Consider the following 113,393-nt stretch of genomic DNA (forward strand, 5'->3'; position numbering starts at 1 on the left):
GATCAGGCCGGCTATCTGTACGAAGACCTCGCGGCGCTCGATCGCCTGCCCCCGCGCGTCGACGGTGTACCCGATCAACCACACCCAGCCGACGTACGTCGTACGCGGATCGACCCGGATGATCCGAAACAGCGTGGCACGGTCATCCCCGAACTGCACACTCGCCGCCGCAGTCAGCTTGACCACCTCACCGGCCTTCGGATGCCGTACCGATGCGGTGTCTTGCGTGCGGTGAAGATCGTGATTGATGCGACCTGTCCGCAGAGCTGGTCGGTTCATCGGCTGTGCCATTCGTAGGCGGACGGCGGCGGGGCGCTGTGCTTGCTCTGCCAGTCCCGCAGGGCCGCCTTTATGCGGTGGTTTTCCGAGTACACCGCGGCCAGTTCGTCGTAGAGGGAAGCCATGTCGGCCGAGACCTGCTCAAGGAAGTGCCGGACATCCTCCGCACTCAGACCGCGGTGAAGACCGCTCGACCGCCGGAAGCGGATCGCCCGCACCGCCTCCGGCGTCAGACGCCCACGACCCCGCGCCGGATACGCACGGCCGCCCGACCGCTGCGCGCCGCTCATCGCAACTCCCGCGTCGGGGTCGGGCCGGACATGCGGCATGAGGTCAGGAACCCGCGTACGGCGAGGTGGCGCCCGCAACACGGGCTGAACTCGCTGGGCACGCAGGTGACGCAGAAGCCATCCTGGTCAGGCCGATGATCGCGGAACAGCTGGTAGGCCAGGCTCCACATCAACCGATCCCGGCACTGAGCCGGCGGCCGTACGGGCGGGTCGTTGAGGTCGAAAGGTAGCTCGGACACGATCTTCGCCTCTCGCTGGGCAGACTCGCGGCAGGGCAGCGATTCGCCGAGGGCTACAGGCCGTCATGACGCCGAACATGGTGATCAGGACGTCCGGCTCACTCGCGTGGGTGCGCAGTCCGGGCATTCGCGCCGGACAAGCCGCACCGTCGCCTCATTGACCCGTACCGTCCGACGCCGCGACGCCAACCGCCAGCCGCGTCCTTCGCAGGACCGGCATGCCCCCGAGGAATTCGCCATGTGCTGATCGTGGTCGCCGAGCAACGCCTAACCCATCACTCGCGATAGTCCATCAAGGAGTAACTTCAATCCGGCAACCGGATACCGAGGCGCAAGCCGCTATCCGGACAGCGGATAGTCCGGCACCGACCAGGGGAGAGACACCCGTGAGTACACGCGGAGCGACGAAGTTCTCCGTGCCGGAGCACCTGTGGGAAACCGATGCGATGCTCGACGCCCTGGCAGCCCGCGACATCGCCCAGATGTTCCGCCTGATCCAGCGGGAGACGCGCGTCAGCCAGAGCCATCTGGGCGTAGCGATCGGCCTCAGCCAGGCCCAGGTCAGCGAAATCATCGGGGGAACCCGCAGGGTCAGCAGCATCGACGTCCTGACCCGCATCTCCACCGGCCTGTGCATGCCCGCCGAGGCCCGCGTCGTGCTGCTGCTCGGCGACCGCAGCCACGGCATCGCACCCACCACGACCCCATCCGGCGACGTGATAGCCACCCAGCCGCCGCCGTATGCCCAGGCGCTCGCCGAGGAAGCCATGACCGAGCGGTACTCCGACGTCGAGGCGGTCTACCCCAGCCGGTCGGAGTTCACCTCCAAGATGCCGCCACATGCCCTGTTCGACTGCGCCACCGATATCCGAGCCGCCGGCCTGTCTCTCAACCTGATCTGCCAGCAGTACGCCGACAGCCAACTCGCCCAGCTCGTGGAGAACGGCGCCCGCCTCCGCCTGCTCTTCCTCGACCCCGCCGGCGCCGCGATCCGACAACGCGAGACCGAGGAAGACATGACCGCCGGCCACCTCGGCGCCCTCACCACCCTCAACCTGCAAGGGGTGCTCCGGGTGCGTGACCGGCTCCCCGCCGACATCCGGGACCGCATCGAGGTAGCCACCTACGACCAGACGATCCGTGTCAACATCACCCTGATCAACGACTCGCTCTGCATCGCGCAGCAATACCTACCCCACGCACGAGGCGTCGAGTCCCCAACGATGGTGATCCGGAAGCGGTGGCCGGCCGCAGGGCTGTACCACGTGTTCGAGCGCACCTTCGACGAGCTTTGGAGCGGTGGCCAACCCCGATGACCGACTACGCCGACCTGCTACCGATCGCCCACCAGGCCGTAGACCTCGCTCGCGACATCATGCGCACCATGCAACCCGGCGTACTCACTGCCAAGGGCGACCGCGACATGGCCTCGGAGGTGGACTACGCCATCGAGGCACAGGTTCGTGCCTTTCTGGCGAAGCAGACCCCTGAGATCGGTTTTCTTGGTGAGGAGAACGGCACGAGCGGTGCCACGAATGGTTTGATGTGGGCGCTCGACCCAGTCGATGGGACCGTCAACTTTGTGCACAGATCGCCGCTTTGTGCAATCTCGCTCGGCCTGATCACCCAGGATCGGTCTGTCCTTGGCGTAATCGACCTGCCGTTTCTTGCCGCTCGTTACTCGGCAGCAGAGGGCTGTGGCGCTCACATGAACGGCGAGCCGATCAGTGCCAGTGGCACGGAGCTCCTTGGTGATGCCGTAGTGGCCCTTGGGGACTACGCGGTCGGTATGGGTGCGGAGGAGAAAAACCGAGTTCGGTTTGCGCTGACACAACGACTCGGCGCCGAAGTACAACGCATCCGTATGCATGGCTCAGCCGCGATCGATCTGTCATGGCTTGCGTCCGGGTACGTTGACGCCGTGGTCATGCTGACCAATAAGCCGTGGGATACCGCTGCTGGGGTCAGTATCGCCCGAGAGGCTGGGGCGATGGTTGTGGATCAGGATGGAACACCGCACGCCTTCGGGTCGCAGGCAACAATCGCCGCAAACCCCAGCCTTCTGCCGGCAATTCTTTCCCTCGTTTCTGAGCAGTGACGCATGCCGTTGGGATGATATTGCTGTGAGAGCAGCAGCTCGCATAGGCGAGCGAGGGCAGTCCTACTTTCCACGCGCAAGATCGATGTCGTGCTGTATCTGTTGGTCAACCCTCATGGCCAACTCAGATGCACGTTCCTCGAACGTCACGATGGCCGCTTCCTGGTCAGCGAAAGTGCGAAGAGCCTCAAGTGCGTCGGTCACTCGTCTTAGCTCACCAGCGGCCTTCTGCCAGTCTGTCAGGGTGGCTGGAGTGATGGGATTTCGTCTCGCCCAGAAATCGTCGGGAGGTGTATTTGAATGCCACTCCTCTTCAGTGCACTGGACTAAACGTAGTGCGAACTCGGGGTGTCGGAAGGGGAAATCATGGAAGTCGGCGATTTCCTTGAGATTGCGATCTATTCCTCGCAACCGGCCGAGCATGTGATTTGACAGCGCACCCGAAATGTCAGTGTGATCTGGTATGAAATCGTGCAGGATGCGATCCGCCATCAACTGTCCGTACCTGTTGGACGAATGGGATCGGATCAAGTCGCCATCATCCGGCAGGTCTTCAACGCCCAGTAGCTCGAGGACGCCAGGCGGGGGCGCGTCGATCAGCCACACCACACTCTCTCGGTGTCTGAGTAAGTGTGCAACGAGGTAGAAGTAGATCACCACGGCTGAGTTGATGACGTCGGGCCGCACCTTGTCTTTGTGGTATGCATCGTTCCGATATCGGTGCAGGATTTTTATGCATGTTGCCATCTCAGTGTCAAGTGGCCAGTCATCGTGCTCGAAAACATAGTCCGTTAGAGCGTTGAAATCTCTATCAATCTTCTTCCTGCGAGTCTTGGATACAACTTTGGGCAAATGCTTTTTCAACAAAGCCTGTGAATCAGGGGTTTGGAGCGTAAGTCGTTCGATGCTGCGAACAATGCTGGCGTTCATGTCAGCATGGGAAAGGTACGTTGCGGCACTCAATCGTAGCAACGTTTCAGCGGCGTTATCGACGAGGAGCAGTGCGAGTCGGGCACGGGGGATACTGCCTGCCTTGGCGAGCCTGCGCGCCTCTGACAGTTGTACGCCAAGCCGGTCTAGTTGATCGTCCATCGCGACATCGTGACACGGGGTCTCTGGAAGATTCACTGTCATTTTCCGTCCGGCAGTCCGGATGCGCGTTAGGGTCGCTATTGGCATGTATTGCCGAATTGGTCTCTTCTGAATCAAGGCGCCGCGCGAGCACGGCGCCGCTGGCCGCGCTCGGCCTGCTGGCGGCCTTCGGCCGGCATCGGCCGGCGCGCCAGCGAGAGACGCACGGCGATCAGAACGGCCGAAAGGTGCGGGCGGCGTGCGAGTGGGGAAGAGCTGCCTAGGGTAACGCCAGACGTCACCAAGGGTTGGCCTGCCGGGCGTCGTGGCCCCCTGAACGCTGCACTGACGTGTGCCGGTCCGCCAGCGAGGCTGTCTTGTATCTTGTGCTGATGGCCCTCAAGCGCATCAAGTCCGAGGTAGATCATCGATCGCTTGGGCACGTTCGGTTCTGGACTGAGGACCTGAGCGCGATCGTGGGCCTGATCGAAGAAGCTTCGCCAGGAGAGATCAAGATTACGGTCGATGAGGATCTATCGGCGGCCGGGGTCGAAGATCTCGCCGAATACCCGCGCGAGCGATTGACCTCCTTCGTTGTGACGGCCCCTGGTGTTGAACTTGTCCTTGGTCCCAATGTGGCGGTGTTGAAGCTTGAGCAACCGAATCTGGCTGTCCGAGGCATGGCGACTGAAATCGAAAGGATCGCCGGTTCTGGCAGGCGGCGCGGGGCGCTCTTTGGGAGGACATTGCGAAACGTTGCTGCGTCGATACCTCTTGCGCTCGTTGGGAAACTCCCTATCGCGCAAGCGGGCGATGTTCGGGGAAGCGCGATCCTTTACTCCCGACCGAAGAGGGATGCCCCGCCGTGGTTTGAAAGGAATAAAGATGCGCTGGCTACCAACGTTATTGTGAGTATCGTTTTCTATATACTCGGATTGCTCACGCCAGCCATTGTTAAGCTCATTGGAAATCTATTTCACTAAGCGCCTCCATCGTTGCGCGTTCTTGCTTGAGGCATGAGGTGCTGCCGCGCCGCTTCGCGGCTTGCCACCGAATAGGGTGGGTGCGGTGGTGCTGTGGGTTGCCGAACGCCGGGACGCGCGGTCAGTGCCGGCGGGTTGCGGGGACGGGCGGCGCGCGAGCAGCGCACGGCCAAGATCGAATAGTCCGCAATCAGTCCGCACGAGGTTCGCAAAGGCAGTGGAACGCTGTCAGATCATGACAAGCGTTTCCGTAGCTCAGCAAACGTTTGTGCCAGTAGATCGACTTCACTTTTCGATAATCCCTCGGTCGTTCCAGCGGGCCGGTCGGTGCGTGCCCGCTTCCAGCTGCCTCTGGCGTGCAGAGGAGGTGCAAAGGGCTCGCCTTCTGCCTTGAGGCGGACATGCGTACGCGCAGGTGAGCGCCCTACTGCACCCCTCCACGCTCACTCATTCCTAAACCGCAGGTCGCAGGTTCGATTCCTGCCGGGGGCACTCAAACAATCACCTGAAACACGCCCTGACTGGACGTTTTAATAACGTTGGTGAGTTATCGGAGGGTTGAGAACCCGCGATCATGGCTACGGCTGGCCGATACGCCCGAATCAACCCTTTCGAGATGACTCTGATATGAGGAGATCTGCGGCCTTTGATCCCTCGATCGTGTTTGATTAGTTTTCCGCCCGGAATCGACGGACCTGGTGTCCCCCTCGCCCGCCGATGCCACCGTATCCCCAGGTCATGACCGAACGACGCGCATACCCATCCGACTTGTCCGACGCTCGCTGGGCCCTGATCGAGCCGCGCCTGAGCGCCTGGCGCCAGGCCCGCACCGACGCCCGAACCCAGCTCGGCATCAAGGGCCGCGTCCCCACCCACGACCTGCGCGAGATCTTCAATGCGATCCTCTACGTCAACCGCACCGGCATCGCCTGGCGCTACCTGCCCCACGACTTTCCTCCACATGCGACGGTCTACGGCTACTTCGCCTTATGGAGCAAGGAAGGGATCTTCACCGAACTCAACTACAACCTCACCGGACTCGTCCGCGACCACCACGGCCGCACCGTCGAGCCCACCGCAGCGATCATGGACACCCAAAGCATCAAGACATCCACGAACGTGCCGCTCGAAACCCAGGGCATCGACGCCGGCAAGAAGATCGCCGGCCGCAAACGCGGCATCATCACCGACACCCTCGGCTTACTGCTCGCTGTGCTCGTCACCGCCGCCAACGTCAGCGACAACGTGATCGGCAACGACCTGCTCGACCAGGCCACCGCCACCTACCCCACTCTGGCCAAGACCTGGGTCGATGCCGGTTTCAAGGTCAAAACCGTCGAACACGGCGCCACACTCGGCGTCGACGTCGAGATCGTCACCAAAGACCCACAGGTCAAAGGCTTCAGCGTCACCAAACGGCGCTGGGTCGTCGAGCGCACCCTCGGCTGGCTCATGCACCACCGCCGACTCGCCCGCGACTACGAAACCCTGCCCGGCAACTCCGAATCCATGATCACCCTCGCCATGATCGACAATCTCGCCCGCCGGCTCACGGACGAAAACACCCCAACCTGGCGAGACCCCCAAATCACATAGCACCACAAAATACGTTAATCAGACGTCCTCTGAGCGGGCCGCCAGGACAGGGCGGCGGCCACCGGTAGATCGGTCGGAGCGATCTCGAGATCGAATACCGGACACCCGACCCGCCCCCTGCCACACGCACCACGAGCCGAAGTGGCGCGGCCCGGTCGTACGGCGGAGAGGCAAGAGGCGAAGACCCACTCGGCTACGAGAAGCCCCGCCTGCTCACCTCATCGCGGCCCGTAGGAAAGCCTCGATCGTGCCGTACGTCGGGTGGTCCGCGTCGCGGACCATCCGTTCCCCGGTGTGCCGTACCGTGGCGCGCCGGTGCCGTGGCGAGACGATGTCGCGGCTGTGGCCGGCTCCCGGCACCGTGTAGAGGGTCGCCGGCACGGACGCCTCGGCCAGCGCCTCGAAGAGCAGTTCGCTCTGGTTCAGCGGCACCAGAGCGTCCTGCGTACCGTGGATGATCAGGACCGGCGGCGCGGAGCGGGTCAGCAGCCGGCGCGGATCGGCGGCGGCCACGCGGTCGGGGCAGGTCCGGATCGGGCAGCCGAGCAGGGCCGACTCCGGTGAGCGCGGGTCGGCGTGGCAGGCCGTCGAGCCGAAGGCGCGGTTGAACGCGTCGCACGCGCCGGGCAGCATGTGCGCGTCCATCCGGGTGAAGTCGACCGGGGCGTACAGGTCGACGACGGCGCGCACGCCGGTGCCGGTGAAACCGGCCATCAGGGCGGTCCAGCCGCCGGAGGAGTCGCCGAGGACGGCCATGCGGCGCGGGTCGATGCCGTAGTCCGTGGCGTGGGCGCGCAGCCAGCGGATCGCGGCCCGCACGTCGTCCACCTGGGCGGGGAACTTCGCCTGATGGCTGGAGCGGGTGGAGACCCCGGCGACCACGTGACCGGCCGCGGTGAAGTGCGGGGCCAGGGCCGGGGCGTAACCCTTGCCGTCGTCGGCGAACCAGCCGCTGCCGCCCATCACGATCAGGAGCGGACGCGGCGCGGTGGCCGGTTCGGCCGGCAGGTAGAGATCGAGCAGGTGGCCGCGGGTCCCGGCGGGCTGCGCGGGAGCGTAGGCGAGATCGCGGTGCACGCGAGCCGGGCGGGAGGTGGCGCTGTGCGCGGGGGCGTAGGGCTGGTCGCGGTGGGCGCGGGCCGGGCGGGAGGTGGCGGGGTGCGCGGGGGCGTAGGGCTGGTCGCGGTGCACCCGAGCCGGGCGGGAGGTGGCGGGCTGCGCGGGAGCGTCGGGCAGGGCGCGGGCCGGGCGGGAGGCGGCGGACCGCCCGGGCGGTCGGGGGCGGTCGTGGTGGGCGCCGGGGACGGCGGATGTGGGCGGTCCGGCGGCCACGACCACGGCCAGGGTGACGACCAGGACCGCGGCCAGGGCGGGGAGGCGGGAAAGGGGATGGCTGATCATGGCGGCTCCCCGGCGGGTGGCCACGGTATCGACCCGCGGGTCACCTGTGGTGACCCTCCCACCATCCGCGATGCGGTGATCTCGCGGAATCCCCCGGCCCGGTTACGGCTTGCGTCGTACGACGTGGCAGCGCACCCCGGCGACGGGCCGGTCGGCGCCGACCGGTGGCCCGGGGCGTCAGCCGGTGACGGCCGGGAGGATCTTGCCGGTGATCTCCCGGAGCTGATCGATCTCGCCGGCCGACAGCCGGTCGAAGATCAGCCGCCGGACCTCGGCCACGTGCCCGGGCGCGGCCGCCTCCAGCACCGCCCCGCCCTGCTCGGTGAGCGAGGCGATCTGTCCCCGCTTGTCGAACGAGCAGGCTCTGCGGATCACCCAGCCGCGCTGCTCCAGGCTGGCCACCGCGTGTGAGAGCCGGCTGGTGGTGGTGCCGACCATGCGGGCCAGGTCGGTCATCCGCATGGCACGGCCCGGAGCGTCGCTGAGCATGGCCATGATCTGGTAGTACGCGTGCGGGATGCCGGCCTCGTCGCGCAGCTGCCGGTCGAGCGCGCTGGGCAGCAACATCAGCAGCTGGGTGAGGTTGAGCCAGGCGGCCATCTCCGGGCCGCTGAGCCAGCGCGGCTCGGTGTCGGGCATGGCACTGCCATGCCCCACCGGGCCTCGCCCAACCGGACCGGCGGGCGGCTCGGTGCAGCCGGTCACGGCGAGATCGTCGATCATGTCGTCTGCATCCCCATGACGTGGGCGTTGATGCCCCGTACCGGCTCGCCCAGGTCCGGGATCTCGATCACCTCGACGCCGCAGCCGAGCAGCGTCTCCACGCCGGTGCAGTCGGCGAAGTGCAGCGGCTCGCGCAGTGCCAGCACCACCCGGCGGATGCCCGATGCCAGGATCAGCTCGGTGCACGACGTCGGGCGGGACTTGCGGGTGGTGCACGGCTCCAGCGAGGTGTACATGGTGGCGCCGGACAGGTCGAAGCCGCGCCCGGCCAGCTTGGCGAGCGCCTCCTCCTCGGCGTGGAAGTGCGGGTCGCTCTCGCCGGTGTACCCGGTGGCCATCGGGTTCCCGGCGACCCCGACCACCACCGCGCCGACGGCGTAGTGGGTGGGCGACGGCGGGGAGAGCCGGGAGAGGTCGATGGCGGACCGTGTCCAGAAGCGGTCGGCCTCGGTGATGAGCGTCATGCGGCACCGGTCAGGTCGAGAGTGTGTGCGGTGTGGTCGCGCTTGGCAGCAAGGTACCGCGCGTTCGCCACGGACAGGTGCACTCCGGTACGGATCTGTTCGCTGACCTCGACGCCGAGCTCACCGAGTTGTCCGGCCTTGTCGGGGTTGTTGCTCAGCAGTCGGATCCGGTCGACGCCGAGCGCGTGCAGCATCTGCGCGGCGGGCGTGTAGTCCCGCTCGTCCTCGCCGTGCCCGAGCGCCAGATTCGCCTGGTACGTGTCCAGCCCGGTGTCCTGCAGGGCGTACGCGTCGAGCTTGGCGTACAGGCCGATTCCGCGGCCTTCCTGGCGCAGGTACAGCAGGATCCCGCCGGCCTCGGTGATCCGCTCGGCGGCCTCGCGCAGCTGTGGGCCGCAGTCGCAGCGCTGGCTGCCGAACACGTCTCCGGTCAGGCACTCGCTGTGTGGCCGGACCAGGGGGTTCGTCGCCCGCTCCCAGTCGCCGAGGCCGAGCGCCAGGTGCTCACGAGCGTCGGCGAGACCGGTGAAGGTGAACACCTCGGCGGTGGTGCGGTAGCCGTCCGGGAACTCCAGCGGCACCGTGACCCGGGTGCGAACTCGTGCCGCCGGAGGCCTCACCCGCGCCGCTGCCTGGCCGATCGTCACCGTCATCGCAACCCCCATGCACGGTTGTTGAAGTTTCACCAACACTATTCGCCGGTTGACCTTGGAACTTCAACAACGCTGGGAGTGGCTTACATCACCACCAGATCACTCCACCCACACCGGCACCACCCCAGTCTGCCCCGCGGCAGGCGGTCGATGCTGCCCGCCAACATCCGGCGGCCCCGCCGGCGCTGCCGACATCGGCACCAATATCGGCGGCTCGGCGGCTCCGCGGCTCGGCGGCTCAGCGGCTCCGCGGTGGAGGGTCGAACCCACCCGCGCCGATCCGACCGGCGGGGCGCGACCGGCGCGCATCGCGCCGGTCCCGCCCCGCCGGTCGCCACGCGCACCGCGGGCGCCGCTGCCGGTACCGCCCGGCCAGGCGCTGCCGGTGCCGCCCGGCCAGGCGCTACCGGTACCGCCCGGCCAGGTCAGCGGCCGGAGTGGTGACCACCGTCAGGCCGCGGACCGCCCGGCCCGGGGCGGTCCGGGCGGTCCGGGCGGTCCGGCCCGGGACGGTCCGGGCGGTTCTGTCCGGGGCGGTCGCCCGGGCGGCCGGGACCGGGACGATCCGGGTTGTTCTGCCCGGGCCGGTCGCTGGGGCGGCCGGGCCGGTCGCGGTCCGGACTACCCGGGCCCGGCCACTGTGGCCGGTCGGTCCAGTTGCTCGGCCACTGTCCCGGACGCCACTGGCCGTCCCAGCGGTCGTTCCAGTCCTCCTGGTGCACCACGAGGGCCCAGGCCCCGCGGCGGAAGCCCCAGCGGACCCGGTCGCAGTGGAAGTCGTCCCAGGCGCGGGACCGCTCGCCGACGAGGCCGGCCCGCTCGCACGACCGGATGGTGCGGTAGTACCCGACGACCTCGTCGTCGTCCCAGTGGTCGTGCCGGAGTTGCGCCGGAGCGCCGGCCGGCCCGCCGGGCGCGGCCTGGGCGGGGCCGGCCAGCAGCCCGGTGCCGGTCAGCACGCTCAGGCCGGTCAGCGTCAGCAGGCGCGTTGCCTTCTTCATTGCCATCCCCTCTCGTCGCCTCCCCAAATCCCACCAACCTCTCATAACGGACTTATTACCCCTAAGGCGTCAGCCCATGCGGCAGGTCCGCGAGACCCGCGGCGGCCGGGCGGCCGTGATCAGGTCGATGGGCTCCGCGGCGGTGCGCGGAGGCCGTGGCGGAGGCGTTGCGACGGTCGCGTTTCGTCACGCGCTGTATAGACAGCCGACAGGTGACCGTCCGTAGTGGACGCTCCAAGCCCCGCCGATGGCCGTTCCCGGTGGTCGTTAAGGGGTGATTCGGCCGTGTCCTTCGGTCGGCACACCCCTTTCTGTTACCTGATCGAGAAAGGAACGTCATCGTACGTACCTACGCTCCGGCCCACTCACTTCCATCGGAGGACCAATCTCGATGCGTCCATACATACGCAGCGTGAACCCCGGTGCGCGGACGACCAGGACCACTCGGAGCCCTCAGGCTCTGCGTGCCCTCGGCGCCGCGGCACTGGCCACCGCGCTGGGTCTCGGCTTCTCCGGACCGGCGTTCGCGGCCGAAGCGCAGATCCCGTTCATCAGCGAGATCCATTACGACAACGTCGGCGCCGACAGCGGCGAGGCGATCGAGATCCAGGCCCCGGCCGGTCTCGACCTCACCGGCTGGAAGGTCGTCCTCTACAACTACACCGGTGGCGCCACCTACGACACCCGCACGCTGAACGGCACGGTGCCCGCGGCCGGCGTGGTGGTCGAGACGTTCGCCACGGACGGCCTGCAGAACGGCCCGCAGGACGGCGTGGCCCTGGTCAAGCCGGACGGCACGGTCGTCGAGTTCCTCAGCTACGAGGGCACGCTGACCGCGGTCAACGGTCCGGCCGCCGGCCGCACCAGCACCGACATCGGCGTCTCGGAGACCAACAGCACCCCGGCCGGCACCTCGCTGCAGAAGATCGACGGTGTCTGGACGGCCTCGGCCCCCAGCTCGTTCGGCGCGGTGAACAAGGTGGTGACCGACCAGCCGGGCAACCCGGGGGCGGGCTGCACCACCACGCCCACCCGGACGATCGCCGAGGTGCAGGGCCCGGGCGCGGCGTCCCCGCTGGCCGGCAGCAAGGTGACCGTCGAGGGCGTGGTCACCGCCGTGCACACCACCGGCGGCTTCAACGGCTTCTACATCCAGACCGCGGGCAGCGGCGGCAACCGTACGGTGGCCGAAGGCGTCCCGTCGGACGCGATCTTCGTCTTCGGCAGCGCGGCGAACCTGCCCACCGTCAGCATCGGCGACCAGGTCCGGGTGACCGGCACGGTGACCGAGTTCAACGGGCTGACCGAGCTGAGCCTCGGCGCCAGGGCCGACACCGAGGTCTGCGCCACCGGCGTGACCGTGCCGGCCGCGGTGCCGCTGAGCCTGCCGGCCGGCGACGCGGTGCGCGAGTCCGTCGAGGGCATGCTGGTCGCCCCGGCCGGCCGGTACACCGTGTCGGACGTCTACTCCCTCAACAACTACGGCCAGCTGGTCCTCAACGCCGGCGACTCGGTGGCCAAGGTGCCGACCGACGTGGCGCGGCCGGGCAGCCCCGAGGCCGTCGCGCGCAAGAGCGCCAACCGGGCCGGGCGCATCCTGCTCGACGACGGGCGGACCGCCAATCTGTCGACGTCGAACACCACCCCGCCGTACGTCAGCAAGGACGAGCCGGTCCGGGCCGGTGACACGGTCGCGTCGTTCGGGCCGCTGGTGCTCGACTACGCGTACGGTGACTGGCTGCTCGAGCCGACCACGCCGGTCACCGCGGACACCCCGGCCGCGAACCGCACCACCTTCACCGCCGCCAACCCGCGTACCGCGCAGCCGGCGGACGTGGGCGGCGACATCAGGGTGGCCAGCTTCAACGTGCTGAACTACTTCGTCCACTTCGGCGGCGAGGCGCGCGGCGCGACCGACGCGGCGGCGCTGGCCAAGCAGCAGGCGAAGATCGTCTCGGCGATCACCTCGCTGGACGCCGACGTGGTCGCCCTGATGGAGATCGAGAACTCGGTCCGGTTCGAGGCGAACGATCCGCAGCTGGCGCTCAAGACCCTGGTCGGCGCGCTGAACGACAAGGACGGCGCGGGCACCTGGGACTACGTCCGCACCCCGGCCGGGCTGCCCGGCCCGGCCGAGCAGGACTACATCACCACCGCGATCATCTTCAAGCCGGGCAAGGTCACGCCGAAGGGCGGCGCCCGCTCGCTGAACGACGAGACGGTGTGGTCGAACGCGCGTGAGCCGATCGCGCAGACCTTCACCGCCGGCAGCATCGACTTCACCGTGGTGGCCAACCACCTCAAGTCCAAGGGCGCCTCGGTCACGCCGACCGGGGACAACGTGGACACCGGGGACGGGCAGGGCTCGTACAACGGCGACCGGGTGCGCCAGGCGAAGTCGCTGGTGGACTTCGTCAAGGGCGTCGAGGCGCAGAGCGGCACCGACAAGGTGATCCTGCTGGGTGACTTCAACGCGTACACCCAGGAGGACCCGATGCAGGTCCTCTACGACGCCGGCTACACCGACGTGCACACCACGAAGGCGCCGGGCAAGTCGTCGTACGTCTTCGGGGGTGAGTCCGGCTCGCTGGACCACGCGCTGACCACGCCGTCGCTGACCGAGCGGGTCACCGGCGTCGACATCTGGAACATCAACTCGGTCGAGTCGTACGCCTACCAGTACAACGGGTACGCGCCGTTCTACAGCGCCACCCCGTACCGGGCCAGCGACCACGACCCGGTGGTGATCGGCCTGGACACCGGCGCGAAGGCTCCGGTGAACCTGCAGCTGCTGAACATCAACGACTTCCACGGCCGGCTGGAGGCCCCGGCCACCGACGCGCAGAAGAACCCGATCGGCGGCGCCGCCCAGCTCGTCGGCATGGTCGACAAGCTGCGCGCGGAGAACCCGAACACGATCTGGAGCTCGGCCGGTGACAACATCGGCGCCTCCACGTTCGTCTCGGCGATCGACAACGACAACCCGACGCTGGCCGCGCTGAACGCCGGTGGCCTGGCGGTGTCCGCGGTCGGCAACCACGAGTTCGACAAGGGCTTCGCCGACCTGACCGGCCGGGTCGACGAGAAGGCCGACTTCCCGTACCTGGGCGCCAACGTCTACGCCGACGGCAAGCGCGCGCTGCCGGCGTACGAGGTGGAGACCGTCGGCGGGGTCAAGGTCGGCTACATCGGTGTCGTCACCGAGCAGACCGCCTCGCTGGTCAGCCCGGACGGCATCAAGGGCGTGGAGTTCCACGACCCGGTGGCCGAGGCGAACAAGGTGGCCGCCGAGCTGTCCGACGGCGACGCGTCCAACGGCGAGGCCGACGTGCTGGTCCTGCTCGCCCACGAGGGCGCCGCGACGGAGAACATCGCCAGCGCCGAGGCTCTGCGCAAGGACCCGGTCTTCGGGCCGTTCACCGAGGTCAGCGCCGACATCGACGTGATCTTCAGCGGGCACACCCACCAGCCGTACGCGTTCGAGCTCCCGGTCCCGGGCACCGACCGCACCCGGCCGGTGATCCAGGCCGAGGACTACGGCGTCAAGCTGGGCCGCGCCAACCTCACCTACGACCCGGCCACCAAGTCGGTGACCGACGCCAGCGCCGAGCTGCTCGAGGTCAAGGGCTACCCGGAGAACACCGCCGTCGCCGGCATCGTGACCACCGCCAAGGCGACCGCGACCGAGCTGGGCAAGCGCGAGCTCGGCAAGATCACCGCGGAGATCAAGCGGGCGTACGGCAACGGCGCGGAGGACCGGGGCGCCGAGTCGGTGATGGGCAACTTCATCGCCGACGTGCAGCTCGACCAGACCAGTGACGCCGGTCGCGGTGGGGCGCAGATCGCGTTCATGAACCCGGGCGGTCTGCGGGCCGACCTGGCGTACGGCGCCGACGGCACGGTCACCTACTCGCAGGCGTTCGCGGTGCAGCCGTTCGCCAACGACGTGGTCACCAAGACCCTCACCGGCGCCCAGATCAAGCAGGCGCTGGAGCAGCAGTGGCAGCCGGCCGGCGCGTCCCGCCCGGTGCTGCACCTGGGCTCGTCCCGGGGCTTCACCTACTCGTACGACGCCGCGCAGCCGCAGGGCTCGCGGATCATCGCATCGTCGATGAAGCTGAACGGGGTCACCATCGACCCGGCCGCGTCGTACCGGGTGACGATGAACTCGTTCCTGGCCTCGGGGGGCGACAACTTCGCCGCCCTGGGCGCGAACAACAGCAGCAGGACCACCACCGGCGACAACGACCTGACGATGCTGGTGAACTACTTCGCCAAGTACAAGACGGTCACCGCGGACCCGGTGTTCCGCAGCACCGCGGCCGTCGCCGACAGCACCGCCCCGGAGGGCGCCTACCGGCTGAACGCCACGGCGATCTGGCCGGGCCAGGCGGTCACGCTGACCCGGACCAGCCTGTCCGACGACGTCACCACCGACGCCAAGGACATCAAGCAGGTCGTCAACTGGGGCGACGGCAGCCCGGCCGTGGAGCTGGCGGCCGGCGCTACGACGGCGACCCACACGTTCACCAAGGCCGGCCGCGCCGCGATCACCGTGACGATCACCGACCGGGCGGGCAACGCGAGGACCGTCGCCGCCGGCACTGTCACGGTCTCGGCGCAGACCGGCCGGTACACCCTGGACCGCAGCGCGATCTGGGCGACCCAGTCGGTGACCCTGCGGGTCAGCAGCGTGAACGGCACCTCCGTCAAGATCGCCTGGGGGGACGGCGCCACCGGCTCCGCCTCGGCGAACATCGCGGTCTCGCACACCTACGCCAAGGCCGGCCGATACCCGGTCAAGGTGACTCCGGTGAACGCGGCCGGGGTGGGCACCACGGTGACGGCCGGCACGGTCAACGTGGTCAAGGACGTCCACGCGCCCAAGGTGTCCCTGACGGTGCCGCGCCACCCGACCAAGGCGTCGTCCTGGTCGACGCTGTCCGGCTCGGTGAGCGACACCGGCCTGGGCGTGCGGAGCGTGCGGGTCAAGCTGATCGAGCAGCGGTCCGGCAAGTGGTACTACTACAGCCACGGCAAGTGGACGAAGGCGCCGTCCAAGTCCTCGGCGCTGAGCCGGGCGGAGCAGGTGACCGCCAAGGTGGCCGGTGGCCGCTGGAGCCTGAAGGTCTCCGGGGTCAAGAAGGGCGCCCTGCGGATCGGTTACCTGGCGACGGACCGGGCGGGCAACAACTCCGCCGTCAAGGTCCACACCCAGAAGATCACCAAGTAGCAGTCGGGCAGTAGCCCCCGGGAGCCCCCGCCGTGCCACGGCGGGGGCTCCCGTCGTACCGGAGCGCGACGTCGTCAGCCGAAGGCTGAGTGGCAGTGTTCCAGGAAGGCGGCCAGCGCCGGGCTGGTCCGCTCCGGCCAGACCAGCGCGAGCGTCGCCGGGACCGGGATCCCGGTGATCGGGACGGCGACCAGGTCGGGATGGCCGGCCGCCATCGAGGCGCTCAGCACGGCGACCCCCAGGCCGCGCCGGGCGAGCCCGGCGACGGTGTCCGGCGACGTCGCGACCAGCGCGACCTCCGGTCGCAGCCCGGTCGTCGCGGCGACCGCGCGGTCGAGCACGTCCCGGATGCCGGTGCCGACCGGCAGGCAGATGACGGGGTACGACCGGAGCCCGGTGACCGTGACGCTCCCACGCTCCGCCGGCTCGCTGCCCGGCACGGCCATCGCCACCAGCGGCTCGCTGACGATGACCCGCGACGCGAGGTGCTCCGGCGGCTCACCGGCCAGCCCGGCCAGGGCGATGTCGAGGCTCCCGGTGCGCACCCCGGCGATCAGCCGGTCCGAGTTCGCCTCGGTCAGCTCCAGCTCGATGCCGGGGTGATCGCGGTGGAAGGCGGCGAGCGCGTCGAACAGCGGCGCGACCTCGCAGCCGGTCACCATCCCGATCGTCAGCCGCCCCCGGACCAGGCCCTTGACCTCGTCGATCGCGTCCCGCAGGTCGAGGGTCGAGTCGAGCGCGGCCCGGGCGTGGCGCAGCGCGGCGGAGCCCGCCTCGGTCAGCCGCGCGATCCGGCCACCCCGGGTGAAGAGCTCCGCGCCGAGCTCGTGCTCCAACGCCTTGATCTGCGCGCTCACCCCGGACTGGGTGATGTGCACCCGTTCCGCGGCGCGCGTGAAGCTGCCGGTCTCGGCGACCGCGACGAAGTATTCGAGTTGCCGCAGATCCATGAGCGGCGATTGTAGTTCGCATAAAAACTATGCGTTGGACTTGTGCGGTGCGGCACGCGATGGTGGAGTCATGAGCGAGCGCGAGAAGGCCTACCGCCCCGAAGACCTGACCAGACTCTTCGTCGAGCGCGCCAACGCGAAGGACGCCGAGGGCCTCGCGGCGCTGTATGAGGAGGATGCCGTGATGGCGTTCCCACCCGGCCGGCAGACCGTCGGCCGCGCCGCGATCCAGAGCCTCTGGGCGCGGTTGCTGCCGAGCATGCCCCGGTTCGAGCCGGAGCCACCGCTGCCCACGCTGATCAGCGGTGATCTGGCGCTCACCTCGACCCCGCCGAAGGACGGCGCCGGAGCGCGGGCGCAGGTGGTCCGCCGCCAGCCCGACGGGACCTGGCTGCGGGTGCTCGACCAGCCGGAGTTCCTTCGGCCGGCGAGCTGATGCCGAGCACGGTGTCGCGCTCGCCGGGTTCGCAGGCGCTGGTCAGCCGGGTCGTTTCCCGGGGTCCCGCGTGCGGACCCCGGGAAGCCGCTGTGCCGCTGTCCTACAGGGCCAGGCGCTGACCCACCCGGAGATGGTTCGGGTTGCTCAGGCGGCTGGCGTTGGCGCGGTACAGAGCCCGCCACCCACCCTTGATGTGATAGCGGGCGGCGATGCCGGAGAGCGTGTCGCCGCGCTTAACGACGTAGGTGCGTGTCCCCTTCAGCGGGGTGGTGTAGGAGGCGAGGCGGTAAGGGCTCACCGAGCTGGTCCTGCGTGCCTTGGTGAGACCGCGCCGGCCGCAGGTGGGCCAGGCGCCGATCCCCTGGCTGCGCAGCACCCGTTCGGCGATGCGGATCTGCTCCTGCTTGGAGGCGAGGTTGGCGGTGGATCCGTACTTGCCGCCGCCGTGCGCACGCCAGGTGCTGCGGCTGAACTGCAGACCGCCGTAATAGCCGTTCCCGGTGTTGATCCGCCAGTTCCCGCCGGACTCGCACTTGGCGACGGCATCCCAGTTCACGTTCGGGGCGGCGGCGGCCGGTGCGGCCTCCACCGCCAGCAGCCCGACGGCGCCGGCCAGACCGGCGACCGTGAGACCGACGGCGCGCTGCAGCCGGTGCCGCGCCGGCTGGGGCTGCGTGGGTCGCGCCTGCGCGCTCCGGAAAAGGGCGCGCGGGGACCGGGCTCGCCGGGACAGGACACGACGAACCCGCTTGTTCAGGTGAAGCATGAAGTTTTCCCTCCACGCCTGCGAGGTGAGCTGTCGGGTTCGGGCCGAGGAGCCCGGCCGCACCAGGTGCGGCTTCACCCCGAGGCGCGCCCGGTGGGCGCGCCGAGGAACGTGTGGGTCCCCCGCTCCATGCCTGTGTGTTGTTGACCGTGACCAGCAGGCAGGACTCGGCGTTCCGGCCACGGTGCCCGCGATTGCGGACTGCTGACGGTAGCCACCACTGCGCGGAACTGACCAGGTCCGGAAGCGGGGCCGGTGACGTTGTTCTCACAAATTAGCCGCTTTGATCTTCCTTTGTGTGAATAACAGCGGGACTCCTTGGATGCTGGGCGCGCCTACCGCCGCCGCGGTCGGCCGTTGGAGGGAAAATTCCGGCCGTCGGCATAGCGGCGTCCGCAGTGGGTAAGCGAGGTCCGCCCGTTGGGGGATCAGGCTTCCGTGTCCGGGCGCCGACCGGGGCTCGGGGCCGCCACCTCTCGCGCCGCCACGGTCCGAGGTGCACAATCGGCGAGCATGAGCGATCGTTCACGTGAGTTCGAGGTGGTCGTCTACGGCGCCACCGGCTTCGTCGGCGCGCTGGTGGCCGAATACCTGGCCGGACACGCGCCGGCCGGCACCCGCATCGCCCTGGCCGGCCGCTCACCGGAGAAACTGGAAGCTGTCCGGTCCCGGCTGAACGTCGACTGGCCGGCCCTGGTCGCCGACGCCACCGACCCGGACGCGGTGGCCGCCCTGGCCGGACGGACACGTGTCGTCGTCACCACCGTCGGGCCGTACGCGAAATACGGCCGCGCCCTCGCGCACGCCTGCGCCGCAGCCGGCACCGACTACGCCGACCTCACCGGCGAGGTGCTGTTCGCCCGCGCCAGCATCGACGACAACCACGAGCTGGCCCGCCGCACCGGCGCGCGGATCGTGCACTCCTGCGGCTTCGACTCCATTCCGTCCGACATCGGCGTGCACGTCCTGCATCAGCTGATCGAGCAGGACGGGGCCGGTCGGCTCACCGACACCACGCTGGTGGTGACCAGCATGCGCGGCGGGGTGAGCGGCGGCACCATCGACTCGGTGCGCAACCAGGTCGACGAGATGAAGCGGGACCCGGGACTGCGCCGGGTGGCCGCCGGGCCGTACTCGTTGAGCCCGGACCGTGCGGCCGAGCCCCCACTCGGCCGGCAGAGCGACCTGGACACCATCGCCGGCTCCGAGGTGGACCCGCGGCTGCGCGGGCGGCTCGCGCCGTTCGTGATGGCGTCGTACAACACCCGGGTGGTGCGGCGCAGCAACGCGCTGCGCGGATGGGCGTACGGCCGGGAGTTCCGCTACCGGGAGGCGATGAGCGTCGGCGCCTCGCCGCTCTCCCCGGTCATCGCGGCCGGCACCAAGGTGGCGCTGGGCGCCCTGATCGCCGGGCTCGCCGTGCCGCCCACCCGGTTCCTGCTGGACCGGATCCTGCCCGCCCCGGGCACCGGGCCGAGCGAGAAGGTCCGGCGGAGCGGCCACTTCACCATGGACATCTTCACCACCACGACCACCGGAGCCCGGTACACCGCGCGGGTCCGGGCCAAGGGCGACCCCGGGTACGCCGCGACGGCCGTGATGCTCGGCGAGTCCGCGCTGGCCCTGGCCCTCGACCGGGACGCCCTGCCACCGGCCGAGGGCGGCGTCCTCACCCCGGCCACCGGCATCGGCGACGCCCTGGTGCGCCGGCTGCGCGCGGCCGGCGTCGAGATCACCGCCCGCAGGCTCTGACCGCGCCGTCCGGTTCCCGGGCCGACGACCGTCCGGCAGGGACGGCCGGTGGCATCGGGTGGGCCGTGAGCATACCGTGAGGAGTCGACATGAACCGGATCCTGCCGTGACCGGCACACCGCCCGGAGTCCGCGCCGCGCCGCGATCGGTGATCCGACCGTACGACGGTCGGGAATCATCACCGAGACCTGGCGATCGCCACTAGCCGCACCCGGGTCCCCCTGGGCAGGATCTGAAGGATGACCGCCAGCCCGCTGCCGCACCCGTTGAGGTTGGCCGGCAACGGCGTCGTACTGCGCGAATGGACCCCGGACGACCTGGAGGAGCTGGTCGCCCTCCTGGACGAGCCGGACATCGCCCGCTGGACGCCGATGCCGTCGCCGTTCGACCTCGCGGCCGGGCTGGCCTACCTGGAACGGGCGCGGCAGGGGCGGCTGACCGGCCGGCGGATCCAGCTCGCGATCACCACGGAGGGCCGCGAGCCACTGGGCGAGGTGCTGCTCTTCGGGGTCAACCCGGCCCGGCGCGAGGCCGAGCTGGGCTATCTGATCGGTGCGCCGTACCGCCGGCGCGGCCTGGCCGCCGCCGCGCTCGCGCTCCTCACCGACTACGCCTGCGGACCGCTGCGACTGAGCCGGCTGCTGCTGCGGATCGACCCGGGCAACACCGCGAGCACGGCGGTGGCCCGGCGGTGCGGTTACCGGCTGACCGGGGAACCGCCGATCCCGCAGGCCGGACCGCACGGCGCGACCAGCCTGGACACCTGGGAGTACGTGGACGGCCTGCCCGGCGCCCGCCGCGACCGCCTGCGAAATGTCGCCTCCCGGCGGTACGGCCGGCGCACCTGAGCAGTGAGGTGCGGCGGGTGGCCGACGTGGACCGGGCGCCGGTGATGGCGTTCCGGCCGGCCGCCCCGGCCTGACCGAGCGCGGCGCCGCCGGCCCGCGGACCTGCCCGTGCTCGACCTGGCCCGGCAGGGGTGCACCCCCGTCGAGGCCGGGGCGGCGCGGGTGGGCCGCGGAGCGCCCGCGGCCACTACGGTGGTCGAGTGAAGACGATCGGGTTCCTGCACACCGCCGACGTGCACGTGGCCACGTTCGGTGCGCTGGTGGCGGAGCTGGCGCCGGGCTGGCGAATTCGCCATGTGGTCGATCCGTCGCTGCTGGCCGACGCGCGCGCGGGTCGGCCGGTGGAGCAGCGGGTCCGGGACCGGCTCGGCGAGCTGGCCGGGTGCGACGTGGTGGTCTGCACGTGCTCGACGATCGGGGCGGAGGCGGAGCGCGCCGGTGTGCTGCGCGGCGACCGGCCGATGGCGCGGGCCGCGGTCGCGGCGGGTGGGCGGATCGCGGTGGCGTACGCGGTCGCGTCCACCCTGGAGCCGACCACCGCGCTGCTGCGCGACGAGGACCCCGGTGCCGACCTGATCCCGGTGCCGTGCCTGTCGGCGTGGCCGCTCTTCGAGGCCGGCGAGCTGGAGCGCTACCACGAGGCGATCGCCGCGCGGCTGCGCGACGTCGACGCCGAGGTGATCGTGCTGGCCCAGCCGAGCATGGCGCCGGCCGCCGCGCTGCTGCCCGGCCGGCCGGTGCTGGCCAGCCCCCGGACGGCGGTGCTGGCCGCCACCCGCCGGAGCTGACCCGCCTGCTCGTCCCCGCGGAACCGCCGGGCCGGCGCCGGGGAGCCGCCGCCCCGTCACCGGGGAACCGCCGGCCGGGGCCGCGGAACCGCTGCCCCGTCACCGGGGAGCCGCTGCGCCGTCACCGGGGAGCCGCTGCGCCGTCACCGGAGAACCGCCGGCCGGCGCTGCGGAACCGCCGGTCGGCGCTGCGGAACCGCTGGTCGGCGCTGCGGAACCGCTGGTCGGCGCTGCGGAACCGCTGGTCGGCGCTGCGGAACCGCTGGTCGGCGCCGCTGGAGCGTCCGGTTTGGCATCGGCGGAAGCGCCGGCCGCTCACCGTCCGGGCGCACCCGGAACACCGAGCGAGCCCGCGCCGTGCCGGGCGCGGGCTCGTTCGGGGGGCGGGTCTGTCAGCGGGTGCGGAACTTGTGGAGCCGGTAGCCGGCGGCGACCGCGGTGACCAGCGACCAGGCGGCGACGAGGGCGGCGGCGATCCACCAGCCGACCGCGCCGAGGACGACCGCGGCGACGGCGATCACGGCGGCGACGACGAAGAGGGCTAACGGCGGCCGGGGGGTCGGGACGCTGAAGTTCCCGCCGCCCATCCGGGCACAGAAGTCCGGGTCGTCACGCCGGAGCTGCCGCTCCAGCTGTGCCAGCCGTCGGTTGTCCTCTTTGTTGAGCATGTTTGCTACCTTCCGGTCCGCCGCGCCGGTGAAGCAAGGATCGAGAGTCGGCTATCCCGATCAGAGCCCATTGTTACCTCTGAGTTGCTCCCGTGATACGTCTGCGTGTGCCGAATTTTCCGGCCGAACTGCCCGGGACCCCGGTAGGCGCGCCCAGGAGATGAGATGACCGGAAAGGTCTTCGGTAACCGGTACAACGGCTTTGCCGTGTTTCGATGACGGTGCGAACAGTCCGAAACCATCCCGCATCGCGGAACGGCTGGGTCAGATGGCGATAGAAACGGCATGGTTCCGCGTACCGGAAAGCGGCGCCCGCGGTGGCCGGACGCCGTTCGGTGCGACAGGTTCAGGCGCGCCCCCGGGCGGCGCGGAACACCCAGATCCGCATCAGCAGGAAACGGACCGCGGTCGCCGCCAGATTCGCCACCACCAGCACGGTCAGCTCCACCAGCCGGGACGGCCGAGCCGACGCCGTGTCCAGCAGCGCCAGCGACCCGCTGGTCAGCGCCAGCCCGATCCCGAACACCACCAACCCCTGCACCTGGTGCCGCAGCGCGCCGCCGGGCCCGCGCACCCCGAAGGTGAGCCGCCGGTTGGCAGCGGTGTTCGCCACCGCGGTGACCAGCAGCGCGACGAGGTTCGCCGGCTGCGGTCCGGCCCCGGCGCGCAGCAGCGCGTAGAGCACCAGATAGGCCAGCGTGCTGGCGACGCCCACCCCGGCGAACCGGATCAGCTGGCCGGTCAGTCCGCTCGGCACCCCGTCCACCGGCAGCGGATTGCGGCCCAGCTGTTCGCGCAGCGCGGCGAGGGGCAGCCGGCCGGTGCTCAGCGCGCGGGTGATCCGGACGATGCCCTTGAGGTCGGCGAGCGCGGTCGCCACGATGTCCACCCGGCTGTCCGGGTCGTCCACCCAGTCCACCGGCACCTCGTGGATCCGCAGTCCGGCGCGCTCGGCGAGGACCAGCATCTCGGTGTCGAAGAACCAGCCGGTGTCCTCCACCATCGGCAGCAGCCGGCGGGCCACGTCGGCGCGGATGGCCTTGAACCCGCACTGCGCGTCGGAGAACCGGGCGGCCATCGTCGTCCGCAGCAGCAGGTTGTAGCCGCGCGAGATGAACTCGCGCTTCGCCCCCCGGACCACCCGCGAGCCGCGCGCCAGCCGCGATCCGATGGCCAGGTCGGAGTGGCCGGAGATGAGCGGCGCGACCAGCGGCAGCAGCGCGCCCAGGTCGGTCGAGAGGTCGACGTCCATGTAGGCCAGCACGGCCGCGTCCGAGTGGGTCCAGACGTGGTTCAGCGCCCGCCCGCGGCCCTTCTGGGCCAGGTGCACCGCCGCCACCTCGGGGTAGGTGGCCGTGAGGTGCCGCGCGACGGCGGCGGTCCCGTCGACGCTGGCATTGTCCGCGATGGTGATCCGGAACCGGTAGGGGAAGTGGGCCACGAGATAGGCGTGCAGGCGCTGCACGCACGGCCCGAGGTCGGCCTCCTCGTTGTACACCGGGACGACGACGTCGAGCACCGGGGCGGTGACGCCGGTGGCGCCGGCATCCTGCGAAGGCAGCGTCGAAAGGCTCATGGGAACAATTTCCGGCGCTGGTCTTTGTCCGATTTAGCAGACCGCTGTGGGCCCGCTGTGAGTCGGTCGGCGCGGTTTTCGCCGGATGACCGGAATAAATACCCCAAACAGGGTACGAGCCGTCCCGCCCACCCCGGCGAATGACCGCCAGCCGTGGCGCGGCACACGAGCGGGCGGCCCCCGCGAAGGGAACCGCCCGCTTGTTGTCGGGTGCTCAGGCGCCCGTGCCGGGGACGCCGCTCGACAGGTCGTAGACCGTGGTTGCGCCGACCGTGCGGGCGGTGAAGTTGTCGGCCACCCAGGCGGCGATCTGGCTGCTGCCGGAGCCGCCGCCCCCACCGAAGCCACCCCCGCCGATGAAGTAGTGGATCCTTCCGGCGGCCACGTAGTCCTGGAACGCGGCCAGCGTGGGGGAGGGGTCGGTGCCGTTGAAGCCGCCGATGGCCATCACCGGCTCCTCGGTGGCGAGCTGGTAGCCGGAGGCGTTCTGCGAACCGACCGCCGCGGCGACCCAGGTGTACGCGTCGGCGTCCTGCTCCAGCAGCGCCTTCATCTCGGCGCTGACCGACGCGGCGTTGAGCAGGCCACCCATGCCGCCCCCGGTGCCGCGGCCGTCGAAGCCGCCCCGGGCGCCGTCACCCGGACCGGTCCCGCCGGGGATCTGTCCCGTGGCGCCCGGGTTCTGGCCGGTCCCACCGGGCAGGTTGCCGCCGTCCGGGAATCCGCCGGGGAGGCCGCCCGGGAAGCCGCCGCCCGGGAAGCCGCCGCGGCCGCCGGGGAATCCGCCGCGACCGCCCGGCCCGCCGAAGCCGCCGGACACCGCCGGCCCGGCCGACGGAATCGACCCGGTGTGCGGCTCGGACGCGGTCTGCACCGCGTACGCCGCCGGGCCGGCCAGCGCGGTGACCAGCGCGGCCACCCCGCCCACCAGGGCGATCCGGCGGGACAACCGGAACGAGGCGGCCACCGCGACCGCCGCCACGATCCCGGCGATCAGGAGCGGGGTGCGCAGCCAGGGCAGGAAGTCGGCACTGCGGGCCAGCAGCCGGTTCGACCACCAGGCGGTGACCGCGATCGACGCGCCCAGGGTGAGCGCGGCGAACAGGTTCGCCCGGTGCTGCCACAGCAGGCGCACACCCATGCCGACCACCGCGCCGACCGCCGGGGCCAGCGCGACCGTGTAGTACGCGTGGAAGATGCCCTGCATGAAGCTGAAGATCAGCCCGGTGAGCACCAGCCACGAGCCCCACAGCAGCAGACCGGCCCGCCGCAGATCGGTCCGGGCCCGCCGGGCCGTGATCACCAGGCCGGCTGCCAGCACGATCAGCGCCGCCGGCAGCAGCCAGGAGATCTGACCGCCCTGCGCGCTGTCGAAGAGCCGGGTCCAGCCGGTCTCGCCCCACATCCCGCCGCCGTTGCCGCCGCGGCCACCGACGCTGCCGGTCTCCTCGCCGTTGAGCCGGCCCAGGCCGTTGTAGCCGAGGGTGAGTTCGAGCAGGCTGTTGTTCTGCGAGCCGCCGATGTACGGGCGCGCGGAGGCGGGCACCAGCTCCACCACGGCGATGTACCAGCCGGCCGAGACGATCAGCGCGCCCAGCGCGAGCAGCAACTGCCAGAGCCGTTTGAGCAGCCTGGGCGGGCCGGCGATCAGGTAGGCCAGGCCGTACGCGGGAACCACCAGCAGCGCCTGCAGCATCTTGGTGAGGAAGCCGAAGCCGACCAGTGCCCCGGCGAGCACGATCCACCGGGTCGAGCCGCTCTCCACCGCGCGCAGGGTCGCGTACGCCCCGGCCACCATCAGCAGCACCAGCAGCGCGTCCGGGTTGTTGAAGCGGAACATCAGCACGGCCACCGGGGTGAGCGCGCAGACCGTGCCGGCGATCAGGCCGGCGGCCGGGCCGAACCCGCGCCGGACTCCCGCGTAGAGCAGGCCGGTGGTGGCCACGCCGAGCAGCGCCTGCGGGACCAGGATGCTCCACGCGCTGAGGCCGAACAGCCGTACCGACAGCGCCATGATCCACAGCGAGGCCGGCGTCTTGTCCACCGTGATCGAGTTGGCCGCGTCGGAGGAGCCGTAGAAGAACGCCTTCCAGCTCGCCGAGCCGGCCTGGACCGCGGCCGAGTAGAACGCGTTGGCCCAGCCGGACGCGCCCAGCCCCCACAGGTAGAGGACCGCGGTGCCGGCCAGCAGCGCGATCAGGGCGGGGCGGATCCACGGGGCGTCGGTGCGGCCCAGCAACAGGCGCGCGGCCCCGGTACGGGCGCGCGGCGGGGGCGGTGGAACCGGCGGCTCGGCCGGTGCCGTGTCCAGCACCGCCCCGCCGTCGATGACGCCCGGCGCGGACACCTCCGGGGGTCCGGACGGCGCGGAGGGTGCGGCGGGACCGGTGTCGGCGACGGCGGGCGACCCAGCGTCCGTCGGGGCCGGCGACTTCGAGGTCATCGAGGTACTCCCAGGGCTGGCGGATTCGTACCCGATGGACTGTTCACGTCCGCGCTGTCGCGTCCTTGTGCCGTCGCTGTGCGCGGCCTGTGAGTCCCGCTGCCCGCGCGCCGGCGCGTGCAGCGGGTTCCCGATCGGTCGAGGTCAGAGCGTGCGGCGCTTGGCGGCGGCCGCGGCCAGCCGCTCCAGCACCGCGACCGTGCCGTCCCAGCCCATGCAGCCGTCGGTGACCGACTGGCCGTACGTCAGCTCCCCGCCCAGGTCCTGCCGGCCCGGCACCAGGAAACTCTCCAGCATCACGCCGCTGATCGCGCGCTGGCCACTCTCGATCTGCCCGGCGATGTCCTCGGCGACCAGCGGCTGCCGGTTGTGGTCCTTGTTGCTGTTGCCGTGCGAGCAGTCGATCACCAGACGCTCCGGCAGACCGGCCGCGCGCAACAGCGCGAGGGACGCCTCGACGTCGGCGGCGCTGTAGTTCGGCTTGCCGCCGCCACCGCGCAGCACCAGATGACAGTCCGGGTTACCGGTGGTGTGCAGGATCGCCGGGGTGCCGGAGTAGTCGATGCCGGGGAACACGTGCGGGACCGCGGCGGCCTGGATCGCGTCGACCGCGGTGGAGACGCTGCCGTCCGGGCGGTTCTTCATGCCGATCGGCATCGACAGGCCGGACGAGAGCTGCCGGTGCACCTGCGACTCGACGGTCCGCGCGCCGATCGCGCCCCAGGCCACGGTGTCCGCGATGTACTGCGGGGTGATCGGGTCGAGGAACTCCACGGCCACCGGCAGATCCCGGCTGACCACCTCGAGCAGCAGCTTGCGGGCGATCCGCAGACCGGCGCCGACGTCGCCGGAGCCGTCCAGGGCCGGGTCCATGATCAGACCCTTCCAGCCGACCGTGGACCGCGGCTTCTCGAAGTACACCCGCATCACGATCAGCAGGTCCTCGCTGAGCCGCTCCGCCTCCGTCTTCAGGCGGTCGGCGTACTCGCCGGCGGCGGCCGGGTCGTGCACCGAGCACGGCCCGACCACGACCAGCAGGCGCTGATCTCGGCCGTTCAGCACGTCCTCGACCTGCTTGCGGCCGGCCAGCACGGTGTCGTGCAACGCGGAGGTGAGCGGCAGCTCGTGGTGCAGCAACGCCGGGCTCATCAGCGGGACGACCTTCTCGATGCGCTGGTCGCGGACGCGCTGTACCTCAGGGGCGGTCATGGCATCTCTCCTTCTCAACCGGCCCTGGGCGCGAGCCGGTTTGCTCGGGGCAAACAAAAAGGCAGCGACGATGTCGCTGCCTTGCCGGCTCTGGCGGGGTGCCTCAGGTCATACGGTCATGGCCGAGACACCGGCGCGAGCCGGCCTCGTAAACCAATAAAAGGACCACATCCGAGACACGCCGCCAGCATAGCCGGATCAGCCCACCCGTGGCAGGTATGGCGTGTGTTGTTCAGTTGTTGGGACGGCGCTCGGCAGCATCACCGTGAAGACGGTCTGCCCCGGCCGGCTCTGCACGCCCACCTTGCCGCCGTGCGAGGTCACCACCGCGTGCACGATCGACAGGCCCAGGCCGGTGCTGCCGGCCGCGCGCGACCGGGAGCTGTCGCCGCGGGCGAAGCGTTCGAAGATGTGCGGGACCAGCTCCGGCGGGATGCCCGGACCGTTGTCGATCACCTGGAGCACGGCCGCGTCCGGCACGGTGCCCACCTTGACCGTGACCGTGGACCCCTCCGGGGTGTGCGTACGCGCGTTGGCCAGCAGGTTCGCCAGCACCTGGTGCAGCCGGGCGCCGTCCCCGGTCACCGTGACCGGCTCGTCCGGCAGATCCAGCTGCCAGTAGTGACCCGGCCCGGCCGCGTGCGCGTCACTGGTCGCGTCGACCGCCAGCATGGTCAGGTCCACCGGGTCCTGTGCGAGCGGCCGGCCGGCGTCCAGCCGGGCCAGCAGGAGCAGGTCCTCGACCAGGGCGGTCATCCGCTTCGCCTCGGACTCGACCCGGCCGAGCACGTGCGCCAGCTCGTCCGGGACCGGCTGCCGGCTGCGCCGGGTGAGCTCGGCGTAGCCGCGGATCGCGGCCAGCGGCGTACGCAGCTCGTGGCTCGCGTCCGCGACGAACTGCCGGACCTGCATCTCGCTGGCGTGCCGCGCCTCCAGCGCGCTGCCGACGTGGTCCAGCATCCGGTTGAGCGCGGCGCCGACCTGGCCGACCTCGGTGCGCGGGTCGGTGTCCCGCTCCGGCACCCGCTGCGCGAGTCGCACCTCGCCGCGGTCCAGGCGCAGCTCGGCGACCCGGCTGGCGGTGGCCGCGACACGATCGAGAGGCTTGAGGGTACGGCGGATGATGAGCGCGCCGGCCCAGCCCGCGATCAGCAGCGACCCGAGCACGACGCAGCCGGTGAAGCCGGCGACCGTGAGCAGGATCGTGTTGGCGTCGGCGAGCGGCAGCCCGACGGCGATGTAGCCCTCCTGGCTGCCCGACGGGAACGAGCGCGTCGGGAAGATCGCCACGCGATAGTCGCCGAGGTCGCCGACCGAGACGGTCTCCTTGCCGCCGCCGGGCTCGACGGTGAGCAGGTCGGCCCGCTCGGTGTCGGTCAGCCGCTCGAAGTAGCTGGAGAAACGGCCGTCGGTGGTGGTCGTCTCCGGGTCGCGGTACTGCACCCGGCCGCCGCCCTGCTCGGTCATCGACGAATCCAGGAAGAGCACGATCCAGTCGGTCCGCGCGCCCGGTGGCACGCCTTTGCCGTCGTTCTGGCTCTGCCCGCTCGCGCCGGGCTGCTGCTGGTCGCCGGGCCGCGGGCCGAAACCCCGGCTGAGCCGGCGGGCGTCGTCGAGCTGGTCGTCGAGCTGGCTGTGGAGCGACCGTTTCAGGTAGAGCGCGGCGGTGCCGCCGACGACCAGGCCCAGCACCGCCAGCAGCGCGATCATGATGGCGACCAGCCGGGTGCGCAGCGGCCAGCCGGTCGGGCTGCGCCAGCGGGCGGGACGGTCGGTGGCGGCGACCATGTCAGTCGGCCGGCTTGAGGACGTATCCGGCGCCGCGCATGGTGTGGATCATCGGCGCCCGGCCGGCGTCGATCTTCTTGCGCAGGTACGAGATGTACAGCTCGACGACGTTGGCCTGGCCGCCGAAGTCGTAGTTCCAGACCCGGTCCAGGATCTGCGGCTTGCTCAGCACCCGGCGCGGGTTGCGCATCAGGTAGCGCAGCAGCTCGAACTCGGTCGCGGTCAGGGTGATCAGGTCACCGCCGCGGCGCACCTCGTGCGAGTCCTCGTCCAGGGTCAGATCGCCGACCACGAGCTGCGATGCGGTACGCATCGGAGCGTGCCCCGTCCGGCGCATCAGCCCACGCAGCCGGGCCACCACCTCCTCCAGGCTGAACGGCTTGGTGACGTAGTCGTCGCCGCCCGCGGTGAGCCCGGTGATCCGGTCCTCGACGGAGTCCTTCGCGGTCAGGAACAGCACCGGCACCTCGGGCGACTCGCCGCGCAGCCGGCGCAGCACCTCCAGGCCGTCGATGTCCGGGAGCATCATGTCCAGCACGACGGCGTCCGGACGGAAGTCCCGCGCGGTACGCACCGCGGTCAGCCCGTCGCCGGCGCTCCGGACCTCCCAGCCCTCGTAGCGCAGGGCCATCGAGAGCAGCTCGGCCAGCGTCGGCTCGTCGTCCACCACGAGCACGCGAACCGGGGTCCCGTCGGGTCGCCGGAGGTCGCTGCCGGAGTCTGCGTTCGCCATCGTCATGCCCCCTACTGTGGTGGGCGACGCTCTGCGCCGGCTTTTCGTTTCCTGTGTAGCGGCTGTGACCGTGACGGCCCGCGAGGCCGGGTCAGCCGCACAGCTGACCGACACGGTGCGCCGTCATGGTCTTCGGCATGACGGTGACCGGTGTTGAGGCAATCGCGGCTGGCTGCCGCCGCTCCGCGCGTCGCCGGGCCGGCCGCCGCCGGTCCGGTCGGCGGCGGATGGGCGGCCGCCGCTTCGCGCGTCGCCGGCCCGGCCCCGCCGGCGCTGACCGTCCGCCACGGAACACTCGCCGTCCGCTCGATGTTGTGCAAGCGTTGGTCGTTGTCGGCGGCGCGAGGGTGGGGAGCTGCACGTGAATCTTCTCGAGGAGTACCGCAGGGCCAATTTCTTCTTCGAGTCCGGCGACCCGCGGGGCGCCGCCAAGCTGCTCGAACCGATCGTCGAGGCGGAGCCGCACAACAGCGCGGTCCGGCAGCTGCTCGCCCGGGCGTACTTCAACTCGGCGCAGCTGAACGGTGCGGAAACGCAGCTCAGGGCGCTGATCGAGCATGATCCTTCGGACCACTACGCGCACCATGTGCTCGGCCGGACCCTGGAGCGGGCCGGCCGGTTCCGTGAGGCGCTGCCACACCTGCGCCTGGCCGCCGCGATGAAGCGCCAGCCCGATTACCAGGACGCCCTGCGCCGCGTCGAGACCTGGCTCGGCAAGTCCGCCCCGGAATAGGGTGCGCTCATGAAACTGAAGCTGGACCTGCACGACATCTTCAACAAGGGGCACGAGATCGACCGGGCCCTGCGGGGAATCATCGACGAGGCGATCCAGAAGAAGGCGACGCTCGTCGAGATCATCCCGGGGAAGGGCAGCGGAGCCCTGAAGAAGAAGGTGATCCGGTTCCTCGACCAGAAGGAGATCAAGCAGCTGTACCACCGGGTCGAGAAGGACGGCGACAACTGGGGCCGGCTGTTCGTGCACTTCCGCTTCGACGCCCCGGCCGGGCGCCGCGGCCGGGGCCGGTGACGGTCGGGGCCTCGGCCGGTCAGTACTCGTAGGTCTTCGCCACGGCGACCATCTCGCTGCTGTGCGAGCCCAGAACGCCGACACCGGCCGGGCGGGCCCGGAAACCCGGCATCTCGCTGACGTTGTCGCTGGCGTCCATCGCCCGCAGCCGCACCGGCCCGGCGCCGCGGACGGCGAGCGTGACCACCACCCCCTCGGCGGGCGGGGCGTGGAAGACGAAACCGAAACCCCAGCCGCCCCCGGCCGGGCGCCGCGATGGCACCGTCCGGCCACCCACCGTCGCGGCGGTCACCTCGGTCGCCGCAGCCACGTGCAGGGTGGTGAACCGGACCGCCCGCCGCGGCTTCAGGCGCAGCGTGAGAACCCGCCCGTCACCCGAGAGGGTGTCCGCCTCCAGGGTGAGATCCGGGGCCGCGAGGGTGGCCGGCCGGGCCGGTCCGCCGCGCAACCTCTCGTCCCCGAACGCCGGCAGGGTGGCGGTCACCGGCTTGCGGTCCCCGGAGACGTACTGCGCGGTCCACGTCTGGGTGCGCGCCTCGTCGCTGAGCCATCGGGCCGTCCCGGTGTCCGCGTCCAGGGCGTACATCAGCTGGGTGAGCGCCGGGTGCTCGGCGTCGAAGCGGTCCACGACCAGGCCGGCGGCGGCGCAGACCAGCACGGCCAGCGAGGCGGCCAGGGTGGGTAGCGCGCCCCGGCGGCGGGCGCGCAGCGCGGCCAGGCCCCGCACCGGCTCGCCCGGCGGGTGGATCAGGTCGACCACCGGGAGCAGCGCCAGCACGAGCAGCACGGTCAGGAACGCCCCCGCGGCGCCCAGCGCCATGCCCAGCGCCGGGAACAGCATGAGCACGGTGGGCAGCAGGATCACCACCGCGACCAGGCCGCCGACGGTGATCGCGGCGGTGGCGGCCCAGCCTCGTACGGCCAGGGCGGCCAGGCCGGCCAGGGCGCCGGCCAGGGCGGGCAGCGTGGCCAGGTAGGCGCCGCCCGGGGTGACGGCGGCCAGCACCGCGCCGAGCCCCGCCAGCCAGCCCAGACCGGCGACCGCCAGCGCGGCCGCACCGACCCGCCGGCGCAGGACGGCGAACCAGCCCAGCACCACGGCCACCGCCAGGGCGATCACCGCCACCCGGTAGAGGCCCGGGCGGTACGGGTCGATCGGCAGCGCGCCGTACTCCGGCCGGATCAGCGTGAGCGCCGCCCACAGCGCCTGCGCCAGGGCCGGCGCGACCACGAGCGGGACCGGCGTCAGCGCGCCGGCCAGGGCCAGCCGCCGTCCGGTCAGCCGGCCGCGCCGCCGCGCCAGCCAGGCCAGCGCCGCCACCGCGGCCAGCGCCAGCACGGCCAGCGGCCAGACCAGCGCGCCCGGGTAGTGCACCAGGCCGCCGCCGGGGACCGGGAAGTAGGTGGCGTCCGCCCCGCCGCGCAGCGTCGTCAGATCCCGTCCGCCCAGCTCACGGGTGACCGCCAGGGCGTTCGCCCCGTGGTGCTGCAGGCTGTCGCGGTCCATCGCGGAAGGCCGGTCGGTGGGCGCGTGGTAGACCGCCGCGCCGTCGATGTACGCCGAGTTCAGCCCGCGGAAACCGGCCCGGCGGAACGCGGTGAAGTCGGTGTCGTTCGGCAGCCGGCGGTAGATCTCCACGGCGAACGAGGTGCCGACCGGGTACGGCGCCCGGGCATACGCCTCGACGAGCTCCGCGTTCCGCGCCGACGTCTCGAACATGATCGCCGGGCCGGAGCTGCCCCGCGCCTCCAGGTTGAGCGCCACGCCGCCGTCGCGGGCCAGCGGATGCTGCCGGACGAACGCCTCGGCGCCGCACAGGCAGGCCTCCTCGGCGTCGGTGAGCACCAGCACCACGTCGTTGCGCAGCCTCGCGCCGCTGGTCAGGGCGCGGGCCGTCTCCAGGATGGTGGCGACGCCGGCCGCGTCGTCGTTGCCGCCCGGGCCGGTCTGCGCCGAGTCGTAGTGCGCGACCAGGAAGATCCGCCCGGTGGAGGCGGCGCCCGGCAGCAGCGTGACCACGTTGCGCACCCGGGCCAGACCGGTGCCCCCGGCGCTGGCGGAGAGCTCACCGCCCTGGGCCGAGACGGTGTCCTGCACCTGCGGGCTCAGGCCCAGGCCCCGCAGGTGGGCCAGCAGGTGCTCGCGGACCCGGTCGTTGGCGGCGCTGCCGGCCGGGTGCGGGGTGGCGGCGATCGTGCGTACCTCCGCGAAGGCGCGCTCGGCGCTGAACTGACCGGCCGGTGCCGAGGCGGGGGCCGCCGCGGGCGGCAGGATCGAGCGCACCGCGGCGAGGCCCGCGAGGGCGAGCACCGCGAGGACGGCGAGCGCGGCGAGGCCGCGCCGGGCCGGCCGGAGGAGAGCGGCGTCACGCATGGGTGACATTCAAGCGCGGAGGATGACATCCGGGTACCCGGTGGATCGATTGTCCGGTGCAATAGCGTGGTCCGGGTGACTACCTCGTTCGACCCGGCCGCCGTCATCGCGGAGTTCATCGACGCGGTGGCGCCCTACGACCCGCATCCGGACGCCCCGCCGGTGGCGCTGCTCGGCCTGCGCACCGCGCTCGGCGACGAGATCTTCCCGCTGGGCGACCATGTGATCCGGGCGATGTGCCGAGCTCTGGCGTCCTATCGCGATCCGGAGGACCGGGGCCGGTGCGTGGACTGTGGCGGTCGCCACCTCGACGAGAACCTGCACTGCCGCGACTGTGGGCGCCTGCACGGGATCCTCGGGCAGGTGATCGCCGATCATGCGCGGCGGGTCGCCGCCGCCGGCGACGGCAGCGCTCCCCACGGTGCGGCATGAGGGCAGGTCACGAGGTGGTGACCAGTGTTGTGTCACCGCGTCCGGTGGTACACGATTTCCGGGTCACATATGCGTCGAGTGGGGATTCTTAGATGACGGAGCGTTCGCTCGCACCCCGCGCGTACGTGGTGGACCAGCTGGAGCGCCTGCGCATCCTCCTGGTGGAGGACGACGAGGGCGACGCCTTCCTGGTCCGTGAGCTGCTCACCGAGGCCGGGGCGCCGTTCGAGCTCACCGTCGCGACCAGCCTCCGCGAGGCGCGCGACCTGATCGCCGGCGCCGAATGCGTGTTGCTCGACCTCGGCCTGCCGGATGCCGAGGGCATCGACGGGCTTCGCAAGCTGCTGGCCGTGGCCGGCGGTGCGGCGGTCTGCGTGCTCACCGGGCGCTCCGACGAGCACCTGGGCGTCCAGGCGGTCGCCGAGGGCGCACAGGACTACCTGGTCAAGGGTCAGGTCGACGGGGTCTGGCTGGTCCGGGCCCTGCGCTACGCGGTCGAGCGCAAGCGAGCCGACGAGAACGCCCGGCGGCTGCGCGAGGTGGAGCTGCGCCAGGAGGAGTCGGCCCGCCTGGAGCGGGGCCTGCTGCCGCAGCCGCTGATGCAGACCAGCGAGGTGCTGGTCGAGACGTTCTACCGGTCCGGGCGGGCAGCCGGCCTGCTCGGCGGGGACTTCTTCGACGTGGTGCAGATCGGCGAGGACAAGCTGCACGTGATCGTCGGCGACGTCTGCGGGCACGGCGTCGACGAGGCCGCGCTCGGCGTGGAGCTGCGGGTCGCCTGGCGGGCGCTGGTCCTCGCCGGGGTGCCGGAGGAGCAGGTGCTCGCGTCGCTGGAACAGGTGCTGATCTCCGAGCGGCGGGCCCGGGAGGTGTTCGCCACGGTCGCCTCGGCGGTGATCGACCTGCCCGGCAACCGTGCCACGGTACGCCTGGCCGGTCACCCGCCGCCCGTGGTGCTCGCCGGTGGCCGGGCCGCGCCGGTACACGCGCGTACCGGGATCGTGCTCGGGGTACGTCCTACCCCCACACCCGCTACCGAGCTGGAGTTCACCGGCGATGACTGGTCCCTGCTGATGTACACCGACGGTCTGATCGAGGGTCGTGCCGGCGCCGGCGACGAGCGCCTGGACGTGGACGGCCTGTGCAAGCTGCTGGACGAGCCGGCCGCGCGGCAGGTGCCGCTGACCCGGCTGCCGGCCTGGCTGGTCGGGCGCGCCGACCAGGACAACGGCGGCCCGCTCAGCGACGACGTGGCGATGCTGCTGATCTCGCGGGGTGGTGGGCGGTGAGCGCGCTCGGCGTACGCACCTGGACCCTGCGCGGCCGGATCGTCGCGCTGTGCGTGGCGGTCGGCGTCATCCTGGGCGCCCTCGGCGTCTTCGCCGCGATCACCGCCGCCGAGCACAACCGCCAGCTCGACGACGTGCTGAACCGGGTGGCCCCGATGCGCGCGGCCGGCGAGAGCCTGAGCACCGCGGTGGTCGACCAGGAGACCGGTGTCCGCGGCTTCGCGATCACCGGCCGGGACGTCAACCTGCAGCCGTACCTCCGCGGGTTGCAGGACCAGAACACCCAGATCGCCCGGATCGAGAGCTTCCTGCGCCCTGGCGACCGGGAGATCCGGGCCGGGCTGGACCAGGTGAAGGCGCGGATCGACGACTGGCACCGGGCGGTGGCCGATCCGGTCGTCGACACGGTGCGCACCAGCGGCGTGGAGGCCGCTCAGGTGCGCGTCGAGGCGGGCGGGACGAGCAGCTTCGACCAGGTCCGCGGCGCGATCGACCGGATGCAGGGGCACATCCAGGCGTTGCGGACCAGGAGCGCGGACGCGGCCAAGGAGTCCAGCCAGACCATGGTGGCCATCGAGATCGCCGCCGCCGCGATCATCGTGCTGGCCGGCGCGCTCCTGCTGCTCCTGCTGGACCGGCTGGTCAGCCGCCCGATCGTGGAACTGGCCGACCAGGTGCGCCGGGTCGCGGCCGGCGACTACGAGCGGCACATCGAAAGCCCGGTGGGCGCGCCGGAGCTGGTCCGGCTGGCCGGGGACGTGGACGCGATGCGTCAGCAGATCGCCAGCGAGCTGTCCGAGGTACGCGGCGCGCGCCAGCAGATCGAATGGGTCAACCAGCAGCTGCAGACCCAGGCCGAGGAGCTCACCCGGTCCAACCGCGACCTGGAGCAGTTCGCCTACGTCGCCTCGCACGACCTGCAGGAGCCGCTGCGCAAGGTGGCCAGCTTCTGCCAGCTGTTGCAGCGCCGCTACGCCGGCCAGCTGGACGAGCGCGCCGACCAGTACATCGGGTTCGCCGTCGACGGCGCCCAGCGGATGCAGCGACTGATCAACGATCTGCTGGCGTTCTCCCGGATCGGCCGGCTCACCAGCGGTTTCACCGACGTCGACCTGAACCGGGTGCTGGACGACGTGAAATCGCAGCTGGAGGCGCGGGCCGGCGCGGACGCCGAGATCACCTGGTCGCGACTGCCCACTGTGGAGGGTGAGGAGCCGCTGCTCACCACGCTGTTCGTGAATCTGATCGGCAACTCGCTGAAGTTCCGCCGGCCGGACGTGCCGCCCACGATCCGGATCACCGCGGAGCGGGACGGCAAGGAGTGGCGGATCAACGTGCGCGACAACGGCATCGGGATCGAGGCCGAGTTCGCCGACAAGGTGTTCGTGATCTTCCAGCGCCTGCACGCCCGGGACGCGTACGAGGGCACCGGCATCGGACTGGCGATCGTCAAGAAGATCGTCGAATACCATGGCGGGCGGATCTGGCTGGACGTCGACGTCACCCCCGGCGCGTCGATCTGGTTCACGCTCCCCGTGCTGATCGGCGCCGACGAGCCGGGCGAAGAGCAGGAGAGCCGAGAGGTGGTGGGCGCGTGAGCGTGGAGCGCGGGGGTGGCACCCCGATAGAGGTGCTGCTGGTCGAGGACGATCCCGGCGACGTCCTGATGACCCAGGAGGCCTTCGAGGAGCACAAGGTCCGCAACCGGCTGAACGTGGTGTCGGACGGTGCGGAGGCGCTGGCGTACCTGCGCCGCGAGGGACAGTACGCGGACGCGGTGCGCCCCGATCTGATCCTGCTCGACCTGAACCTGCCCCGCCGGGACGGCCGGGAGGTGCTCGCCGAGATCAAGAAGGACGACGAGCTGGGCCGGATCCCGGTGGTCGTGCTCACCACCTCGTCCGCCGACGAGGACATCCTGCGCAGCTACCAGTTGCACGCGAACGCGTACGTCACCAAACCGGTGGACTTCGAGCGGTTCATCGCGGTGATCCGGCAGATCGACGAGTTCTTCGTCAGCGTCGTGAAGTTGCCGCCGCGTGCTTGATCAGGTTTCCGCGCTCATCCGTGAGGTGGCCCAGACCGTCGTGCTGCCCCGCTTCCAGCGGCTCCGCGCCGACGAGGTGCACCAGAAGTCGCCCGGTGACATGGTCACCATCGCCGACCAGGAGTCCGAGCGGGCGCTGACCCGGGGACTGACCGCGCTGCTGCCCGGCTCCGTGGTGGTCGGCGAGGAGGCCGTCGCGGCCGACCCGGGCGTCCGCGACCGGATCGGCGCGGGTGGCGCCGTGTGGATCGTCGACCCGGTCGACGGCACCAACAACTTCGCCGCCGGGCGGACGCCGTTCTGCGTGATGACCGCCCTGGTCCGGGACGGGGTGACGGTGGCAGGCTGGATCCTCGACGTGATCGAGGACCGGTTGACGGTCGCCGAGGCGGGCGCCGGGGCGTACCGGGACGGGGTGCGGGTCAAGGCCCGCGCGGACGTGCCGGCCGCCGCTGACCTGCAGGGCGTGATCTCCCGCAAGTACCTCCCGGACGACTTCCGCGCCCAGGTCGACGTGCACGCCGGGGAACTGGGCGGATACACCGCCGGGCGGCACTGCGCCGGGTTCGAGTACCCGGCCATCGCCACCGACCTGCAGCAGTTCGCGATGTTCTGGCGGATCCTGCCGTGGGACCACGCGCCCGGCTCGCTGATCATCCGCGAGGCCGGCGGTGTCTCCCGGCACCTCGACGGCACGGACTACCGGCCGGTCAACACCCGCCGGGGCCTGCTCGTGGCGGCCAACGAGGAGATCTGGCAGACCGTGCACGGCACCCTGTTCCCGGACGGCCCTCCCCCGATCGGGGAGTGAGCCGACGCGCGTGGCGGATCTCACAGTGTGATCCGGTCCGGACAGTGGGCGATCTACCGTGCCCGGTATGACGTCGTACCTGGATGACCTTTTCGGGTTGACCGGTCGCAGCGCGGTGGTCACCGGCGGCAGCTCCGGGATCGGCCGCGAGATCGCCCTCGCGCTGGGTCGTGCCGGTGCGCGGGTGACGGTCGTCGCCCGGCGTCCGGAACCGATCGCCCAGGTGGTCGCCGAGCTGCGGCGATCCGGCGTCGAAGCCGGCGCGGTCACCGCGGACCTCGCCGACCGTGCCGCGGTGCGGACCGCGCTCACCGAGATCATTTCCCGGTACGGCGAACCGGACATCCTCGTCAACTCCGCCGCCGTGAACCTGCGCCCGCCGCTGGACGAGCTCACCGAGGACGTCTGGGATCTCACCCTGTCGGCCAATCTCACCTCACCGTTTCTGCTCGGGCAGGCGTTCGGGCCGGCGATGGCGCGGCGCGGCTGGGGCCGGATCATCAACATCGTGTCGCAGCAGGCGTTCCGGGCCTACGGCAACAGCGGCGCCTACGGCGCGGCCAAAGCCGGCCTGGTCGGGCTGACCCGCTCGCAGGCGGAAGCCTGGTCGCCGCACGGGGTCTGCTGCAACGCCATCGCGCCCGGAGTGGTGCACACCCCGCTGACCGAACCGGTCTTCGCCGATCCCACGAAAGTGGCGGCGCACGCCGCCCGCACCATGATCGGGCGTAACGGGCTGCCCGCGGATTTCGCCGGTTGTGCGGTCTTCCTGGCGAGCGCGGCGAGTCAGGCGGTAACCGGTCAGACACTCTTCGTCGACGGTGGATACTCGGCGACCTGATCGATCTCCCTCTTTCCAGGTCGGGCACGGTAAAGTACCCGCGCTCCCGACTTGGAGGTTTTCCGTGGCGGCCATCTCCCCGCGCCGGTGCACCGCCCTGCTCGCCCTTCTCGCGGCCGCGGTCACGGTCGTTCTCGTCGTGCCCGGGTCCCCGGCGTTCGCCGACCCGGAGGGCGGAACCAAGAAGCTGCGCGCCAACCTGGAGGCCGCCGCCAAGGGGTACGACCAGGCGAAGACGAAACTGGCCGCCTCCAAGAAACGGCAGACCCAGCTGACCGCCACGCTCAAGGCGGCGCAGGGACGGGCCGCCGCGCTCACCGAGCGGGTCGGGCAGGTGGCGAACCGGTCGTACCAGATGGGCCGGATCAGCACCGTGATGCTGCTGCTCAACAGCGCGTCGCCGGACAGCTTCGTGGAGCGGGTGCAGGGCCTGGACATGCTCGCCCAGGTGGACAGCAGCACCCTCGCCGACTACCGCGCCGACATCGAGACGACCAGGCGGGCGCAGGCCGCGCTGAACGCCGAGATCGCCGAGCAGAAGAAGCAGGTCTCGGTGATGGCGCGCAAGAAGAAGCAGGCCGAGCTCGCGCTCGCCGAGGTGGGCGGCGGGTCCGCCGGTGGCTTCGTCAACGCCTCCTCGGCAGCCGCGAAGCCGGCCCCGCGGAACTCCGACGGGTCGTGGCCGAAGGAGTCGTGCACCGTCGACGACCCGACGTCGTCCGGGTGCATCACACCCCGGACGCTGCACGCCTACGAGGAGGCGCGGGCGGACGGGTACAAGCACTACACGGTGTGCTGGAGCCAGCGGTCGTCCGGTGAGCACCCGAAGGGGCGGGCCTGCGACTTCTCCGCGAACGCCAGCACCTTCAAGGACGCGACAGCCACCGGCAGCGACAAGTCCTACGGCGACAGTCTGGCCGCCTACCTGGTGAAGAACGCCGACCGGCTCGGCGTGATGTACGTGATCTGGTACCGCCAGATCTGGATGCCCAGCACCGGCTGGCGCAGCTACAGCGCCAGCGGCGGCCCGTCCGTGGTTCATACCAACCACGTTCACCTCTCCATGCTCTGAGTCGTTCCGGTCCTGAGCCGTTTCGGTCCTGAGCTGTTTCGGTCCTGAGCTGTTTCGGTCCTGAGCTGTTTCGGTCCTGAGCTGTTTCGGTCCTGAGCTGTTTCGGTCCTGAGCTGTTTCGGTCCTGAGCTGTTTCGGTCCTGAGCTGTTTCGGTCCTGAGCTGTTTCGGTCCTGAGCTGTTTCGGTCCTGAGCCGTTTCGGTCCTGAGCCGTTTCGGCCCTGAGCCGTTCTCGGATGCCCGTCCCCGATCCGGGACGGGCATTCGGGCTTCCGTGGGCCCTCGGCTTCATCGCGGTTCGCGGGTGACGGGATGTGTCCGGTGCCGGGGTGCTCTTGGCGGCGAAGCTCGCCTGGCAGCGGAGCCTGTCTGGTAGCGGTGTGCGGCTGGCGCCCGTTGGTGTGCGGTCCGTCTCGCGCACCGTCGGGTTGGTGGTGTTGTCCGCCTCACGCACCGCGCGATCGGTGGTTGCTGTCCGCCTGGCGTGCCGTTCGTCCGGTGGTGCTGTCTGCCTCGCGTGCCGTTCGTCCGGTGGTCCTGTCCGCCTCGCGGATCGCCCCGGCTGGTGTGCCTGTCGCTGTCGCCGGGAGCTTCCGTCCGGGTCGGTGTCGTTGTCACCGGTGGTACAGCGTGGCGATGGAAGCGGACGCCGCCGGCGCCGGATAGCATCCCGGCGATGGAGACCGCGCCGCCCCGCGCCCTGCCGACGGCCCTCGCCAGCGCTCTCGCCTTCGGCGCCAGCGGCGCCGTCCTGGTCCTGGAGATCGTCGCTCTGCGACTGGTCGGCCCCTATGTCGGCGTCACCCTGCAGGTCAGCAGCTCGGTCATCGGTATCTCGCTGGCCGCGATCGCCTACGGTGCCTGGCTGGGCGGTCGCCTCGCCGACCGGTTCGACCCGCGCGTGCTGCTCGCCCCGGCGCTGATTCTCGGCGCCATCGGCACCGCCGTCACCCTGCCGTTGGTCCGCTGGGGTGGCGAGCTGCTGCGCGGCGGCGCCGCGCCGGCCGTGCTGCTGCTCGCCGCGCTGGCCGTCTTCCTGCCCGCCTTCGTCCTCTCCGCGATCCCACCGATGGTGGTGAAGTTGCAGCTCAGCAATCTGCGTGAGGCCGGAACCGTGGTGGGCCGACTGTCCAGCATCGGCACCCTGGGCGCGATCACGGCCACCCTGGGCACCGGCTTCGTGTTCGTCGCCGCGATGCCGAGCAGCGTGATCATCCTCAGCCTCGCGGGGCTGCTGGCGCTGGCCGGCCTGCTGCTCGGCGGGTGGCTGCGCCGCGACGAGACCCACCCCGACCTGCCCGGCTCGCCCCGTTTCCGCGCCATGCTGGCCACGATCGGCCTGCTCGGCGCCGGTCTGGGCGCCATCGCGCCGACGCCCTGCGACGTGGAGACGGCCTACCACTGCGCCCGGGTGGAGGCCGACCGTGACCATCCCGGCGGGCGGACCCTGATGCTCAACTCGGCGCCGCATTCCTACGTCGATCTCGACGATCCCCGCCACCTGGCGTTCGCATACGTCCAGTGGATCGCCGCGGTCGCCGACGTCCTGCGCCCGGCGGGCACCGCGATCGACGCCCTGCACATCGGCGGCGGGGGCTTCACCGTGCCCAACTACCTGCGAGCCACCCGGCCCGGCAGCGACCAGCTGGTCCTCGAACTCGACGGCGGCCTCGTCGAGCTGGACGAACGCCGGCTCGGTCTGGTCACCGGCGCCGACCTGAGGGTTCGGGTGGGCGACGCCCGGGTCGGCGTGGCCGGGCGTCCGTCCGCCGCTTACGACCTGGTGGTCGGCGACGCCTTCGGCCACCAGGTGGTGCCCTGGCACCTGGCCACCCGGGAGATGGCCGCGGACATCTCGCGCACCCTGCGCCCGGACGGTGTCTACGTCCAGAACGTGATCGACTATCCGCCCGACCGCTTCATCCGTGCCGAGCTGGCCACCGTCGCCGCCGCCTTCCCGCATGTCGCCCTGATCGCCCCGGAAGACGCCCTGGCCGGCAAGGTGGGCTCCAACTTCGTGATCGTGGCGTCCCGCAGCCCGTTGCCGCTGGCCGCGCTCGGTGCCCGCCTCACTCGGGTGGAGGAGCCGGTCAAGCTGCTCACCGGTCCCGAGCTGACCAGCTACGTCGCCGACGCCAAGGTCCTCACCGACGACTACGCTCCGGTCGACCAGCTCCTGCCCGGCTGATGGGTGCCCCCGGCGGGTGTGGTGCCGCTGGGTCACGCACAACCTCTCCAGGTGGGGCGCCGCACTATGGGCGTCTTTGGGCGGTCCGGGCAGCGAATCCGGGCGGGTTTTGGTGTGCGGCACCGGAGGATGAGCCGGTCGGGCGAGAATCGGCGCATGGTGCGTACGGAGCGAAACGGTCAGGACAGATCGCTTCGTATCGCCGGGCGGTACCGCCTCGTCGAGAAGCTCGGTACCGGCGGCATGTCGGTGGTCTGGCGCGGTTATGACGAGACCCTGGGTCGCGAGGTCGCGGTCAAGGTGCTCGCGCCCGCGCTGGCCGAGGATCGCACGTTCCGTGACCGTCTCCGCCAGGAGGCCCTGGCTGCCGCCCGGCTCTGTCACCCGCACATCACCGGCGTCTACGACTTCGGCGAGGCCCTGCTCTCCGAGCACCTGACCGTTCCGTACGTGGTGATGGAGCTCAACGACGGGGAGTCGGTCGGCGCCCGGCTCGGCCGGCAGGGCTCCCTGGACTGGCGTGAGGCCGTGATGGTCTGCTCCGAGGTCGCCTCCGCGCTGGCCACCGCCCACGCCCGTGGTGTCGTGCACCGTGACGTGACCCCGGCCAACGTGATGCTCACCGGGGCCGGCGCGAAGGTGGTCGACTTCGGTATCTCGGCGGTCGTCGGTCAGCGCGACGCCGGCCCGGACGGCAGCCTGCTGGGCACCCCCGCGTACCTGGCCCCGGAACGCCTCGGTGGCGCCCCGGTCTCCCCGGCCACCGACGTGTACGCCCTCGGCCTGCTGCTCTACCGGGCACTGACCGGCCGGATGCCCTGGCCGGCCGAGAACACCGCGGAAGCCCTGCGCGCGCACCTGTACGCCGCCCCCGCCCCGGTCCCCGACCTGCCCGGGATGCCGGTCACGGTGGCCGACCTGTGCCTGCGCTGCCTGGCCAAGGATCCGGCGGACCGGCCGCCCTCCGCCGAGCTGGCGCGTGCGCTCGCGGCCACCGTGGGCGTACGCCCGATCATCCCGCCGTTGCGTCCGGGGGAGCAGCCGTCGGTGCCGGCCGCACGCGCGGTGGTGCCCGCTCCGGACTCCGCGGACGGGCGCCGGCGCCCCGGCCCTACCCGGGTGCTCCACCTGCGTCTCCGCGCCGGCCTGCGGATCGGCGTCGCGCTGCGGATGGGGAGTGTGCGGCCGCTGGGCGGTGGTCTCTTCGTCGGCGCCCGGTTGCGCCGGGCCCGGGCGATCCGGGCCTGGATGCGGCGCCGCCCGGTCGGCGTCCGGAACCGGTTGTCCGTGGTGGCCGCCGTGGCCACCGTGGTGATGCTCGCCGGCAGCGCGCTGAGCTGGTCGGGCCGGCGGGAGGCCGCGGACGCCGACCGATCGAGCGCCTCCGTCGCCGGACCCGCGCCCGGCGGCGCCATGCAGCGGATCCGCTGCTCGGTCAGGTACCAGGTGCAGCGCGATTCGGGTGGGTCCTTTCAGGCTCGACTGACCGTGCGAACCACCGCCGGCCCGGGGGGCTGGCGTGTCGAATTCGCCTTCCCGGGCAGTCAGCGGCTCGCCGGCTCCCCGAAGGCCGTCTCCCAACGGGGCAGGAACGTCGTGGTGCACGGCGAGGGCCGGGGCCGGGTGCTCACTCTGCGCGGCGGCTACCGCGACCGCAACCCGCTGCCGCTCACCTTCGCCATGAACGGGCACCCGTGCCGGGTGGAGGTGCTGGGCGGCGTGAACGTGCCCGCCCCGATGAAGGACGACTCGGTGAGTGCTGCCTCGGCGGAGCGGCGCCGGGCGCCGGAGCAGACGGTCCGTAAGCGCAAGCGCGCGTCGTCGCGCCATGGCGGCGCTGTCCGCAGGCAGATGACGCCGTCTCCAGCGGGCCGCCCGGCCGGCTGGCCGGCCAGGCAACGGACCGGCGGGTTCTCCCTGGCGCTTTGAATTCCTCCCCGAGGCCGCGTCGATAGGGTCGAAATCATGACAAGACTGGCAGTGGTCACCGGTGGTGGCACGGGGATCGGCAGAGCGACAGCCGGGATGCTCGCGGGCGAGGGCTACGACGTGATCATCGTGGGCCGTCGCGCCGAGGTGCTGGCCGACGCGGTGAAGTGGATCGGCCCGCAGGCCTCCGCGGTCACCGCCGACGCCGCCGATCCCGCGCAGGTCCCGAAGGTGGCCGAGGCGGTCGCCGGCCGGGCGGTGGACGTCCTGGTCAACAACGCCGGCGCATACCTCACCGGGGACGAGAGCAGCCTTGCCGGGGTGGCCGCACGCTGGCGGGCCAACCTCGACTCGAACCTGCTGACCGCGGTACTGATGACCACCGCGCTGCTGCCGCTGCTCCGCCGGCCGGGTGGCAAGATCATCCTGACCAGTTCGATCGCGGCCCAGCGCGGTGGTGGCGGGCCGTACTCCGCGGCCAAGGCCGCCTTGCACGGATACGCCCTGGACCTCGCCACCAACCTGGGCGCCGAGGGCATCACGGCGAACGTGATCGCGCCCGGTTACGTCATCGACAGTGAGTTCTTCGCCGGCCGGACGACACCCGAGGAGCACGCCGCCAGGGTCGCCGCCACGCTGGTCAAGCGGGCGGGGGAGTCCGAGGACATCGCCGAGGCGGTGCGCTGGCTGGTCGGCCCGGGCGGCGGATTCGTCACCGGGCAGGTCATCAACGTCAACGGTGGCTCGGTCCTGGGCCGCTGACCCCGCCATCCGCGCCTTCACGGGACCGCTCCTGCCCGGCGGGGCATTCGCCGGCCGAGGCTCCGGAGGCGGCGAACACCGTGGATCGCCCCTGTTCGGCGGATCATTCGCTCTCCCCGGCGAACCCGTTCTCGTGCGGCCGATCCGGCCGGAAACGTAAACCGGACCAGCGGTCATCGATGGCGATCTGCTCGCCCGGACGCATGCCGAAGTCCGCCGCGATGGGCCCCAGCGTGTCCGGACCGACGCCCGCCTCGGCGCTCTTCGGATAGGCGATCCAGAACGCCCCGGGTTTGTCCAGGTCGGCCCGGTGCTCGGCGAGTTGCTGCCGGACGCTCGCGGCATCCTCCGCGAACAGCACGGCGGTGCCGGCGGTGGCCAGCGACCCGCACTCCCGCACGCCCTGGGGCATCGGCGTGAGCAGCGGGAGGTGGGCCGGCTGGTTGAGCCAGACGGTGGAGTTCGGTTTGATCAACAGCTTCTCGGCGATCGTTTCGCTCATGTCCTGAGACTTCCATCCAGATGCTGGCCGGGGTCGGGGTTTGCGGCGAAGCCGGCTGCCGGCGGGCTGGTGCCCGCGGCCACCGGCCCGCCGCGCGGCCGGGCACCTGGTGGCGGCCGCGCTCCGGCGCCACGGTCGCCCGGCCGGAGTCGCCGGCGCCGGCCTGGTCGGGGCGCTGCCCGCATGGCTTCCTCCTGCCGCTCGACTTCGGGTGCTCCGGCAGCTTGGCGCAGGACGGCTGCGGGCCGCTCGACTTTCTGCGCGCCCTGTGGACGACGCCGAACTGTGGATGGCTGCGGGTTCTGTCGGTGCTGGCTGGTAGGGACGCTGAACCGTGGGTGCCTGCGGGTTCTCTCGGTGGCGGCGGGTAGGGACGCCGCGCTGTGGGCGACCGCGGGGTCTGTCGGTGCGGCCTGGTGAGGACGCCGGGCTGTGGATAACTCCGGTTCTGTCGGTGCGGGCTGATAGACATGCCGGGTGACCGAGACGACGCGAATGACAGCCGGTGCGGCGCAGCGGGCGAGCGTGCGCGAGCGTGCCGAGGAGGTGCTGCGCCGCCTCGCCGGTGAGCACGCGCGACTGCGTGAGGACCAGTGGCGCGCCATCGAGGCACTCACCGTGGACCGCCGCCGGGTGCTCTGCGTCCAGCGCACCGGGTGGGGCAAGTCAGCGGTCTACTTCGTGGCCACCGCCCTGCTGCGGGCGGACGGGTCGGCCGGGCCCACGGTGATCGTGTCCCCGCTGCTGGCCCTCATGCGCAACCAGGTGGACGCGGCCGCGCGGGCCGGCATCCGGGCGCGCACGATCAACTCGGCCAACCTGGACGAGTGGTCCGAGATCGAGCAGGAGATCCGGGCCGGCTCGGTGGACGTGCTGCTGATCAGCCCGGAGCGGCTGAACAACCCGGACTTCCGCGACAACGTGCTGCCCGGCCTGGCCCACAGCACCGGCCTGCTCGTGGTCGACGAGGCGCACTGCGTCTCCGACTGGGGCCATGACTTCCGGCCGGACTACCGGCGCCTGCGGACGTTCCTCGCCGGGCTCCCCACCCGGACACCGGTCCTTGCCACCACCGCGACCGCCAACGCCCGGGTCACCGCCGACGTCGCCGACCAGCTCGGCGACGCCCTGGTGCTGCGTGGTCCGCTGGACCGGGACTCGCTGCGCCTGGCGGTGCTGCGCCTGCCCGACCCGGCACACCGGCTGGCCTGGCTCGCCGACCACCTGGAACGCCTGCCCGGCTCCGGCATCGTCTACACGCTGACCGTCGCCGGGGCCACCGAAACCGCGGATTTCCTGCGCTCCCGAGGCTTCCCGGTGGCCTCCTACACCGGCCAGGTGGAGGACGCCGAGCGCCGCGCCGCCGAGCAGGACCTGTTGGACAACAAGATCAAGGCGTTGGTGGCGACGTCGGCGCTGGGCATGGGCTTCGACAAGCCGGATCTCGGGTTCGTCGTGCACCTGGGCGCTCCGAACTCGCCGATCGCGTATTACCAGCAGGTGGGCCGAGCCGGCCGGGCCGTCGAGCACGCCGAGGTGGTGTTGCTGCCCGGGCCGGAGGATGCAGCGATCTGGCGGTACTTCGCCTCGCTGGCCTTCCCGCCCGAGGAGCAGGTGCGGTCGGTGCTGACCCAGCTGTCCGCTGATCGGCCGATGTCGACCCAGGCCCTCGAGCCGCTGGTCGACCTGCGTCGTAACCGTCTGGAGCTGATGCTCAAGGTTCTCGACGTGGACGGCGCCGTGCGCCGCACCCGCGGGGGCTGGCTCGCCACCGGCGAGCCGTGGACCTACGACACCGCCCGGTTGCGGCGCGTCGCCGAGGCGCGGGAGGCCGAGCAGCAAACCATGATCGACTACGCTACGACGCCCGCCTGCCGGATGGAGTTCCTCCGCCGTTGTCTGGACGATCCGGAGGCGGCCCCGTGCGGGCGGTGCGACAACTGTGCCGGTCCACTCTTCGACGCCGAGGTGTCGTCCGGCTCGCTGGCCGCGGCGGAGGCGTTCCTGGGCCGGCCCGGGGTGGAGATCGCGCCGAAGAAGATGTGGCCGACCGGGATGGCGGCGGTCGGCATCTCGCTGAGGGGCAAAATCGATCCGGCTGAGCAGATCCAGCCGGGACGCGCCGTCGGCCGGCTGTCCGACCTGGGTTGGGGTGCCCGGCTGCGCGGCGTGGTCGGGCCGGAGTCGCCGGATGTGCCGATCCCGGCCGAGCTGGCCGCCGCGGTGGTCGAGGTGCTCAAGGCGTGGGCGCGCGGCGAGGACGCCTGGCACCAGCGTCCGGTCGGGGTCGTGGCGGTGGGCTCACGCCGTCATCCACAACTTGTCCACAGCCTGGCCGAGCACATCGCGACGGTCGGGCGCCTGCCGTTGCTCGGAGCGTTGAGCTCGGTGCGATCGGGTGCCGAGACGTTCCGCGGCAACAGCGCCCAGCGGGTCCGGGCCCTGCACGACGCGTTCGGCGTGCCGTCCGAGGTCGCCGCGGGCATCGACGCGCGCCCGGGCCCGCTCCTGCTCGTCGACGACCTGGTCGACTCGGGCTGGACGATGACCCTGGCCGGCCGCGTCCTGCGCCAGGCCGGCGCGGAGTCGGTCCTCCCACTGGCCCTTGCGGCAGCCGGCTGACGGGCTGACCCTTGCCGTAGCCGGCTGACCCTTGCCGTAGCCGGCTGGCGAGGCCGCAGCAAAGGCGAGGCCGCAGGAAAGACGAGGCCGCAGGAAAGACGAGGCCCGGGAGAACGTGTGCATGGATGGCTGAACGGAGCCGGGGCGCCGCAGCCGGTCCAGCTGTGGGATCAGGCCCGGTGAGAAATGCTGATGAACATCGTCTCTGTCAGTGGTGGCCCAGGATCGCGGCGCGGGTGGGGCGGTGGTCGATCTCCATGAAGCGGTGCGCTCCCTCCAGCGGGGTGAAGCCGGATCGGCGGTACACCTCGTGAGCGTCCTTGGTGGCCAGCAGAAGGCGAAGGACGCCCCGCCCGGTCAGGTCCTCGATGATGCTGTCGATCAGCCATCCGCCCAGGCCGCGACCCCGGTGCTGCCCATCCACGAAGACATCGCAGATCCAGGCGAAGGTGGCCCCGTCGGTGACCACCCGGGCGAAGGCGACCTGCTGATCGCCGGAGAACACCGAGTACGGCAGCGAGCCCGCGATCGAGCGGCTGACCACGTCGTGCGATCGACCGGCCGCCCAGTACGACTCCCGGTCCAGCCATTGATGCACCCGATCGACATCGACCCGGCTCGCGTCATCGGTCAGGACGTAGCCGTCCCGTTCGCGGTCTCCCACAGCGTCACTCCTTTACCACTCCCGTATTCACGCGCATCGTGCCACGGCATCCGGTCCACCCGGCCAACGCTTTCCCACCACGCGGCGAAGGAGAGGGGCGGAACCCGGTGACGCGGTCGCCGGCGGTCAACCCGGGGCGCTTCGGCGAAGGTATACCGCCGGGGGGTATTCTGGACGCATGTCCGAAGAACCGACCCCGCAGCATGGACCGCACGGTTACTCCGGTGACAAGGCAGCGCTGCTCAGCCGCCTGCGCCGGATCGAGGGCCAGATCCGCGGCCTGCAGCGGATGGTCGACGAGGATACGTACTGCATCGACGTCCTGACCCAGATCTCCGCGGCGAAGAGCGCGCTCCATTCGGTTGCGGTCGGACTGCTGGAGGATCACCTGGCCCACTGCGTCGTCGACGCGGCCCGTGCCGGAGACCCGTCCGCCAAGGTCAAAGAGGCATCCGACGCGATCGGCCGGTTGATCCGGTCCTGAGCCGGCAGAGGGCTTCCCAGAGAGGATTCATCATGGCTGTGACCAGCACCTACACCGTCAAGGGCATGACCTGCTCACACTGCGTCAACGCGGTGACCGAGGAACTCTCGGCGCTGCCGGGGGTCGCTGACGTACAGGTCGACCTCGGGTCCGGCGGGGTGACGGTGACCAGTGAGGAGCCGCTCGCCGACGACGCGGTGCGCGCGGCGGTCGACGAGGCCGGCTACGAGCTCGCGGATGCCTGACCGCCCCGCCGCGAAGTCCGCAGGCCCCGCGGTGGACGGGCCGGCGCCGGGCGCACGGGACACCGCGGCCGAGGCAGCGGCCGAGCCGCGGACCGGCGGCGAGACGGATCCCGAGCCCGAGGGCGCGGCCGAGCGGAAGACCGCCGGTGGACCGGGCCCGGCGAAACTTGAGGTTGCCGGCGACCTGGCGGCGGAGGATGGGGCTGCGGCGATCCCGCAGGCTGCCGGCGGCCCGGGTGCGGCGGCAAGGCGGGAGCCGGTCGACGACCAGGCGGCGCAGCGTGAGGCCGCGGCTGAGCGGGAGGCCGGCAGCGGGCGGGGAGCCGCATCTTCGCAACAAGGGGCGACAGTCGCGGAAGCGACAGCCGCCACCACCCCCGGTCCGGTAGAGACGGTACGGGTGGACCACCCGGTCGAAAACAGCCCGAGAAAGCCTCGTCGCATGTCCAAGTGGGCACTACCGGCGGACGGTGCGGATATGGAAAGCCCGGAGGCCGAGGCGCACCCCGCCCCGGAGGGCTCCGGCTTCCGGCTGGCCGCCATCGGCGCCCTGCTGATCGTCGTCCTCTTCGCGGGCTACGGCCTCGGCCGCCTCAACAACGGCACCTCCACCGGCACCTCGGCCACTCCGGCCGCCACGACCAGCGCCGGTCCCGCGGCGGTCAACGAGAACATGCCGCACACCCACGGGGCCACCGGCGCCGGCCTGACCACGCCGGCCGGGGCTGCGGTCGGCGGCCTCTCACTGAGCTCCGACGGGCTCACCCTGCGTCCCGCCGGCACCGATTTCCAGGCCGGGAAGCGCCAACGGCTCAGCTTCACGATCGACGGGCCGGGCGGCGCGCCGGTCACGTCGTACGCGATCGTGCACGACCGGCCGCTGCACCTGATCGTGATCCGACGCGACCTCACCGGCTTCCAGCACCTGCACCCGGAGATGGCCGCCGACGGCACCTGGAGCATCGACCTGACCCTGGCCGAGCCCGGCGTCTACCGGATGATCGCCGACTTCACCGCGCTGGTCGGCGGCCGGCAGGTGACCACCACCCTGGGCAGCGATCTGACCGTGGCCGGCGATTACGCCCCGCGGCCACTGCCCGCGCCGGCACGGACCGTCACCACGGACGGTTTCACCGTCTCGTACGAAGGAACGCCCGGCACCCAGGCGGTCCAGCCACTGCTGATGACCGTGACCGGCGCCGACCGGAAGCCGGCGGCCGTCGAGCCCTATCTCGGCGCCTACGGTCACCTGGTGGTGGTCCGCGCCGGTGACCTGGCCTACGTTCACGTCCACCCGGAGCAGCAGCTCGTCGCCGGCAAGGTGAAGTTCTGGATCACCGCGCCCAGCCCCGGCGACTACCGGATGTTCTTCGACTTCCAGGTCGGCGGTCAGGTGCACACCGGGGCGTGGACGTTACGGGTCGGCTGAGGTTGAGCCGGGTCCGCGAGGCGGTGCGCACCGGGTCGGTGTTGAGTCGGGTCCGCGGGGCGGTGCGGACCGGGTCGGTGTTGAGCCGGGTCCGCGGGGCGGTGCGGACCGGGCCGGTGTTGAGCCGGGTCCGCGGGGCGGTGCGGACCGGGCCGGTGTTGAGCCGGGTCCGCGGGGCGGTGCGGACCGGGTCGGTGTTGAGCCGGGTCCGCGATACGGTGCGCACCGGGCCGTGGACGTTGCGGATCAGCTGAGCATGAGCGCCAGCGCCGGTTTCACCCCCCACTGGCCGGTCAGCGCGTCGTACTCCGCGCGCTGCTCGGCGGTGGCGGGCGCGCCCGTGCGGCGGGCCCGCAGCAGCAGGTTGCGCGGGGTGTGTGCGGAGTCGACGAACTCGACCACGTCGACCCGGTAGCCGTGCAACCGGAGCAGGGCGGCGCGCAGCGAGTCGGTGAGGACGTCCGCGAAGCGCTCCCGGAGGATCGCGTGCCGGGTGAACTCTCCGTACGGCGAGGGCGCGGCGCCACCCTTGAGCTGCGCGGCGATGTCGTGGTGGCAGCACGGCGCGGCGAGCACCCAACGGGCCTCCCACCGCACCGCCCGGGCCAGCGCCTGATCGGTCGCGGTGTCGCAGGCGTGCAGCGCGAGCACGAGATCCGGCGCGAACGGCAGCTGCGCCGCCTCGATCGTGCCGGCGACGAAGGTCACGTCGTCGGCGCAGCCGAGGCGCTCGGCCACGGCGCCGTTGCGTACCCTCTGGTCCTCGCGGACGTCGACCCCGACGACCTGGACGGTCGCGCCGCGGCCGGTCAGATAGCGGTAGGCGGCGAAGGTGAGGTACGCGTTTCCGCAGCCCAGGTCGACGACGCGCAGCGGCGTGGGCAGCTCGTCGGGCAGCGTGGCGGCGAGGGCCCGCAGGAACGCGTCGATCTGCCGCCGCTTGGCCGCGTTGCCCCCGATCACCTCGAACAGCGGGTCACCCGGATCGAGCAGCCACTGCTTGGCCCGGTCGTGGCCCTGCACGGCCGGCGCCGCCGGGGCGGACGCGGCCCGGTGCACCTGGGCGTCACCCTTCTTGGTGATCCGCACCTGGACGGTGGCCGACTCGGTCTCCACGTGCCAGTTGCCGAACGGCTCGGCCAGCAGCTCGTCGATGGCGGCGGCCGCCTCGGCGCCGGGCGCGACGTTCCGGGTGAACGGGCGGGCGCCGTCGTCGGTGACGATCTGGAGTTTGGGTCCGCTCTTGAGGGCGACGGGGCGTACTTGAGCGCGAGTGACCGAAGGCACATGCCCGCGGCGCCGGCCGGCCGCGACGGCACGGGTCAGGCCGGGGGCGAGCAGGAGTTCGCGCACCTCGGCGAGCGCTTGATCGAGCGGTTCTGGCATCACTCCATTCTGCCCCGCCCCGGAATCCGGCCCCGGCCGCTGTGCACCGCAGCGCCCGTCACCCGGGACGCGGGGCTGTGGACACGTGTGTTTCACCGCTAGGTTGGCCATCGGCAGGCGGACGACGCGAGGGGAGGACCCGGATGTGGCACCCGGCCGGCCCGCTGGAGGCCGACCCGCCGGCCACGGATCGCGTCTCGGCGCACCTCGCGAAGATCCTCGCCGACGCCCAGGCCGCCGCGCGCCACAGCCGTTTCGTCCAGGCGCTGGTGGCCGGCCGCCTGCCGGTGACGGCGTACGCGGAGCTCGCCGCGCAGCACTGGTTCGTCTACGAGGCGCTGGAGCAGGCCACCGCCGCGATGGCCGGCGACCCGGTGGCCGGCCGGTTCTGCTTCCCGGAGCTGCTGCGGCTCCCGGCGATCGAGGCCGACCTGACTTTCCTGTACGGCGCGGGCTGGCCGGAGCGGATCGTCGCGCTGCCGTCGACCACGACGTACTGCACCCGGATCCGGTCGGTGGCGGTCGACCGGGACACCGGTTTCGTGGCCCACCACGGCACCCGCTATCTCGGCGATCTCGACGGCGGGCAGTGGCTGGGCGCGGCGGTGTTCCAGGCGTACCGGTTCGACCGGCGGGGTTACCGCTTCTTCGTCTTCGAGGGCGTCGACCCGCGGCTGCTCCGGACGCGGTACCGGCAGCGGCTGGACGCCGTCGGGTGGGGCCGCGCCGAGCGGGGCGCCTTCCTGAGCGAGGCGGCCGCGGCGGCCCAACTCGGCCTGAACCTGCTGGTCGAGCTCGGCAACCGCTGGACGTGAGAGCGGCGCGCCGTCGGGCCGCGGGACCAGGGCGCCGTTGGACCGCGGGACCGGCGCGCCGTTGGACCGCGGGACCAGGGCGCCGTTGGACCGTGAGACCGGCGCGTCGCTCAACCGCGGGACCAGCGGCACCGCTGGACACGAGAAACGCCGGGACCTCAGCGGTCCCGGCGCGGGGAAGAAGCGGGGAGAAGCGGCATGGGACCGCGGAGCGGCCCCATGCACGGAACTGTCAGCCCTCGGCGGTGCCGGCACCGGCCTCCGAGCCACCGGTCATGGCCTCGGCCGGCGTGCTCTCGTCGGATCCCCGGGTGCTGCGCCGGCGCCGCCGCCGGGGCCGGCTCTCGCCGCTGTCGCCGGCCGCGGGGTCGGCCGGGTCGCTGGCGTCCGCGTCCGCCGGGGTCTGCGACTCCGCGGGGCCGCCGTCGACCGGATCGGCGAAGGTCACCGTGGTCGTGGCGCGGCGGCGACGGGTCCGGGTCCGGGGCGCGGCGTCGCCCTCGGCCGGCGGGGCGTCCTCCACCGGCGCGGCGGTGGCCGCCTGCGTACCGGAAGGCTCGGCGACCTGGTCGCCGACCACCCGGCGCCGGCGCCGCTCGCGCTTGGGCCGCTCGGTCGTTTCCTCGGCCGAGGGTCCCCCGGACGGGGCGCTGTCGGCCGGCGCCGACCCGCCGCGGGACCGCCCGCCGCGCCCACCGGGGCCGCCGTTGCGGCCGCGCCGGCGGCCTCCGCCACCGAGGTCCTCCTCGATCTCGGCGGACAGGCCGGCACGGTTACGTTCGGCGGTCGGCAGGGTGCCCGAGATGTCGTTCGGAATGTCCAGGTCGGCGTAGAGCGCCGGACTGGTGTGGTACGTCTCGGGCGGCTCCGGCATGCCCAGGCCGAGCGACTTGTCGATCAGCACCCAGCGCGGCATGTCCTCCCAGTCGACGAACGTGACCGCGACGCCGGTGGCGCCGGCCCGGCCGGTGCGGCCGATCCGGTGGGTGTAGGTCTCCGGGTCCTCCGGGCAGTCGTAGTTGAGCACGTGGGTGACGCCGGAGACGTCCAGGCCGCGGGCCGCGACGTCGGTGGCGACCAGCACGTCGATCTTGCCGGTGCGGAACGCGCGCAGCGCCCGCTCGCGAGCCCCCTGGCCCAGGTCGCCGTGCACGGCGGCGACCGCGAAGCCACGGAAGTCGAGGTCCTCGGCGACCCGGTCGGCAGCCCGCTTGGTGCGGGTGAAGATCATCGTGAGGCCGCGTTCGCGGGCCTGCAGGATGCGCGCCACCATCTCCAGCTTGTTCAGCGGGTGGGTGCGGTAGACCACCTGCTTGGTCAGCGGTGACGCGCCGCTCTCCGCGGTGTGGCCGGCGTGGATGGTGACCGGGTTGCGCAGGAACCGCCGGGACAGCGCCACGATCGGGTCCGGCATGGTGGCCGAGAACAGCATGGTCTGCCGCTGCTCGGGGATCATCGCCAGGATCTTCTCGACGTCGTCCAGGAAGCCCAGGTCGAGCATCCGGTCCGCCTCGTCGAGCACCAGCGCGCGGATCGCGCCCAGCTTGAGCTGCTTCTGCTTGGCCAGGTCGAGCAGCCGGCCGGGCGTGCCGACGAGGATCTCGACGCCCTTCTTCAGGGTGTCGACCTGCGGCTCGTACGCGACGCCGCCGTAGATCGGCAGCACCCGGACGCCCCGCGTGCTGCCGGCCGCGGCCAGGTCCCGGGCGACCTGCAGGCCGAGCTCGCGGGTCGGGACGACGATCAGGGCCTGCGGGCGGCCGTCGGCGCCCTCGGACGGGGCGAGGACCCGCTCCAGCAGCGGCAGGCCGAAGCCCAGGGTCTTGCCGGTGCCGGTCGGGGCCTGGCCGATCAGGTCGGTGCCGCGCAGCGCGATCGGCAGCGCGTACTCCTGGATGGCGAAGGCGTGCGTGATGCCGGCCTTGGCCAGCGCCTCCACGGTCTCGGCGCGGACGCCCAACTCAGCGAAGGTCGGGCTGTCCGGGCGGACCGGAGCGCGGTTCGTCACGGGAATCAGAGCTTGCTCATTGTCGGTCATGAAGTTTTACGGGTGCCCTCTCGTGGTGCGCCCGTCGACTGTCCTGGGCGCGGTCTGAAGTGAGGCGCGGGCCGCACGCTCGAAAGCGGGCCACACGCGGGGCCGCCGACTTGACAAACCGACGTCGGCGGCGACACCTGCCACTCTACCCGACCCAATAGCAGACGCACGCGAGAGCAGTTGCGGGAGGGAACCGCTGCGACAGCGGTCCCCTCCCGGTACTCAGCGAGTGGTGAAGCCGAACGGCCGGTGCGAGGCCTCGGCGATCTCCACGTAGGCCAGCTTGGCGACCGGGACGATCACCTTGCGGCCCTTCTCATCCGTGAGCGAAAGGACGCCGTCCTTGGCCAGAGCCTCGGACACGGCCTGCTCGACCTCCGCCGGGGTCTGCGCGCTCTCCAGCACCAGCTCACGCGGCGAATGTTGCACGCCGATCTTGACCTCCACGGAGCCCTCCTCTGTCAACCCGTGTACCGCTTGGAAAGGCTATCCGATTTCCGGGGACGTTCCGGCCGTTGCACCGCCCTGCAGAGGGAAGCTGGCGATCCCGCGCCAGATCAGCGCGGCGACGAGGGCCTCGGCTTCAGCTTTGGGCGTACGCCGGCCGTTGGCCAGCCAGTGCTGAGCGGCCGCGCCGGAGGCCCCGGCGAGGCCGGAGGCGAGCAGCTGAGCCTGATCCGGCCGCAGGCCGGTGTCCGAGATGATGGTCTCGGTCAGGGCCTCGATGCAGCCCTGCTCGACGCGCTCCACCCGCTGGCGCACCTGCGGGTCGTTGCGCAGGTCGGACTCGAAGACCAGGCGGAACGCCTCGCTCTCGTGGTCCATGAAATCGAAGTACGCGCGGACCGCGCCCTTGACCCGCTCCTTGTTGTCCGGCGTGGCCAGCAGCGCGCCGCGCACCTTGGCGATGATCGCGTCGCAGTGCGTGTCCAACAGGGCCAGGTAGAGCTCCAGCTTGCCGGGGAAGTGCTGGTAGAGCACGGGCTTGGAGACGCCCGCGCGCTCGGCGATGTCGTCCATCGCGGCGGCGTGGTAGCCGTGCGCGACGAAGATCTGCTGGGCGGCGGCCAGCAGCTGCTTACGGCGTGCCGAACGTGGCAGCCGGGTGGGGCGAGTGGTCTGGGCCCCGCCGGACGCGGCGGTCATATCTGGTGAACCTCCAGGGGGTCGGTCCCCGCGGTTTGTCGTCGCGGTTTGCCCGGATCGGCGCTTGTCGCGGTCGTGCGGGCAATTGTCGCGACGCTGCAACTTATCGCCACTGCAACCACACGGTAGCCTCAGCGGGGGCGAGCGAGGAGCACGCGGTGGATGAAACTGGGCATTCCGGAGACGCCGGAGCCGCGGGTGGCGGCAACGGCGCCGACGCGCGTGACCGCGATCGGATGAACGGATGGGTGAACGGCGAAAACCCGTGGTCGAACCCGGGTGCGGCCCGGGAACAGGAGGCCGACGTGCCCCCGTGGCGGCGCGGCGACATCGGCCGGCAACCGTTCCCGGAGCGCCCCTTCGGGCCGGCCCCGAGCTCGGCCGCGCCCGCTCCGGCGTCCCCGCCGGGGCTGGTGGACCCGCCGCAGTCCACCGAGATTCCCCCTTCCGGGAACACCGACATAACGTCGCCGTGGTCCGGCGATCGCAGCCGGCTCGCTGACATTCTCGGACACCGGCCGCGCCCGGTCGATGCGGAGTCCGCCGCCAGGGCGACTTCGGGTCCTCCGGTCAACGCTCCGGCCCCCGCCAGCGCGCCCCCTTACCCGTACGAAGGGGACCTCGACGACTCGTACCGCACCACCGCGCCGGCCACCGTGCAGCGCGCCGCCGTGCCGATGGCCCGGCCGGCCCGGCAGGCCCGCGCCGATTGGACGCCCGGTGAGCCGGGCCAGACCCAGGGAGATCCACTGAGCCGTACCGACGCGCCGTCCGAACCGATCCGCTCCCGGCACGCGCTGGTCAACGAGACGCTGGCACAGGGCCTTCCCCGGGTGGAGCCCGCCGCGCCGGCGGGGGACCAGCGATCGGTGGACAACGAGCCCGCCACGGGCCTGCCGACGTACGATGCCTCCAGCTTCCCGCGCCGGGGCTACGAGCCCGGGCCGGTCGCCTACCCGCCCGCCACCGACGACCCGACACCCCCGTACACCTCGCCCGCGTACCCGGGCTTCCCCAGCACCCGTCCCGGTCGGCCGGAGAGCGGCGAACCCGCGGAAGGCGCCGCGCCGGGCGGAGCGCTGGACGAGCCGAGCGGGGTGCTGCCCCAGCGCGTACCGGCCCAGCCGGACGTGCCCCGAGTTCCGGAGCCGCCCTCCGTGGAGCCATCGGCCGAGGCGCCCGCCCTCGCGCGTATCGCGACGCACCTGCGCCGCGGTGACGTCGTGCCCGCGCAGGAGCGCCAGGAAGGCTTCGACGTGCAGGCCATCCTGGCCGCGGTGCGCGAGGTGGACGGCGTCCGGGACGCGTCGCTGCGCGCCACCCCGGCCGGCGCGCACAGCCTCCGGCTGGACCTCGCCGACGGCGCCGACGCGGCCGAGGTGAGCCGCCACGTCGCCCGCCTGCTGCAGGAACGGATGGGCCTGGACGCGGCGATGCCCGGCGACGCGGGCGCGCTGCGGCCCGCCGCGCCGTTCGTGCCGGCGCAGGCCGCCCGGTCCGGGCGCGCCTCGGTGAAGCCGGTCTCCCCGGCCCCGCCGCCGGCCGCCGCGACCTCGGCACCGCCCGCCCCGGCCCCGGTCTCGGCCGCCCCGGCGTTCGCGCCGCCGGCCGCGCCGGCCTTCCCCCCGCCGACGACGCCCGCCTTCCCCCCGCCGGCCGCCCCGGTCTCGGCCGCGCCGGTCTCCGCGACCCCGGCCGCGCCGGTCTCCGCCGTCCCGACCACCCCGGCGGCCCCGGAGCCCCAGCCGGCCGCGGTCGTCCCGCGTGACCTCAACAAGCCCCGCCCGCTCGACCCGGGTGACCGCCCCGGCCCCCGCGTGCTGATCGAGAACGTGCACGTCAACACGTTCGGCGCGGACGCCACGGTGGAGGTGCGGCTGCGCGCCGGCGCCCGGTCCGCGTCCGGTGTCGCCAGCGGCCCGGCCGTCGACGGCTACCTGCTGCGCCTGTGCGCCACGGCCACCGCCGGTGCGGTCGACGAGCTGCTCTCCACCTCGACGCACGCGGACGGTCCGGCGCGCTGCTTCGTCGAGCACGCGTCCGCCGTCTCGTTCGGCTCCACCCAGGTCGCCGTCGTGGTGCTGCTGCTGTCCTGTGGTGGCGGCTGGGTCGAGCAGCTGGCCGGCTCGGCGGTCGTCACCGGTGACGACCGGCACGCGATGGTGCGCGCCACACTGGCGGCGGTCAACCGCCGCGTCGAGGCACTCTTGGCTTGATGAGAGGCGCGGTTCTGGCCGGCGACAGCGCGCTGCTGCCGGAGGGGGAGGTGCCGCCGCCCTGGCCCGCACGACGGGTCGCGGTCGGCGGGGCGATGCTGCACGTCCGGGACACCCCGGCGCTCCGGCCGGACGCCGAGCCCGCGGTGTACGTACACGGTCTCGGCGGCTCCTCGCAGAACTTCACCGACCTGGCCGGCCTGCTCGCCGACCGGTTCGCCGGGCAGGCCGTCGACCTGCCCGGCTTCGGCTACAGCGACCCCAGCCCGCGGTACTCGATACCGGCTTTCGCGGCCACCCTGATCGACTACCTGGAGACATCCGGCCGCGGCCCGGTGCACCTGGTCGGCAACTCGCTCGGCGGCTCCATCTCGGTGCGGGTCGCCGCGCTGCGCCCGGACCTGGTGCGCACGCTCACCCTGGTCTCCCCGGCGATGCCGTTCCTCAACCCGCGCCGGACCGCGCAGGGCCCGGTGCTGCCGCTGCTCGCCGTGCCCGGCGCGGCACGCGTGATGGCCTGGGCGCTGACCCGGATCACCGCCGAGCAGATGGCCGAGCAGGTGCTGGCCGCCTGCTTCGGCGACACCAGCAAGGTGCATCCGCAGCGCCGCGCCGAGGCGATGGAGGAGATCCAGCTCCGCTACACCGTGGACCACTATCCGCAGGCCTACCTCGGCACTCTGCGCGGCCTGGTGGGCAGCTTCCTGCGGGCGTACCTTCCGGGCGTCAACTCGCAGTGGCGCCTCGCCGCTCGGGTGCAGGCACCCACCCTGGTGATCGGCGGTCTCAACGACAAGCTGGTCGATCCGCGGGTGCCGGCCCAGGTGGCCCGGGTGGTGCCGGACGGCCGTCTGCTGATCCTGCCGGGGGTCGGCCACGTCGCGCAGATGGAGGTCCCGCGTCTGGTCGCGCGGGCCATCGTCGGCATGATCGAGGACGTCCGGCCGGCCGCGGCATAGCGCTCGTCTCACCCGCTCGCCTCGCGCGCGGGTCATCGACGCCGGTGTGCAAGGCTCGGATGCAAGATGATCGCTCCCGTTGCCTCCGTTCACGAACCGGAGACCCCGCCGCCCACGGAGGATCGGTGGCGCCAGTGGTGGCTCGCGCTGTTCGCGGTCACGATGGTGCTGCTCACGGTGGTCACCGTGGCCGCGCGCCACGGTGGTTCGCCGGCGGCGCCGGCGGCCGCCACCCCGTCGTCCGCCGCACCCTCCGCCGCCGCGCCGCTCGCCCCGGCCTCGCCTGCGGCTGCGGCGCCCACTCCGGCCGCGGTGCTGCCGTCGGGCCCGCCGGCGCCGGCCCCGGCTGCGCCGTCGGCCGCCTCCGCGGGGCCCGGGCCCGAGGTCCTGCAGATCGCGGGCGCGGTCCCGGCGCACGGTTCCGGCGATTTCCAGTACGCCGTGAAGCGCGGCCCGGTGCTCGGAAGCGGAGGGCCGGTACGCCGGTTCCGGGTGGCCGTGGAGAAGGGCAGTGGCGAGGACCCGGAGGCGTTCGCCGCCCAGGTGGTGAGCACCCTCGGCGACCCGCGCAGCTGGATCGGCGACCGGACGTTGCGGCTGCGGATGGTCGGCGGAGGCGAGCCGGCCGACTTCACGGTCTACCTGGCCACCCGGGACACGGCCGGGCGGATGTGCCAGCGGGGCGGGACGAACATCCGGATCGGCGGGGTGCCGTACACCTCCTGTCGCACCCCCGGCCAGGCGATCATCAACCTGGACCGCTACCGCAAGTCGGCGCGTCCGTACCTGGCCGCTCGGGTGCCGCTCGCCGTGTACCGCAACTACGTGATCAACCACGAGGTGGGCCACGAGCTCGGCCATCACCACGAGGGCTGTCCCCGGCCGGGCGGCCCGGCGCCGGTGATGGTCCAGCAGACGCTGACGTTGCGGGGGTGCGTCCCGTACGCCTGGCCGCGCCGCGACGGCAAGCCGTTCGCCGGTCCGCGTCTCTGACCCGCCCGGCGGGCACCGTCCGCTGGTGCGCCACGCGGGCGTGACGCCGGTGTGAGCCGCGGGACCGGGGGTGGCGTACCGGAAGAGGGTCGCACCGTGCGGTGACGTCCTCTGGGGTCAGGTTCTTCCGGTGGGGAAGCCGATTCCCCTGTGACGGAGCGGCGAGTCGTGGCAGGCTGGCCCTTGTTATGGCAAACGCGACAAATGCCTCCCCTGATCCGGCGGCCGGCGCGAACCGCTCCGCCGGTGGCGGCCGGCGTGCCCGCGACGAGCCCTCCCGGGCGAAGAAGACGTCGGCGGCGACCGCCACCTCGGCGAAAGGTGTCGTCACGGCGCAGGCCGGCGCCGCGAAGAAGTCCGGCGGGCGGTCCGCGGCCGTGAGCAACGGCCGGCCGGTGGCCGCCGGCGGCAGGCCGGCGGAGAACGCGGCGGTCGCCCGCAAGACGGCGACCGGGAAGCCGGCGGCGCGGGGCGCTGGCGGCCAGGCAGGCAGCGGTAAGGCCGCGTCGTCGGCTGCGGGTGGCGCGGTCGGGGGTGAGGCGGCGTCGTCGGCTGCGGGTGGCGCGGTCGGGGGTGAGGCAGCGTCGTCCGCTGCGGGTGCCGCGACCCGGAGGGCGGGTGCCGCGACCCGGAGAGCGGGTGCCGCGACCCGGAGAGCGGGTGCCGCGACCCGGAGGGCGGGTGCCGCGACCAGCGGAGCGGGCGCCGCAGCGGCCGGGAAACCGGCCGCCGGGAAGCTGCCGGCCGCCGCCGGGGGTGGCCGGTCGGTGACCGAGGGCGGGCCGGCCGGCGGCGCGGCGACCGGCAAGGTGACCCCGAGCGGAGCGGCTGCCGGAGGTGGCTCCGGGCCGTCCGCGGTGGCGAAGTCCGTGCGAGCCCGGACGACCAGGGCCACCGGCGGCCGTGGCGGCGCAGCGGACGGTCCGGCGGCCGGCAAGCGGGCCACCACTGCCGCAGGCGGTCAGGCGGCTCGCGGCGGCGCGCGCACCGGCTCCGTCCAGAGCCGGGCCATCAAGCCCACAAGCGGCGATGCGGCCCCCGCGCCGAGCGCGGCCCCAGACATCGCGCCGCGGGCCGGCGCACGTGCGGGAGGCCGCGCACTGCCCGCTGAGAGACGCCGCAAGATCCCGTCGAGCGAGGTGCAGACCCCCGCGTACGTCCCCCGCCGGACCTTCCTGCGCGCCGCCGAGATCAGCCACCCGGCCCTGCACGCCGCCCCCGCACCGGAGGAACGGGGCTCATCCGGCGGCCGGCACCGGGCGAGCGCGGAACAGCCCGGAGCCCCAGCCGGCCGCCACCGGCTGACCGCCGGCGAACCGCTGGCCCGGCACCGTGCTGAACAGCGCCCCCTCCATGCCGCCGATGATCTGGAGGATGCGCGGCCATCGCTGCCAACGGCGGATGCGCAGCCGCCACGGCATCCGGAGTCCGGAGCCGCCCGGCACGCCCACCGCCGGCCCGCCCCGCCGGTGGTCGACCCGGAGACCGGCCTGCCGCCCGGTATGACCCGCGGCATCCTCGAACTGGCCGCCGAGCGGCTGGCCGCCGCCCGTGCCGCCCGGTCCGCCGCCGAGCCGCCGAAGACCGGCGAGCCCGCCGGTGAGGCCGCCGCCGAGTCACCGCAGGCCGCGCGACCGGCCACCACGCGGCGCCTCCGGGGGGCCCGGCCGTCCCCGCCCGAGCCCTCGGAGAGCGGCCCATGCCACCCCGGCACGAAGACGCCCGGGCCTCTCGAGAGCGACCCGCACCACCCCGGCACGCGAACGCCCGGGCCTCTCAAGAGCGACCCCCACCACCCCGGCACGCAGACGCCCGAGCCGCCCTCGGCCGACCCGCCGCCGGCCCAGCCGGCCGATCCGGCAGCGACCGGCGCCCTGGCCGGCCGTGTCGCCCGTCGTCGCCCGATCAACCGCCCCACCCGGCCCGCCGCCGTCGCTCCGCCGCCGGCGCAGCATCCGCCGGTGGCCCCGGCCGACTTCCGCCCGCCGCCCTACGAGGCCCCGGCCACGCCGCCGCCGTCGACAGCTGACCAGGTCGCGGCCTACGAGGCCCCGGTCGCGCCGCCGTCGACAGCTGACCGGGCCGCGGCCTACGAGGCCCCGACCGCGCCGCCGGCTGACCCGGCCCTCGCCCACGAGGTTGCGGCCGGCCGGCCCCCGCTGGCGGCGATCGGCCGGTCCCAGGCCCATGAGTCCCCGGTCCAGCCGGCCGACCTGACGCCCGGCGCCGCCTCGACGACCGCGGCGCCGGCCATGCTGTCCCCGGCCGACGCGCAGCCGGCCCTGCCCGCGAATCCGTACGACACCGCCGAGTTCCCGCAGATCGTCGCCGACCAGGTGTACTTCGAGGAGCCGGCCGAGGAGGCGCACGACGCGGCCTGGTTCTGGTCGACCCCGGAGCAGCCGCCGGTCGGCCTGCCGGAGAGTGTCCGCATCCCGGACGGTCTGTGGCACCCCGCCGAACAGGACTATCCGGACGGTCTGGACCAGCCGACCCGCGAACAGCCGGTCTACGTCGATCCGCCGGCCCCGGAGCAGGCGATCCCGCACCAGACCGCCCCGGAACGACCGGTCGGCCCGCGGTTCACCGGGCCGGTGCCCGGCCCGGCCGCGGACACGCCGGCTGTGGCGACGGATCACGCTGTTCCGGCCGCGGCCGCGCCGTCCGTCGAGTCCGACGGGACCGTGTCGGCTGTCGAGTCCGACCGCGCCGCCCCGGCTGTCGAGTCCGGCCGCGCCGCCCCGGCTGTCGAGTCCGGCCGCGCCGCCCCGGCTGTCGAGTCCGGCCGCGCCGCCCCGGCTGTCGAGTCCGGCCGGGCCGCCCCGGCTGTCGAGTCCGGCCGGGCCGCCCCGGCCGTCGACATCGACCGGGCCGCTCCGGCCGCGGGCGGGCCGGCCGGGGAGCCCCTGACCGGCCGACGGCTGCTGCGGCGCCGCAGCCGGGTCACCTTCGTGGCGTACCTCCTGGTCGTCGCGCTGGTCCTGGTCGTCGGCCACGAGTTGCAGGACCGGCAGCTGACCGGCGTGGCCGACCGCGAGGCCGCGCCTCCGGCGGCCGACCGCGAGGCCGCGCCGCCCCCGGCCGGGCCGGTCGGCGCCGCGCCCCAGCCCGGTCCGGCGGGCGAGGGGGCCGCGACGGAGGCGGAGCGGCGCGGGTCGGTCCAGGGCGCGCCGCCGGCAGCCGGGGAGGAGACCGGCCGGGCGGGCGATTTCCGGTACGTCCGGACCCGCGGCCCGGTGCTCGGCGAGGCCGGCCGGCTGCAGCGGTTCCGGGTGGCCGTCGAGGAGACCGTGGACGGCGTCGAGCCGGACGACTTCGCCGCGTCGGTCGACGACATCCTGGGTGACGAGCGCAGCTGGATCGGTGGCGGCAAGGTGCGGCTGCGCCGGGTGCCGGGGTCCGGTGCGGGCGCCGACTTCACCGTCTACCTGGCCACACCGGCGACCTCGGAGCGGATGTGTGCCACCGGTGGCCTGCACACCGACGGGTTCACCTCGTGCCGGCTGCCCGGCCGGGTGGTGATCAACGCCGAGCGCTGGGCGGATGCGATCCCGGACTACGCGGGCGACATCGGCCGGTACCGGCAGTACGTGATCAACCACGAGGTCGGCCACCAGCTCGGACACGGCCACGAGGCGTGCCCGGGGCGGGGCCGGCCGGCGCCGGTGATGCTGCCGCAGACGTACGGTCTGGGCGGTTGTATCCCCCATGCCTGGCCGTACCGGGACGGCAAGCGGTACTCGGGCGAGCCACGCCCGTGAATATTCCGTAATCTCGTATGTCGGGCCGTGTCCGACGTCATGGGCGCGGCGCCGCCGAACGAGCAACAATGGGCGGCGATCCTTACCACCGAACCCGGGGAGTGAACTGTGGCTCTGCCCCCGCTCGTCGAGCCGGCCGCCGAGCTGAGCGTCGATGAGATCCGCCGCTATTCGCGTCACCTGATCATCCCCGACGTCGGGATGGACGGGCAGAAGCGGCTGAAGAACGCCAAGGTCCTCGCGGTGGGCGCGGGCGGCCTGGGCTCGCCTGCGCTGCTGTACCTTGCCGCGGCCGGCGTCGGCACGCTCGGCATCATCGACTTCGACACGGTCGACGAGTCCAACCTCCAGCGCCAGGTCATCCACGGCGTCTCCGATGTCGGCACGCCCAAGGCGGAGTCCGCCGCGCGCAGCATCGCCGAGATCAACCCGCTGGTGAACGTGGTCATCCACAACACCGCGCTGGACCGCGACAACGTCAAAGAGATCTTCAGCCAGTACGACCTGATCGTCGACGGCACCGACAACTTCGCGACGCGGTACATGGTCAACGACGCCGCGGTGCTGCTCGGCAAGCCGTATGTCTGGGGCTCGATCTACCGTTTCGACGGCCAGGCGTCGGTCTTCTGGGAGGAGCACGGTCCCTGCTACCGCTGCCTCTACCCGGAGCCCCCGCCGCCCGGCATGGTGCCCAGCTGCGCCGAGGGCGGCGTCCTCGGCGTGCTCTGCGCGTCGATCGGCTCGATCCAGGTGAACGAGGCGATCAAGCTGATCACCGGCATCGGTGAGCCGCTGGTCGGCAGCCTGATGGTGTACGACGCGCTGGAGATGAGCTACCGCAAGATCAAGGTCCGGAAGGACCCGAACTGCGCGCTCTGCGGCGAGAACCCCACCGTCACCGACCTGCTCGAGGACTACGAGGACTTCTGCGGCGCGGTCTCCGAGGAGGCGCAGGAGGCGGTGACGGGTTCCACCATCACCGCCCGCGAGCTCAAGGAGTGGCAGGACTCCGGCAAGGACGTGTTCCTGGTCGACGTCCGTGAGCCGGCCGAGTGGGAGATCAACCGGATCCCGGGCGCGGTGCTGATCCCGAAGGGCGAGATCCTTTCCGGCGAGGCGCTGTCGCAGTTCCCGCAGGACCGGCAGATCGTGCTGCACTGCAAGTCGGGTGTGCGCTCGGCGGAGGCCCTGGCCGCGCTGAAGGCGGCCGGCTTCAAGGACGCGGTGCACGTCCAGGGAGGCATCGTCTCCTGGGTCAACACGGTCGACCCGTCGCTGCCGTCGTACTGATCGGGTTGTCACACTGGGGAGTCCCGATCTTGACTCCCCAGTGTGACAGTCACGTGACCGAAACGGACCATTGTGACAGATGGTCGATAGCTCCGCCGAAACACAGGGTCACCGGGTAACGTCTCAATCGTGGTCGATATCGATGCCGCCATTGGTTACGTCGTGGCCCATGGTGACCCGGTCGAACGCGCGCGCCTCTCCTATCTGCGCACCGGTCAGCCGGCGCCGGAGGAGGTCGTCGCGCGGATCGCCGGTGGCCAGATGCCCGAGGGCGGCTGGCCCGCCTCCGCCGAGGGGCAGGTTCCGTCGATCGACGCCACCTGTTTCCGTCTCGCCGAGCTCGACGACCTCGGCAGTTTGCAGGGCCCGGTGGTGGAGCGCGCGCTGAACTGGTTGGCCGGCGCCCAGCGCCCGGACGGCACCTGGCAGGAGCATGAGTCACTGGCCGGCGAGGCCCCGGCGTGGGCGCTGCCCGGCGACCCGGAGGCCACCCTCTACCTCACCTCGGTCGCCGGTTTCTGGCTGACCGCCGCCGCCGTCGAGACCGATCCGTACCAGACCCGCGGGCGCTACCGGGACGTCCTCGCCGCCGCGGCCGGCTTCGTCGTCTCCCAGCTGCGGCCGGACGGCACCTGGCCGTCCTTCCTTGCGGTCGGCTGGCACGCCGCCGGCCTGCTGCACCAGCAGCAGTACTTCCACGAGTCGTCCCGGGTGCAGATGGTCCTCGGCGAGCGGCTGCCGGACATGTCCCCGGCGGATGTCGCCTCGATGGCGGCGGCGCTGCGCCGGGTCAACCTGGGCGACGACTGGCTGCTGCGCAATGCCCGCAAGCGACTGGCCGAGACGCAGCGCACCGACGGCGGCTGGGACAGCAACGAGGGCCCGATCTTCGACGTCAACATCACGCTGACCGCCCTGCGCGCCTGCCGCTGACCGCGCTGCCGCATCGATCCCGGCCCGATGCGCCGCCCGTCGCCGCGTGCGGCGGTGACGTGGTGAATCGGCCGTTGTCGCGTGCGGCGGTGACGCGGTGAATCGGCCGTTGTCGCGTGCGGCGGTGACGCGGTGAATCGGCCGTTGTCGCGTGCGGCGGTGACGCGGTGAATCGGCCGTCGAGGCGCGGTGGCGACGCGCCCCGGACCGCCGGTCACCGGCCCGGTGGCGACGCCGGCTGGCGCCACCACCGAGGCGCGGCGGCGGCTCAGCGGGTGTGGCCGTTGCCGGTGACGATGTACTTCGTCGAGGTCAGCTCGGGCAGCCCCATCGGGCCCCGGGCGTGCAGTTTCTGCGTGCTGATCCCGATCTCCGCGCCGAAGCCGAACTCGCTGCCGTCGGTGAACCGGGTGGACGCGTTGATCATGACCGCGGCCGCGTCCACGCCGGCCACGAAACGGCGGGTCGCCGTCACCGACTCGCTGACGATCGCCTCGGTGTGGCCGGTGCCGTACTGCCGGATGTGGTCGAGCGCGTCGTCCAGCGAGTCGACGACGGCGACCGAGATGTCGGCGGAGAGGTACTCCGTGCCCCAGTCCGCGTCGGTGGCGGCGACCACCGCGTCGCTGTACCCGGCCACCCGGGCGTCGCCGTGGACGGTCACCCCGGCGTCGGCGAGCTCCGGCAGCACCAGCGGCAGGAAAGAGTCCGCGATCTCGGCGTGCACCAGCAGCGACTCGGCCGCATTGCAGACCGAGTTCCGCTGGGTCTTCGAGTTGATCGTGATGGCCAGAGCCTTCTCCAGGTCGGCGGCGGCGTCCACGTACACGTGGCAGTTGCCCACCCCGGTCTCGATCACCGGCACCGTGGACTGCTCGACCACCGTCCGGATCAGGTCGGCGCCGCCGCGCGGGATCAGCACGTCGACCAGGCCGCGCGCCCGCATCAGCTCCTTCACCGAGTCGCGGGTGGTGGCGTCGAGCAGCTGGATCGTGTCGGCCGGCAGTCCGGCGTCGGCGACCGCCTTGCGCAGCACCGAGACGATCGCGGCGTTCGACGAGAACGCCGAGCCGGAACCGCGCAGCAGGGCCGCGTTGCCGGACTTCAGGCAGATCCCGGCGGCGTCCGCGGTCACGTTGGGCCGGCCCTCGTAGATCATGCCGACCACCCCGAACGGCACCCGGACCTGCCGCAACTCCAGCCCGTTGGCCAGGGTGGAGCCGCGCACCACGTCGCCGATCGGGTCGGGCAGGGCGGCGAGCTGACGCAGGCCCTCGGCCATCGCGGCGATCCGCTCCGGGCTCAGCGCCAGCCGGTCGATCATCGCCTCGGCGGTGCCCTTCTCCCGGGCGTTGGCGACGTCGACCGCGTTCGCGGCCAGGATGTCGTCGGCCCGCTCGACCAGGCGCTCGGCCATCAGCAGCAGCGCCGCGTCCTTCTCCGCGCGGGTGGCCCCGGCCAGGTCGATGGCGGCGATCCGGGCCGCGGCCGCCTGCTCCAGCACGCTCATGACAAACCCTTCTACAGCAGTACGAGGTCGTCGCGGTGGACGACCTCTCGTTCATAGCCCGGCCCGAGCTCCGCGGCCAGTTCCGGAGTGGACCGGCCGAGCAGCGCGGGCAGCTCGACCGCGTCGTAGTTGACCAGTCCGCGGGCCACCGGCGTACCGGAGCCGGCGTCTACCAGGTCGACCGGGTCGCCGGCCGCGAAGGAGCCGTCGACCGCGGTGATCCCGGCCGGCAGCAGCGACTTGCGCCGGGCCACCACCGCGGCGACCGCGCCGGCGTCCAGGTGCAGCCGGCCGCGTGGCGCGGTGGCGTGGGCCAGCCAGAACAGCCGGGCGGCGGGACGGCTGGCGGCGGCCTCGAACAGCGTGCCGACCTCGTCACCGGCGAGCGCGGGCGCGGCCAGCGGGGCGGCGGTCAGCACCACCGGGATGCCGAAGCCGGTGGCGATCCGGGCCGCCTCGACCTTGGTCACCATGCCGCCGGTGCCCACCCCGGAGCTGCCGGCCGAGCCGATGGTGACTCCGGCGAGGTCGGAGTCGTCGCGAACCAGCGGGATCCGGCGCGCCGCCGGATCGGCCGGGTTGCCGGTGTAGAGCGCGTCCACGTCGGAGAGCAGCACCAGCAGGTCGGCGTCGACCAGGGCGGCGACCAGCGCGGCCAGCCGGTCGTTGTCGCCGAACCGGATCTCCTCGGTGGCGACCGTGTCGTTCTCGTTCACGATCGGCAGCGCGCCCAGGTCGAGCAGCTTCCGCAGGGTCCGGTACGCGTTGCGGTAGTGCGCCCGCCGGGTCACGTCGTCGACGGTGAGCAGCACCTGCGCCACGGTCAGTCCGTGCCGGGCGAAACCGGCGGTGTACCGCCCGATCAGCAGGCCCTGGCCGACCGCGGCGGCGGCCTGCTGGGTGGCCAGGTCACGGGGCCGGCGGCGCAGCTGCAGCGGGGCCAGCCCGGCGGCGATCGCGCCGCTGGAGACCAGGACCACCTCACGCCCGTCGCCGGCCAGTCCGCCCAGGACGTCGACCAGGGTGTCCACCCGTTGCTCGTCGATGCCGCCCGCCGCGGTGGTCAGCGAGGACGAGCCCACCTTGACCACGATCCGGCGCGCGCCGGTCACCACTTCCCGCACCCGGCCCATTGTGCTCGGCTGCCCGGCGACCACCCGGGCCGGATCCCATATCGTGGCGGTTCATGACACCTGAGGAGTACGTCGAAGCCGTTCTCGCTCTGGTCGAGCGGATCCCGCGGGGCCGGGTGATGTCGTACGGCGCGGTCGCCGACGCCCTGGCCGAGCGTTCCGGCCGCAATTCGCCCCGGCAGATCGGCGGCATCATGGCCCGGCACGGCGGCGGGGTGCCGTGGCACCGGGTGGTGAACAGCACCGGCCGGCTGCCACCCGGCCACGAGCGGGAGGCCCGGGCGCGGCTGCTGGCCGAGGGCGTGCCGTTGCGCGGCGACCGGGTGGTGATCGGCGAGGCCGGGTGGCATCCCGACGCGGCGGAGTAGGACCACGCGGCACGGCCGCCCGGTGCGGGCCATATCGGCCGCCGGAGACGCCCGGCCTGGGTCCGGACGTGCCGGACGTGCCGCCGGAGGCGCCCGGCCTGGGCCCGGACGTGCCGGACGTGCCGCCGGAGGCGCCCGGCCTGGGCCCGGACGTGCCGGACGTGCCGGACGTGCCGCCGGAGGCGCCCGGCCTGGGTCCGGACGTGCCGGACGTGCCGGACGTGCCGCCGGAGGCGCCCGGCCCCGGTCCGGACGTGCCGGACGTGCCGCCGGAGGCGCCCGCCGGTCACGTCCGTCCGGCCGGCCGGCCTCAGGCGAGTCCGGCGAACGCCGCGGCGGCCCGCATCTGCCACTCGAAGAAGCCTCGCCGATCCTCGTCGATCGAGTTGTTCAGCTGCCCGAACAGCTCCGCGCTGACCGCGCCGCAGAGGTGCACGAAGCCGTACATCGTCGCGCCGACCAGGTGGGCCGGCACGCCCGGCCCGAACTGCTCGGCGACCGCGGCCATCTCCTCGCCGAACCGCCCGGCCGGCTGCTCCGGCACCCCGGTGAGCCGCCCGGTGGCCAGCGCGTCCCGCATCACCCCGGCCAACAGCATGATCACCCGGGTGGCCGGCATGACGGTGTCCTTCGGCGCCTGGTATCCCGGCACCGGGCTGCCGTAGATCAGCGCCCACTCGTGCGGGTTGGCCAGCGCCCATTCGCGGACCGCGTGGCCGATCGCCACCCAGCGTGCGGCCGGGTCGGCGACCGTCCCGACGGCCCGCTCGGCGGCCTCCCCGACGGCGTCGTACGCGTCGATGATCATCGCGGTGAGCAGGTCGTCCCGGCTGGCGAAGTAGCGGTACACGGCGGACGACGCCATGCCCAGCTCGCGCGCGACCGCGCGCAGGGAGAGGTTGGCCCCGTCGGTTGCCAGGTGGCGCCGGGCCACCTGCTTGATCTCTTCGGTCATCTCGGCCCGGACCCGGGCGCGCAGGTTGGCGGCGTTCATGCGAACCAGTGTGACACAACGAGAGCAGTGCTCTTGCCAATCGACCGATCACATGGCATCGTTGTTCTCAACAGAGAGCACTGCTCGCAAAGGAGAACATCATGTCGCACGTGATCGTCGGTTCCGGCCCGATCGGCTCCGCGGTGGCCCGGCTTCTGGCCGAGCAGGGTGAGCGGGTCCGCATCGTCACCCGCAGCGGCACCGGTCCGGAGCATCCGCTGATCGAGCGGGTCGCCGGGGACGCGTCCGACGCCCGCCGGCTGACCGAGCTGACCCGGGGCGCCGAGGTGCTCTACAACTGCGCCAACCCGAAGTACACCGAGTGGGCCGACAAGTGGTTCCCGATGAACGACGCGATGATCGCCGCCGCCCGGGCGGCCGGCGCGGTCTACGCGATCACCGGCAACCTGTACGGCTACGGCCCGCAGCCCGGCGGCCGGATGACCGAGGACTCGCCGCTGGCCGCGACCGGGCGGAAGGGCCGGATCCGCATCAAGATGTGGCAGGACGCGCTGGCCAGTGGCCTGCGCACGGTCGAGGCGCGGGCGTCGGACTACGTCGGCGCGGGCGCGGTCAGCACCATCTCCGCGGTGCTGCTGCCGGCGATCAACTCCGGCCGGGCCGCCTGGGCCCCGGCGAACGTCGACCTGCCGCACACCTTCACCTACACCGGCGACATGGCCCGCACGCTGGTCACGCTGGCCCGCGACGAGCGGGCGTACGGCAAGGGCTGGCACGTGCCCTCGGTCGCCCCGATCACCTTCCGCGAGCTGGCCGCGCGCTACTGCGAGGTGGCCGGGGTGCCGCAGGTCAAGGTGCACAGCCTGCCGCGGTTCGTGATGCGCGCGGCGGCCCCGCTGGTCCCGATGGCACGTGAGCTGGCCGAGATGGACTACCAGTTCTACGCCCCCTTCCACATGGACAGCACGCGTACCGAACAGACCTTCGGCCTGGCCCCGACCGACCTGGACGTGGCCCTGCGGGAGACCGCCGCGGCCGCCGAGGCGACCGCGGCCCGGCGGATGTGACGTCGCGTGGACGACCCCGGTCAGAGGAGCAGGCCGACCCCGCCCCGCCGCGGATCTCCGGCCGCGCCGGCCTGCCCGACCGCGGTCACCCCGCCGAAGTAGTGGTTGAGCTCCGGCCACTCGACCACCTGCCACCCGGCCGCCCGCAACGCCTCCAGCTCCTCCGGGGGGCACCCCCGCTCGGCGTGCACGGTGTTCTCCACCGCGTGGAACCGGGGCCGGGCGATCGCCTCCGTCACGTCCAGCCCGTCCACCAGGACCCCGAGCAGCGTGTCCACCAGCGCGGTACGGATCCGGGAGGCCCCCGCCGAGCCGGCCGCCACGGTCAGCGCGCCGTCCGACCCGATCACCACCAGCGGGCACATGTACGACGACATCCGCTGCCCGGGCACCAGCTGGTCGGTGAGCAGTTCGCCCTCGCCGAGCATGGAGTTCAGGTTGATGCCGAGCCCGGGCAGCCACACCCCGGCGCCCAGTCCCAGCGTCGTGGTGATCACGCAGGCGTTGCCGGCCGGGTCCACCACCGAGACGTTGGTGGTGTCGCCCCGCCGCTGCGCTCCCAGGTTCCGCAGCGCCGCGGCCACCCCGGTGGCCCGGCCGGGCCGGGACAGGTCGGCCGGCAGCGCGCCGATGGTGTCCACCGTCCGGTTCAGGTCGTGCCGGGCGCAGACCTGGTGGCCGGCCAGCGTGGCGTGGTCCACCGGCACCTCGGCCACCCGGTAGCCGGCCAGGTCGGCCGGTCCCAGCGTGCCCCCGGCCGCGCGGACCGTGGCGACCATCAGCTCCGCGTACTCCCCGGTGTAGAACACCTCCGGCCCGTCCACGGCGAGCGCGTCCATCGCGGTGGCCAGCCCCTGGTGGAAGAGCAGCTCGTCGCTCTCCAGCAGCCGCCCGCCCGGCTGGTAGGAGGCCGCGCCCTCGCCGTAGGCCAGCGCGGGCGCGCACGAGCGCAGCGTCTGGGCGTGCGCCGCCGGCAGCAGCACGCCGGTGCGGGCCAGGCCGGCCGCCGGGGCGACCACCTCCGGCCAGGGCAGCCGGCCCCAGCGCCGGTGCACCTCGCCGAGACCGGCCGGCACCCCGGGCACCGCCACGCTGGCCCCGCCGATCGAGTAGATCTGTGGCAGTCCGCCGAAGAACACGTCGACCGCCACCATCGGCTCCGGTTTCCGGTCGTCGTCCAGGCCCGGGACCGCGACGAAGAAGTCCAGGCAGGTGACCTCGCCGCTGCTCGCGTCGAAGTAGGTGGCGAAGCCGCCGCCGCCTATCCCGGTGTAGATCGTCTCGGCGACGCAGCAAGCCAGGACCGCGGCCACCGCCGCGTCGGCGGCGGTGCCGCCCGCTTCGAGGATCCGCACCCCGGTGCGGGCGGTAGCCGGATGGCTCGCGGCGACGCCGGCCGCAACGCTTCCCATGCGGCGAGCGTAGGCGGCAACACCCGATCATGGTTACGATGCGCGTCGATGACGCCCGCCGGTCCCTCTCTCGTGGTAATCCGGGCGAGTGTCCCACCCGGAGGTGTTTTGGCTGGGTATGCCCTAGCGTGCCGGGTCGCCCACGCCCCGCGCGGTGCCGGATTCGCCGATCGTCCCCGATCCGACCGACACGCTGTGTGTTACGGCGGGGGCGGCCGAGCGTGCCCGACCTGCTTCGGCGACCGGCCCGGCACGAGGTAGGTTGAGCTGATGGCCCTACCTGGAGTGCTCGGTGAACCCATCCGGTTCGTGCTGAACTGGGGCCGCCGGTATTCCCTCTGGGTGTTCAACTTCGGTCTGGCCTGCTGCGCCATCGAGTTCATCGCGTCCAGCATGAGCCGGCACGACTTCATGCGGCTGGGTGTGATCCCGTTCGCGCACGGCCCGCGGCAGGCCGACCTGATGGTCGTGTCCGGCACGGTCACCGACAAGATGGCCCCGGCGATCAAGCGGCTCTACGACCAGATGCCCGAGCCGAAATACGTGATCTCGTTCGGCTCGTGCGCCAACTGCGGCGGCCCGTACTGGGACTCGTACTCGGTCACCAAGGGCGTCGACCAGATCATCCCGGTGGACGTCTACGTGCCCGGCTGCCCGCCCCGGCCGGAGGCGCTGCTGCACGGCATCCTGCGCCTGCAGGAGAAGATCGCGGCCGAGCGCTCGGGGCCCGGCGGGGTCTCCCGCCCGGACCCGCTGACCAGGGGCGCCGACTCGTTCACCGCGCCCGTGGTGGCCCCGCCCGCCTGATCCGACGCGCCTCGGCGGCGGCCCGCCCGTACCGCCGGAGGCGGGGCGACCTCGATGACCGTCACGTTCGTGCCGTTCGCCGACGGTGCGCGCCCGGCGGCAGGTCGTGAATCGGCGCCGGATCATAGGATGACCCCCATGACGCCCGAAGAGGTCGGAGATCGACTGGTCGCACTCCTGGCGACGGATGAGCCCGGCCAGGGCGCCGTCGCCGCCGGAGTCTCCGGCGGCGGTCCCGGCCACGCCCGGGCGGTGGTCGACGTGCCGGTCGCCCGCTGGTGGCACGCGGCCACGATCGCCGCCGACGCCGGTGCGCTGGGCTGCGACTACTTCGACTGGCTGTCCGCGGTGGACGAGCTGGACGACGGGTTCGACGTGGTCGCCCACCTGTGGTCCACCCGCCGGCGGCACGGCCTGCTGCTGCGGACCCGGGTGCCGCGGGCCGACCCGGAGGTGGAATCCCTGGTGGATCTCTATCCCGGCGCGGCCTGGCACGAGCGCGAGACGTACGAGATGTTCGGCATCGTCTTCGCCCGCCACCCGGATCTGCGGCCGCTGCTGCTGCCGCCGGAGTTCGAGGGGCATCCGCTGCGCAAGGAATTCGTGCTGGCGTCCCGGGTGGCGAAGCCGTGGCCGGGCGCGAAGGAGCCGGGGGAGTCCGAGGGCGGCTCGGCCAAGCGCGCGCCGATGCGCCCGCCGGGCGTCCCGGACCCGAACGAGTGGGGCCCGCTCAAGGGCCGGGTCCCGCAGCCGGAGACCCCGGCCCGCCCGACCCGCGGCGAGCGCCCGGCCCGTCCGGCGGGGGAGCGCCCGGCCCGTCCGGCGGGGGAGCGCCCGGCCCGTCCGGCACGTGACACGCCCGGCGCCGCCGAACCGGCGGAGAAGCCGCGGACCGAAGGGGAGGCCGGCTGATGCCGCTCTGGCTCGATCTGCTGGTGCGGGTCGCCGGCGTGATGGTCGGTTTCCTGGTGCTGCCGCTGCTGGTCGGCCAGGCCGAGCACAAGGTCATGGCGCACATGCAGGGCCGCGTCGGCCCGATGTACGCGGGCGCCTTCCACGGGTGGGCCCAGCTGGTCGCCGACGGCGTGAAGTTCGTCCAGAAGGAGGACGTGCACCCGCACGGCGCCGACCGCGGCGTGTTCCGGCTCGCCCCGATCGTCGCGCTCTTCCCCTACCTCGTGGTCATCCTGACCATCCCGCTCGGCCCGAACGGCCTGGTCGCCCAGTCCCTGGACATCGGCCTGTTCCTGGTCCTGGCGGTGCTCGGCATCGGTGTGGTCGCGGTGCTGATGTCCGCGTGGGCCTCGGCCAACAAGTACAGCCTGCTCGGCGGCCTGCGCGGGGCGGCCCAGCTGCTCGGGTACGAGCTCCCGCTGGTCCTGGCCGCGGCCAGCGTCGCGATGGCGGCCGGCACGCTGAGCCTGCCCGGCATCGTCGAGGCGTGGCGCCCGTGGTGGCTGATCTGGCAGGCCCCGGCCGCCCTGGTGTTCTTCGTCGCCGGTCTGGCCGAGATCCGCCGCCCGCCGTTCGACATGCCGATCGCCGATTCCGAGCTGGTCTTCGGCTACATGACCGAGTACACCGGGCTGCGCTTCGCGTTCTTCCTGCTCGCCGAGTACGTGGGCATCATCGTGATCGCCGGCCTGACCACGGTGCTGTTCCTCGGCGGCTGGCACGGCCCGTTCGCCGACCAGCTCGGCTGGCTGTGGACGCTGCTGAAGGTCGCAGCGCTCTCCTTCGTGATCATCTGGTTCCGGGTGACCTTTCCCCGGCTGCGCGAGGACCAGTTGCAGCGCCTCTGCTGGCTGATCCTGGTCCCGGTGTCGCTGGCCCAGCTGGTCCTGACGGTCGCGGTGAAGTCGCTGCTCTGACGCGGGTGCCGGGGCGTCAGCCGCTTGAGGTCCGGGTCGATCGGCCACGGCTCGCGCGCCGTGAGCCGCCGGTCGAAGACGCCGCTGGGCCGATGGACCGTGCCGGGCAGGTCGTCGAGATCCTCCGTGGTCCAGCCGGCGGCGCGCGGGAAGTCGCTGATCGCCAAGGTCATCCGGCCCTCCGCGAGGGGCGTCACACCCGCCGACGAACGTTACTCCGAGATACGGTGGGGTCGACCTCGCGTCACTCGTTCGGACCGGGCAGGATATGCCCTTGTGACTGATGACGGCGACCGCCCCACACCAGGCAAGGGCCTGATCAATGGCCTTGCCGTCACGCTGAAGACGATGACCAGGCGGACCACCACCCAGCAGTACCCGGACGTGCAGCCGGAGCTGCCGCCCCGCTCCCGCGGCGTGATCGCGCTGTCCGAGGAGAACTGCACGGTGTGCATGCTGTGCGCCCGCGAGTGCCCGGACTGGTGCATCTACATCGACTCGCACAAGGAGGAGGTGGTCGTTCCCGGCGCCGCGCGCGCCCGGCAGCGCAACGTGCTGGACCGGTTCGACATCGACTATGCCCTGTGCATGTACTGCGGGATCTGCGTCGAGGTGTGCCCGTTCGACGCGCTGCACTGGTCGCCGGAGTTCGAGTACGCCGAGACCGACGTGCTGTCGCTGCTGCACGACAAGGACCGGCTGGGCGAGTGGATGCGGACCGTCCCGCCGCCGCCGGCGCACGACGTGCTCGGCGAGCCGTCCAAGGAGGAGGCGACGGCGGCGCGCAAGGCGGCCGGTCCGGGCGCGGCCACCGCCGCCAAGACCGCTCGACCCGCTCCGGTACGACCTGGCCCGCCCCGCCCGTCCGATGCCGTACCGCCGCGGGAGCAACCGCCGGAGCGACCGGAGTCGGCCCGGTGACCGTCGCCGACGTCCTGCTGCTCGCTCTCGGCGCCGTCGCGGTCGGCGCCGGCGCGCTCGTGGTGACCAGCACCCATCTGGTCCGCTCCGGCCTGCACCTGGTGGTCAGCCTGGGCGCGATCGCCGGGCTCTACCTGGTCCTCGGCGCCGAGCTGGTGGCCTGGGTGCAGATCCTGGTCTACGTGGGCGCCGTGGTCGTGCTGCTGCTGTTCGCGGTGATGCTGACCCGCGCCCCGATCGGCCCGTCCCCCGGGCTGGACCGGCCGGCCGGCCCGTCCGCGCTGATCGGCGCCGGGGTGGGGCTGGGCCTGGCCGCGCTGTTCGCCGACGCGTTCCGCTGGATCGAGTACCCGCGGCGGGAGCCGGGCACCGCCGAGCGGGTCGGCACGGAGATCTTCGGGACCTGGGTGCTGCCCTTCGAGGTGCTCTCCATCCTGCTGCTGTCCGCCCTGGTCGGCGCGATCGTGCTGTCGCGCCCGGACATCGGCGCCCGCCCGGCCCCGCCGGCCGAGCCGCAGCAGCCGGACGAGCCCGGCGAGCCGGGCGACGAGGGACGGGAAGAGCAGGTGCCCGCCTGATGCATGTGACCATTGCGTACGTCGTCGGCGCCCTGCTCTTCGGCCTGGGCGTCTACGGCGTCGTGCGCCGCCGCAACGCGATCCTGGTGCTGATGGCCGTCGAGCTGATGCTGAACGCGGTCAACCTGATCCTGGTCACCGCGGACGTCTCGCTGCGCTCGGCGCTGTCCGGCGTGCCCGGGGAGGCCTGGGCCACGCCGAACTCGCAGGCCGGCTCGGGCGGGGTGTTCGCGCTCTTCGTGATCGTGCTGGCCGCCGCCGAGGTGGGCGTCGGCCTGGCCATCGTCCTGCAGTACTACCGGATGCGTAAGGCGGTCGCCATCGACGAGGTTCCCCTGGCCGCCGGCGAGGAACGGGTGGACGGGTGAGCATCGACGTCGCCGCGCCGCTGCTGCCGGTCGTACCCCTGCTCTTCGGTCTGCTCGGTCTCCTGCTGCCGCCGGGTGACGGCGGCGCCCCGCGGCGGCGGCTCGCCGCCGGTCTGGGCGTGACCGGCGCCGCCATCGCCGTTCTGCTCGCGTTGCGCCTGATCCTCGAACCGATGGAGCAGTCCACCGACGCGTTCGTCGAGCCGTACCGCGGCGGGTTCGACACCGGCCCGGTCGGCATCCCGTCGGTGCAGTTCAGCGTGCTGGTCGACGCCGCGGCCGGCTACGTGGCGCTGGCGGTCGCGGTGGTCGCGCTGCTCGTGCAGATCTACTCGATCACCTACCTGCACGACGACCCCCGCTACGCGCCCTACGCCGCGCAGATCAGCCTCTTCACCGGGGCGATGCTCCTGGTGGTCTGCACCAGCGACCTGATCGTGCTGCTGATCGGCTGGGAGGTGATGGGCGCCTGCTCCTACCTGCTGATCGGCCACGACCGGCGGCTCCCGGAGGCCCCGGCCGCCGCGGTGAAGGCCTTCCTGGTCACCCGGGTCGGTGACGTCGGCTTCCTGCTCGGCATCGCGCTGCTGATCGCCCAGGCGGACAGCACCCACCTGCCCACCGTCCTGGCGCACGACTATCCGGCCGGCACGCTGACCGCCGCGCTGCTGCTGCTCCTGGCCGGGGTGGCCGGCAAGAGCGCGCAGTTCCCGCTGCACACCTGGCTGCCGGACGCGATGGCCGGCCCCACCCCGATCTCCGCGCTGATCCACGCCGCCACGATGGTCGCCGCCGGGGTGTACCTGGTGTTCCGCACCTACCCGTTGTTCCGGCAGTCCCCGGCCGCGCTGGCCGTCCTCGCGGTGCTCGCGGCGATCACCATCCTGCTCGGCGCGCTGTCGGCGATGGCCCAGGACGACCTGAAACGGGTGCTGGCCTGGTCCACGGTCTCCCAGATCGGCTACATGACCGGCGCGCTGGCCGTCGGCTCCCCCGCCGCCGCCCTGTTCCACCTGCTCACCCACGCGGCGTTCAAGGCCCTGCTGTTCCTCGCCGCGGGCGCGGTGATCCACGCGGTCGGCACCAACCTGCTGTCCCGGATGGGTGGGCTGCGCGAGCACATGCCGGTCACCTTCTGGTCGTTCGTGATCGGGCTGGGCGCGCTGGCCGGGCTGCCCCCGCTGGCCGGGTTCTGGTCCAAGGAGAACGTGCTGACCGCGGCCGCGCACGCCACCGACGGCGGGGAACGGGTGCCGGCCTGGGCCGCCTGGGTGGTGTGGCTGGCCGCCCTGCTCGCCGTGGGCGTGACGGCGTGGTACGCGACGCGGCTGCTGCTGCGCGCCTTCTTCGGGCCGTCCCGGGCGCACGGGCCGGCCGGCCCGCACTGGGAGGTCGGCTTCGACGACGGGCGCTACCACACCCCGGCCGTCCCGCACGACCCGCCGGCCCTGATGCGCTGGCCGATCCTGCTGCTCGCCGTCCCGGCCGCGCTGCTCGGCCTGGCCGCTTTCGCCCCCGGCTTCCGGCACGCCCTGGAGCTGGACGATCCGCACCTGGGCGTCGCCATCCTGCTGCCCCTGCTGCTGCTGGCCACCGGCGCCGGCACCGCCTGGTGGCTGTGGTGGGCGGCGCCGAGCGTGGACCCGGCCGAGGCGCTGGGCCGGGCGCGCCCGCTGCTGGCCGCCGGCTTCCACCTGGACGCCGTGCAGGGCGCCCTGATCGTGCGCCCGGTGAAGGCGCTGGCCCGGCTGGCCACCGCCACCGACGAGCGGGTGGTGGACGCCGCCGTGGAGGGCGCCGGCGCCGGGACGCGCGGCCTCGGCGGGGCGTTCGACGAGGCGCACCGGGTGGCCCTGCCCGGCGCCGCGGTGCTGGTCGTCCTCGGCGCCCTCGTCCTCGGAGTCGTCGCGTGGCTGGGAGCGCTGACCTGATGTATCGCGAGTACCTTCCCGCCGCGCCCTGGTCGGCCGGCTCGGTCGTGCTGGTCGCCATGCTGCTGGTGCCAGCGCTGGGTGCGGCCCTGGTCGCGCTGCTCCCGGCCGCCCGGGACCGGCAGGCCCGGATCGTCGCCACCGGGTTCGCGGCGGTCACCTTCGGGCTCACCCTGCTGCCCGCGGCGCTGCGTACCGACGTGGACTTCGGCTGGTTCGCCTACGGCGAGCGCACCGCCGGCCCGCCCCTGATGCCCTGGGCCGCCCTGGACCTGCCCTGGGTGCCGGCGCTCGGGCTGCGCTTCCATCTCGGGGTGGACGGCGTCTCGTACCCGCTGGTGGTGCTCACCGGGCTGCTGACGCTGCTGTGCTGCGCGTACACGGTGCGCAAGGTGCCCCGGGGCGGCGGCTCCGGTCGTACGCTGGCGGTCCTGCTCCTGGTCCTGGAGGTCGGCATCCTGGGCACCTTCCTGGCCCTGGACCTGATCCTGTTCTTCGTCTTCTTCGAGGTCGTCCTCCTGCCGATGTACGCGGTGATCGCCGGCTGGGGCGGTCCGGAGCGGCGCGCGGCGGCCCGCAAGTTCGTGCTCTACACCCTGGCCGGCTCGGTCCTGCTGCTGCTCGGCGTGGTCCTGGTGGTGGCCGAGGCCGGCACCGGCGACCTGGTCGCGCTGACCGGCGCCCCCACCCTCACCCGGACCACCCAGTGCGTGGTGTTCGCCCTGCTCGCCGTCGCGTTCGCGGTCAAGGCCCCGCTCTGGCCGCTGCACACCTGGCTGCCCGACGCGCACACCGAGGCCCCCACGGTCGGCTCGGTGATCCTGGCCGGCGTGCTGCTCAAGATGGGCACCTACGGCCTGATCCGGGTCGGTGTCGGGGTGGCCCCGGAGGGCGCCGCGTGGGCCGCCCCGGCGCTGGGCGCGCTCGCCGTGGTCGCCATCCTCGCCGGATCGCTGATCTGCCTGCGCCAGCGCGAGCTGAAGCGGCTGATCGCGTACTCCAGCGTCGGGCACATGGGTTTCGTGCTGCTCGGCATTGCGACGCTGACGGTGACCGGCCTGCAGGCCGCGCTGGTCGGCAACGTGGCGCACGGCCTGATCACCGGGCTGCTGTTCTTCCTGGCCGGCACGATCAAGGACCGGGCCGGCACGGGATCGCTCGACCAGCTCAGCGGCCTGCGGGAGAGCGCGCCGCGGCTGGCCGGCCTGTTCGGTTTCGCCGCCGTCGCCTCGCTGGGCCTGCCCGGGCTCGCCGGGTTCTGGGGCGAGGCGTTCGCCGTGGTCGCCGCCGTACGCCGGGGCGGCCCGTGGTGGCTGACGCTGGCCGCCCTGGCGGCGCTGGGCGGCGCCCTCACCGCGGCCTACTTCCTGCGCCTGCTGCGCCGGCTCACGCACGGCCCGGCCACGCCGTCGGTGCACGCGCTGCGCCCGTCGATCGCCGCCGTCGAATGGTTCGCCTGGGCGCCGCTGGTCCTGCTCACCCTGGCCGTCGGCATCGTCCCGGCCCTGGTCCTCGCCGACACCGACCTTCCGCTCCTCAGCCTGCTCGGAGTCCAGCCGTGACCCAGCCGCCGTACCCCTCCGTCCCGCCGCCGGGCGCCGCCGGGGGGCAGCCGTGAGCCAGCCGGTCGACCACTTCGCGCTGCTGCCGCTCTACGCCGCGGCCGGCACCGCGATCCTCGCGTTCCTGATCGACCTGTTCGTCGCCCGGCGGGCCGCGGTGCCGGTCGTCACCGCGCTCGGCGCGCTCGCCACCGCCGTGCTCGCGCTGGTCGTCGGGCCGGAGCCGGGCACGTTCTGCACCACCGGCGCCTGCTCCTGGGTCCCGGCCTGGCCGGCCGCGGTCACCGCGGCGCTGTTCGCGGCCCTGACCGTGGGCGTGCTCGCCCTGTCCGCGCCGGCCCTGCGCCTCGGCATCGCGCCCGCCGGGGAGTTCTGCTTCCTGCTGGCCTGCTCGATGACCGGCGGCGTGGTGGTCGGTTACGCCGGCGACCTGATCACCCTGATCGTCGGCCTGGAGACCCTGACCCTGCCGCTGTACGTGCTGGTCGGCCTGCGCCGCTTCGCCGCCGACGAGCGGCCGCTCTCCACCGGCGCCTCCGCCTCGCTGACATTCTTCCTGATCAGCGTGGTGTCGACGGCCGTGACACTGCTCGGCGCGGCGCTGAACTACGCCGCCACCGGCGCCCTGCACCTGGCCCTGCTGACGCCGGGGTCCGGCCCGTTCCGGCCGCTGGCCGGTGTCGGCGTCGCCCTGCTGGTGATCGGGCTGGCCTTCAAGGTCGCCGCGGTCCCGCTGCACGCGTGGGCTCCGGCCACCTACGACGGCGCCCCGGTCCCGATCGCCGCGTACCTCTCCACCGCCTCGAAGCTCGGTGGTGTCCTCGCGCTGGCCGCCGTGGTCGCCCACCTGGACGCCCGGGTCGTGCTGGCCGTGCTGGCGGTCCTCACCATGACCGTCGGCAACCTGGTCGCGCTGCGCCAGACCCGGATGGTGCGCCTGCTGGCCTGGTCCTCGGTGGCCCAGGCCGGCTACATCCTGGCCGCCCTGGCCCTCGGCGCGCCCGGGGTCCCGGCCGCGCTGGCCTACGCGGTCTTCTTCGTGGTGCTGGAGTTCGTCGCGTTCGGGGTGGTCGTCGCGCTGCGCCTGCCCGGCGCGGACGGTGGCACGCTGCTCGACCACCGGGGCGCGGGCCGGCGCAGCCCGTGGCTGGGCGCCGCGCTGACCTTCGCCCTGGCCGGCCTGGCCGGTCTGCCGCCGGGCCTGGCCGGTCTCTTCGCCAAGGTGTCGGTGGTGAGCGCGCTGGTCGGGGCGCACTGGGCCTGGCTGGCCGGCGTGGTGGTGCTGAACGCGGTCATCGCCCTGGCGTACTACGTCCGGGTCGCCGCGTCGCTGTACACGCTGCCCCCGCGGATCGGGTTCAGCGTCGCCGACCCGGTCCTGCTGGACGCCGCGCTGCACCCGCGCCTGCCGGTGGCGCGCCCGGTCGCGGCCGCCCTGATCGTGGCGGTGGCGGTGGCGGTGGTGCTGGGCTTCGCTCCGCAACTGCTCTTCGACGCGCTGACCTGACCCGGGCGGCCCGGTCCGCGCGAGGTGGTCCGGGCGACGGCCGCCGTCACTTCACCCGGCGGGTGGTCCGGGCGACGGCCGCCGTCACTTCACCCGGCGGGTGGTCCGGGCGACCAGCGACTCGAACTCCGGGTGCTGGTCCAGCCAGCCGGCGACGAACGGGCACATCGGCACCACGGTCCGCGACCTGGCGCGGGCGTCCTCCATGGCGGCGCGGACCAGGGCCGAACCGGCGCCCTGGCCCTCGAAGGCCGGCTCCACCTCGGTGTGCGTGTACACGACGATCGGGCCGGTGATCTGATAGGTCAGCACCCCGGCGAGGGCGCCCGCCTCGTCCCGGGCCTCGAAACGGCCCTTCTCCGGCACGTCGGTCACCGCGAATGTCATCCGACCATCCAACCACGCCGCCACCGGCCGGTCAGCCGAGCCGCTCACGGATCTCGGCCAGCATGGACGGCGGCAGCTCGGGCGCCTCCAGCAGCCGGGGCAGGCGGGACACGTCGTGCAGGTAGATGTCGAAGCCCTCGGCCACGGTCAGGCCGTGTCCCGGCCGGTCGGTGACCGTGATCGTGTCACCGGGCACCAGCTGACCGGGGACGAGCACCCGCAGGTACGCCCCGGTCCGGTTGGCCTGCGCGAACCGTTTGACCCACCGCGGCTCGCCCATCCGGTTCTGGAACGTCACGCACGGGATCCGCCCGAACGTGACCTGCAGCGCCAGTCCCGACCCGAACTCCCATCTCTCCCCGATCACCGCGCCGACCAGGTCGAGTCCGGACGTCGTCAGGTTCTCGCCGAAGATGCCGGGTGGCAGGTCGCGTCCCAGCCGGGCGGACCACCAGGCGTAGTCCTCCGCGGCGTACGCGTAGACCGCCTGATCGTCGCCACCGTGGTGGTGGGTGTCCCCGATGTGGTCGCCGACGATCCCGCTGTGCAGCCCGGTCCGTTTCGGGCCGGGTGCGCGCACCGCCACCGGCTCGGTGACCGGCCGCTTGCGGATGCCGGTCGTCGCCGTGTCCTTGCCGAGGCTGGGCTCCGCCGCTCCCACGTTCACCGAGAGCGCCGACGGCGTGAACTCCATCACCGCGCGATCCTCCACCGGCCGGTATCCCAGCCGGTGGTAGAGCGCGTTGCTGGTCGGATTGGCCAGGTCGGTGTAGAGCACCACCTCGGTGGCGCCGTCGTCGAGCGCGGCCCGGGTGGCGGCCGCGGTCGCCGCGCCCGCGTAGCCGTGGCGGCGGTGCCCGGGCGGCGTCCAGACGTTCAGGATGCGGACCATCCCGGCCTGCGGGCGGGACCGGAACACCATCGAGACCGGCACGCCGCCGTCGGTCCACAGGGTGACGCCGGCGTGGGCGAGATGCTCGTCGACCACGTCCGCGAGGTGCGGCCGGGGCTCGCCGAGGTGGTCGTAGAACGCCCCGAGCCACTCGATCAGCAGGTCCCGGTCGGCCACGGTGGCCGGCCGCGCGGCGCCCGGTGGCGCCGGGTCCGGCGGAATCAGGCTGTCGAGGCGGTGCAGGCGGGTACGCATCCCCGGCCGGCCCGGCCGGCCGAGCAGGCCGACCAGCACGTCGAGGTCCCCGGTGCGCATGTTGACGCCGGTGAGGGGCCGGTCGGCGAGGGCCGCGACGGCCGCGGGAACGGCGTCCGCGGGCATCCCGCTGAACAGCACCGGGTACGGCGGGGTCTGCAGCAGCACCCCCGCCACGTCGCCGCCCGGCGTCGTCCACCAGCCGAAATACGGGTCGGCCGGGCCGTACGCATGTAAGCCGCGCGTCCGCAGGCTGTCGATCAGGGTGAGGAAGAGGGTGTGCCGGGCCGGTGCGGAGCGCAGGAAGTCCCCGGCGACCGAGGCGAACGTCTCCGGATCGGATGTGAGCTGCCAGACCATGACGCCATCCTCCGGGACGCGCCCGGATCGACAAACCTGTTTACAGGCCCCACGCCTTCGCGATCCGGGCCAGGGTGTCCTGCCGGGTCGCCGGGTCGTAGACCGTGCTGGCGAGGATCAGCTCGTCCGCGCCGGTCCGCTCGACGAGCGCGTCCAGCCCGGCGACCACCTCGTCGGCGGTGCCTGCGTACTGCGTGCCGGGCAGTGAGTCGAGCATCTGCCGGTCGAGCTCGGACAGCTGCCGCTCGGCCGCCGCCGCGGGCGGGATGATCGGCCCGAGCCGCCCGGTACGCAGGCTCAGCGCCATGATCCGGCTCGGCCCGGCCAGGTGCTGCGCCTCCTCGGTGGTCTCCGCCGCGATCACCGACGCGCTGACCATCACGTGCGGCCGGGCCAGGCTCGGCGACGGCTGGAAGCCCGAGCGGTACAGCCGTAGCGCGCTGTCCACGTCCGACGCGATCGCGAAGTGGTACGCGTAACAGAACGGCAGTCCCAGCGCCGCCGCGATCTGCGCCCCGTACGTCGACGAGCCGAGGATCCACACCTGCGGGTACGTCTCGGCGGCCGGCGTGGCCCGCAACCGCCCGGTCTTGCCGGCGGCCCGTTCGTCGCCGAGCAGCCCGAGCACCGTCTGCAGGTGCTCGGGGAACTGCTCGACGGTCAGGTAGGGGGACACGCCGCGCAGCGCCGCCGCGGTGGCCTGGTCGGTGCCCGGCGCGCGCCCGATGCCCAGGTCGATCCGCTCCGGGTAGAGCGCCTCCAGCAGCGCGAACTGCTCGGCCACCACGAACGGCATGTGGTTGGGCAGCATCACCCCGCCGGAGCCGACCCGGATCCGCCGGGTCTGCGCCGCGACCGCCCCGATCAGCACCGGCGGCGCGGTGGAGGCGACCGCCGGCATGTTGTGGTGCTCGGCGACCCAGAACCGGGCGTACCCCAGCTCGTCGGCCGTCCTCGCGGTCTCGATGGTGCCGCGCAGCGCGTCGGCGCTGCCGTGTCCCTCGCGCACGGTGGCCAGGTCCAGCACGGAAAGCGGTACACGGGTCATGAGGTCGTCCATTCCGGAGATTGCAGGAGGGTGAAGCCCTCGTCGATCAGGCGGTGCAGGCCGTCGATGCCGGTCTCGGCGTCCCAGCGCGCGGACACCGTGGCGAAGACCGAGCGGGCGGTGTTGATCAGAAGATCGAGGTGCAGGTCGGGCCGGCCGGCGTCGCGGCCGGCGGCCCACCGGCGTACCGCGTCCCAGAACCGGTCGCACACGTCGCGCGAGCAGACGGCCAGCTCCGGCGAGGCTCGCAGCACCCGCCGCTGCCGGATCATCCGGTCCGCGGTGGCCGCGGTGTAGCCGAGGATCAGCTGGTGCAGGGCGGTCCACAGCGGCTCGCCCGGTGGCCGGGCCGCGGTCAGCTCGGCCCACAGCCGCGGGTCGTCCGGGTCGGGGTCGAAGAGCACCGACTCCTTGCCGGCGAAGTAGTTGAAGTAGGTGCGGCGGGAGATCCCGGCGGCGGCCACGATGTCGTCCACCGAGACCGCGTCGTAGCCGCGCTCGGCCATCAGGCCGACGGCGGAGTCACGGATCAGGCGCCAGGTCTCCGGGCTGCGTTGTCGCACCCTGTCGACACTAGCTCGGCGTGCACTGAGTGCAAATTGCCTCGGCGAACGGAAGGCGGCATCTCAGTGGTGATGGTGGTGGTGTGCCACGGCGTGCCCCCGGCCTCGGGCGATCATCCAGCGGTTCACCGGCACGGTCAGCACGAACGCGATCGCCAGCGAGCCGGCCAGGCTGCCCCAGAACAGCCGGTCGCCCAGCCCGGCGTCCATCGCCCCGGGAACGAGCAGCATCCCGGCGTTGTCGATCAGCTCCATGGACGCGATCGAGACGGTGTCGGCCGCCAGCGCCACCCCGATGGCCTGGCGCAGCGGAACGCCGGCGGCCAGCACGGGACGGATGGTCAGCGCATACCCGAACAGGAAGGCGAGCGCGACGGAGAGCGCGATGCTGCCGGCGTCGGGCCAGCCCAGCGCGGTGCTGATGACCATGCCGAGCACCTCACCGATGGCGCAGCCGGTGAGGCAGTGCAGCGTGGCGGCGATGGCGGTGCGGGTCAGTGTCTGCATACCCGCAGCATACCCCCGGGGGGTATCTGTCGTCGATCCCTGTCCCGCCCCGGTGTCGCCCACCTCACGGCCCCGGACCGGCGGACGCCTCAGGAGCGGGCGATCGCGGACGATCGAGGAGCTTCAGCGAACTCACAGCGCCCGCTCGGATGAACGCGCCGGCAGAAGGCGTTCTCTTGAATGCGGGTTACGAGCCCGCATGCTGAAGGAGCCGAACGTGCACAGCCATCACAACGGACTCAAGACGGCCGCTCTCCTCGGCCTGCTCACCGGCCTCATCCTGGCCGTGGGTTACTGGCTCGGCGGCAGCACCGGCCTGGTCATCGCGGTGATCCTCTCGCTGGTCACCAACGCGGTCAGCTACTTCTACTCGGACAAGATCGCGCTGCGGGCGATGGGCGCGCAGCCGGTCGGCGAGGCCGAGTTCCCGGCGCTCCACCAGATCGTGCGCGAGCTCGCGCAGCAGGCCGGCCAGCCGATGCCGCGCCTGTACGTCGCCCCGTCGATGCAGCCGAACGCGTTCGCCACCGGGCGCAACCCGCAGCACGCCGCGGTCGCGGTCACCGTCGGGATCACCCGCATCCTGGACCGGCGTGAGCTGCGCGGGGTGATCGGGCACGAGCTCTCCCACGTCTACAACCGGGACATCCTGATCTCCAGCGTGGCGGGCGCGCTGGCCGGGATCATCACGATGCTCGCCCAGCTGGCGATCTTCCTGCCGTTCGGCGGGTCGGACGACGAGGACGCGCCGAACCCGGCGGCCCTGCTGCTGATGCTGATCCTCGGGCCGCTGGCCGCGTCGATCATCCAGCTGGCGATCAGCCGCAACCGCGAGTTCCAGGCGGACGCCTCCGGCGCCACGCTGACCGGGGACCCGCTCGCGCTGGCCAGCGCCCTGGAGAAAATCCATTACGGTACGCAGCGGGTCCCGCTTCCGGCCGACGGGCGGGTCGCCAGCACGGCGCACCTGATGATCGCCAACCCGTTCCGCGGCGGCGGCGTCACGGCGCTGTTCTCCACCCACCCGCCGATGGGCGAGCGGATCAGGCGGCTGCACGAGCAGGCCGCCCTGACCAGCGGGGCGTCCCGGCCGTACCGTCGCTGACCCGCCGGACGATCGGCGGCGCGCCGACCCGCCGCAACCCGGCCGGACGGCCCCGCGCGAGCGCGGCCGTCCGGCCGGGTGAGACGCATGACAGCACGGGCTTCTCGGGTGTGTTCCGAGCCGGCCGACGTTAGCGTCGGAGGCTCTGTCACTCGTTACACCCGGGAGGTCCGGCTCGTGACCGCATTGCGTCAGTACCTTGGCGTGTGGCAGCTACCGGGCGGGCGGACCCTGCTGGTCGTCGGCGTGCTCGCCCGGCTGGGCATCGGGATGACCCCGCTCGGGCTGCTGCTGCTGGTCGAGCAGGCCACCGGGCGGTACGCGTCGGCCGGCCTGGCCGGGGGCGTCTACGCGCTGGCCGGCGCGGCGCTGAGCCCGGTCGCCGGGCGGCTCGCCGACCGGATCGGCCCGGCGCCGATCCTGCTGGCCACCGCGATCCTGCATCCGCTCGCGCTCGGCGGCCTGCTGCTGGCCAGCCGGGGCGGCGCGGGCGCACTCGCATGGATCTTCGTGGCCTCGGCCGCGGCCGGCGCGACGTACCCTCCGCTGAGCGCGGCCATCCGCCGCGCCTGGTCCGACATGACCTCGCCGGGCAGCGGCCGGCACGGGCTGCGCGCCGCCGCGATGGCCGCCGAGACCTCGCTGTTCGAGCTGGTCTTCGTGCTCGGGCCGATGCTGGTCTCGGCGTTCCTGGTGGTCACCGGGCAACCGGCGACGGCGCTGGCCTGCTCGGCGGTGGCGACGCTGGTCGGCACGACGTGGGTGGCCCGGCTGCCGGTGATGCGGCACCGCGGGACGCACCCGGCGGAGCACGCCGCCCGGGGACTCGGCCCGCTGCGCGCCGGCGGCTTCCCTGCCCTGCTGCTGTGCGTCAGCGCGCTCGGCATCGCCTTCGGGGCGGCCGGGGTGATCGTGCCCGCCTACGCCGCGCAGCACGGCGGCGGCGACGCGCTGGGCGGCGTGCTGCTCGGCGTCTGGGGCGTGGGCAGCGCGATCGGCGGCATCTGGTTCGGCACACGTCGGCCGGCGATGGCGCTGTCCCGGCAGTTCGCCTGGCTGCTGAGCGCGGTCGCGGCCAGCTTCCTGGTGCTGGCCCTGATGCCCGGCCCGGTCCACCTGGGCGTGGCCCTGGTGCTCGGCGGCGCCACCATCGCCCCCGCGCTGACCGTGGAGAACAACCTGGTGGGCCGGTTCTCGCCGGCCGGGATGCTGAACGAGGCGTACACCTGGGTGGTCACCGTGTCGGTCTCCGGCAGCGCCGCGGGCGGCGCGCTGGCCGGCGTCATCGTCGACCAGCCGGGCGGCCTGCCGTGGTCGTTCGTCTTCGCCGGCGCCGTGTTGCTGCTGGCCGCGACCGTCGCCGCCCTCCCGGACGGCGCGATGGCCCGCGCCGACCGGCGCGCGGCCGAACGCTCCGCCACCCCGCTCCCCGAGGCGATCTGAACCCGCCCGCGCCGCCCCCTCCCGCGGCCCGCGCCATCCGCATCCCGCGCGGCCGGCGCGGGTCTCAGGTGGTCCGTACATCCGCTTTTCTTGCGGTCGGCGCGGGTCTCAGGTGGTCCGTACATCCGCTTTTCTTGCGGTCGGCGCGCCTTGCGTGTTTCTGGCGTTCGGCGCGGCATCCGGTTCTCTCGCGGTCGGCGCGCCTCCCGCGCCGCGCCTCTGGCGGCCCGCGCGGTATCCGGTCTGCGGCGCATGAGGTGCACGGGTAATGGGGCTCGGTCCGTCCGGTGGGTCGTCGCCGGGAAGCCGTTCCGGGACACGTTCGCCACCGGGGCGCTTGCCGACAACTACCGGTCGAAGCTGGTCATCGCCCAACGGGAAGGCGTCGCCTTCGACGAGGCGTGCGGCCTGCCCGAGCCGATGGCTCGCGCCCTCAACGCCCGACCGTGGTACGACCATGCGATCGCCTACGTCGACGTCAAGTGGCCACGCGCCTCGGCCAAGCACCGCACGGGCATCGCCGAGGCGCTGGCTACGGTGACCCCGACCCTTCTGCCGAGCAGTAGGGGAGCGCCGAGTGAGAAAGCCATCCGGGCCGCCCTCTACGGCTGGTCGTCAACAAGGCCCGCCGCGACGCCGGAGACCCGCCGGCCGAACTGGCGACCGCCGTGCGGTGGCTGGAGTCCAACCCCGTTGACCTGTCCGCCGTGACGACGCCGCCGTGATCAGGAAGGCCCTCGACACCATCGCGATCCGCATGGGGGACGGCGGCGCGGCATCCGCGAGCACCATTGCTCGCAAGCACGCGATCTTCTCGGGCGCCCTCAAATACGCGGCCGGGCTGCGGCCACTGGATGTCCACCCGCTGTCGCCGGTGAGCTGGGTCGCCCCGAAGCACGACGACGAGGTCGACCGCAAGGCGGTAGTCAACCCGGCGCAAGCTCGGGCGCTGCTCGCGGCCGTCCGCGACCGCACGCCCGAGCTGGTCGCCTTCTTCGGCTGCATGTACTACGCCGCGTTGCGCCCCGAGGAGGTGCTGAACCTCCGAGAAGACGAGTACGAGCGGCCGAAGGTCGAGGGCGGGTGGGGTGCCCTGCACCTCACCGGCTCAACCGTCGCCGTCGGGCACGGGTGGGGCGACGAGGGCGGCAGGATCGAGCGACGCGGACTCAAGCACCGGGCGAAGAGCGCGACACGGCCGGTGCCCGCCCCGCCGCCGCTCTGCCGCCTGCTCGACCACCACATCGCTGAATACAAGCTCGCGCTCGATGGCAGGCTGTCCATCACCCGGCGCGGCCCCGGCCGTCGTTACGTGCCGACGCTCGGCCAGCCCATCCCGAGCAACTCGTACGGCAAGGCGTGGCGCGCCGCGCGCGAGGCCGCCCTTACGCCCGCCCAGGTCCGGTCGCCGCTGGCCCGCCGACCGTACGACCTGCGGCACGCCGCCGTGTCGCTCCGGCCCAACGCGGGCGTCCCCGCGACCCAGGTCGCCGAGTAAGCCGGGCACAGCGTCCACGTTCTCATGCGGGTGTATGCGAGTGCATCTACGGCCAGGACGAGGCGGCGCGGCGGAGAGTCGAAGCAGCACTCGGAGGTACGACCGAGGCGTAAGACCTGTCTCCCTGCCCAGCATGGGCATGCAAGATACTGGCCAACCCTTCCGCGTGTTCGCGTGCGTTGTCCTATAGCCCGCTATAGCCTCTGCTCACAGGTTGGGTATCACACAAGAGCGACATCGGTAAGCACTGCTTGACAGTCGCGGTGAGGTGTCCAATGTGCGGCTGGACAAAGGGTTGGGGGCCGTGGCTGCAACCACGACCCCCGGACGACCAGACGCTAGCGCAGCGCGCGCAACATCTGAATCACGAGAACGAGGGCCTGCGCTATCTGCGCTGCGCCCTCGTTCCCCTTGTAGGAGAAGTAGAGAGCGCTGAGTTCGGCCGAACCGAGGGCAATGCTCCAGAGGTGATCTGAAGGTTGTCCCTCGGTGCTCTCGTCCTGTTCTTCCCGATGGTGCGGCTGATCGTCGTCTGCGTCGCTCGTCATGCTTCCTCGCCTGTCCGGTCCCGGGGAAGCCGGGCCCTCGGAACACCAGAGCGGTGAACCGCACGCGAGTCCACCGATCCGGCGGGGTGGCACGAGTAGTGACGCGAAAGGAACGTTAGGGCTTGTTGCCATCGGGGACGACGAGGCGCGCCGATACGCGGAGCTGTTTCCGGCGCGCCTGTTCAGCCAGGACAGAACCGATCATGGCGATGCGCCGACACGTATACGACACGACCAGTGAGATCGAGCGGTTCCGAGTGAGACCGAGTAGGACCGACGAAGAAGGCCCCTCACCGCTGTTTCAGCAGGTGAGGGGCCTTCCTTGCCCTGTGGTGGCGGGTAGAGGATTCGAACCTCTGTAGCTTTCGCGACGGATTTACAGTCCGCTCCCATTGGCCGCTCGGGCAACCCGCCTGGGCACCACCGCGGTTTCCCGCAGCAGCGGACATCAGGATAGCCGTACCGCAGGGCGGGTTCGCAACCGGGTACGGTCGGCATGTCGCGGGGCCGGTTCCGGCCCGCCGGCGACATCGACAAGCATCCAGCCGCAGGAGTCTGATCATGGCAGCCAACCCGTCGTTCGACATCGTCAGCAAGGTCGACCGGCAGGAGGTCGACAACGCTTTCAACCAGGCGGAGAAGGAGCTGAGCACCCGGTTCGACTTCCGGGGCACGGGCACCGAGCTCGCCAAGTCGGGCGAGGCCTTCACCATCACGTCGGAGACCGAGGAGCGTGCGGTCGCCGCGCTCGACGTCTTCAAGGAGAAGCTGGTGAAGCGGAACATCTCCCTCAAGTCGCTGGACGCGGGCGAGCCCCGGCAGTCCGGGAAGACCTTCAAGATCGATCTCAAGGTGGTCGAGGGGATCGAGTCGGACAAGGCCAAGGCGATCAGCAAGAAGATCCGCGACGAGGGCCCGAAGGGCGTGCAGGCGCAGATCCAGGGTGACCAGCTGCGGGTGACCGGCAAGAAGCGGGACGACCTGCAGGCCGTCATCGCGCTGCTCAAGCAGGAGGACTTCGGCGTCGCCCTGCAGTTCACCAACTACCGCTGACGGCGTTCGGCCGGTCCTGATGGCGGGGCCGGCCACGGTCGCCGAGCCGGTTGCACCGATTACCGGCAACCGCCTGACCGCCGCCCGCCCCGGCCGCACACTGATGCGATGGGTACCGAGGTGCTGGGTGGCGTGCTGGGTCTCGCGCTGTTCCTGTTCGGCATGCGGATCCTGGTGCGGGGCGAGGCGCCGGGCGTGATCGCGCGCTCGTTCCGGACCGCCCGTGACGCCGGTTGCTACCACCTGCTCTTCGGCCTGGCCCTGGTGATCTACGTGGGTGGCCTGCACCTGCCCGGCGCCGTGGCCGGCCAGGCCGCCGCGCTGGTCGCCGTGGTGCTGGTCGGCGTGGCCCTGGTGCGGTTCCGCCCTCGTGGCCGCGGCACGGGCCCGACCCGGAAAGCCTGACCCGCCGCGGCGACCGGATCATGCTGGCCGCCACCGCCGTCGAACGGCTAGTAACGGCGTATGGACCTCACCCACGCCGTCCTCTCTTTCGCCGTCCTCGGCGCCCTGCTGACCATCACGCCGGGCCTGGACACCGCCCTGGTGCTCCGCGCCGCCGTCACCATGGGCCGCGGCCCGGCCTTCGCCACCGCCCTGGGGGTCGGCGCCGGCGCCCTGACCTGGGGCGCCGCCGCCGCGGTCGGGGTCTCCGCCCTGCTCACCGCGTCCACCGTGGCGTACACCGCGCTGCGCGTGGCCGGCGCCGCGTACATGGTCCTTCTCGGTGTCCGGATGATCCGCGCCGGGCTTCGCCGCCCCGCGGACGGGGGGTCCGCGGCGCCGCCGTCCGCGGCCGCCCCGACCTGGCGGGCCACGTTCGGCAGGGGGCTGCTCACCAATCTGCTGAACCCCAAGGTGGGCGCCTTCTACGTGGCGGTGTTGCCGCAGTTCGTGCCGGCGGACTCGTCCCCGCTCGGGGTCGGCCTGCTGCTGGCCCTGGTGCACGATCTGGAGGCGCTGGTCTGGTTCTCCTTGATCATCTTCGGCGCGCAGGCCGCGCGTGGTGTCCTGGCCCGGCGCTCGGTCCGGCGTACCGTCGACGCCGGGACCGGCGTGGCCCTGATCGGTTTCGGCATGCGGCTGGGTCTGTCCGGCCGATAGCCGGATCCGGGACGGGAAGCCGGTCATCGGGGCGCGAACCTTGAGCCGGAGCAGCAAGCGGACCGCAACAGGAACCGGAAAGGTGGCGAACACGGTGATCGACCCCGTGGTGGATCAGGACTGGCTGCGTGCCCACGCCGGGGACGTCGTCCTGGCCGACGTCCGCTGGTACCTCGACGGTCGTTCCGGGCGAGCGGCGTACCAGGAAGGTCATCTGCCCGGCGCCGTCTTCATCGACCTGGACACCGCGCTGGCCGGCCCGGCGTCGCCGGCCGAGGGCCGGCATCCGCTGCCGGATCCGCGGGTCTTCGCGGCGGCGATGTCCGCCGCCGGCATCGGCGACGCGGACACCGTGGTCGCCTACGACGATGCCGGCGGGGTCGTCGCGGCGCGGCTGGTCTGGTTGCTGCGGGCGATCGGGTGCGAGGCCGCGCTGCTCGACGGAGGATTGCCCGGGTACGACGGTGAGCTCACCCCCGAGCCCCCCGCCCGGCCCGCCGCGACCTTCACCCCGCGGGAGTGGCCGGCCGGACGGCTGGCCTCGCTGGCCGACACCGTGGCCGGTGGCTACGTGGTGCTCGACGCGCGGGAGGCGGCCCGGTTCCGCGGTGACGCCGAGCCGGTCGACCCGCGCCCCGGTCACATCCCGGGCGCCCGCAGCCTGCCCTGCCGGGAGAACCTGACAGGGGACGGCCGGTTCCTGCCGGTGGCCCGGCTGCGCGAGCGTTTCGCCGCGGTCGGTGTGGACGGCGCCACCGAGGTGATCTCCTACTGCGGTTCCGGGGTGACGGCCTGTCACAACCTGCTGGCGATGGAGCATGCCGGTCTGGGCCGGGGGCGGCTCTACCCGGGTTCCTGGTCGCAGTACAGCCACACCGACCGCCCGGCGGCCACCGGCGACTGAGTCAGTCGGGCCGCCCGGCGGGCCCGCGGGCGCGGTGCGCCGGGTCGGGGTCGAGGCCCTGGGGCCCGGTCTGCTCGTGCTGCCGGACCTGGTCCTCGATCCAGCGCTGGTGCGCTTCCCAGGCGGCCTGTTTGCTGCTGCCGACGGCGGCGCCGATCTGGGTCCACGAGGCTCCGGCGGCGCGTGCCGAGCGGACCATGGCCTGCCGTCCGTACCCCGCCTTGCGGATCACCACCTCGCTGAGCGCGAGCATCTCCAGGGTCTCGGCGGGGGAGAGGGCGGGGGCGGCGTCGTCCGGGTTCATGGCGGCGAGGGCGTCTCGCATCCGCAGGTCGTCGTAACGCCGGGTAGCGCTGATGAGCGTGTGCTGTCGTTCCAGCTCGTCCGGAGTCGCCATGGGCACCACTGTGTTCGTCAAGTCAGCTTGACGTCAAGCCACCCTGACGCGGCGAGGCGAATTGTTCTTACTTCTCCTCTTAAATCGCTCATAAAGCCGCCAATTCTTCAGCGTGGACAGTCGGCGGCTACTCAACCGTTCGGCCAGGTTTTGCCGGAGGGTCGCCGCGACCCGCCGGTGAACACTCCCTGTCGCACAACCGGTGTGGCACCATCAGGTAACCCCCCGCCGTGCACTAGCGCCAATACGGGAGAAAACATGTCTGCTAGGAAGCTGGGCCGTCTCGCCGGTTTGGTTTTCGTTCTGGTCGCGGCCTTCGGTGGAGTCGCCGCGAACGCCGTCGCCGCTCCCGGCGCGGCAGCTCAGACCGAGACCATGAAGTACGCGACGCTCGACAGCGTCTGGCTGTAAATAGCGGCGGCAGCGTCGGGCTGCGATGAGCAGCCGCGCAGCAATCACCCTAAGGAGCGCCATGAGCGGGCCTCGGCCAGCATCACGGCGCTCCTCGGCCTATTCCTGGCTGGTCACCATTCCGCTCGCGCTTTTCGGCGCGGTCTGCCTGGTCGTCTTCATCTCCCGGGAGCACGGCTGGTACCACGAGTGGCTGGGCGGGCTGCTGGTGATGGCGGGAGCCGTCGCCGCGTCGGTGTCGGTCACCCAGGTCATCATCGGCCGCCAGGCCTATGCCGTCATGGTGACAGAGATTCCGCTGGTCCTGGGCCTTTATTTCCTTCCGTCGGCGACCACTCTGCTGGCGATGACCGGCGCCGCGCTGGTGACGCACCTCTGGAACCGGCTGGAGCCGGCCAAGCTCAGCTTCAACGTCGCCGTCAAGGCGGCCTCGGTAGCCATCGCCCTGCTGGTGCTCTCGCTGTTCCCGGCCAGCCACGACGCCGGGCCGTGGACCTGGGGCAAGATCTTCGTCGCGGCCCTGGCCAGCGGGATCGCCTCGCACCTGGCGGTGGCCGGGGTGATCGCCGTGGTGCAGGGACGCCACGCCGGCCGGCAGGCGCTGGGCGCGGGCGCGCCCGCCGTCCTCAACTGCGCGATCAACACGGTCATCGGCCTGGTCTTCCTGGTGCTGCTGGACGCCACCAAGTGGTCCGTGCTGCTGCTGGCCGGCCTGGTGCTGGCCCTGGTGCTGGTCTTCCGGTCGTTCGCCGGCATCTTCCGCCAGCACCGCACGCTCGCCGAGGTCTACGAGCTGACCGTGGCCCTGCGCGACGAGGCCGGCACCGGCGGGCTGCCCGACGTGCTGCTGGGCCGGGTGCGCGCGCTGACCCAGTCGGAGTACGCCACCCTCTGGCTGGCCGCCCAGGGCCGGCATCCCGAGGTGCTGCTCACCTCCCGGGTCGACGACAGCGGCGGCCTGTTCGACATCTCGCCGACCCCGACCGAGGTCCGCGACCAGGTGCTCGAGACCGGGCGCGCGGTGGCGGTGGGCTCGCAGTTCGAGGAGACCGCGAAGCTGCGCGGGTCGCTGCGCGCGGCCGGGCTCCGCGATGTCGTCGCGGTCCCGTTGCGCTCCGGGCAGATCACGATCGGCACCCTGGAGGTCGTCAACCGGGTCGGCGCCTACACCACCTTCCGCGACGCCGACGTGCAGGTGCTGGAGACCATCGCCGCGCATGTCGCCGGCGCCGTGGAGAACTCCCGGCTGGTCGATCGGCTGCGCTACGACGCGTACCACGACCGCCTGACCGCCCTGCCCAACCGGCGCCGGATGGTCGACGCGCTGGCCGAGTCGGTCAAGGTCCGCGCCGAGGACGAGGTCGTCGCGATCCTGCTGTTCGACGTCGACGGCCAGCGCAACGTCAACGAGTCGATGGGGCACGCCGCCGGCGACAAGCTGCTGGTCGAGGTCGCCGAGCGGATCCGGGGCATCGCCGACTCGGGCGCCCTGGTCGGCCGGATCGGCGGCGACGAGTTCGTGGTCACCCTCCGGGCCGCCAGCATCGAGGCCACCGTCGACCTGGCCACGCAGATGCGCGAGCGGCTCCGCGGCCCGATGACCGTGGGCTCGCTGACCCTGGACGTGGACACCGCGGTCGGCGTCTCGGTCTACCCCGACCACGGCAGCGACCCGGAGACCCTGCTGCAACGGGCCGAGCTGGCCGCCAACGCGGCCAAGGTGCTCCCGTACGGCGTGCAGCCGTTCCACCCGGCCCTGGAGTCGCGCGCGGTGCGCCGGCTCGGCATCGCCGCCGATCTGCGCCGCGCCATCGACAACGACCAGCTGGAGGTCTACTTCCAGCCCAAGGTGACGCTCGCCGACCGGCACGTGCTCGGCGTCGAGTGCCTGGCCCGCTGGGTGCACCCGGCGCACGGCGAGGTCGCTCCGGAGGACTTCGTGGCGGTGGCCGAGCACACCGGCCAGCTCGCCCGGCTCACCGAGGTGGTGCTGACCGCCGGCCTGCGGCACTGCCGGGCCTGGGCGGACGCCGACCGCCCGCTGTCCATCGCGGTCAACCTCTCGGCCCGTACCCTGCTCGACGCCCGCTTCCCGGACCTGGTCCGGGACCTGCTGGAGGAGCACGGGGTGGAGCCGGGGCAGGTCACCTTCGAGATCTCCGAGCCGGGCATGCTGCACGACATCGAGCGGGTGCTGCCGAGTCTGTACCGTCTCCGCGACCTCGGCGTCCGGCTGAGCGTCGACGACTTCGGCACCGGCGCCTCCTCGCTGGGCTACCTGCGCCAGTGGCCGGTGCACGAGGTCAAGATCGACGACTCGTTCGTGCAGGGCATGGCGACCGACTCGGGCGATCTGGCGATCGTGCGGGCGGTGGTGGGGCTGGCCCGCGAGTTCGGCCTCACCGTGGTCGCCGAGGGGGTGGAGAGCGAACTGACCCTTGAGCTTCTGGAGGAGATGGGCTGCGAGATCGGTCAGGGGTACCTCTTCAGCCGGCCGTTGCCGTTCGAGCGGCTGGAGGCCTGGCTGAGCGCGCAGACCGAGCCGGAGTCCACCCCGACGGGCGAGGTGCGCCGGCTCCGCGCAGTCATCTGACCTGCGAATTCGCAACGTGGGGGGTGCCGATTTCACCCGCGGGACCCGGCCGTGTAGTCTTACTCCTGCAGCGAGCGAGAGATCGCAAGCGGCAAGCCCCCTTAGCTCAGTCGGCAGAGCGTCTCCATGGTAAGGAGAAGGTCTACGGTTCGATTCCGTAAGGGGGCTCTACCGGGTTCGTTCCCGCCGCCCGGCGCTGGACGTGAGCCTGGCTCGGCGGTGTAGCTCAGATGGCAGAGCAAGCGGCTCATAATCGCTGTGTCGCCGGTTCAAGTCCGGCCACCGCTACTTTCCCGTGGGGCTCAAGTCCGAGGCCCACTTTGCAGAGCGACCCACCAAGCGTCTACGCTGGTTCGTCGTCAAGTTAGATCCCGTTAGCAGGAAGGCACCCCGCCGTGGCCAAGGCGACCGACGTCCGTCCGAAGATCACCCTGGCGTGCACGGAGTGCAAGGACCGGAACTACATCACCAAGAAGAACCGGCGCAACGACCCGGACCGCATCGAGCTGAAGAAGTTCTGCCCGCGCGACGGGAAGCACACCCTGCACCGCGAGACGCGCTGACCTTCGCGAAAGCGCGTTCGCAACGCTGAAAAGTCTCTCTCTGCGCCGCCCGGAGTCACTCCGGGCGGCGCAGAGTAGTTTGTGGGGTATGCCCCTGGATCAGACGTTTGCCGGCCGCACCTGGCCGCCCACCGAGACCTATCTCGTCGGCCGGGAGAAGATCCGCGAGTTCGCCCGCGCGATCGGCGCCACCGACGCCGAGTACCACGACCCCGAGGCGGCCCGCGCGATCGGCTACCCGGACGTGGTCGCCCCGCCGACCTTCCCGGTGGCGATCACCATGAGCGCCAGCCGCCAGGTGGTCAACGACCCCGCTCTGGGCCTGGACTACAGCCGCGTCGTGCACGGTGACCAGAAATTCGCCTACACCCGGCCGATGGTGGCCGGCGACGCGGTGGTGTGCGTGAACACGGTGGAGGAGATCACCACCCGGGGTGGCCACTGGTTCATCACGGTGCGCACCGACGTGCGTACCGAGGCCGGCGAGCCGGTCGTCACGGCGTGGTCGAAACTGGTGCAGCGCGGCGAGGAGACTGCCTGATGGACGACGTGCTCGAGCCGCAGACCTTCCGGATCACCCGGGCCGACCTGGTCCGCTACGCCGGCGCCTCCGGCGACTTCAACCCGATCCACTGGAGCGACCGGATCGCCACCGGGGTCGGCCTGCCCGGTGTCATCGCGCACGGCATGTTCACCATGGCCCTGGTGGGTCGTGCGGTGACCGCCTGGGCCGGCGCGGCGGACGCGGTGCGCGAGTTCAGCGTGCGCTTCGCTCGGCCGGTCCCGGTGCCGGACACCGACGAGGGAACCGAGGTCGTCGTCACGGCCAAGGTGAAGGAAGTCACCGAGGACGGCGACACCAGACTGGCCCTGACTGCCACGTGCAACGGAGACAAGGTACTGTCTCTGGCACAGGCGCTTGTCAGGAAGCGGTAGCCCGGGTTGGGATAACCAGGGGCGTACCCGTACACTGGTGCGCCGTGGGGCTGTGCGTCGCAAGACGGCGGTCCCGCAAAGGGGTGTAGCTCAATTGGCAGAGCAGCGGTCTCCAAAACCGCAGGCTGCAGGTTCAAGTCCTGTCACCCCTGCGCAATCCTCCCTGACGTGCCCGCCCGGTGCGCGGTTCGCACAACTCCCGCGTCCGGTCGAGTGCTGACGGGAACATCAACACCACCGACGACGGAAGTAGGGCGAAGTGGCCGATAAGGACCGGCCCGGTGACGACGTCCCGGGCGACGACGAGCTGCTCGCCGACGCCGCCGCCGGTGACGATGCCAATGAGGACGCCGACGCGCCGGTGACCCGTGGTGGTGGGACCGCGGTCGCCGAGCGTGCGCAGGACGACGACGCTAAGGCCAAGAAGGAGCGCAAGCGCGCCGGGGTCTTCGGCCGGATCGGCGGCTTCTTCCGCGAGGTCATCAGCGAGCTCCGCAAGGTCATCTGGCCGACGCGCAAGGAGCTGCTGACCTACACCGCGGTCGTGATCGCGTTCGTCACGGTGATGACGGCGATCGTGGCGGTGCTGGACTACGGGTTCGGTAAGGGCATCCTCTGGGCGCTCGGCGGCAAGTCGTAGCCCTGGCGAACCTGTACCGAGTGACTTATCTGGAAGTGAGCGAGCGTGCCTGAGTACGACGACGAGACCGCGCAGTTTGCTGACGAGCAGTCGTCGCCGGACACCGACGAGTCGGTCGAGACGGCCGACGAGACGCCGGTGGCGGTCCAGGCGCCCGAGGTCGACGAGGACTACGACCCCGTCAAGGAGCTGCGGCAGAAGCTGCGGTATGCGCCTGGTGACTGGTACGTGGTGCACTCCTACGCCGGTTACGAGAACAAGGTCAAGACCAACCTCGAGACCCGGATCACCAGCCTCGACATGGAGGACTTCATCTTCCAGGTCGAGGTGCCGACCCGCGAAGAGGTCGAGGTCAAGAACGGCAAGCGCAACCAGGTGCAGGCCAAGGTCTTCCCCGGCTACATCCTGGTCCGGATGGACCTGACCCCCGAGTCGTACTCCTGCGTGCGCAACACGCCGGGCGTGACCGGGTTCGTCGGCGCCACCGACCGGGTCGACCGGCCGGCCCCGCTCTCCCTCGACGAGGTGCTGAAGTGGCTGGCCCCGGCCGTCCAGGCGGAGGAGAAGAAGGCGAAGCCCGAGGTCAAGGTCCTGGACTTCGAGGTGGGCGACTCGGTCACGGTGACCGACGGCGCGTTCGCCTCGCTGCCGGCGTCGATCAGCGAGATCAACGCCGACCAGCAGAAGCTGAAGGTCCTGGTGTCGATCTTCGGCCGGGAGACGCCGGTCGAGCTGAACTTCAACCAGGTCACCAAGATCTGATCGCCGGAACACCGGCGATGTCAGTGGGAGGGGCCGCCACCGCGCGGCTCCGCCATCAACCACAGGAGCACTGAGAAATGGCACAGCGCAGCAAGGTGTACCGCGCGGCGGTCGAGAAGATCGACGGCAGCAAGCTCTACGAGCCGCGGGAAGCGGTCGCTCTCGCCAAGGAGACCAGCTCGGCCAAGTTCGACGCCACCGTCGAGGTCGCGATGCGCCTCGGTGTCGACCCGCGTAAGGCCGACCAGATGGTCCGCGGCACGGTCAACCTGCCGCACGGCACCGGTAAGACCGCCCGCGTCATCGTCTTCGCCCAGGGCGCGAAGGCCGAGGAGGCCCTCGCGGCCGGCGCCGACGAGGTCGGCACTGACGAGCTCGTCGCCCGGATCCAGGGTGGCTGGCTGGAGTTCGACGCCGCGATCGCGACGCCGGACCAGATGGCGAAGATCGGCCGGATCGCCCGGATCCTCGGCCCGCGTGGCCTGATGCCGAACCCGAAGACCGGCACCGTCACCATGGACGTGACCAAGGCCGTCAACGAGATCAAGGGCGGCAAGATCACCTTCCGGGTGGACAAGCACTCGAACCTGCACCTGATCATCGGCAAGGCGTCCTTCTCGCCGGAGCAGCTGGTGGACAACTACGCCGCCGTGCTCGACGAGGTGCTGCGGGCCAAGCCGTCCGCCGCCAAGGGCAAGTACCTGAAGAAGGTCACCGTCAGCACCACCACCGGCCCGGGCATCCCGGTCGACCCGAGCGCGCAGAAGAACCTGCGCGGCGAGGCCGCCAGCGCCTGACAGCCGGCAGGAACCGATGAAGCCCCCGGGGGATCTCCCCGGGGGCTTTCTCGTGCCAAGCTAGCGGCCATGCTCTTCGACGGCGTCTGGTTCCGGTACGCCCGGCACGCCCCGTGGGCACTGCGCGAAGCGGTGGCGACGGTCGATCCCGGGGACACCGTGGTGGTGCTCGGCCCCAACGGGGCCGGCAAGTCCACGCTGCTGCAACTGGCCGCGGGCGTGCTGCGCCCGGTCCGCGGCGCGGTCCGGAACCGGCCACCGGTGGTCGGCTGGGTGCCCGAGCGTTTCCCGGCCGACCAGCCGTTCACCGCGGCCGGGTACCTGCGCGCCATGGCCGCGCTGCGCCGCGCCCCGGCGTCCGCCGTGGACCACTGGATCGACCGCCTGGGCTTGGGCGCGCACGCCGGCACCCCCCTCGGGGCGCTCTCCAAGGGCACCGCGCAGAAGGTCGGCCTGGCGCAGGCCCTGCTGGCGCCGCCCGGGCTGCTGGTTCTCGACGAGCCGTGGGAGGGGCTGGACGCCCACGCCCGCACCCTGGTCCCGCAGATCGTCGCCGAGGTGACCGCGGCGGGCGGCGCCGTCCTGGTCAGCGACCACCGCGGCGAGATCACCGGACTCCCGGCCGCCGTCCACTGGTCGGTCACCTCCGGCGCCCTGAAGATCCGGCCCACCCGGCCGGCCGTCCCGCGGCAGCCGGGCGCCCCGGCACCATCCGTCCCGCGGCAGCCGGGCGCCGCGGCCGAGCCGGGCGCCGCGGCCGAGCCGGGCGCCGCGGGCCAGGCGGGTGCCGCGGCCGAGCCGGGCGCCGCGGCCGAGCCGGGCGCCGCGGGCCAGGCGGGTGCCGCGGACCAGCCGGGCGAGCCGGCGCGGCCCGGCCCGGACGAGGTGGTGGTCGAGATCGCGGTGCCACGCGCGGAGGCCGGTGAGGCGGTGGTCCGGCTCCGCGACAGCGGTCACCGTGTCCTGCGGGTCCGGCAGGCGCCGACCCCGGACGTACGCCAGGAGCCCACCGGCGCTCCGGGCGCGACTGAGGGGGAGAGCCGGTGACCGCGCTGGTGCGGATGCGTCTCGCCGGGTTCTGGCGCGGCGGCCGGGTGCTGGCCCCGCTGATCACCGTGCTGGTCGTGCTCGCCGTGCTCTACGGCGGGGAAGCCGCGCCGGCCGCGGCCGCCTACGGCTACTCGGCGGCGGCCCTGTTCCCGGTGCTGGCCTGGCTGGCCAAGGTGCTGCTGGACACCGAGCCGGACGGGCAGCGCCGGCTCGCCCGGCTCGCGGTCGGCCCGGTGCGCGAGGGGGCGGCGGGCCTGCTCGCGGCCCTGGTCGCGGGTGGGGTGGTCTGCGCCGGCGCGATGCTGGCCCCGTGGCTGTTGCACGGCATCCGGGGCCCGTTGCCCGGTTCGGCGGAGTCGTCGTTGCCGGCCGGTGTCCTGCTCGGGGTGCTGGCGCACCTGTTGTCGCTGCTCGCCGCGGTGGCGCTCGGCGCGCTGGCCGGCCGGGCGGTCACCCGGCGGGTGCTGCCCGGAGTCACGGTCCTGGTCACCGGCTCGCTGTTGGTGATCGTGCTCGGGCTGACCGGCTCGATCGTCCCGTGGCTGGCGCCGCCGGTGATGGCCGTCGCCCGGGCGCTGAGCGACGGGAGCACCCCGCCGGTCGGCGATCTGTGGCGGCTGACCGCCTGGAGTCTCGCGTGGTGCGCGGTCGCTCTGGCCGGCTACGCGCGGCTGCGCCGTTCCCGTTCCTGACCCCGGCTCGCGGCCGCCCTCGCCTGCCGGCTCGGGCCGGGCCGGACGGCGCTCTCCGGCCGGGCGGGCCGGTGCCACCGATGCTTCGCCGGGCCGGGAGGGCCGGCGCTCTCCGGCCGGGCCGGACGGCGCCACCGAGCCTCCGCGGTCCCACGTTCCCGGCCGTCCCCAAGGCCACGGTCCCGGCGCTCCGGGGGATCCCGGCGGTCCGGGCGGTCCAGGGTCCCGGCGCTCCTGGGTTCCGGCGGTCCGGGGGGTCCGGGGGTCCGGGGCCGGGGGTCCCGGCGGTCCCGGCGCGCGGCCGGGTCCGGGGTCGCCGGCACGCCGCGCGGGACAGCCACGGGGCGTGGCGGAGAAGCCTACGGGCGGGACTCGCCGGTCGTACCGGAAAGCGGACCGCCGGGAGCCGGAGCGGCCTCGGGCGTCACAGCGGGCCCGGGGTGGCGGCCGGCGGGGTCGGCAGCAGGCGAGGGATGAGCGGGGTGGGCGACCGCGATTTGGCTTTCGCGGTGGGGCCGCGTAGTCTCGATTCTCGAAGTTCCACCCATAGACCGCTGGTCGCCGCTGTGGGCGTCGTCAGACGCACGCCGCGGCCGAAGGTCCCGCAACGAGCGGGCGACCTGCGCAGGGAGAACGGTTCGTGATGTGAGGCGTGCGTCCGCGCGTGCCTGAGTCCGCCCCGTGCCCTGCGCCGGGGCGTTTTGCTTGTTCGGACCCTCTCGACCAGTGGCAACGAGCACTGAGAGAGGAGGGACATGGCGGACAAGCCGGTCCGGGCTGACAAGGCCTCGGCCGTCGCCGAGCTGACGGAGAGCTTCCGTGACTCGACGGCCACCGTGTTGACCGAATACCGCGGCCTCACCGTCAAGCAGCTCACCGAGCTGCGGCGGGCGCTCGGCCAGCAGGCCAAGTACTCCGTCGCCAAGAACACGCTCGCGAAGCGTGCCGCGGGCGACGCGGGTATCGAGGGTCTCGACACGCTGTTCACCGGTCCTACCGCGCTCGCCTTCGTGAGCGGTGACGTGGTCGAGGCGGCCAAGGGCCTTCGTGCCTTCGCCAAGGCCAACCCCGCTCTCGTCATCAAGGGCGGTGTCTTCGAGGGCAAGGCGCTCACGGCGGACGAGGTCAACAAGCTTGCCGACCTCGAGTCCCGTGAGGTGCTGCTGGCCAAGCTGGCCGGCGCCATGAAGGGCAACCTCACCAAGGCGGCCGGGCTGTTCCAGGCCCCGCTGTCGCAGGTCGCTCGCCTCGGGGCGGCCCTGCAGGAGAAGCGCGAGAAGGAAGGTTCCGCCGAGGCCGCCTGAGCGCGCCACGCGGAATCCACGCACGTTTTACATCAGTTGCTAGGAAAGGTTGCCTGACATGGCGAAGCTCAGCACCGAAGAGCTGCTCGACGCGTTCAAGGAGATGACGCTGATCGAGCTCTCCGAGTTCGTGAAGCAGTTCGAGACCACCTTCGAGGTCACCGCCGCGGCTCCGGTCGCGATCGCGGCCGGCCCGGCCGCCGGTGGCGCCGCGCCCGAGGCCGAGGCGGAGAAGGACTCGTTCGACGTCGTTCTGGAGAGCGACGGCGGCAAGAAGATCCAGGTCATCAAGGTCGTGCGTGAGCTGACCGGCCTGGGCCTGAAGGAGGCCAAGGACACCGTCGAGGGCGCGCCGAAGGCGATCCTCGAGGGCGTCAACAAGGAGAAGGCCGAGGCCGCCAAGGCCAAGCTCGAGGCCGAGGGCGCCAAGGTCACCCTCAAGTGATCTGACGCTCCACAGCGTTTCCCGTCGATGGCGGAGACCCGTTCCGGGTCTCCGCCATCGGTGTTCCGGCAGGTGTACGCGGTGCTCGGCGCGACACCTCCGGATCGGCTCCGGCGGATCCGACAGAGGCTGCCAAAGCCGGCCATTCATGCGTTAAGGTCCCTTGGGTGCGGCGGCCGGACGACCGGGTGGGTCCGACCCGCGGCACAGCCCTTGACTGAGTGTCCGCTGACAGGCACGCTGATGGCAGCAAGTTTCCGCGCTTGCAACAGCCGGCCCATGGGTATTCGGCAGACCCGATGACCACGGACCAGCACCGGAGGAAGAGTTGCCGCGTCTCTGAGCGGCCCCGACCACGGCACTGACCGGGAATTCGCAGGTCAGCGGCGTCGGGGACACGTTCCGCGGGCCACCTCAGGTGTGGGCTGGACAGCGGTTAGCCAAGCGGCTACACTGCTAGTTTGCGCTGCCTTCTGTCTTGACGCCTGCCGGGATATCCATCTACGTGGATTTCGTTGGGTGTCTTTTGGAGTGCACGCAGACCAGTTGCACCAGCAACTCAGCCGCATAGCAGCACCGGTCCTCGGAAGGACGCATCTTGGCAGCTTCCCGCCCTGCGAAGACCAGCCGTACGTCGAGCGCTTACGCACCCCGCCGTGTCTCTTTCGGCCGGATCACCGAGCAGCTAGAGGTCCCCAACCTCCTCGCCCTCCAGACGGAGTCCTTCGACTGGCTGGTCGGCAACGAGGCCTGGCAGGCCCGGACGACGGACGACCCGCACGCCCACTCGGGCCTCGCAGAGATCCTCGAAGAGATCAGTCCCATTGAGGACTTCTCCGGCACTATGTCGCTGTCCTTCTCATCTCCCCGGTTCGACGAGGTCAAGGCCTCGATCGAGGAGTGCAAGGAGAAGGACCTGACCTACTGCGCGCCGCTGTTCGTGACCGCGGAGTTCACCAACAACACGACTGGCGAGATCAAGAGCCAGACCGTGTTCATGGGTGACTTCCCGATGATGACCCCCAAGGGGACGTTCGTCATCAACGGCACCGAGCGCGTCGTGGTGAGCCAGCTCGTCCGTTCGCCGGGCGTGTACTTCACCAAGGAGCCGGACAAGACCTCCGACCGCGACCTCACCAGCGTCAAGGTCATCCCGAGCCGGGGTGCCTGGCTGGAGTTCGACATCGACAAGCGCGACACCGTCGGTGTCCGTATCGACCGTAAGCGTCGCCAGGCTGTCACCGTCCTGCTGAAGGCGATCGGCTGGTCCGCCGACCAGATCCGCGAGCGCTTCGGCTGGTCCGAGCTGCTCATGACGACGCTGGAGAAGGACCACATCGCCGGGCAGGACGAGGCCCTGCTCGACATCTACCGCAAGCTGCGTCCGGGCGAGCCCCCCACCCGGGAGAACGCGCAGACCCTGCTCGACAACCTCTTCTTCAACCCGAAGCGGTACGACGTCGCCAAGGTCGGGCGCTACAAGTTCAACAAGAAGCTCGACATCGACGTGCCGATCGTCCGCGGCACGCTGACCGAGGAAGACATCGTCAAGACCGTCGAGTACCTCTGCCGGCTGCACGCCGGTGAGGAGGGCTACGAGGCCGACGACATCGACCACTTCGGCAACCGGCGTCTGCGGACCGTCGGCGAGCTCATCCAGAACCAGGTCCGGGTGGGCCTGTCCCGGATGGAGCGCGTCGTGCGCGAGCGGATGACGACCCAGGACGTCGAGGCGATCACGCCGCAGACCCTGATCAACATCCGCCCGGTGGTGGCGGCGATCAAGGAGTTCTTCGGTACGTCGCAGCTGTCGCAGTTCATGGACCAGACCAACCCGCTGGCGGGTCTGACCCACCGGCGCCGGCTGAGCGCGCTCGGCCCGGGTGGTCTGAGCCGTGAGCGGGCCGGCTTCGAGGTCCGTGACGTGCACCCGTCGCACTACGGCCGGATGTGCCCGATCGAGACGCCCGAGGGCCCGAACATCGGTCTGATCGGCGCGCTCTCGACGTTCGCGCGGGTCAACCCGTTCGGGTTCATCGAGACCCCGTACCGCAAGGTGGAGAACGGCGTCGTCACCGACGAGGTTCACTACCTGACCGCGGACGAGGAGGACCGGTTCATCAAGGCGCAGGCGAACGCCCCGCTGAAGAGCGACGGCTCCTTCGCCGAGGACCGCGTCCTGGTCCGCCGGAAGGGCGGTGAGGTCGACTACGTGCCCGGCGCCGAGGTCGACTACATGGACGTCTCGCCGCGGCAGATGACCTCGGTCGCCACCGCGATGATCCCGTTCCTCGAGCACGACGACGCGAACCGTGCCCTCATGGGCGCGAACATGCAGCGCCAGGCGGTGCCGCTGGTCAAGGCCGAGTCGCCGCTGGTCGGCACCGGCATGGAGTACCGCGCCGCGGTGGACGCCGGCGACGTGGTCGTGGCCGAGGTCGGCGGTGTGGTCGAGGACCTGTGCGCCGACTACGTCACGGTGCACCAGGACGACGGCCACCGGCGTACCTACCTGCTGCACAAGTTCCGCCGCTCGAACGCCGGCTCCTGCGTCAACCAGAAGCCGATCGTCTTCGAGGGTGACCGGGTCGAGGCCGGCCAGGTCATCGCCGACGGCCCGTGCACCGACGAGGGGGAGATGGCCCTGGGCCGCAACCTCCTGGTCGCGTTCATGTGCTGGGAGGGCCACAACTACGAGGACGCGATCATCCTGTCGCAGCGCCTCGTGCAGCAGGACGTGCTCACCTCGATCCACATCGAGGAGCACGAGGTCGACGCCCGCGACACCAAGCTCGGCCCGGAGGAGATCACCCGCGACATCCCGAACGTCAGCGAGGAGATGCTGGCGGACCTGGACGAGCGGGGCATCATCCGGATCGGCGCCGAGGTCGTGCCCGGCGACATCCTGGTCGGCAAGGTCACGCCCAAGGGCGAGACCGAGCTGACCCCGGAGGAGCGCCTGCTGCGCGCGATCTTCGGTGAGAAGGCCCGGGAGGTCCGGGACACCTCGCTGAAGGTTCCGCATGGCGAGACCGGCACCGTCATCGGTGTCCGTACGTTCTCCCGCGAGGACGGCGACGAGCTGCCCCCCGGCGTGAACGAGCTGGTCCGGGTGTACGTCGCGCAGAAGCGGAAGATCCAGGACGGTGACAAGCTCGCCGGCCGGCACGGCAACAAGGGCGTCATCTCCAAGATCCTGCCGGTCGAGGACATGCCGTTCCTGGAGGACGGCACCCCGGTCGACATCGTGCTCAACCCGCTCGGTGTGCCCTCGCGTATGAACATCGGCCAGGTCCTGGAGACCCACCTCGGGTGGATCGCCAAGACGGGTTGGTCCGTCGAGGGCGACGACGAGGAGTGGAAGCGCCAGCTCCGCTCGATCGACGCGCACGAGTCCCCCGCCGACAGCAACGTCGCGACCCCGGTCTTCGACGGCGCCCAGGAGGAGGAGATCAAGGGCCTGCTTGAGTCGACCCTGGTGAACCGGGACGGCAAGCGGCTGGTCAACGGCGACGGCAAGGCGCAGCTGTTCGACGGCCGCTCCGGTGAGCCGCTGCCGGACCCGATCTCGGTCGGCTACGTCTACATCCTGAAGCTGAACCACCTGGTCGACGACAAGATCCACGCCCGGTCGACCGGCCCGTACTCGATGATCACGCAGCAGCCGCTCGGTGGTAAGGCCCAGTTCGGTGGCCAGCGGTTCGGCGAGATGGAGTGCTGGGCGATGCAGGCCTACGGCGCCGCCTACGCGCTGCAGGAGCTGCTGACCATCAAGTCCGACGACGTGCTTGGCCGCGTGAAGGTGTACGAGGCCATCGTCAAGGGCGAGAACATCCCGGAGCCGGGAATCCCGGAGTCCTTCAAGGTGCTGCTCAAAGAGCTGCAGTCGCTGTGCCTGAACGTCGAGGTGCTCTCCAGCGACGGTGTGGCTCTGGAGATGCGCGAGACGGACGACGAGGTCTTCCGGGCCGCGGAGGAACTCGGCATCGACCTGTCCCGGCGCCCGAACGAGGGTGTCAGCAGCGTCGAAGAGATCTGACGGAGAGCGGCCCCGGGGTCATCAGCGGTTTTGTCGGTATTTCGGCGAAGCCGCTGGGACAGCACAGCCGGGGCCGCCGCCCGCCGGCCTTGAATTCACCCGAGCAACGAAACACGAGGGATAGTCCAAGTGCTCGACGTCAACTTCTTCGACGAGTTGCGTATCGGCCTGGCGACCGCTGACGACATCCGGCAGTGGTCGCACGGCGAGGTCAAGAAGCCCGAGACGATCAACTACCGCACCCTCAAGCCGGAGAAGGACGGACTCTTCTGCGAGAAGATCTTCGGTCCGCAGCGGGACTGGGAGTGCTACTGCGGTAAGTACAAGCGCGTCCGGTTCAAGGGCATCATCTGTGAGCGCTGCGGCGTCGAGGTGACTCGCTCCAAGGTCCGGCGTGAGCGCATGGGCCACATCGAGCTGGCCGCCTCCGTGACGCACATCTGGTACTTCAAGGGTGTGCCGAGCCGGCTGGGCTACCTGCTCGACCTGGCGCCGAAGGACCTCGAGAAGATCATCTACTTCGCCTCGTACGTGGTCACCAGCGTGGACGCCGAGGCGCGTCACCGCGACATGTCCACCATCGAGAACGAGATCTTCGCCGAGAAGCGGCAGTCGGAGAACGGCCGCGACTCGGAGATCGAGAAGCGCGCCGCCAAGCTCGAGCAGGACCTTGCCGAGCTGGAGGCCGAGGGCGCCAAGGCGGACGTGCGCCGCAAGGTCAAGGAAGCCGGCGAGCGCGAGATGCGCCAGATCCGGGACAAGGCGCAGCGCGAGATCGACCGTCTCGACGAGGTGCTCGACACCTTCCGCAAGCTCGACGCCAAGCAGCTGGTCACCGACGAGCTGCTCTACCGCGAGCTGCGCGACCGCTTCGGTGAGTACTTCACCGGTGGCATGGGCGCCGAGGCGATCAAGGCGCTGCTCGAGAACATGGACCTGGACGCCGAGGCGGAGAACCTCCGGGAGATCATCCGTACCGGCAAGGGCCAGCGGAAGATCCGGGCGCTCAAGCGGCTCAAGGTCGTCGCGGCGTTCCTGAACACCCGCAACTCGCCGCTCGGCATGGTGCTCGACTGCGTCCCGGTGATCCCGCCGGACCTGCGGCCGATGGTGCAGCTCGACGGTGGCCGGTTCGCGACCAGCGACCTGAACGACCTGTACCGCCGGGTCATCAACCGGAACAACCGGCTCAAGCGCCTGATCGACCTGGGCGCGCCGGAGATCATCGTCAACAACGAGAAGCGGATGCTGCAGGAGGCCGTCGACGCGCTGTTCGACAACGGCCGCCGCGGCCGGCCGGTCACCGGCCCGGGTAACCGCCCGCTGAAGTCGCTGTCCGACATGCTCAAGGGCAAGCAGGGCCGGTTCCGGCAGAACCTGCTCGGCAAGCGCGTCGACTACTCCGGCCGTTCGGTCATCGTCGTCGGCCCGCGGCTGAAGCTGCACCAGTGCGGTCTGCCCAAGCAGATGGCGCTGGAGCTGTTCAAGCCGTTCGTGATGAAGCGCCTGGTCGACCTGAACCACGCGCAGAACATCAAGTCCGCCAAGCGGATGGTCGAGCGGCAGCGGCCGGTCGTGTGGGACGTGCTGGAGGAGGTCATCAGCGAGCACCCGGTGCTGCTGAACCGTGCTCCGACCCTGCACCGGCTGGGCATCCAGGCCTTCGAGCCGCAGCTGGTCGAGGGCAAGGCGATCCAGATCCACCCGCTCGTCTGCACCGCGTTCAACGCGGACTTCGACGGTGACCAGATGGCGGTGCACGTGCCGCTGTCGGCCGAGGCGCAGGCCGAGGCCCGGATCCTGATGCTGTCGTCGAACAACATCCTCAAGCCGGCCGACGGCAAGCCGGTCACCATGCCGACCCAGGACATGGTCATCGGTCTGTACCACCTGACCCACCTGAGCCCTGGGGCGAAGGGTGAGGGCCGGGTGTTCAGCTCGGACGCCGAGGCGCGGATGGCGTACGACAACGGCGAGCTGCACCTGCAGGCACCGGTGAAGATCCGGCTGCGCGACGTGGTCGGCGTGGACAACGGCGGCAAGCAGGCGCCGTGGGTCGCTCCGGAGGAGTGGGTCGAGGGCGAGCCGCTGCTCGTCGAGACCACGCTCGGCCGGGTGATCTTCAACGAGACGCTGCCCCCGGGCTACCGCTTCGTGAACTACGAGATCCGCAAGGGTCAGCTGTCGGCGATCGTCAACGACCTCGCCGAGCGCTTCCCCAAGGTCGCCCTGGCCGCGACCCTGGACGCGCTCAAGGAGGCCGGCTTCCACTGGGCCACCTGGTCCGGTGTGACGATCGGCATGGGCGACGTCATCGGCCCCCCGCGCAAGCCGGAGATCCTGCAGCGCTACCAGGTCGAGGCCGACCGCATCGACAAGCAGTACCAGCGTGGTCTGATGACCGCCGAGGAGCGTCGCGGCGAGCTCATCGAGATCTGGACCAAGGCGACCAACGAGATCTCCAAGGAGATGGAGACCGCGCTGCCGCAGGAGAACCCGCTCTGGGTGATGATCAACTCCGGCGCCCGCGGTAACCTGCTCCAGCTCCGGCAGATCGCCGCGATCCGTGGCCTGGTGGCCAACCCGAAGGGTGAGATCATCCCGCGGCCGATCACCTCGTCGTACCGCGAGGGCCTGACCGTGCTGGAGTACTTCATCTCCACCCACGGCGCCCGTAAGGGTCTGGCCGACACCGCGCTGCGTACCGCCGACTCGGGTTACCTGACCCGGCGTCTGGTGGACGTCTCGCAGGACGTCATCATCCGCGAGGAGGACTGCGGCACCGACCGTGCCATCCCGATGGCGGTCGGCGAGCGCGAGCCGGACGGCACCCTGGTCGTGCACACCCACGCCGAGACCGGCGTGCACGCCCGGACGCTGGCGGACGACATCCACGACGAGGCCGGCAACCTGGTCGTCGCCCGGGGCACCGACCTCAACTCGATCCTGGTCGACAAGCTGGTCGCGGCGGGCGTGGAGAACGTCCGGGTGCGCAGCGTGCTGACCTGTGAGTCGAAGCTGGGCGTCTGCGCGGCCTGCTACGGCCGTTCGCTGCCGACCGGCAAGTCGGTCGACATCGGTGAGGCGGTCGGCATCATCGCCGCCCAGTCCATCGGTGAGCCGGGTACCCAGCTGACGATGCGTACCTTCCACACCGGTGGTGTCGCGGGTGAGGACATCACCCAGGGTCTGCCGCGTGTGCAGGAGATCTTCGAGGCCCGGGTGCCGAAGGGCAAGGCGCCGATCGCCGACACCCCCGGCCGCATCCGGATCGAGGACGGCGAGCGGTCGCGGAAGATCATCGTGATCCCGGACGACGGCAGCGACGAGATCGTGTACGACAAGATCTCGAAGCGGGTCAAGCTGCGGGCGCACGACGGCGACCACGTGCAGGTCGGCGAGAAGCTCACCGAGGGCACCATCGACCCGCACGAGCTGCTGCGCATCATGGGCCCGCGCGCGGTCCAGGTCCACCTGACCAGCGAGGTCCAGGAGGTCTACCGCTCGCAGGGTGTGCTGATCCACGACAAGCACATCGAGATCATCATTCGCCAGATGCTCAAGCGGGTGACGGTCATCGACTCCGGCGCGACCGAGTTCCTGCCGGGCGTGCTGGTCGACCGGGCGCTCTTCGAGTCGGAGAACCGCCGTCTCGTGGGCGAGGGTGGCGAGCCCGCCGCCGGTCGTCCGGTGCTGATGGGTATCACCAAGGCCTCGCTGGCGACCGACTCCTGGCTCTCGGCGGCCTCCTTCCAGGAGACCACCCGGGTGCTGACCGACGCGGCGATCAACTCGCGCAGCGACTCGCTGGTCGGCCTCAAGGAGAACGTCATCATCGGTAAGCTCATCCCGGCCGGTACCGGTATCTCCAAGTACCGCAACATCCGGGTCGAGCCGACCGAGGAGGCCAAGGCCAAGGTGTACTCGATGACCGGGTACCCGGAGACCGACTACGGCTTCGGGCCGGCCAGTGGCCAGGCGGTCCCGCTGGACGACTTCGACTTCGGGTCGTACCGCTGAGGCCGTACCGGAAAAGGTCCCTGACCGGACCTGACCGGAGGAGCTGATCCCGTCGGGGCGGCCGCGCATCGCGCGGTCGCCCCGACGGCGTTCCTAAGATGGACGGGTGAGTGTTCACGCCGTGCCTGCCCGCCACCCGCTGGACCCGGAGCCGGCCCCGTCGACGAAGGCGCGCGCGGTCTTCGTGCTCGGCCTGGCCGGGCTGCTGACCGGCCCGCTGATCGGCGGGGTGATTCCGGCCACGGTCGCGCTGCTGCTGGCCCGGCAGACCGTCCGGGAGGCGTACGCCGCCGGTGGCTACCTGACCGGCGGCCGGTGGATCCGGCGCGGCCGCCGACTGGCCTGGACGGGGCTCGTGCTGGCGCTGACCGCGCTGGTGGTGGCCACGATCGCCGGTCTGCTGCATCTGGCTGCCGCACCCGGCGGGCCGGACTTCGCGCCGGGCACCGACTGAACCGGGCGGGCTGCCGCACGCCGCCGCGGGGGACCGGCCGGGCTGCGCCACGGCTCGTCCGGGTGACATGCTTCTGAACATGACGCAGCCTCCGGGCCCCGCCGCCTACCCGCCGCCCCCGCCGGCCGGCCCCGCGCCGTCCGGTCAGCCGCCGTACTGGACGCCGGTGACCACGTCGGCCAGCGGCTGGGAGGTGGAACGGCTGGACGCGGTGAGCGGCACCGATTTCGGGCTGGTCCAGGTCCGGGTCGTGCCGATCACGTCCGGACTGGCGATCGGGGCGCTGATCGCCGGCGTCGGTTCGATCCTCGTCTCGATCCTGGTGATCTGTTTCGGCTTCGGTGGCGCGGGTACCTGGGTGGCCGGCGCATTCACACTGCTCAGCGTG

The 113,393-nt window shown here is 72.0% G+C and carries 99 protein-coding genes, 4 tRNA genes, 3 pseudogenes and 1 riboswitch (2 of these 107 cut by a window edge); of the genes and pseudogenes, 69 read left to right on the forward strand and 37 right to left on the reverse strand.

Features of this window, described 5'->3' with window-relative positions; genetic code table 11:
• Together ACTEI_RS02405 and ACTEI_RS02410 are read right to left on the reverse strand one after the other, a co-directional pair.
• A protein-coding gene (locus ACTEI_RS02405; protein WP_239082706.1) for a hypothetical protein crosses the window boundary here: on the reverse strand, positions 1-279 show its 5' portion. It extends 48 nt beyond the left edge of the window; only the first 279 of its 327 coding nucleotides appear in the window; it begins with the start codon at positions 277-279; its stop codon lies beyond the left edge, outside the window.
• Entirely contained in the window at positions 276-569 is a 294-nt protein-coding gene (locus tag ACTEI_RS02410; protein ID WP_164465817.1) for a DivIVA domain-containing protein, read from the reverse strand. Before ACTEI_RS02410 ends, ACTEI_RS02405 begins: the two co-directional genes overlap by 4 nt.
• 655 nt (positions 570-1,224) lie before the next feature.
• Here ACTEI_RS02410 and ACTEI_RS02415 point away from each other — a divergent pair.
• On the forward strand, positions 1,225-2,124 hold the full coding sequence (locus ACTEI_RS02415; protein WP_239082705.1) for a DUF5919 domain-containing protein: 900 nt from the start codon (positions 1,225-1,227) through the stop codon (positions 2,122-2,124).
• Positions 2,121-2,906, forward strand: a complete 786-nt coding sequence (locus ACTEI_RS02420; protein WP_122976140.1) for an inositol monophosphatase family protein — start codon at positions 2,121-2,123, stop codon at positions 2,904-2,906. Before ACTEI_RS02415 ends, ACTEI_RS02420 begins: the two co-directional genes overlap by 4 nt.
• A gap of 63 nt (positions 2,907-2,969) precedes the next feature.
• Here the strand turns inward: ACTEI_RS02420 and ACTEI_RS36675 are convergent, their stop codons facing one another.
• A complete protein-coding gene (locus tag ACTEI_RS36675; protein WP_145830964.1) occupies positions 2,970-3,998 on the reverse strand; it encodes a hypothetical protein in 1,029 nt (342 codons plus the stop codon).
• A 356-nt stretch (positions 3,999-4,354) separates the two neighbouring features.
• On the opposite strand from ACTEI_RS36675, the gene ACTEI_RS36680 reads away from it, so the two are divergent.
• Complete coding sequence (locus ACTEI_RS36680; RefSeq protein ID WP_149100755.1) at positions 4,355-4,960, forward strand: hypothetical protein; 606 nt, start codon at positions 4,355-4,357, stop codon at positions 4,958-4,960.
• Positions 4,961-5,698: 738 nt separating this feature from the next.
• Positions 5,699-6,556 (forward strand): IS5 family transposase, encoded by an 858-nt coding sequence (locus tag ACTEI_RS02425; protein ID WP_122976141.1) that lies wholly within the window; start codon positions 5,699-5,701, stop codon positions 6,554-6,556.
• A gap of 213 nt (positions 6,557-6,769) precedes the next feature.
• Here the strand turns inward: ACTEI_RS02425 and ACTEI_RS38860 are convergent, their stop codons facing one another.
• The 5 genes from ACTEI_RS38860 to ACTEI_RS37675 all read right to left on the reverse strand — a co-directional run bounded on the left by ACTEI_RS38860 (position 6,770) and on the right by ACTEI_RS37675 (position 10,798).
• Positions 6,770-7,957 carry an alpha/beta hydrolase gene (locus tag ACTEI_RS38860; protein WP_122976142.1) on the reverse strand — a complete coding sequence of 396 codons (1,188 nt, stop codon included), beginning with the start codon at positions 7,955-7,957 and terminating at the stop codon, positions 6,770-6,772.
• Positions 7,958-8,134: 177 nt separating this feature from the next.
• Positions 8,135-8,596: a MarR family winged helix-turn-helix transcriptional regulator gene (locus tag ACTEI_RS02435; RefSeq protein WP_122976143.1), complete on the reverse strand. Its 462-nt coding sequence runs from the start codon at positions 8,594-8,596 to the stop codon at positions 8,135-8,137.
• An 80-nt stretch (positions 8,597-8,676) separates the two neighbouring features.
• On the reverse strand, positions 8,677-9,144 hold the full coding sequence (locus tag ACTEI_RS02440) for a cytidine/deoxycytidylate deaminase family protein (RefSeq protein WP_122976144.1): 468 nt from the start codon (positions 9,142-9,144) through the stop codon (positions 8,677-8,679).
• Positions 9,141-9,797, reverse strand: a complete 657-nt coding sequence (locus tag ACTEI_RS02445) for a GTP cyclohydrolase II (protein ID WP_122976145.1) — start codon at positions 9,795-9,797, stop codon at positions 9,141-9,143. Before ACTEI_RS02445 ends, ACTEI_RS02440 begins: the two co-directional genes overlap by 4 nt.
• Positions 9,798-10,222: 425 nt before the next feature.
• Positions 10,223-10,798, reverse strand: coding sequence for a hypothetical protein (locus ACTEI_RS37675; RefSeq protein WP_203723580.1), 576 nt, complete (start codon positions 10,796-10,798; stop codon positions 10,223-10,225).
• A gap of 412 nt (positions 10,799-11,210) precedes the next feature.
• Between ACTEI_RS37675 and ACTEI_RS02460 the strand changes: the two genes are divergently transcribed.
• The gene (locus ACTEI_RS02460; protein ID WP_239082268.1) at positions 11,211-16,031 is read left to right on the forward strand and encodes an ExeM/NucH family extracellular endonuclease; all 4,821 of its coding nucleotides are present in this window, start codon (positions 11,211-11,213) and stop codon (positions 16,029-16,031) included.
• A gap of 74 nt (positions 16,032-16,105) precedes the next feature.
• On the opposite strand, the gene ACTEI_RS02465 is transcribed toward ACTEI_RS02460, so the two are convergent.
• The gene (locus ACTEI_RS02465; RefSeq protein WP_122976147.1) at positions 16,106-16,981 is read right to left on the reverse strand and encodes a LysR family transcriptional regulator; all 876 of its coding nucleotides are present in this window, start codon (positions 16,979-16,981) and stop codon (positions 16,106-16,108) included.
• Between the two features lie 70 nt (positions 16,982-17,051).
• Here ACTEI_RS02465 and ACTEI_RS02470 point away from each other — a divergent pair, with 70 nt between their 5' ends.
• The gene (locus tag ACTEI_RS02470) at positions 17,052-17,417 is read left to right on the forward strand and encodes a YybH family protein (protein ID WP_122976148.1); all 366 of its coding nucleotides are present in this window, start codon (positions 17,052-17,054) and stop codon (positions 17,415-17,417) included.
• A 103-nt stretch (positions 17,418-17,520) separates the two neighbouring features.
• On the opposite strand, the gene ACTEI_RS02475 is transcribed toward ACTEI_RS02470, so the two are convergent.
• Positions 17,521-18,186, reverse strand: a complete 666-nt coding sequence (locus tag ACTEI_RS02475) for a LysM peptidoglycan-binding domain-containing protein (protein ID WP_122976149.1) — start codon at positions 18,184-18,186, stop codon at positions 17,521-17,523.
• 1 nt (position 18,187) lies between these two features.
• A riboswitch (cyclic di-AMP (ydaO/yuaA leader) is annotated at positions 18,188-18,368 on the reverse strand.
• Between the two features lie 331 nt (positions 18,369-18,699).
• On the opposite strand from ACTEI_RS02475, the gene ACTEI_RS02480 reads away from it, so the two are divergent.
• From ACTEI_RS02480 to ACTEI_RS02490, 3 genes are all read left to right on the forward strand, one after another.
• Positions 18,700-19,938 carry a saccharopine dehydrogenase family protein gene (locus tag ACTEI_RS02480; RefSeq protein ID WP_122976150.1) on the forward strand — a complete coding sequence of 413 codons (1,239 nt, stop codon included), beginning with the start codon at positions 18,700-18,702 and terminating at the stop codon, positions 19,936-19,938.
• Between the two features lie 239 nt (positions 19,939-20,177).
• Complete coding sequence (locus ACTEI_RS02485) at positions 20,178-20,786, forward strand: GNAT family N-acetyltransferase (protein WP_122976151.1); 609 nt, start codon at positions 20,178-20,180, stop codon at positions 20,784-20,786.
• A gap of 200 nt (positions 20,787-20,986) precedes the next feature.
• Positions 20,987-21,574, forward strand: coding sequence for a hypothetical protein (locus tag ACTEI_RS02490; protein ID WP_122976152.1), 588 nt, complete (start codon positions 20,987-20,989; stop codon positions 21,572-21,574).
• A gap of 121 nt (positions 21,575-21,695) precedes the next feature.
• Here the strand turns inward: ACTEI_RS02490 and ACTEI_RS36685 are convergent, their stop codons facing one another.
• The 7 genes from ACTEI_RS36685 to ACTEI_RS02525 all read right to left on the reverse strand — a co-directional run bounded on the left by ACTEI_RS36685 (position 21,696) and on the right by ACTEI_RS02525 (position 29,997).
• Positions 21,696-21,893 (reverse strand): hypothetical protein, encoded by a 198-nt coding sequence (locus tag ACTEI_RS36685; RefSeq protein ID WP_164465818.1) that lies wholly within the window; start codon positions 21,891-21,893, stop codon positions 21,696-21,698.
• Positions 21,894-21,966: 73 nt separating this feature from the next.
• On the reverse strand, positions 21,967-22,242 hold the full coding sequence (locus tag ACTEI_RS02500) for a DUF3040 domain-containing protein (protein WP_122976153.1): 276 nt from the start codon (positions 22,240-22,242) through the stop codon (positions 21,967-21,969).
• Positions 22,243-22,588: 346 nt separating this feature from the next.
• Positions 22,589-23,818, reverse strand: coding sequence for a bifunctional glycosyltransferase family 2/GtrA family protein (locus ACTEI_RS02505; protein WP_122976154.1), 1,230 nt, complete (start codon positions 23,816-23,818; stop codon positions 22,589-22,591).
• Between the two features lie 214 nt (positions 23,819-24,032).
• Positions 24,033-26,261 (reverse strand): ArnT family glycosyltransferase, encoded by a 2,229-nt coding sequence (locus tag ACTEI_RS02510; RefSeq protein ID WP_239082270.1) that lies wholly within the window; start codon positions 26,259-26,261, stop codon positions 24,033-24,035.
• Positions 26,262-26,405: 144 nt separating this feature from the next.
• Entirely contained in the window at positions 26,406-27,470 is a 1,065-nt protein-coding gene (locus ACTEI_RS02515; RefSeq protein ID WP_122976155.1) for a 3-deoxy-7-phosphoheptulonate synthase, read from the reverse strand.
• Between the two features lie 198 nt (positions 27,471-27,668).
• Positions 27,669-29,258, reverse strand: coding sequence for a sensor histidine kinase (locus ACTEI_RS02520; RefSeq protein ID WP_187645924.1), 1,590 nt, complete (start codon positions 29,256-29,258; stop codon positions 27,669-27,671).
• Position 29,259: 1 nt separating this feature from the next.
• Entirely contained in the window at positions 29,260-29,997 is a 738-nt protein-coding gene (locus ACTEI_RS02525) for a response regulator transcription factor (RefSeq protein ID WP_122976156.1), read from the reverse strand.
• A 355-nt stretch (positions 29,998-30,352) separates the two neighbouring features.
• Between ACTEI_RS02525 and ACTEI_RS02530 the strand changes: the two genes are divergently transcribed.
• Together ACTEI_RS02530 and ACTEI_RS02535 are read left to right on the forward strand one after the other, a co-directional pair.
• Positions 30,353-30,724, forward strand: a complete 372-nt coding sequence (locus ACTEI_RS02530) for a tetratricopeptide repeat protein (RefSeq protein ID WP_122976157.1) — start codon at positions 30,353-30,355, stop codon at positions 30,722-30,724.
• Between the two features lie 9 nt (positions 30,725-30,733).
• Positions 30,734-31,018 carry a Smr/MutS family protein gene (locus ACTEI_RS02535; protein ID WP_122976158.1) on the forward strand — a complete coding sequence of 95 codons (285 nt, stop codon included), beginning with the start codon at positions 30,734-30,736 and terminating at the stop codon, positions 31,016-31,018.
• A gap of 19 nt (positions 31,019-31,037) precedes the next feature.
• Here the strand turns inward: ACTEI_RS02535 and ACTEI_RS02540 are convergent, their stop codons facing one another.
• The gene (locus tag ACTEI_RS02540) at positions 31,038-33,392 is read right to left on the reverse strand and encodes a M28 family peptidase (RefSeq protein WP_122976159.1); all 2,355 of its coding nucleotides are present in this window, start codon (positions 33,390-33,392) and stop codon (positions 31,038-31,040) included.
• Positions 33,393-33,467: 75 nt separating this feature from the next.
• Here ACTEI_RS02540 and ACTEI_RS02545 point away from each other — a divergent pair, with 75 nt between their 5' ends.
• The 10 genes from ACTEI_RS02545 (at position 33,468) to ACTEI_RS02590 (ending at position 44,762) form a co-directional block, all read left to right on the forward strand.
• Positions 33,468-33,824 (forward strand): hypothetical protein, encoded by a 357-nt coding sequence (locus ACTEI_RS02545; protein WP_122981881.1) that lies wholly within the window; start codon positions 33,468-33,470, stop codon positions 33,822-33,824.
• Between the two features lie 92 nt (positions 33,825-33,916).
• Positions 33,917-35,113 (forward strand): PP2C family protein-serine/threonine phosphatase, encoded by a 1,197-nt coding sequence (locus tag ACTEI_RS02550; protein WP_122976160.1) that lies wholly within the window; start codon positions 33,917-33,919, stop codon positions 35,111-35,113.
• A complete protein-coding gene (locus ACTEI_RS02555) occupies positions 35,110-36,711 on the forward strand; it encodes a sensor histidine kinase (RefSeq protein ID WP_122976161.1) in 1,602 nt (533 codons plus the stop codon). The genes ACTEI_RS02550 and ACTEI_RS02555 overlap by 4 nt, the downstream gene beginning before the upstream one ends.
• A gap of 68 nt (positions 36,712-36,779) precedes the next feature.
• Positions 36,780-37,160 carry a response regulator gene (locus ACTEI_RS02560; RefSeq protein ID WP_239082271.1) on the forward strand — a complete coding sequence of 127 codons (381 nt, stop codon included), beginning with the start codon at positions 36,780-36,782 and terminating at the stop codon, positions 37,158-37,160.
• Complete coding sequence (locus ACTEI_RS02565) at positions 37,153-37,971, forward strand: inositol monophosphatase family protein (RefSeq protein ID WP_122976163.1); 819 nt, start codon at positions 37,153-37,155, stop codon at positions 37,969-37,971. Before ACTEI_RS02560 ends, ACTEI_RS02565 begins: the two co-directional genes overlap by 8 nt.
• Before the next feature lie 67 nt (positions 37,972-38,038).
• Complete coding sequence (locus ACTEI_RS02570; protein ID WP_122976164.1) at positions 38,039-38,812, forward strand: SDR family NAD(P)-dependent oxidoreductase; 774 nt, start codon at positions 38,039-38,041, stop codon at positions 38,810-38,812.
• 64 nt (positions 38,813-38,876) lie between these two features.
• Complete coding sequence (locus tag ACTEI_RS02575; RefSeq protein WP_122976165.1) at positions 38,877-39,884, forward strand: coiled-coil domain-containing protein; 1,008 nt, start codon at positions 38,877-38,879, stop codon at positions 39,882-39,884.
• Between the two features lie 675 nt (positions 39,885-40,559).
• The gene (locus tag ACTEI_RS02580; protein WP_122976166.1) at positions 40,560-42,071 is read left to right on the forward strand and encodes a fused MFS/spermidine synthase; all 1,512 of its coding nucleotides are present in this window, start codon (positions 40,560-40,562) and stop codon (positions 42,069-42,071) included.
• A 156-nt stretch (positions 42,072-42,227) separates the two neighbouring features.
• The gene (locus tag ACTEI_RS02585) at positions 42,228-44,000 is read left to right on the forward strand and encodes a serine/threonine-protein kinase (protein ID WP_122976167.1); all 1,773 of its coding nucleotides are present in this window, start codon (positions 42,228-42,230) and stop codon (positions 43,998-44,000) included.
• Between the two features lie 36 nt (positions 44,001-44,036).
• Positions 44,037-44,762 (forward strand): SDR family NAD(P)-dependent oxidoreductase, encoded by a 726-nt coding sequence (locus ACTEI_RS02590; RefSeq protein WP_122976168.1) that lies wholly within the window; start codon positions 44,037-44,039, stop codon positions 44,760-44,762.
• A gap of 103 nt (positions 44,763-44,865) precedes the next feature.
• Here the strand turns inward: ACTEI_RS02590 and ACTEI_RS02595 are convergent, their stop codons facing one another.
• Positions 44,866-45,264: a hypothetical protein gene (locus tag ACTEI_RS02595; RefSeq protein ID WP_122976169.1), complete on the reverse strand. Its 399-nt coding sequence runs from the start codon at positions 45,262-45,264 to the stop codon at positions 44,866-44,868.
• Between the two features lie 495 nt (positions 45,265-45,759).
• Here ACTEI_RS02595 and ACTEI_RS02600 point away from each other — a divergent pair, with 495 nt between their 5' ends.
• Positions 45,760-47,886: a RecQ family ATP-dependent DNA helicase gene (locus tag ACTEI_RS02600; protein WP_122976170.1), complete on the forward strand. Its 2,127-nt coding sequence runs from the start codon at positions 45,760-45,762 to the stop codon at positions 47,884-47,886.
• A gap of 208 nt (positions 47,887-48,094) precedes the next feature.
• Here the strand turns inward: ACTEI_RS02600 and ACTEI_RS02605 are convergent, their stop codons facing one another.
• Entirely contained in the window at positions 48,095-48,550 is a 456-nt protein-coding gene (locus tag ACTEI_RS02605; RefSeq protein WP_122976171.1) for a GNAT family N-acetyltransferase, read from the reverse strand.
• A 178-nt stretch (positions 48,551-48,728) separates the two neighbouring features.
• Here ACTEI_RS02605 and ACTEI_RS02610 point away from each other — a divergent pair, with 178 nt between their 5' ends.
• The 3 genes from ACTEI_RS02610 to ACTEI_RS02620 all read left to right on the forward strand — a co-directional run bounded on the left by ACTEI_RS02610 (position 48,729) and on the right by ACTEI_RS02620 (position 50,708).
• The gene (locus ACTEI_RS02610) at positions 48,729-49,034 is read left to right on the forward strand and encodes a metal-sensitive transcriptional regulator (protein ID WP_122976172.1); all 306 of its coding nucleotides are present in this window, start codon (positions 48,729-48,731) and stop codon (positions 49,032-49,034) included.
• A gap of 32 nt (positions 49,035-49,066) precedes the next feature.
• Positions 49,067-49,279, forward strand: coding sequence for a heavy-metal-associated domain-containing protein (locus tag ACTEI_RS02615; RefSeq protein ID WP_122976173.1), 213 nt, complete (start codon positions 49,067-49,069; stop codon positions 49,277-49,279).
• A gap of 478 nt (positions 49,280-49,757) precedes the next feature.
• A complete protein-coding gene (locus tag ACTEI_RS02620; RefSeq protein ID WP_239082272.1) occupies positions 49,758-50,708 on the forward strand; it encodes a hypothetical protein in 951 nt (316 codons plus the stop codon).
• Positions 50,709-50,954: 246 nt separating this feature from the next.
• Here ACTEI_RS02620 and ACTEI_RS02630 read toward each other — a convergent pair whose 3' ends face one another.
• Entirely contained in the window at positions 50,955-52,094 is a 1,140-nt protein-coding gene (locus ACTEI_RS02630) for a class I SAM-dependent methyltransferase (RefSeq protein WP_122976175.1), read from the reverse strand.
• Positions 52,095-52,237: 143 nt separating this feature from the next.
• Here ACTEI_RS02630 and ACTEI_RS02635 point away from each other — a divergent pair, with 143 nt between their 5' ends.
• Entirely contained in the window at positions 52,238-52,909 is a 672-nt protein-coding gene (locus ACTEI_RS02635) for a biliverdin-producing heme oxygenase (RefSeq protein ID WP_122976176.1), read from the forward strand.
• 232 nt (positions 52,910-53,141) lie between these two features.
• Here the strand turns inward: ACTEI_RS02635 and ACTEI_RS02640 are convergent, their stop codons facing one another.
• From ACTEI_RS02640 to ACTEI_RS02650, 3 genes are all read right to left on the reverse strand, one after another.
• A complete protein-coding gene (locus ACTEI_RS02640; protein WP_122976177.1) occupies positions 53,142-54,947 on the reverse strand; it encodes a DEAD/DEAH box helicase in 1,806 nt (601 codons plus the stop codon).
• Positions 54,948-55,169: 222 nt separating this feature from the next.
• Entirely contained in the window at positions 55,170-55,394 is a 225-nt protein-coding gene (locus ACTEI_RS02645; RefSeq protein WP_122976178.1) for a DUF3107 domain-containing protein, read from the reverse strand.
• A 39-nt stretch (positions 55,395-55,433) separates the two neighbouring features.
• Positions 55,434-56,093: a TetR/AcrR family transcriptional regulator gene (locus ACTEI_RS02650; RefSeq protein ID WP_122976179.1), complete on the reverse strand. Its 660-nt coding sequence runs from the start codon at positions 56,091-56,093 to the stop codon at positions 55,434-55,436.
• A gap of 236 nt (positions 56,094-56,329) precedes the next feature.
• Here ACTEI_RS02650 and ACTEI_RS02655 point away from each other — a divergent pair, with 236 nt between their 5' ends.
• From ACTEI_RS02655 to ACTEI_RS02685, 6 genes are all read left to right on the forward strand, one after another.
• A complete protein-coding gene (locus ACTEI_RS02655; RefSeq protein ID WP_244940664.1) occupies positions 56,330-58,309 on the forward strand; it encodes a Daple in 1,980 nt (659 codons plus the stop codon).
• Complete coding sequence (locus ACTEI_RS02660; protein ID WP_122976181.1) at positions 58,309-59,268, forward strand: alpha/beta hydrolase; 960 nt, start codon at positions 58,309-58,311, stop codon at positions 59,266-59,268. The genes ACTEI_RS02655 and ACTEI_RS02660 overlap by 1 nt, the downstream gene beginning before the upstream one ends.
• Positions 59,269-59,334: 66 nt before the next feature.
• Entirely contained in the window at positions 59,335-60,261 is a 927-nt protein-coding gene (locus tag ACTEI_RS02665) for a DUF3152 domain-containing protein (protein ID WP_122976182.1), read from the forward strand.
• A 1,469-nt stretch (positions 60,262-61,730) separates the two neighbouring features.
• Positions 61,731-64,022, forward strand: coding sequence for a DUF3152 domain-containing protein (locus ACTEI_RS38005; RefSeq protein WP_244940665.1), 2,292 nt, complete (start codon positions 61,731-61,733; stop codon positions 64,020-64,022).
• A 108-nt stretch (positions 64,023-64,130) separates the two neighbouring features.
• On the forward strand, positions 64,131-65,312 hold the full coding sequence (moeZ, locus tag ACTEI_RS02680; protein WP_122976184.1) for an adenylyltransferase/sulfurtransferase MoeZ: 1,182 nt from the start codon (positions 64,131-64,133) through the stop codon (positions 65,310-65,312).
• 129 nt (positions 65,313-65,441) lie between these two features.
• On the forward strand, positions 65,442-66,245 hold the full coding sequence (locus ACTEI_RS02685) for a prenyltransferase/squalene oxidase repeat-containing protein (protein ID WP_122976185.1): 804 nt from the start codon (positions 65,442-65,444) through the stop codon (positions 66,243-66,245).
• A gap of 268 nt (positions 66,246-66,513) precedes the next feature.
• Here ACTEI_RS02685 and ACTEI_RS02690 read toward each other — a convergent pair whose 3' ends face one another.
• Both ACTEI_RS02690 and proB read right to left on the reverse strand, forming a co-directional pair.
• The gene (locus tag ACTEI_RS02690; protein WP_122976186.1) at positions 66,514-67,755 is read right to left on the reverse strand and encodes a glutamate-5-semialdehyde dehydrogenase; all 1,242 of its coding nucleotides are present in this window, start codon (positions 67,753-67,755) and stop codon (positions 66,514-66,516) included.
• 11 nt (positions 67,756-67,766) lie between these two features.
• Positions 67,767-68,879, reverse strand: a complete 1,113-nt coding sequence (gene proB, locus ACTEI_RS02695) for a glutamate 5-kinase (RefSeq protein ID WP_187645923.1) — start codon at positions 68,877-68,879, stop codon at positions 67,767-67,769.
• A 62-nt stretch (positions 68,880-68,941) separates the two neighbouring features.
• Between proB and ACTEI_RS02700 the strand changes: the two genes are divergently transcribed.
• Positions 68,942-69,256: an MGMT family protein gene (locus ACTEI_RS02700; protein WP_122976188.1), complete on the forward strand. Its 315-nt coding sequence runs from the start codon at positions 68,942-68,944 to the stop codon at positions 69,254-69,256.
• 310 nt (positions 69,257-69,566) lie between these two features.
• On the opposite strand, the gene ACTEI_RS02710 is transcribed toward ACTEI_RS02700, so the two are convergent.
• Positions 69,567-70,250 carry a TetR/AcrR family transcriptional regulator gene (locus ACTEI_RS02710; protein ID WP_122976189.1) on the reverse strand — a complete coding sequence of 228 codons (684 nt, stop codon included), beginning with the start codon at positions 70,248-70,250 and terminating at the stop codon, positions 69,567-69,569.
• 98 nt (positions 70,251-70,348) lie between these two features.
• Here ACTEI_RS02710 and ACTEI_RS02715 point away from each other — a divergent pair, with 98 nt between their 5' ends.
• Positions 70,349-71,278 carry an NAD-dependent epimerase/dehydratase family protein gene (locus tag ACTEI_RS02715; RefSeq protein WP_122976190.1) on the forward strand — a complete coding sequence of 310 codons (930 nt, stop codon included), beginning with the start codon at positions 70,349-70,351 and terminating at the stop codon, positions 71,276-71,278.
• Positions 71,279-71,298: 20 nt separating this feature from the next.
• Here ACTEI_RS02715 and ACTEI_RS02720 read toward each other — a convergent pair whose 3' ends face one another.
• Positions 71,299-72,690 (reverse strand): gamma-glutamyltransferase, encoded by a 1,392-nt coding sequence (locus tag ACTEI_RS02720; protein ID WP_122976191.1) that lies wholly within the window; start codon positions 72,688-72,690, stop codon positions 71,299-71,301.
• A gap of 270 nt (positions 72,691-72,960) precedes the next feature.
• Here ACTEI_RS02720 and ACTEI_RS02725 point away from each other — a divergent pair, with 270 nt between their 5' ends.
• The 9 genes and pseudogenes from ACTEI_RS02725 to ACTEI_RS02770 all read left to right on the forward strand — a co-directional run bounded on the left by ACTEI_RS02725 (position 72,961) and on the right by ACTEI_RS02770 (position 82,235).
• Positions 72,961-73,497: an NADH-quinone oxidoreductase subunit B gene (locus ACTEI_RS02725; RefSeq protein ID WP_122976192.1), complete on the forward strand. Its 537-nt coding sequence runs from the start codon at positions 72,961-72,963 to the stop codon at positions 73,495-73,497.
• 138 nt (positions 73,498-73,635) lie between these two features.
• Positions 73,636-74,351, forward strand: a pseudogene (locus ACTEI_RS02730) (NADH-quinone oxidoreductase subunit C).
• A 57-nt stretch (positions 74,352-74,408) separates the two neighbouring features.
• Entirely contained in the window at positions 74,409-75,368 is a 960-nt protein-coding gene (locus ACTEI_RS02740; protein ID WP_122976193.1) for a complex I subunit 1/NuoH family protein, read from the forward strand.
• A gap of 348 nt (positions 75,369-75,716) precedes the next feature.
• Positions 75,717-76,289 (forward strand): 4Fe-4S binding protein, encoded by a 573-nt coding sequence (locus ACTEI_RS02745; RefSeq protein WP_372443232.1) that lies wholly within the window; start codon positions 75,717-75,719, stop codon positions 76,287-76,289.
• Positions 76,286-76,867 (forward strand): NADH-quinone oxidoreductase subunit J family protein, encoded by a 582-nt coding sequence (locus tag ACTEI_RS02750; protein ID WP_239082276.1) that lies wholly within the window; start codon positions 76,286-76,288, stop codon positions 76,865-76,867. The genes ACTEI_RS02745 and ACTEI_RS02750 overlap by 4 nt, the downstream gene beginning before the upstream one ends.
• On the forward strand, positions 76,867-77,235 hold the full coding sequence (gene nuoK / locus ACTEI_RS02755) for an NADH-quinone oxidoreductase subunit NuoK (RefSeq protein ID WP_122976195.1): 369 nt from the start codon (positions 76,867-76,869) through the stop codon (positions 77,233-77,235). The genes ACTEI_RS02750 and nuoK overlap by 1 nt, the downstream gene beginning before the upstream one ends.
• A complete protein-coding gene (locus tag ACTEI_RS02760) occupies positions 77,232-79,166 on the forward strand; it encodes an NADH-quinone oxidoreductase subunit 5 family protein (RefSeq protein WP_122976196.1) in 1,935 nt (644 codons plus the stop codon). Before nuoK ends, ACTEI_RS02760 begins: the two co-directional genes overlap by 4 nt.
• Positions 79,166-80,728 (forward strand): complex I subunit 4 family protein, encoded by a 1,563-nt coding sequence (locus ACTEI_RS02765; protein WP_122976197.1) that lies wholly within the window; start codon positions 79,166-79,168, stop codon positions 80,726-80,728. The genes ACTEI_RS02760 and ACTEI_RS02765 overlap by 1 nt, the downstream gene beginning before the upstream one ends.
• Positions 80,729-80,780: 52 nt before the next feature.
• A complete protein-coding gene (locus ACTEI_RS02770) occupies positions 80,781-82,235 on the forward strand; it encodes an NADH-quinone oxidoreductase subunit N (protein WP_122976198.1) in 1,455 nt (484 codons plus the stop codon).
• 84 nt (positions 82,236-82,319) lie between these two features.
• Here the strand turns inward: ACTEI_RS02770 and ACTEI_RS02775 are convergent, their stop codons facing one another.
• From ACTEI_RS02775 to ACTEI_RS02795, 6 genes and pseudogenes are all read right to left on the reverse strand, one after another.
• Entirely contained in the window at positions 82,320-82,622 is a 303-nt protein-coding gene (locus tag ACTEI_RS02775) for a GNAT family N-acetyltransferase (RefSeq protein WP_122976199.1), read from the reverse strand.
• 31 nt (positions 82,623-82,653) lie between these two features.
• Positions 82,654-83,316: an MOSC domain-containing protein gene (locus tag ACTEI_RS37680; RefSeq protein WP_187645928.1), complete on the reverse strand. Its 663-nt coding sequence runs from the start codon at positions 83,314-83,316 to the stop codon at positions 82,654-82,656.
• 75 nt (positions 83,317-83,391) lie between these two features.
• A pseudogene (locus tag ACTEI_RS39125) lies at positions 83,392-84,129 on the reverse strand (GNAT family N-acetyltransferase); the annotation flags it as partial.
• A 40-nt stretch (positions 84,130-84,169) separates the two neighbouring features.
• Complete coding sequence (locus ACTEI_RS02785; protein ID WP_122981884.1) at positions 84,170-85,177, reverse strand: LLM class flavin-dependent oxidoreductase; 1,008 nt, start codon at positions 85,175-85,177, stop codon at positions 84,170-84,172.
• Entirely contained in the window at positions 85,174-85,740 is a 567-nt protein-coding gene (locus tag ACTEI_RS02790) for a TetR/AcrR family transcriptional regulator (RefSeq protein WP_122976200.1), read from the reverse strand. Before ACTEI_RS02790 ends, ACTEI_RS02785 begins: the two co-directional genes overlap by 4 nt.
• Positions 85,741-85,803: 63 nt before the next feature.
• Positions 85,804-86,247, reverse strand: coding sequence for a DUF4396 domain-containing protein (locus tag ACTEI_RS02795; protein ID WP_122976201.1), 444 nt, complete (start codon positions 86,245-86,247; stop codon positions 85,804-85,806).
• Positions 86,248-86,446: 199 nt separating this feature from the next.
• Here ACTEI_RS02795 and htpX point away from each other — a divergent pair, with 199 nt between their 5' ends.
• The 3 genes and pseudogenes from htpX to ACTEI_RS39265 all read left to right on the forward strand — a co-directional run bounded on the left by htpX (position 86,447) and on the right by ACTEI_RS39265 (position 90,406).
• The gene (gene htpX / locus ACTEI_RS02800) at positions 86,447-87,352 is read left to right on the forward strand and encodes a zinc metalloprotease HtpX (RefSeq protein ID WP_122976202.1); all 906 of its coding nucleotides are present in this window, start codon (positions 86,447-86,449) and stop codon (positions 87,350-87,352) included.
• Between the two features lie 177 nt (positions 87,353-87,529).
• On the forward strand, positions 87,530-88,795 hold the full coding sequence (locus ACTEI_RS02805; protein ID WP_122976203.1) for an MFS transporter: 1,266 nt from the start codon (positions 87,530-87,532) through the stop codon (positions 88,793-88,795).
• A 252-nt stretch (positions 88,796-89,047) separates the two neighbouring features.
• Positions 89,048-90,406, forward strand: a pseudogene (locus tag ACTEI_RS39265) (tyrosine-type recombinase/integrase).
• Between the two features lie 225 nt (positions 90,407-90,631).
• On the opposite strand, the gene ACTEI_RS02820 reads toward ACTEI_RS39265, so the two are convergent.
• Both ACTEI_RS02820 and ACTEI_RS02825 read right to left on the reverse strand, forming a co-directional pair.
• Positions 90,632-90,841, reverse strand: a complete 210-nt coding sequence (locus ACTEI_RS02820) for a hypothetical protein (protein WP_122976205.1) — start codon at positions 90,839-90,841, stop codon at positions 90,632-90,634.
• Positions 90,842-91,171: 330 nt separating this feature from the next.
• Positions 91,172-91,255, reverse strand: a tRNA-Tyr gene (locus ACTEI_RS02825).
• Positions 91,256-91,402: 147 nt separating this feature from the next.
• Between ACTEI_RS02825 and ACTEI_RS02830 the strand changes: the two genes are divergently transcribed.
• The 4 genes from ACTEI_RS02830 (at position 91,403) to ACTEI_RS02845 (ending at position 93,902) form a co-directional block, all read left to right on the forward strand.
• Positions 91,403-91,894: a YajQ family cyclic di-GMP-binding protein gene (locus tag ACTEI_RS02830; protein WP_122976206.1), complete on the forward strand. Its 492-nt coding sequence runs from the start codon at positions 91,403-91,405 to the stop codon at positions 91,892-91,894.
• A 108-nt stretch (positions 91,895-92,002) separates the two neighbouring features.
• The gene (locus ACTEI_RS02835; protein ID WP_122976207.1) at positions 92,003-92,299 is read left to right on the forward strand and encodes a hypothetical protein; all 297 of its coding nucleotides are present in this window, start codon (positions 92,003-92,005) and stop codon (positions 92,297-92,299) included.
• Positions 92,300-92,359: 60 nt separating this feature from the next.
• The gene (locus tag ACTEI_RS02840) at positions 92,360-92,998 is read left to right on the forward strand and encodes a LysE family translocator (RefSeq protein WP_122976208.1); all 639 of its coding nucleotides are present in this window, start codon (positions 92,360-92,362) and stop codon (positions 92,996-92,998) included.
• A gap of 94 nt (positions 92,999-93,092) precedes the next feature.
• Positions 93,093-93,902 carry a sulfurtransferase gene (locus ACTEI_RS02845; RefSeq protein WP_122981885.1) on the forward strand — a complete coding sequence of 270 codons (810 nt, stop codon included), beginning with the start codon at positions 93,093-93,095 and terminating at the stop codon, positions 93,900-93,902.
• Position 93,903: 1 nt separating this feature from the next.
• Here the strand turns inward: ACTEI_RS02845 and ACTEI_RS02850 are convergent, their stop codons facing one another.
• The gene (locus ACTEI_RS02850; protein ID WP_122976209.1) at positions 93,904-94,299 is read right to left on the reverse strand and encodes a hypothetical protein; all 396 of its coding nucleotides are present in this window, start codon (positions 94,297-94,299) and stop codon (positions 93,904-93,906) included.
• Positions 94,300-94,557: 258 nt separating this feature from the next.
• Between ACTEI_RS02850 and ACTEI_RS36690 the strand changes: the two genes are divergently transcribed.
• From ACTEI_RS36690 to ACTEI_RS02945, 19 genes are all read left to right on the forward strand, one after another.
• Complete coding sequence (locus ACTEI_RS36690) at positions 94,558-94,710, forward strand: hypothetical protein (protein WP_164465819.1); 153 nt, start codon at positions 94,558-94,560, stop codon at positions 94,708-94,710.
• A gap of 61 nt (positions 94,711-94,771) precedes the next feature.
• Positions 94,772-97,303, forward strand: coding sequence for a putative bifunctional diguanylate cyclase/phosphodiesterase (locus tag ACTEI_RS02855; protein ID WP_122976210.1), 2,532 nt, complete (start codon positions 94,772-94,774; stop codon positions 97,301-97,303).
• A 95-nt stretch (positions 97,304-97,398) separates the two neighbouring features.
• A tRNA-Thr gene (locus ACTEI_RS02860) sits at positions 97,399-97,471 on the forward strand.
• 47 nt (positions 97,472-97,518) lie between these two features.
• Positions 97,519-97,591: transfer RNA gene (locus ACTEI_RS02865), tRNA-Met, on the forward strand.
• Positions 97,592-97,698: 107 nt separating this feature from the next.
• On the forward strand, positions 97,699-97,866 hold the full coding sequence (rpmG, locus tag ACTEI_RS02870) for a 50S ribosomal protein L33 (protein ID WP_014440704.1): 168 nt from the start codon (positions 97,699-97,701) through the stop codon (positions 97,864-97,866).
• A gap of 88 nt (positions 97,867-97,954) precedes the next feature.
• Positions 97,955-98,407, forward strand: coding sequence for a MaoC family dehydratase N-terminal domain-containing protein (locus ACTEI_RS02875; RefSeq protein WP_122976211.1), 453 nt, complete (start codon positions 97,955-97,957; stop codon positions 98,405-98,407).
• Entirely contained in the window at positions 98,407-98,802 is a 396-nt protein-coding gene (locus ACTEI_RS02880; protein WP_122976212.1) for a MaoC family dehydratase, read from the forward strand. Before ACTEI_RS02875 ends, ACTEI_RS02880 begins: the two co-directional genes overlap by 1 nt.
• Positions 98,803-98,881: 79 nt before the next feature.
• A tRNA-Trp gene (locus tag ACTEI_RS02885) sits at positions 98,882-98,954 on the forward strand.
• A gap of 107 nt (positions 98,955-99,061) precedes the next feature.
• Complete coding sequence (secE, locus tag ACTEI_RS02890) at positions 99,062-99,442, forward strand: preprotein translocase subunit SecE (RefSeq protein ID WP_122976213.1); 381 nt, start codon at positions 99,062-99,064, stop codon at positions 99,440-99,442.
• Positions 99,443-99,487: 45 nt separating this feature from the next.
• Positions 99,488-100,204: a transcription termination/antitermination protein NusG gene (gene nusG / locus ACTEI_RS02895; RefSeq protein WP_122976214.1), complete on the forward strand. Its 717-nt coding sequence runs from the start codon at positions 99,488-99,490 to the stop codon at positions 100,202-100,204.
• A gap of 77 nt (positions 100,205-100,281) precedes the next feature.
• Entirely contained in the window at positions 100,282-101,001 is a 720-nt protein-coding gene (rplA, locus tag ACTEI_RS02900; RefSeq protein WP_122976215.1) for a 50S ribosomal protein L1, read from the forward strand.
• A 69-nt stretch (positions 101,002-101,070) separates the two neighbouring features.
• Entirely contained in the window at positions 101,071-102,048 is a 978-nt protein-coding gene (locus tag ACTEI_RS38865) for an ATP-binding cassette domain-containing protein (RefSeq protein WP_122976216.1), read from the forward strand.
• Positions 102,045-102,743, forward strand: coding sequence for a hypothetical protein (locus tag ACTEI_RS02910; protein ID WP_122976217.1), 699 nt, complete (start codon positions 102,045-102,047; stop codon positions 102,741-102,743). Before ACTEI_RS38865 ends, ACTEI_RS02910 begins: the two co-directional genes overlap by 4 nt.
• 755 nt (positions 102,744-103,498) lie before the next feature.
• Positions 103,499-104,047, forward strand: coding sequence for a 50S ribosomal protein L10 (gene rplJ, locus ACTEI_RS02920; RefSeq protein ID WP_122976218.1), 549 nt, complete (start codon positions 103,499-103,501; stop codon positions 104,045-104,047).
• 58 nt (positions 104,048-104,105) lie between these two features.
• Positions 104,106-104,492 carry a 50S ribosomal protein L7/L12 gene (gene rplL / locus ACTEI_RS02925; RefSeq protein WP_122976219.1) on the forward strand — a complete coding sequence of 129 codons (387 nt, stop codon included), beginning with the start codon at positions 104,106-104,108 and terminating at the stop codon, positions 104,490-104,492.
• Between the two features lie 598 nt (positions 104,493-105,090).
• Positions 105,091-108,531, forward strand: coding sequence for a DNA-directed RNA polymerase subunit beta (gene rpoB / locus ACTEI_RS02930; RefSeq protein WP_122976220.1), 3,441 nt, complete (start codon positions 105,091-105,093; stop codon positions 108,529-108,531).
• Positions 108,532-108,660: 129 nt separating this feature from the next.
• Positions 108,661-112,551, forward strand: coding sequence for a DNA-directed RNA polymerase subunit beta' (locus tag ACTEI_RS02935; protein WP_122976221.1), 3,891 nt, complete (start codon positions 108,661-108,663; stop codon positions 112,549-112,551).
• 106 nt (positions 112,552-112,657) lie between these two features.
• Positions 112,658-113,005 (forward strand): hypothetical protein, encoded by a 348-nt coding sequence (locus ACTEI_RS02940; protein ID WP_122976222.1) that lies wholly within the window; start codon positions 112,658-112,660, stop codon positions 113,003-113,005.
• 79 nt (positions 113,006-113,084) lie between these two features.
• Positions 113,085-113,393, forward strand: partial view of a hypothetical protein gene (locus ACTEI_RS02945; protein WP_239082277.1) — the 5' portion only. It continues 186 nt past the right edge of the window; the window shows 309 of its 495 coding nt (coding positions 1-309); the start codon lies at positions 113,085-113,087; its stop codon lies beyond the right edge, outside the window.

Origin of the sequence: Actinoplanes teichomyceticus ATCC 31121 (assembly GCF_003711105.1) — a bacterium.
GTDB lineage: Bacteria > Actinomycetota > Actinomycetes > Mycobacteriales > Micromonosporaceae > Actinoplanes > Actinoplanes teichomyceticus.

Bases quoted from the DNA above. Each gene is read 5' to 3' on its own strand.
- htpX (WP_122976202.1), top strand. From the start codon at position 86,447: ATGCTGAAGGAGCCGAACGTGCACAGCCATCACAACGGACTCAAGACG.
- ACTEI_RS02655 (WP_244940664.1), top strand. From the start codon at position 56,330: ATGAACGGATGGGTGAACGGCGAAAACCCGTGGTCGAACCCGGGTGCG.
- ACTEI_RS02830 (WP_122976206.1), top strand. From the start codon at position 91,403: ATGGCAGCCAACCCGTCGTTCGACATCGTCAGCAAGGTCGACCGGCAG.
- ACTEI_RS02560 (WP_239082271.1), top strand. From the start codon at position 36,780: ATGACCCAGGAGGCCTTCGAGGAGCACAAGGTCCGCAACCGGCTGAAC.
- ACTEI_RS02725 (WP_122976192.1), top strand. From the start codon at position 72,961: ATGGCCCTACCTGGAGTGCTCGGTGAACCCATCCGGTTCGTGCTGAAC.
- ACTEI_RS02840 (WP_122976208.1), top strand. From the start codon at position 92,360: ATGGACCTCACCCACGCCGTCCTCTCTTTCGCCGTCCTCGGCGCCCTG.
- ACTEI_RS02835 (WP_122976207.1), top strand. From the start codon at position 92,003: ATGGGTACCGAGGTGCTGGGTGGCGTGCTGGGTCTCGCGCTGTTCCTG.
- ACTEI_RS02615 (WP_122976173.1), top strand. From the start codon at position 49,067: ATGGCTGTGACCAGCACCTACACCGTCAAGGGCATGACCTGCTCACAC.
- ACTEI_RS02480 (WP_122976150.1), top strand. From the start codon at position 18,700: ATGAGCGATCGTTCACGTGAGTTCGAGGTGGTCGTCTACGGCGCCACC.
- nuoK (WP_122976195.1), top strand. From the start codon at position 76,867: ATGCATGTGACCATTGCGTACGTCGTCGGCGCCCTGCTCTTCGGCCTG.
- ACTEI_RS38860 (WP_122976142.1), bottom strand. From the start codon at position 7,957: ATGATCAGCCATCCCCTTTCCCGCCTCCCCGCCCTGGCCGCGGTCCTG.
- ACTEI_RS02795 (WP_122976201.1), bottom strand. From the start codon at position 86,247: ATGCAGACACTGACCCGCACCGCCATCGCCGCCACGCTGCACTGCCTC.
- ACTEI_RS02590 (WP_122976168.1), top strand. From the start codon at position 44,037: ATGACAAGACTGGCAGTGGTCACCGGTGGTGGCACGGGGATCGGCAGA.
- ACTEI_RS02500 (WP_122976153.1), bottom strand. From the start codon at position 22,242: ATGCTCAACAAAGAGGACAACCGACGGCTGGCACAGCTGGAGCGGCAG.
- ACTEI_RS02525 (WP_122976156.1), bottom strand. From the start codon at position 29,997: ATGACGATGGCGAACGCAGACTCCGGCAGCGACCTCCGGCGACCCGAC.
- ACTEI_RS02690 (WP_122976186.1), bottom strand. From the start codon at position 67,755: ATGAGCGTGCTGGAGCAGGCGGCCGCGGCCCGGATCGCCGCCATCGAC.
- ACTEI_RS02740 (WP_122976193.1), top strand. From the start codon at position 74,409: ATGCCGCTCTGGCTCGATCTGCTGGTGCGGGTCGCCGGCGTGATGGTC.
- ACTEI_RS02700 (WP_122976188.1), top strand. From the start codon at position 68,942: ATGACACCTGAGGAGTACGTCGAAGCCGTTCTCGCTCTGGTCGAGCGG.
- ACTEI_RS02710 (WP_122976189.1), bottom strand. From the start codon at position 70,250: ATGAACGCCGCCAACCTGCGCGCCCGGGTCCGGGCCGAGATGACCGAA.
- ACTEI_RS02665 (WP_122976182.1), top strand. From the start codon at position 59,335: ATGATCGCTCCCGTTGCCTCCGTTCACGAACCGGAGACCCCGCCGCCC.
- ACTEI_RS02765 (WP_122976197.1), top strand. From the start codon at position 79,166: ATGTATCGCGAGTACCTTCCCGCCGCGCCCTGGTCGGCCGGCTCGGTC.
- ACTEI_RS38865 (WP_122976216.1), top strand. From the start codon at position 101,071: ATGCTCTTCGACGGCGTCTGGTTCCGGTACGCCCGGCACGCCCCGTGG.
- ACTEI_RS02420 (WP_122976140.1), top strand. From the start codon at position 2,121: ATGACCGACTACGCCGACCTGCTACCGATCGCCCACCAGGCCGTAGAC.
- ACTEI_RS02775 (WP_122976199.1), bottom strand. From the start codon at position 82,622: ATGACATTCGCGGTGACCGACGTGCCGGAGAAGGGCCGTTTCGAGGCC.
- ACTEI_RS02470 (WP_122976148.1), top strand. From the start codon at position 17,052: ATGAGCGAGCGCGAGAAGGCCTACCGCCCCGAAGACCTGACCAGACTC.
- ACTEI_RS02660 (WP_122976181.1), top strand. From the start codon at position 58,309: ATGAGAGGCGCGGTTCTGGCCGGCGACAGCGCGCTGCTGCCGGAGGGG.
- ACTEI_RS02445 (WP_122976145.1), bottom strand. From the start codon at position 9,797: ATGACGGTGACGATCGGCCAGGCAGCGGCGCGGGTGAGGCCTCCGGCG.
- ACTEI_RS02580 (WP_122976166.1), top strand. From the start codon at position 40,560: ATGGAGACCGCGCCGCCCCGCGCCCTGCCGACGGCCCTCGCCAGCGCT.
- ACTEI_RS02465 (WP_122976147.1), bottom strand. From the start codon at position 16,981: ATGGATCTGCGGCAACTCGAATACTTCGTCGCGGTCGCCGAGACCGGC.
- rplA (WP_122976215.1), top strand. From the start codon at position 100,282: ATGGCACAGCGCAGCAAGGTGTACCGCGCGGCGGTCGAGAAGATCGAC.
- ACTEI_RS02880 (WP_122976212.1), top strand. From the start codon at position 98,407: ATGGACGACGTGCTCGAGCCGCAGACCTTCCGGATCACCCGGGCCGAC.
- ACTEI_RS02720 (WP_122976191.1), bottom strand. From the start codon at position 72,690: ATGGGAAGCGTTGCGGCCGGCGTCGCCGCGAGCCATCCGGCTACCGCC.
- ACTEI_RS02535 (WP_122976158.1), top strand. From the start codon at position 30,734: ATGAAACTGAAGCTGGACCTGCACGACATCTTCAACAAGGGGCACGAG.
- ACTEI_RS02620 (WP_239082272.1), top strand. From the start codon at position 49,758: ATGGAAAGCCCGGAGGCCGAGGCGCACCCCGCCCCGGAGGGCTCCGGC.
- ACTEI_RS02510 (WP_239082270.1), bottom strand. From the start codon at position 26,261: ATGACCTCGAAGTCGCCGGCCCCGACGGACGCTGGGTCGCCCGCCGTC.
- ACTEI_RS02475 (WP_122976149.1), bottom strand. From the start codon at position 18,186: ATGCTTCACCTGAACAAGCGGGTTCGTCGTGTCCTGTCCCGGCGAGCC.
- ACTEI_RS02440 (WP_122976144.1), bottom strand. From the start codon at position 9,144: ATGACGCTCATCACCGAGGCCGACCGCTTCTGGACACGGTCCGCCATC.
- ACTEI_RS02650 (WP_122976179.1), bottom strand. From the start codon at position 56,093: ATGACCGCCGCGTCCGGCGGGGCCCAGACCACTCGCCCCACCCGGCTG.
- ACTEI_RS02520 (WP_187645924.1), bottom strand. From the start codon at position 29,258: ATGGTCGCCGCCACCGACCGTCCCGCCCGCTGGCGCAGCCCGACCGGC.
- ACTEI_RS02745 (WP_372443232.1), top strand. From the start codon at position 75,717: ATGACCAGGCGGACCACCACCCAGCAGTACCCGGACGTGCAGCCGGAG.
- ACTEI_RS36675 (WP_145830964.1), bottom strand. From the start codon at position 3,998: ATGGACGATCAACTAGACCGGCTTGGCGTACAACTGTCAGAGGCGCGC.
- ACTEI_RS02425 (WP_122976141.1), top strand. From the start codon at position 5,699: ATGACCGAACGACGCGCATACCCATCCGACTTGTCCGACGCTCGCTGG.
- rplL (WP_122976219.1), top strand. From the start codon at position 104,106: ATGGCGAAGCTCAGCACCGAAGAGCTGCTCGACGCGTTCAAGGAGATG.
- ACTEI_RS37675 (WP_203723580.1), bottom strand. From the start codon at position 10,798: ATGAAGAAGGCAACGCGCCTGCTGACGCTGACCGGCCTGAGCGTGCTG.
- ACTEI_RS02610 (WP_122976172.1), top strand. From the start codon at position 48,729: ATGTCCGAAGAACCGACCCCGCAGCATGGACCGCACGGTTACTCCGGT.
- ACTEI_RS02635 (WP_122976176.1), top strand. From the start codon at position 52,238: ATGTGGCACCCGGCCGGCCCGCTGGAGGCCGACCCGCCGGCCACGGAT.
- ACTEI_RS02875 (WP_122976211.1), top strand. From the start codon at position 97,955: ATGCCCCTGGATCAGACGTTTGCCGGCCGCACCTGGCCGCCCACCGAG.
- ACTEI_RS02550 (WP_122976160.1), top strand. From the start codon at position 33,917: ATGACGGAGCGTTCGCTCGCACCCCGCGCGTACGTGGTGGACCAGCTG.
- ACTEI_RS02595 (WP_122976169.1), bottom strand. From the start codon at position 45,264: ATGAGCGAAACGATCGCCGAGAAGCTGTTGATCAAACCGAACTCCACC.
- ACTEI_RS02785 (WP_122981884.1), bottom strand. From the start codon at position 85,177: ATGACCCGTGTACCGCTTTCCGTGCTGGACCTGGCCACCGTGCGCGAG.
- ACTEI_RS02540 (WP_122976159.1), bottom strand. From the start codon at position 33,392: ATGCGTGACGCCGCTCTCCTCCGGCCGGCCCGGCGCGGCCTCGCCGCG.
- ACTEI_RS02570 (WP_122976164.1), top strand. From the start codon at position 38,039: ATGACGTCGTACCTGGATGACCTTTTCGGGTTGACCGGTCGCAGCGCG.
- ACTEI_RS02515 (WP_122976155.1), bottom strand. From the start codon at position 27,470: ATGACCGCCCCTGAGGTACAGCGCGTCCGCGACCAGCGCATCGAGAAG.
- ACTEI_RS02850 (WP_122976209.1), bottom strand. From the start codon at position 94,299: ATGGCGACTCCGGACGAGCTGGAACGACAGCACACGCTCATCAGCGCT.
- ACTEI_RS02600 (WP_122976170.1), top strand. From the start codon at position 45,760: ATGACAGCCGGTGCGGCGCAGCGGGCGAGCGTGCGCGAGCGTGCCGAG.
- ACTEI_RS36690 (WP_164465819.1), top strand. From the start codon at position 94,558: ATGTCTGCTAGGAAGCTGGGCCGTCTCGCCGGTTTGGTTTTCGTTCTG.
- ACTEI_RS37680 (WP_187645928.1), bottom strand. From the start codon at position 83,316: ATGGAGTTCACGCCGTCGGCGCTCTCGGTGAACGTGGGAGCGGCGGAG.
- ACTEI_RS02820 (WP_122976205.1), bottom strand. From the start codon at position 90,841: ATGACGAGCGACGCAGACGACGATCAGCCGCACCATCGGGAAGAACAG.
- ACTEI_RS02585 (WP_122976167.1), top strand. From the start codon at position 42,228: ATGGTGCGTACGGAGCGAAACGGTCAGGACAGATCGCTTCGTATCGCC.
- rplJ (WP_122976218.1), top strand. From the start codon at position 103,499: ATGGCGGACAAGCCGGTCCGGGCTGACAAGGCCTCGGCCGTCGCCGAG.
- ACTEI_RS02485 (WP_122976151.1), top strand. From the start codon at position 20,178: ATGACCGCCAGCCCGCTGCCGCACCCGTTGAGGTTGGCCGGCAACGGC.
- ACTEI_RS02630 (WP_122976175.1), bottom strand. From the start codon at position 52,094: ATGCCAGAACCGCTCGATCAAGCGCTCGCCGAGGTGCGCGAACTCCTG.
- ACTEI_RS02410 (WP_164465817.1), bottom strand. From the start codon at position 569: ATGAGCGGCGCGCAGCGGTCGGGCGGCCGTGCGTATCCGGCGCGGGGT.
- ACTEI_RS02435 (WP_122976143.1), bottom strand. From the start codon at position 8,596: ATGCCCGACACCGAGCCGCGCTGGCTCAGCGGCCCGGAGATGGCCGCC.
- ACTEI_RS02505 (WP_122976154.1), bottom strand. From the start codon at position 23,818: ATGAGCCTTTCGACGCTGCCTTCGCAGGATGCCGGCGCCACCGGCGTC.
- ACTEI_RS02640 (WP_122976177.1), bottom strand. From the start codon at position 54,947: ATGACCGACAATGAGCAAGCTCTGATTCCCGTGACGAACCGCGCTCCG.
- ACTEI_RS02855 (WP_122976210.1), top strand. From the start codon at position 94,772: ATGAGCGGGCCTCGGCCAGCATCACGGCGCTCCTCGGCCTATTCCTGG.